The sequence below is a fragment of the Paraburkholderia sp. CHISQ3 genome (genome assembly GCF_030464945.1).
GTDB classification, from domain to species: domain Bacteria; phylum Pseudomonadota; class Gammaproteobacteria; order Burkholderiales; family Burkholderiaceae; genus Paraburkholderia; species Paraburkholderia megapolitana.
In genome coordinates this window covers 57,672-173,014 of sequence record NZ_JALPRG010000010.1, presented here as the reverse complement: position 1 = coordinate 173,014, position 115,343 = coordinate 57,672, and the positions used below count along the sequence as shown (strand labels likewise).

The 115,343-nt window shown below is 62.8% G+C and carries 91 protein-coding genes and 1 riboswitch (1 of these 92 only partly in view); of the genes, 46 read left to right on the top strand and 45 right to left on the bottom strand.

Features of this window, described 5'->3' with window-relative positions:
* The 3 genes from odhB to typA form a co-directional block, all read right to left on the bottom strand.
* Positions 1-340, bottom strand: the beginning of a protein-coding gene (gene odhB / locus M0D65_RS23340) for a 2-oxoglutarate dehydrogenase complex dihydrolipoyllysine-residue succinyltransferase (RefSeq protein ID WP_266254767.1). Its footprint begins 941 nt before the window's first position; only the first 340 of its 1,281 coding nucleotides appear in the window; it begins with the start codon at positions 338-340; the stop codon falls past the left edge of the window.
* 143 nt (positions 341-483) lie between these two features.
* Entirely contained in the window at positions 484-3,345 is a 2,862-nt protein-coding gene (locus tag M0D65_RS23335) for a 2-oxoglutarate dehydrogenase E1 component (protein WP_091016103.1), read from the bottom strand.
* 343 nt (positions 3,346-3,688) lie between these two features.
* The gene (gene typA, locus M0D65_RS23330) at positions 3,689-5,515 is read right to left on the bottom strand and encodes a translational GTPase TypA (protein ID WP_091016100.1); all 1,827 of its coding nucleotides are present in this window, start codon (positions 5,513-5,515) and stop codon (positions 3,689-3,691) included.
* A 354-nt stretch (positions 5,516-5,869) separates the two neighbouring features.
* On the opposite strand from typA, the gene M0D65_RS23325 reads away from it, so the two are divergent.
* The 7 genes from M0D65_RS23325 to M0D65_RS23295 all read left to right on the top strand — a co-directional run bounded on the left by M0D65_RS23325 (position 5,870) and on the right by M0D65_RS23295 (position 15,610).
* A complete protein-coding gene (locus M0D65_RS23325) occupies positions 5,870-6,385 on the top strand; it encodes a MarR family winged helix-turn-helix transcriptional regulator (protein WP_266254766.1) in 516 nt (171 codons plus the stop codon).
* Between the two features lie 56 nt (positions 6,386-6,441).
* A complete protein-coding gene (locus M0D65_RS23320; protein WP_266254765.1) occupies positions 6,442-7,974 on the top strand; it encodes an efflux transporter outer membrane subunit in 1,533 nt (510 codons plus the stop codon).
* 46 nt (positions 7,975-8,020) lie between these two features.
* Positions 8,021-9,229, top strand: coding sequence for an EmrA/EmrK family multidrug efflux transporter periplasmic adaptor subunit (locus M0D65_RS23315; RefSeq protein WP_266254764.1), 1,209 nt, complete (start codon positions 8,021-8,023; stop codon positions 9,227-9,229).
* A 27-nt stretch (positions 9,230-9,256) separates the two neighbouring features.
* Positions 9,257-10,822: a DHA2 family efflux MFS transporter permease subunit gene (locus M0D65_RS23310; protein ID WP_096719019.1), complete on the top strand. Its 1,566-nt coding sequence runs from the start codon at positions 9,257-9,259 to the stop codon at positions 10,820-10,822.
* Between the two features lie 234 nt (positions 10,823-11,056).
* Positions 11,057-12,256, top strand: a complete 1,200-nt coding sequence (locus M0D65_RS23305) for an efflux RND transporter periplasmic adaptor subunit (RefSeq protein WP_266254763.1) — start codon at positions 11,057-11,059, stop codon at positions 12,254-12,256.
* A gap of 2 nt (positions 12,257-12,258) precedes the next feature.
* Positions 12,259-14,220 carry a macrolide ABC transporter ATP-binding protein/permease MacB gene (gene macB / locus M0D65_RS23300; RefSeq protein WP_266254762.1) on the top strand — a complete coding sequence of 654 codons (1,962 nt, stop codon included), beginning with the start codon at positions 12,259-12,261 and terminating at the stop codon, positions 14,218-14,220.
* Between the two features lie 10 nt (positions 14,221-14,230).
* Complete coding sequence (locus M0D65_RS23295; RefSeq protein ID WP_266254761.1) at positions 14,231-15,610, top strand: efflux transporter outer membrane subunit; 1,380 nt, start codon at positions 14,231-14,233, stop codon at positions 15,608-15,610.
* 102 nt (positions 15,611-15,712) lie between these two features.
* Here the strand turns inward: M0D65_RS23295 and truB are convergent, their stop codons facing one another.
* The 9 genes from truB to M0D65_RS23250 form a co-directional block, all read right to left on the bottom strand.
* Positions 15,713-16,702, bottom strand: coding sequence for a tRNA pseudouridine(55) synthase TruB (gene truB, locus M0D65_RS23290; protein ID WP_266254760.1), 990 nt, complete (start codon positions 16,700-16,702; stop codon positions 15,713-15,715).
* A gap of 63 nt (positions 16,703-16,765) precedes the next feature.
* Positions 16,766-17,131 (bottom strand): 30S ribosome-binding factor RbfA, encoded by a 366-nt coding sequence (gene rbfA, locus M0D65_RS23285; protein WP_091016080.1) that lies wholly within the window; start codon positions 17,129-17,131, stop codon positions 16,766-16,768.
* A gap of 78 nt (positions 17,132-17,209) precedes the next feature.
* Complete coding sequence (gene infB, locus M0D65_RS23280; protein ID WP_091016077.1) at positions 17,210-20,119, bottom strand: translation initiation factor IF-2; 2,910 nt, start codon at positions 20,117-20,119, stop codon at positions 17,210-17,212.
* A 94-nt stretch (positions 20,120-20,213) separates the two neighbouring features.
* The gene (nusA, locus tag M0D65_RS23275; protein WP_091016074.1) at positions 20,214-21,689 is read right to left on the bottom strand and encodes a transcription termination factor NusA; all 1,476 of its coding nucleotides are present in this window, start codon (positions 21,687-21,689) and stop codon (positions 20,214-20,216) included.
* Positions 21,686-22,144 carry a ribosome maturation factor RimP gene (gene rimP, locus M0D65_RS23270; RefSeq protein WP_091016071.1) on the bottom strand — a complete coding sequence of 153 codons (459 nt, stop codon included), beginning with the start codon at positions 22,142-22,144 and terminating at the stop codon, positions 21,686-21,688. The genes nusA and rimP overlap by 4 nt, the downstream gene beginning before the upstream one ends.
* 487 nt (positions 22,145-22,631) lie before the next feature.
* On the bottom strand, positions 22,632-24,506 hold the full coding sequence (gene rluB, locus M0D65_RS23265) for a 23S rRNA pseudouridine(2605) synthase RluB (protein ID WP_266254759.1): 1,875 nt from the start codon (positions 24,504-24,506) through the stop codon (positions 22,632-22,634).
* A gap of 60 nt (positions 24,507-24,566) precedes the next feature.
* The gene (gene scpB / locus M0D65_RS23260) at positions 24,567-25,631 is read right to left on the bottom strand and encodes an SMC-Scp complex subunit ScpB (protein ID WP_266254758.1); all 1,065 of its coding nucleotides are present in this window, start codon (positions 25,629-25,631) and stop codon (positions 24,567-24,569) included.
* 396 nt (positions 25,632-26,027) lie between these two features.
* Complete coding sequence (locus M0D65_RS23255) at positions 26,028-27,227, bottom strand: pyridoxal phosphate-dependent aminotransferase (protein WP_266254757.1); 1,200 nt, start codon at positions 27,225-27,227, stop codon at positions 26,028-26,030.
* Between the two features lie 106 nt (positions 27,228-27,333).
* Positions 27,334-28,236: a LysR family transcriptional regulator gene (locus tag M0D65_RS23250; RefSeq protein WP_091016063.1), complete on the bottom strand. Its 903-nt coding sequence runs from the start codon at positions 28,234-28,236 to the stop codon at positions 27,334-27,336.
* Between the two features lie 412 nt (positions 28,237-28,648).
* Between M0D65_RS23250 and M0D65_RS23245 the strand changes: the two genes are divergently transcribed.
* Together M0D65_RS23245 and M0D65_RS23240 are read left to right on the top strand one after the other, a co-directional pair.
* Positions 28,649-29,050, top strand: a complete 402-nt coding sequence (locus M0D65_RS23245; RefSeq protein ID WP_091016060.1) for a transposase — start codon at positions 28,649-28,651, stop codon at positions 29,048-29,050.
* 310 nt (positions 29,051-29,360) lie between these two features.
* Positions 29,361-29,621: a hypothetical protein gene (locus tag M0D65_RS23240; protein WP_266254756.1), complete on the top strand. Its 261-nt coding sequence runs from the start codon at positions 29,361-29,363 to the stop codon at positions 29,619-29,621.
* Between the two features lie 134 nt (positions 29,622-29,755).
* On the opposite strand, the gene M0D65_RS23235 is transcribed toward M0D65_RS23240, so the two are convergent.
* Positions 29,756-30,073, bottom strand: a complete 318-nt coding sequence (locus tag M0D65_RS23235) for a hypothetical protein (protein ID WP_091016056.1) — start codon at positions 30,071-30,073, stop codon at positions 29,756-29,758.
* Between the two features lie 330 nt (positions 30,074-30,403).
* Between M0D65_RS23235 and M0D65_RS23230 the strand changes: the two genes are divergently transcribed.
* From M0D65_RS23230 to M0D65_RS23220, 3 genes are all read left to right on the top strand, one after another.
* Positions 30,404-31,060: a YdcF family protein gene (locus M0D65_RS23230; RefSeq protein WP_266254755.1), complete on the top strand. Its 657-nt coding sequence runs from the start codon at positions 30,404-30,406 to the stop codon at positions 31,058-31,060.
* A 248-nt stretch (positions 31,061-31,308) separates the two neighbouring features.
* Positions 31,309-31,578: a hypothetical protein gene (locus tag M0D65_RS23225; RefSeq protein WP_266254754.1), complete on the top strand. Its 270-nt coding sequence runs from the start codon at positions 31,309-31,311 to the stop codon at positions 31,576-31,578.
* Positions 31,579-31,755: 177 nt separating this feature from the next.
* On the top strand, positions 31,756-32,013 hold the full coding sequence (locus M0D65_RS23220; protein WP_007182306.1) for a hypothetical protein: 258 nt from the start codon (positions 31,756-31,758) through the stop codon (positions 32,011-32,013).
* Positions 32,014-32,090: 77 nt separating this feature from the next.
* Here M0D65_RS23220 and M0D65_RS23215 read toward each other — a convergent pair whose 3' ends face one another.
* Complete coding sequence (locus tag M0D65_RS23215; protein WP_266254753.1) at positions 32,091-32,381, bottom strand: putative quinol monooxygenase; 291 nt, start codon at positions 32,379-32,381, stop codon at positions 32,091-32,093.
* Positions 32,382-32,676: 295 nt separating this feature from the next.
* Here M0D65_RS23215 and M0D65_RS23210 point away from each other — a divergent pair, with 295 nt between their 5' ends.
* A complete protein-coding gene (locus M0D65_RS23210; RefSeq protein WP_266254752.1) occupies positions 32,677-33,957 on the top strand; it encodes an EAL domain-containing protein in 1,281 nt (426 codons plus the stop codon).
* Between the two features lie 59 nt (positions 33,958-34,016).
* Here M0D65_RS23210 and arfB read toward each other — a convergent pair whose 3' ends face one another.
* From arfB to recC, 4 genes are all read right to left on the bottom strand, one after another.
* Positions 34,017-34,421 (bottom strand): alternative ribosome rescue aminoacyl-tRNA hydrolase ArfB, encoded by a 405-nt coding sequence (gene arfB / locus M0D65_RS23205; protein WP_096719050.1) that lies wholly within the window; start codon positions 34,419-34,421, stop codon positions 34,017-34,019.
* Positions 34,422-34,509: 88 nt separating this feature from the next.
* Entirely contained in the window at positions 34,510-36,678 is a 2,169-nt protein-coding gene (locus tag M0D65_RS23200; protein WP_266254751.1) for an AAA family ATPase, read from the bottom strand.
* Complete coding sequence (gene recB, locus M0D65_RS23195) at positions 36,675-40,433, bottom strand: exodeoxyribonuclease V subunit beta (RefSeq protein ID WP_266254750.1); 3,759 nt, start codon at positions 40,431-40,433, stop codon at positions 36,675-36,677. Before recB ends, M0D65_RS23200 begins: the two co-directional genes overlap by 4 nt.
* On the bottom strand, positions 40,430-43,885 hold the full coding sequence (gene recC, locus M0D65_RS23190) for an exodeoxyribonuclease V subunit gamma (RefSeq protein WP_266254749.1): 3,456 nt from the start codon (positions 43,883-43,885) through the stop codon (positions 40,430-40,432). Before recC ends, recB begins: the two co-directional genes overlap by 4 nt.
* A 219-nt stretch (positions 43,886-44,104) precedes the next feature.
* Between recC and M0D65_RS23185 the strand changes: the two genes are divergently transcribed.
* On the top strand, positions 44,105-46,549 hold the full coding sequence (locus M0D65_RS23185; RefSeq protein ID WP_266254748.1) for an FUSC family membrane protein: 2,445 nt from the start codon (positions 44,105-44,107) through the stop codon (positions 46,547-46,549).
* 40 nt (positions 46,550-46,589) lie between these two features.
* Here M0D65_RS23185 and M0D65_RS23180 read toward each other — a convergent pair whose 3' ends face one another.
* Positions 46,590-46,787, bottom strand: coding sequence for a hypothetical protein (locus M0D65_RS23180; protein WP_091016037.1), 198 nt, complete (start codon positions 46,785-46,787; stop codon positions 46,590-46,592).
* Positions 46,788-47,185: 398 nt separating this feature from the next.
* Here M0D65_RS23180 and treA point away from each other — a divergent pair, with 398 nt between their 5' ends.
* The 4 genes from treA (at position 47,186) to M0D65_RS23160 (ending at position 52,309) form a co-directional block, all read left to right on the top strand.
* Positions 47,186-48,811 carry an alpha,alpha-trehalase TreA gene (gene treA / locus M0D65_RS23175; RefSeq protein ID WP_266254866.1) on the top strand — a complete coding sequence of 542 codons (1,626 nt, stop codon included), beginning with the start codon at positions 47,186-47,188 and terminating at the stop codon, positions 48,809-48,811.
* Between the two features lie 201 nt (positions 48,812-49,012).
* Positions 49,013-49,780 carry a class II aldolase/adducin family protein gene (locus M0D65_RS23170; protein WP_091016033.1) on the top strand — a complete coding sequence of 256 codons (768 nt, stop codon included), beginning with the start codon at positions 49,013-49,015 and terminating at the stop codon, positions 49,778-49,780.
* 51 nt (positions 49,781-49,831) lie between these two features.
* Positions 49,832-50,869, top strand: a complete 1,038-nt coding sequence (locus tag M0D65_RS23165; protein ID WP_266254747.1) for a 2-dehydropantoate 2-reductase — start codon at positions 49,832-49,834, stop codon at positions 50,867-50,869.
* A gap of 528 nt (positions 50,870-51,397) precedes the next feature.
* Positions 51,398-52,309: a hypothetical protein gene (locus tag M0D65_RS23160; RefSeq protein ID WP_266254746.1), complete on the top strand. Its 912-nt coding sequence runs from the start codon at positions 51,398-51,400 to the stop codon at positions 52,307-52,309.
* A gap of 54 nt (positions 52,310-52,363) precedes the next feature.
* Here the strand turns inward: M0D65_RS23160 and M0D65_RS23155 are convergent, their stop codons facing one another.
* Positions 52,364-53,197, bottom strand: a complete 834-nt coding sequence (locus tag M0D65_RS23155; RefSeq protein ID WP_266254745.1) for a class I SAM-dependent methyltransferase — start codon at positions 53,195-53,197, stop codon at positions 52,364-52,366.
* 51 nt (positions 53,198-53,248) lie between these two features.
* Here M0D65_RS23155 and M0D65_RS23150 point away from each other — a divergent pair, with 51 nt between their 5' ends.
* The 10 genes from M0D65_RS23150 to M0D65_RS23105 all read left to right on the top strand — a co-directional run bounded on the left by M0D65_RS23150 (position 53,249) and on the right by M0D65_RS23105 (position 61,845).
* Positions 53,249-53,794 carry a GNAT family N-acetyltransferase gene (locus tag M0D65_RS23150; RefSeq protein WP_266254744.1) on the top strand — a complete coding sequence of 182 codons (546 nt, stop codon included), beginning with the start codon at positions 53,249-53,251 and terminating at the stop codon, positions 53,792-53,794.
* A gap of 127 nt (positions 53,795-53,921) precedes the next feature.
* A complete protein-coding gene (locus tag M0D65_RS23145) occupies positions 53,922-54,905 on the top strand; it encodes an NADPH:quinone reductase (RefSeq protein ID WP_266254743.1) in 984 nt (327 codons plus the stop codon).
* A gap of 126 nt (positions 54,906-55,031) precedes the next feature.
* Entirely contained in the window at positions 55,032-55,841 is an 810-nt protein-coding gene (locus tag M0D65_RS23140; protein ID WP_266254742.1) for an AraC family transcriptional regulator, read from the top strand.
* A 311-nt stretch (positions 55,842-56,152) separates the two neighbouring features.
* Positions 56,153-56,620, top strand: a complete 468-nt coding sequence (locus tag M0D65_RS23135) for a RidA family protein (protein ID WP_266254741.1) — start codon at positions 56,153-56,155, stop codon at positions 56,618-56,620.
* Between the two features lie 15 nt (positions 56,621-56,635).
* Positions 56,636-57,622 (top strand): pyridoxal-phosphate dependent enzyme, encoded by a 987-nt coding sequence (locus M0D65_RS23130; RefSeq protein WP_266254740.1) that lies wholly within the window; start codon positions 56,636-56,638, stop codon positions 57,620-57,622.
* Complete coding sequence (gene dmpE / locus M0D65_RS23125; RefSeq protein ID WP_266254739.1) at positions 57,619-58,401, top strand: 2-oxopent-4-enoate hydratase; 783 nt, start codon at positions 57,619-57,621, stop codon at positions 58,399-58,401. The genes M0D65_RS23130 and dmpE overlap by 4 nt, the downstream gene beginning before the upstream one ends.
* 14 nt (positions 58,402-58,415) lie before the next feature.
* Positions 58,416-59,333 (top strand): acetaldehyde dehydrogenase (acetylating), encoded by a 918-nt coding sequence (locus M0D65_RS23120; RefSeq protein WP_266254738.1) that lies wholly within the window; start codon positions 58,416-58,418, stop codon positions 59,331-59,333.
* 11 nt (positions 59,334-59,344) lie between these two features.
* Positions 59,345-60,388 (top strand): 4-hydroxy-2-oxovalerate aldolase, encoded by a 1,044-nt coding sequence (gene dmpG / locus M0D65_RS23115; protein ID WP_266254737.1) that lies wholly within the window; start codon positions 59,345-59,347, stop codon positions 60,386-60,388.
* A gap of 65 nt (positions 60,389-60,453) precedes the next feature.
* Entirely contained in the window at positions 60,454-61,437 is a 984-nt protein-coding gene (locus M0D65_RS23110) for a pseudouridine-5'-phosphate glycosidase (protein ID WP_301718855.1), read from the top strand.
* A gap of 60 nt (positions 61,438-61,497) precedes the next feature.
* Positions 61,498-61,845, top strand: a complete 348-nt coding sequence (locus tag M0D65_RS23105; RefSeq protein WP_266254735.1) for a hypothetical protein — start codon at positions 61,498-61,500, stop codon at positions 61,843-61,845.
* A gap of 27 nt (positions 61,846-61,872) precedes the next feature.
* Here the strand turns inward: M0D65_RS23105 and M0D65_RS23100 are convergent, their stop codons facing one another.
* Entirely contained in the window at positions 61,873-62,715 is an 843-nt protein-coding gene (locus M0D65_RS23100; protein WP_266254734.1) for a GNAT family N-acetyltransferase, read from the bottom strand.
* A 164-nt stretch (positions 62,716-62,879) separates the two neighbouring features.
* Here M0D65_RS23100 and M0D65_RS23095 point away from each other — a divergent pair, with 164 nt between their 5' ends.
* The 3 genes from M0D65_RS23095 to M0D65_RS23085 are packed head-to-tail and all read left to right on the top strand — an operon-like array spanning position 62,880 to position 65,305.
* Positions 62,880-63,248, top strand: a complete 369-nt coding sequence (locus M0D65_RS23095) for a BlaI/MecI/CopY family transcriptional regulator (RefSeq protein ID WP_266254733.1) — start codon at positions 62,880-62,882, stop codon at positions 63,246-63,248.
* Positions 63,249-63,253: 5 nt separating this feature from the next.
* Positions 63,254-64,822 (top strand): M56 family metallopeptidase, encoded by a 1,569-nt coding sequence (locus M0D65_RS23090; RefSeq protein WP_266254732.1) that lies wholly within the window; start codon positions 63,254-63,256, stop codon positions 64,820-64,822.
* A gap of 60 nt (positions 64,823-64,882) precedes the next feature.
* Positions 64,883-65,305: an NUDIX domain-containing protein gene (locus M0D65_RS23085; protein WP_266254731.1), complete on the top strand. Its 423-nt coding sequence runs from the start codon at positions 64,883-64,885 to the stop codon at positions 65,303-65,305.
* A gap of 54 nt (positions 65,306-65,359) precedes the next feature.
* Here M0D65_RS23085 and M0D65_RS23080 read toward each other — a convergent pair whose 3' ends face one another.
* A complete protein-coding gene (locus M0D65_RS23080; protein WP_091018815.1) occupies positions 65,360-65,827 on the bottom strand; it encodes an Lrp/AsnC family transcriptional regulator in 468 nt (155 codons plus the stop codon).
* Positions 65,828-65,957: 130 nt separating this feature from the next.
* Between M0D65_RS23080 and M0D65_RS23075 the strand changes: the two genes are divergently transcribed.
* Positions 65,958-66,587, top strand: a complete 630-nt coding sequence (locus M0D65_RS23075) for a cysteine dioxygenase family protein (protein WP_266254730.1) — start codon at positions 65,958-65,960, stop codon at positions 66,585-66,587.
* 13 nt (positions 66,588-66,600) lie between these two features.
* Here M0D65_RS23075 and M0D65_RS23070 read toward each other — a convergent pair whose 3' ends face one another.
* The 4 genes from M0D65_RS23070 to M0D65_RS23055 all read right to left on the bottom strand — a co-directional run bounded on the left by M0D65_RS23070 (position 66,601) and on the right by M0D65_RS23055 (position 68,917).
* Entirely contained in the window at positions 66,601-66,960 is a 360-nt protein-coding gene (locus tag M0D65_RS23070; protein WP_266254729.1) for a hypothetical protein, read from the bottom strand.
* 207 nt (positions 66,961-67,167) lie between these two features.
* On the bottom strand, positions 67,168-67,815 hold the full coding sequence (locus M0D65_RS23065; RefSeq protein ID WP_266254728.1) for an NAD(P)-dependent oxidoreductase: 648 nt from the start codon (positions 67,813-67,815) through the stop codon (positions 67,168-67,170).
* Between the two features lie 123 nt (positions 67,816-67,938).
* Entirely contained in the window at positions 67,939-68,394 is a 456-nt protein-coding gene (locus M0D65_RS23060) for an Rrf2 family transcriptional regulator (protein ID WP_266254727.1), read from the bottom strand.
* 76 nt (positions 68,395-68,470) lie between these two features.
* On the bottom strand, positions 68,471-68,917 hold the full coding sequence (locus tag M0D65_RS23055) for a hypothetical protein (RefSeq protein ID WP_266254726.1): 447 nt from the start codon (positions 68,915-68,917) through the stop codon (positions 68,471-68,473).
* Positions 68,918-69,153: 236 nt separating this feature from the next.
* Here M0D65_RS23055 and M0D65_RS23050 point away from each other — a divergent pair, with 236 nt between their 5' ends.
* Positions 69,154-69,735 carry a DJ-1/PfpI family protein gene (locus M0D65_RS23050; protein ID WP_266254725.1) on the top strand — a complete coding sequence of 194 codons (582 nt, stop codon included), beginning with the start codon at positions 69,154-69,156 and terminating at the stop codon, positions 69,733-69,735.
* 22 nt (positions 69,736-69,757) lie between these two features.
* Here the strand turns inward: M0D65_RS23050 and M0D65_RS23045 are convergent, their stop codons facing one another.
* The gene (locus tag M0D65_RS23045; RefSeq protein ID WP_091018827.1) at positions 69,758-71,410 is read right to left on the bottom strand and encodes an ATP-binding protein; all 1,653 of its coding nucleotides are present in this window, start codon (positions 71,408-71,410) and stop codon (positions 69,758-69,760) included.
* Positions 71,411-71,606: 196 nt separating this feature from the next.
* A riboswitch (Fluoride riboswitch) is annotated at positions 71,607-71,668 on the top strand.
* Between the two features lie 79 nt (positions 71,669-71,747).
* Between M0D65_RS23045 and crcB the strand changes: the two genes are divergently transcribed.
* The 5 genes from crcB (at position 71,748) to M0D65_RS23020 (ending at position 81,711) form a co-directional block, all read left to right on the top strand.
* A complete protein-coding gene (gene crcB, locus M0D65_RS23040) occupies positions 71,748-72,128 on the top strand; it encodes a fluoride efflux transporter CrcB (RefSeq protein ID WP_091018830.1) in 381 nt (126 codons plus the stop codon).
* 451 nt (positions 72,129-72,579) lie between these two features.
* A complete protein-coding gene (locus tag M0D65_RS23035; protein WP_091018832.1) occupies positions 72,580-73,416 on the top strand; it encodes an IclR family transcriptional regulator in 837 nt (278 codons plus the stop codon).
* 364 nt (positions 73,417-73,780) lie between these two features.
* Positions 73,781-75,175 (top strand): MdtA/MuxA family multidrug efflux RND transporter periplasmic adaptor subunit, encoded by a 1,395-nt coding sequence (locus tag M0D65_RS23030; protein ID WP_266254724.1) that lies wholly within the window; start codon positions 73,781-73,783, stop codon positions 75,173-75,175.
* 19 nt (positions 75,176-75,194) lie between these two features.
* Complete coding sequence (locus M0D65_RS23025; RefSeq protein WP_266254723.1) at positions 75,195-78,326, top strand: MdtB/MuxB family multidrug efflux RND transporter permease subunit; 3,132 nt, start codon at positions 75,195-75,197, stop codon at positions 78,324-78,326.
* Positions 78,327-78,405: 79 nt separating this feature from the next.
* Entirely contained in the window at positions 78,406-81,711 is a 3,306-nt protein-coding gene (locus M0D65_RS23020; protein WP_266254722.1) for an efflux RND transporter permease subunit, read from the top strand.
* Between the two features lie 4 nt (positions 81,712-81,715).
* Here M0D65_RS23020 and M0D65_RS23015 read toward each other — a convergent pair whose 3' ends face one another.
* Both M0D65_RS23015 and M0D65_RS23010 read right to left on the bottom strand, forming a co-directional pair.
* The gene (locus M0D65_RS23015; protein ID WP_266254721.1) at positions 81,716-82,183 is read right to left on the bottom strand and encodes a hypothetical protein; all 468 of its coding nucleotides are present in this window, start codon (positions 82,181-82,183) and stop codon (positions 81,716-81,718) included.
* 74 nt (positions 82,184-82,257) lie between these two features.
* Positions 82,258-82,821 carry a peroxiredoxin gene (locus M0D65_RS23010; RefSeq protein WP_266254720.1) on the bottom strand — a complete coding sequence of 188 codons (564 nt, stop codon included), beginning with the start codon at positions 82,819-82,821 and terminating at the stop codon, positions 82,258-82,260.
* Between the two features lie 341 nt (positions 82,822-83,162).
* On the opposite strand from M0D65_RS23010, the gene M0D65_RS23005 reads away from it, so the two are divergent.
* Both M0D65_RS23005 and M0D65_RS23000 read left to right on the top strand, forming a co-directional pair.
* A complete protein-coding gene (locus M0D65_RS23005; RefSeq protein WP_266254719.1) occupies positions 83,163-84,995 on the top strand; it encodes a bifunctional diguanylate cyclase/phosphodiesterase in 1,833 nt (610 codons plus the stop codon).
* 85 nt (positions 84,996-85,080) lie between these two features.
* The gene (locus M0D65_RS23000) at positions 85,081-86,535 is read left to right on the top strand and encodes an HDOD domain-containing protein (RefSeq protein ID WP_266254718.1); all 1,455 of its coding nucleotides are present in this window, start codon (positions 85,081-85,083) and stop codon (positions 86,533-86,535) included.
* Between the two features lie 6 nt (positions 86,536-86,541).
* Here the strand turns inward: M0D65_RS23000 and M0D65_RS22995 are convergent, their stop codons facing one another.
* Positions 86,542-87,354 carry a class I SAM-dependent methyltransferase gene (locus M0D65_RS22995; protein WP_266254717.1) on the bottom strand — a complete coding sequence of 271 codons (813 nt, stop codon included), beginning with the start codon at positions 87,352-87,354 and terminating at the stop codon, positions 86,542-86,544.
* A gap of 284 nt (positions 87,355-87,638) precedes the next feature.
* On the opposite strand from M0D65_RS22995, the gene M0D65_RS22990 reads away from it, so the two are divergent.
* A complete protein-coding gene (locus M0D65_RS22990; protein WP_266254716.1) occupies positions 87,639-88,094 on the top strand; it encodes a RidA family protein in 456 nt (151 codons plus the stop codon).
* Between the two features lie 129 nt (positions 88,095-88,223).
* A complete protein-coding gene (locus M0D65_RS22985) occupies positions 88,224-92,036 on the top strand; it encodes a M48 family metallopeptidase (RefSeq protein WP_266254715.1) in 3,813 nt (1,270 codons plus the stop codon).
* Positions 92,037-92,042: 6 nt separating this feature from the next.
* Here M0D65_RS22985 and map read toward each other — a convergent pair whose 3' ends face one another.
* Together map and M0D65_RS22975 are read right to left on the bottom strand one after the other, a co-directional pair.
* A complete protein-coding gene (map, locus tag M0D65_RS22980) occupies positions 92,043-92,810 on the bottom strand; it encodes a type I methionyl aminopeptidase (RefSeq protein ID WP_266254714.1) in 768 nt (255 codons plus the stop codon).
* Positions 92,807-93,019, bottom strand: a complete 213-nt coding sequence (locus M0D65_RS22975; RefSeq protein WP_266254713.1) for a ParD-like family protein — start codon at positions 93,017-93,019, stop codon at positions 92,807-92,809. Before M0D65_RS22975 ends, map begins: the two co-directional genes overlap by 4 nt.
* Positions 93,020-93,120: 101 nt before the next feature.
* Here M0D65_RS22975 and M0D65_RS22970 point away from each other — a divergent pair, with 101 nt between their 5' ends.
* The gene (locus tag M0D65_RS22970) at positions 93,121-93,645 is read left to right on the top strand and encodes a GNAT family N-acetyltransferase (RefSeq protein WP_266254712.1); all 525 of its coding nucleotides are present in this window, start codon (positions 93,121-93,123) and stop codon (positions 93,643-93,645) included.
* A gap of 12 nt (positions 93,646-93,657) precedes the next feature.
* Here the strand turns inward: M0D65_RS22970 and M0D65_RS22965 are convergent, their stop codons facing one another.
* Entirely contained in the window at positions 93,658-94,266 is a 609-nt protein-coding gene (locus M0D65_RS22965) for a hypothetical protein (protein WP_266254711.1), read from the bottom strand.
* A gap of 411 nt (positions 94,267-94,677) precedes the next feature.
* Here M0D65_RS22965 and M0D65_RS22960 point away from each other — a divergent pair, with 411 nt between their 5' ends.
* Positions 94,678-94,965 carry a hypothetical protein gene (locus M0D65_RS22960; RefSeq protein ID WP_266254710.1) on the top strand — a complete coding sequence of 96 codons (288 nt, stop codon included), beginning with the start codon at positions 94,678-94,680 and terminating at the stop codon, positions 94,963-94,965.
* Positions 94,966-95,182: 217 nt separating this feature from the next.
* Here the strand turns inward: M0D65_RS22960 and M0D65_RS22955 are convergent, their stop codons facing one another.
* Together M0D65_RS22955 and M0D65_RS22950 are read right to left on the bottom strand one after the other, a co-directional pair.
* Positions 95,183-95,734 carry a cupin domain-containing protein gene (locus M0D65_RS22955; protein WP_266254709.1) on the bottom strand — a complete coding sequence of 184 codons (552 nt, stop codon included), beginning with the start codon at positions 95,732-95,734 and terminating at the stop codon, positions 95,183-95,185.
* A complete protein-coding gene (locus M0D65_RS22950; RefSeq protein WP_266254708.1) occupies positions 95,734-96,498 on the bottom strand; it encodes an NAD(P)-dependent oxidoreductase in 765 nt (254 codons plus the stop codon). The genes M0D65_RS22955 and M0D65_RS22950 overlap by 1 nt, the downstream gene beginning before the upstream one ends.
* A gap of 97 nt (positions 96,499-96,595) precedes the next feature.
* Between M0D65_RS22950 and M0D65_RS22945 the strand changes: the two genes are divergently transcribed.
* Positions 96,596-98,053: a PLP-dependent aminotransferase family protein gene (locus M0D65_RS22945; RefSeq protein ID WP_266254707.1), complete on the top strand. Its 1,458-nt coding sequence runs from the start codon at positions 96,596-96,598 to the stop codon at positions 98,051-98,053.
* 60 nt (positions 98,054-98,113) lie between these two features.
* Here the strand turns inward: M0D65_RS22945 and M0D65_RS22940 are convergent, their stop codons facing one another.
* From M0D65_RS22940 to M0D65_RS22920, 5 genes are all read right to left on the bottom strand, one after another.
* Complete coding sequence (locus M0D65_RS22940; protein WP_266254706.1) at positions 98,114-99,457, bottom strand: EAL and HDOD domain-containing protein; 1,344 nt, start codon at positions 99,455-99,457, stop codon at positions 98,114-98,116.
* Positions 99,458-99,611: 154 nt separating this feature from the next.
* Positions 99,612-105,110, bottom strand: a complete 5,499-nt coding sequence (locus tag M0D65_RS22935; protein WP_266254705.1) for an AAA domain-containing protein — start codon at positions 105,108-105,110, stop codon at positions 99,612-99,614.
* Entirely contained in the window at positions 105,107-106,300 is a 1,194-nt protein-coding gene (locus M0D65_RS22930) for a M48 family metalloprotease (RefSeq protein WP_266254704.1), read from the bottom strand. The genes M0D65_RS22935 and M0D65_RS22930 overlap by 4 nt, the downstream gene beginning before the upstream one ends.
* A gap of 272 nt (positions 106,301-106,572) precedes the next feature.
* On the bottom strand, positions 106,573-107,367 hold the full coding sequence (locus M0D65_RS22925; protein ID WP_266254865.1) for an ABC transporter substrate-binding protein: 795 nt from the start codon (positions 107,365-107,367) through the stop codon (positions 106,573-106,575).
* A 269-nt stretch (positions 107,368-107,636) separates the two neighbouring features.
* Positions 107,637-108,542: a LysR family transcriptional regulator gene (locus tag M0D65_RS22920; RefSeq protein WP_266254703.1), complete on the bottom strand. Its 906-nt coding sequence runs from the start codon at positions 108,540-108,542 to the stop codon at positions 107,637-107,639.
* 137 nt (positions 108,543-108,679) lie between these two features.
* On the opposite strand from M0D65_RS22920, the gene gstA reads away from it, so the two are divergent.
* On the top strand, positions 108,680-109,297 hold the full coding sequence (gene gstA / locus M0D65_RS22915) for a glutathione transferase GstA (protein WP_266254702.1): 618 nt from the start codon (positions 108,680-108,682) through the stop codon (positions 109,295-109,297).
* 21 nt (positions 109,298-109,318) lie between these two features.
* On the opposite strand, the gene astE is transcribed toward gstA, so the two are convergent.
* Genes astE through aruF form a run of 5 tightly spaced genes read right to left on the bottom strand, consistent with a single transcriptional unit; the run spans position 109,319 to position 115,307 of the window.
* Positions 109,319-110,377: a succinylglutamate desuccinylase gene (astE, locus tag M0D65_RS22910; protein WP_266254701.1), complete on the bottom strand. Its 1,059-nt coding sequence runs from the start codon at positions 110,375-110,377 to the stop codon at positions 109,319-109,321.
* Positions 110,361-111,701: an N-succinylarginine dihydrolase gene (gene astB, locus M0D65_RS22905; protein ID WP_266254700.1), complete on the bottom strand. Its 1,341-nt coding sequence runs from the start codon at positions 111,699-111,701 to the stop codon at positions 110,361-110,363. Before astB ends, astE begins: the two co-directional genes overlap by 17 nt.
* Before the next feature lie 14 nt (positions 111,702-111,715).
* Entirely contained in the window at positions 111,716-113,179 is a 1,464-nt protein-coding gene (gene astD, locus M0D65_RS22900; protein WP_266254699.1) for a succinylglutamate-semialdehyde dehydrogenase, read from the bottom strand.
* Between the two features lie 8 nt (positions 113,180-113,187).
* Entirely contained in the window at positions 113,188-114,231 is a 1,044-nt protein-coding gene (gene astA / locus M0D65_RS22895; protein WP_266254698.1) for an arginine N-succinyltransferase, read from the bottom strand.
* Positions 114,228-115,307, bottom strand: a complete 1,080-nt coding sequence (gene aruF, locus M0D65_RS22890; protein WP_266254697.1) for an arginine/ornithine succinyltransferase subunit alpha — start codon at positions 115,305-115,307, stop codon at positions 114,228-114,230. The genes astA and aruF overlap by 4 nt, the downstream gene beginning before the upstream one ends.
* Positions 115,308-115,343: the final 36 nt, after the last annotated feature.

Below are 115,343 nucleotides of genomic sequence, written 5' to 3'. Positions count from 1 at the left end.
CCGCTGCTGCAGCAGCAGCGGCCGGTGCCGGAGCGGCGGCCGGGGTCGCTTCGGGTGCGGGCTTCACTTCGCCCTCGACAGCGGCGGCGCCAGCCTTGCCTTCCGTGTCGATCTTCGCGATCACTTCATCGGCGAGCACCGTGTCGCCGTCGTGCTTGACGATCTGTGCGAGCACACCGGCAGCGGGTGCCGGCACTTCGAGCACAACCTTGTCGGTTTCGAGTTCGATGAGAATTTCGTCCTGGGCAACCGCTTCGCCCGGCTTCTTCTTCCATTGCAGCATCGTGGCTTCCGAAACCGACTCGGACAGCTGGGGGACTTTGACTTCAACAATAGCCATGTGATTTTCCTGAATACGTATCTAGTGACAACGAACCGTGAGCGGGCCGTCATCCGTTCAATGCGCAACGCGTGGGGACCTGATGCGCGCGCCGGATGCGGCGCGGGAAAGCGCGCTGCGCTTTCCCGCTTCGCCTGTCGTGTTTATTTAGCGATGGACGCGCTCTTCAGACGGCCGAACGCGCCTTCGACCAGCGCCTTCTGCTGCTCGTAGTGCTTCGCGTAGTAGCCGACTGCCGGCGAGGCCGAAGCCGGACGTCCGCTGTAGGCCAGCTTCTGTCCGTCCTTCATGCCTTCCTTCAGGTGGTGCTCGATGTAGAACCACGGGCCTTGATTCTGCGGCTCGTCCTGCACCCAGACCACTTCGGTCGCGTTGTCGTACTTCTTCATTTCGGCTTCGAACTGCTTGTGCGCGAACGGATACAGCTGCTCGACACGCAGGATCGCGACGTCGTTTGCCTTCGCTTCGCGGCGATGCGCGACGAGGTCGAAATACACGCGGCCCGAGCACACCAGCACGCGCTTCACCTTCTTCGCTTCGATCGCTTCGTCGGTCTCGCTCAGCACCGGCTGGAACGAGCCCTTCGCCAGTTCCGACAGATCGGAGACCGCTTCCTTGTGACGCAACAGCGACTTCGGCGTGAAGACGATGAGCGGCTTGCGGAACAGGCGGATCATCTGGCGACGCAGCAGGTGGAACATCTGCGCCGGCGTGGTCGGTTGCACGACCTGCATGTTGTGATCTGCGCACAGCTGCAGGAAGCGCTCGATACGCGCCGATGAGTGCTCCGGACCCTGGCCTTCGTAGCCGTGCGGCAGCAGCATCGTGAGACCCGACACGCGGCCCCACTTCACTTCGCCCGACGAGATGAACTGGTCGATCACGACCTGCGCGCCGTTCACGAAGTCGCCGAACTGCGCTTCCCACGCGACGAACGTATTCGGCTCAGCCGTCGAATAGCCGTACTCGAAACCGAGCACCGCTTCTTCGGACAGCACTGAATCGATCACGTTGAACTTCGCCTGACCTTCGGCGACGTTCTGCAGCGGCACGTAGGTGCCGTCGTTCCAGCGTTCGCGGTTCTGGTCGTGCAGCACCGCGTGACGGTGCGTGAACGTGCCGCGGCCCGAGTCCTGGCCGGTCAGTCGCACCGCGTAGCCGGATGCCACCAGCGAGGCAAACGCAAGATGCTCGCCCATACCCCAGTCGAGCTTCGCTTCGCCGCGGCCCATGGCGCGACGATCGTTGATCACGCGCTCGACGAGCGGGTGCACCTTGAAGTTTTCGGGGATCGTCGTGATGCGTTCGGCGAGGCGCTTCAGTTCCGCGAGCGGCACAGCCGTGTCGGCTGCATCGGTCCACTTGCGGTTCAGGAACGGCACCCAGTCGACGGCGTACTTGCTCTTGTAGTTCGATAGAACCGGGTCGACCGTGTGGTGACCTTCGTCCATCGCACGGCGGTACGCCTTGACGAATTCGTCGGCGTCCGCAGCCGTGATAACGCCCTGCTGCACGAGCTTTTCGGCGTACAGCGCACGGGTGCCCGGGTGCTTCGCGATCGTCTTGTACATCAGCGGCTGCGTGACGGCCGGCGTGTCCTGCTCGTTGTGGCCAAGCTTGCGGAAACAGATGATGTCGATCACGACATCCTTGTGGAACTGCATCCGGTAGTCGATGGCGAGCTGCGTGGCGAGCACGACGGCTTCGGGATCGTCGCCGTTCACGTGCAGCACCGGTGCCTCGATCATCTTGACGACGTCCGAGCAGTACAGCGTGGAGCGCGCATCGCGCGGGTCCGACGTGGTAAAGCCGATCTGGTTGTTGATGACGATGTGCAGCGTGCCGTGCGTGCCGTAACCGCGCGTTTGCGCGAGGTTCAGCGTTTCCATCACGACGCCCTGGCCCGCGAAGGCCGCGTCACCGTGAATCTGCACCGGCAACACCTGCAGGCCGTTTTCGTCGCCGCGGCGATCCATCCGTGCCTTCGCCGACCCTTCGACCACCGGGTTCACGATTTCGAGGTGCGACGGATTGAACGCAAGCGACAGATGCACCGGACCGCCTTCGGTCGCGATGTCCGACGAAAAGCCCTTGTGATACTTGACGTCGCCAGCCGGCAGGTCGTCGACGTGCTTGCCTTCGAATTCGGCAAACAGATCGGCCGGCATCTTGCCGAGCGTATTGACGAGCACGTTCAGACGACCGCGGTGAGCCATGCCGATGACGATTTCCTGCACGCCCTTGCTACCCGAATGACGCACGACCTCGTCCATCGAGGCGATGAAGCTCTCGCCGCCTTCCAGCGAGAAGCGCTTCTGACCGACGTACTTGGTGTGCAGGAAGCGCTCGAGACCTTCCGACGCCGTCAGACGGTTCAGGATGTGCTTCTTCTTTTCCGGGGAGAAGTTCGGCGTCGAACGGATCGACTCGAGCTTTTCCTTCCACCAACGCTTCTGTTCCGGATCGCTCAGATACATGTACTCGGCACCGATCGTGCCGCAGTACGTGTCGCGCAACGCCTTGACGATATCCCGCAGCGACGCCTGTTCGAAACCGAAATACAGGTTCGTCGTGTTGAACGTCTGGTCCATATCGGCTTCGGTGAAGTCGTAGAACGCAGGCTCGAGCTCGGGGATATTCGGACGTTCGCGGCGCTTCAGCGGGTCGAGATTGGCCCATTGCGAGCCGAGGAAGCGATAGGCGCCGATGAGGGACTGCACATACACCTGCTTGCGCGCGGTGGTGAGATCCTCGCCGCCGGCTGCGGCGCGTGGCAGGAAGGCATTAGCCTTCGCGCGCTGGGCAAACGATTCGACGATCGGGCCATGAGCCACGTCGTTGGCACTGCTGCCATCCGATGCAGGGACGTTCTGCAACGCGTCGAAATAATCGCGCCAGTTCTCGGGCACTGACGCCGGATTGTCGAGATACGCTTCGTACAGTTCTTCAACGTACGGAGCATTGCCGCCGAACAAATAAGAGTTCAGCTGGAATTGCTTCATCATTTTTACGCTCACCTTTCTTCGAGTTTCTCGAGAAATAGCGGGTTACTGAACCTTCCGCGACACGGCCTGACCGTTTAGCGGATTGCGCGAATCAAGTCTTGCTTGGAAGGACCTAAAACTGGCATCCGCGGAGCATATCACAGAACGAATAGTGCTGATAGCGAGATGCCCCGCCGGAAAGCCCCTCCGGGCGGGGGTTTGCGGGTGGCGGAGCGGCTGCGAGCGGCGCTCGCGGCGCGGGTCTGCACGCGCTTCACGGGCACTCTACGGGTGTCTTCGCAGGCAACAAAAAAGCCGCCCGAAGGCGGCTTTCCTGCGCATCGACCGAACAGCGGACGGCGTCTTAGTCGACAGCCGTTTCGCGGCTCGCACGGCGACGCTCGTGTTCCTTCAGGTGACGCTTGCGCAGACGGATCGATTGCGGCGTGACTTCGACCAGTTCGTCGTCGTCGATGAATTCGACCGCGTATTCGAGCGACATCTGGATCTGCGGCACGAGGCGCACGGCTTCATCGGTACCCGAGGCGCGCACGTTGGTGAGCTGCTTGCCCTTGATCGGGTTCACGACGAGGTCGTTGTCGCGGCTGTGAATGCCGATGATCATCCCTTCGTACAGCGCATCGCCCGGCTTCACGAACATGCGGCCGCGATCCTGCAGCTTCCACAGCGCGTAAGCAACCGCGGCGCCGTCGTCCTGCGAGATCAGCACACCGTTGCGGCGTTCGCCCAGCGAGCCGTCGCGAACCGGCGCGTACTCGTCGAACACGTGGCTCATCAGGCCCGTACCGCGCGTGAGCGTCATGAATTCGCCCTGGAAGCCGATCAGCCCGCGTGCCGGAATGCGGTACTCGAGACGCGTACGGCCACGGCCGTCCGACGCCATGTCGAGCATTTCGCCCTTACGGCGGCCCAGTTCTTCCATCACACCGCCCTGGTGCGAATCTTCGAGGTCGACCGTCAGCATTTCGTACGGCTCCTGCTTCACGCCGTCCACTTCGTGCAGCACGACGCGCGGACGCGACACGGCCATTTCGTAGCCTTCGCGACGCATGTTCTCGATCAGGATGGTCAGATGCAGTTCGCCACGACCCGATACTTCGAACACAGTTTCGTCGCCGGTGTCTTTCACGCGCAGTGCGACGTTGTGATTCAGCTCTTTCATCAGACGATCGCGGATCTGGCGGCTCGTCACGAACTTGCCTTCCTTGCCGGCGAGCGGCGAGGAATTGACGAGGAAGTTCATCGTCAGTGTGGGTTCGTCGACGGTGATCATCGGCAGCGCTTCGGGCGCCTCAGGCGCGCAGATCGTGGCACCAATGCCGATTTCCTCGATACCGTTGATCAGCACGATGTCGCCGGCTTCAGCCTGCTCCACCTGCACGCGCTCGAGACCTTCGAACGACAGCACCTGGTTGATCTTGCGATTCAGGATTTCGCCTTCCGGACCGAAGCGCAGCGCCACTTGCTGGCCCGGCTTGACGCGGCCACGCGTGATACGGCCCACGCCGATACGGCCGACGTACGTCGAGTAGTCGAGCGAGGTGATCTGCAGTTGCAGCGGACCTTCGGGGTCGGCCGGACGCACTGGCACGTGCTCGAGGATCGCCTCGAACAACGGGCGCAGGGTGCCTTCGCGCACGCTTGGATCGAGACCGGCATAGCCGTTCAGGCCCGATGCGTAGACGATCGGGAAGTCGAGCTGCTCTTCGCTGGCGCCGAGCTTGTCGAACAGGTCGAAGGTCTGGTTGATCACCCAGTCGATCCGCGCACCCGGACGATCGATCTTGTTCACGACGACGATCGGCTTCAGGCCGAGCGCCAGCGCCTTCTTCGTGACGAAGCGGGTTTGCGGCATCGGGCCTTCAACCGCATCGACCAGCAGCAGCACCGAATCGACCATCGACAGCACGCGTTCCACTTCGCCGCCGAAGTCGGCGTGGCCCGGGGTGTCGACGATGTTGATGTGCGTGCCTTCGTATTCGACGGCGCAGTTCTTGGCGAGGATGGTGATGCCGCGCTCTTTTTCGATGTCGTTCGAGTCCATCACGCGCTCAGCGATATGCTGGTTCTCGCGGAAAGTGCCGGACTGGCGGAGCAGCTGGTCGACGAGGGTAGTCTTACCGTGGTCGACGTGAGCGATGATGGCGATGTTGCGAAGGGCGCGGGTCATGGGAACCTGGAAACGTTAAGAGTGCGCCCTCTGCTCTACTACTGCTTTTCGCCCGGGATTCCGCTTTTTCGTGATCACTTTCGTGGATCAAGCGGATCAAACAGGCCAACAAGCCCAAAGCGCACTTTTGGGAACCCAAAATTATAGCACGCGCGGATGAAGGATTCCGGCTTTCCCCTGGTATCGGATTCCAGCGGCAGTCTGCTAGCGCGTTTCCCCGGCTTTTCGCACCCGCCAGCCTGCAGTTCGCCTTGAGCAGGCGAGATTCCTTGCCTAAGCTGTGATAACGCTTGCCGTGTCAACTAACCAGGTCCTATAATCCTGCTTAGTCAACCATTGCATTCGCACGAGTATATGGCGCCTCCGTCCTCTCCGTTACCGCCGGAAATCAGTGAATACCAGCTCAATGAAAGCGTCGGCTACCTGATCACCCGGGTCAGGTCGACGATGGCGAACCTCGTCACGCAACGCACGATGGCGGAGCTCGGCATCACCAGTCAGCAGGGCAGCATCCTGTTCATGGTGGCCAGCGGCAAATGCGTGGTGGCAGCCGAACTGGCACGCGAATACGGCATCGACGCGAGCGCCGTGACCCGCCTGATCGACCGGCTGGAGAAGCGCGGCCTGCTTACGCGGGTGCGCAGTTCGGAAGACCGCCGCGTCGTGCGGCTCGCCCTGACGCAAGAGGGCCAGGACATTGCCGTGCGCATGCCCGCCATGTTTCAGGGTGTGCTGGATCATCTGCTGGGCGGTTTTACGCCGGAAGAAGTCGGTTTTCTCAAGAGCATGCTGCGCCGGGTACTGCTCAATAGCGGCGATCAAACCAGCCTGACGCGCGATACGACGACCAGTTTCGAAAGCAAGGCATAAGAAATATAGTTGCAGTGTCCATCATTCAATTCCATTCACACGCAAAGAGTCGAGCGATGAAATCCCTTTCCCTGTCCGCGCCAGTGCTGTCGCGGCGCGGCGCGGCTGCCACCGCGGTGGCAGCGGCCGCGGCGCTCGCCCTTACGGGGTGCGCGAACTACTTCGGCATCAAGAGCGACCGGCAGATCTCGTCGCCCACGCAGTACGAGTCGGCGCAGAGCCTGCCGGGCAACGGCGGCCAGTGGCCGTCGCTCGACTGGGCCAACCAGTTCGGCGACCCGCAACTGCCCAAGCTGATCGCCGAAGCGCTCGACGGCAGCCCGTCGATCGCCCAGGCGCAGGCACGTATCGCCAAGGCCTCGTCGTACATCGAGAGCTCGCGCGCCTCGCTGCTGCCGTCCGTCAACGGCAGCTATTCCTGGAACCGCGAGCTGTTCTCGGGCAACGGGATCTACCCGCCGCCGTTCGGTGGCACCTGGTATAGCGAAAACAACGTGCTCGCGAGCGCCTCGTGGGATCTGGACCTGTGGGGCAAGAACCGTCAGCGACTCGGTCAGGCGGTCTCGCAGGAAAAAGCCGCCGAAGCCGACATGCAGCAGGCCCGCGTGACGCTCGCTGCGTCCGTGGCGCGCACCTATAACCAGCTCGCGCAGCTGTACGCACTGCGTGACATCGCGAAGCGCGAAATCGCCAATCGCCAGGACATCGGCCGGATCACGAATGACCGCGTCGGCGCCGGTCTCGACACGAACGTCGAGCGGCAGACCGCAAACGGCAACATCGCGACAACCCAAGCCAACCTGACCGACCTCGACGGCCAGATCACCACCACCCGCTACCAGCTGGGCGCGCTGCTCGGCAAGGGCCCTGACCGCGGTCTGCAGATCGCCGAGCCGGTGCTGACAACGGGCAACATCGTCGCCCTGCCCGATAACCTGCCCGCCGACCTCGTGTCGCGCCGACCCGACATCGTGGCGGCACGCTGGCAGGTCGAAGCCGCGATGCACGATGTGAAGGAAGCGAAAGCGGAGTTCTTCCCGGACGTCAATCTGTCGGCCAGCATCGGCTTCGACGCATTGGGCTGGGGCCGTTTTCTGACTTCGTCCAGCCGGCAGACGCAGATTGGACCCGCCATCCATCTGCCGATCTTCGACGGCGGCGCATTGCGCTCGCAGTTGAAGGGCCGCTATGCCGACTTCGACCTCGACGTCGCCAACTACAACCAGACACTGATCAACGCGCTGTCCGGCGTGGCGACGCAGGTATCGACGATCCGCTCGATCGACAACCAGTCGGGCGACGCTCAACGTGCGCTCGATGCCTCGACCAAGGCTTACCAGCTGGCCGTGATCCGCTACAAGGCCGGGTTATCGCCGCAGTTGCAGGTACTGACCGCCGACCAGAGCCGCCTCGCCGCCGAACAGACAGTGACGAACCTGAAGATGCGCCGTCGCGACCAGCAGATCGGATTGATAGAGGCGCTGGGCGGCGGCTTCGATGCCACGCAGACGGGCCTCGTCGTACCGACGGACGCAAAGCCGGTCACGGCCACGCCCGCCGCTACAACGGCCACCCAGGCAGCGAACTGATTCATACGCTTGAACGACAAAGATTGAGAGAACCCGGAGCCCATCCATGAGCACCCCTCAGCAACCCGCCGCCAGCACACAAGCGGCGAACAACAACGGCAAACGCAAGCGGATGATGACGTTGCTTGTCATCGTGATCCTGATCGCCGCGATTGCGTACGGCCTGTATTACTTCCTCGTCGCGCGCTTCCATGAAGGCACGGACGACGCCTACGTAAACGGCAACGTCGTACAGATCACGCCGCAGGTGACGGGCACCGTCATCGCGGTGAACGCCGACGACACGCAGACTGTGAAGGCCGGCGATCCGATCGTCGTGCTCGACCCGGCCGATGCACGCGTCGCGCTGGAACAAGCCGAAGCGCAGCTTGCGCAGACGGTGCGCCAGGTGCGCGGCCTGTTCGCCGACGACAGCCAGTACGAAGCCCAGGTCGCGGTCCGCCAGTCCGATCTGTCGCGTGCCCAGGACGATCTGCGCCGGCGCATGACGGTCGCACAGACCGGCGCGGTATCGCAGGAAGAAATCTCGCACGCACGCGACTCGGTGAAGAGCGCGCAGGCTGCACTCGACGCCGCACAGCAACAGCTCGCATCGAACCGCGCGCTCACTGCGAACACAACAGTCACCGATCACCCGAACGTGCTGGCCGCCGCCGCCAAGGTGCGCGACGCGTACCTCGCGAACGCGCGCAATACGCTGCCCGCGCCGGTCGACGGTTATGTGGCGAAGCGCTCGGTGCAGGTCGGCCAGCGCGTGTCGCCGGGCAACCCGCTGATGGCAGTCGTGCCGCTGAACTCCGTGTGGGTCGACGCGAACTTCAAGGAAGTGCAGCTGCGACACATCCGTATCGGCCAGCCGGTCGAACTGACGGCGGACGTGTACGGTTCGTCGGTCAAGTATCAAGGCAAGGTGGTCGGCTTCTCGGCGGGTACGGGTTCGGCGTTCTCGCTGCTGCCCGCGCAGAACGCGACGGGTAACTGGATCAAGGTCGTGCAGCGTCTGCCGGTGCGTGTCGAGATCGATCCGCAGCAACTCGAGAAACATCCGCTGCGTATCGGCCTGTCGATGCAGGTCGACGTGGACATCAAGGACGACTCGGGCAGCGAACTCAGCAACGCGAAGAACACGGTCTATCAGACCGACGTGTTCGCGAAGTACGGCGACCAGGCCGATGCCGAAATCGCCCGCATCATCGCAGCCAATGCAGGCCAGAGCGCCGGCACGACACCAAAAACCACTGCCAAGCCGATGTAAGCGGCGCATCAACGCAAGGTTTTTCGAATGGCTCAAGCTCAGGCGCAAGTCCCTCATCCGCCGCTAGAGGGTGCGCAACTGGTGATCGGCACCATCGCGGTGTCGCTTGCCGTTTTCATGAACGTGCTCGATACGTCGATCGCGAACGTATCGATCCCGTCTATCTCCGGTGACCTCGGTGTGTCGTCGGACCAGGGCACGTGGGTGATCACCTCGTTCGCGGTAGCCAACGCGATCTCGGTGCCGCTCACTGGCTGGCTCACCGATCGCATCGGCCAGGTGCGTCTCTTCATGGCGTCGATCGTGCTGTTCGTGATCTCGTCGTGGATGTGCGGCCTCGCGCCCACCCTGCCCTTTCTGCTCGCGTCGCGCGTGCTGCAAGGCGCGGTAGCCGGCCCGATGATCCCGCTGTCGCAAACGCTGTTGCTCGCAAGTTATCCGCGCGCCAAGGCGCCGATGGCGCTCTCGATGTGGGCGATGACCACGCTGATCGCGCCGGTCGCAGGGCCGATTCTGGGCGGCTGGATCTCGGACAACATCTCGTGGCCGTGGATCTTCTACGTGAACATCCCGGTCGGCGCAGTCGCCGCGCTCGCGACGTGGATGATCTTCCGTAACCGCGACTCGGTCGTGAAGAAGGCGCCGATCGACGGTGTCGGTCTCTCGCTGCTGATCATCTGGGTCGGCTCGTTGCAGGTCATGCTCGACAAAGGCAAGGACCTCGACTGGTTCTCGTCGACGACCGTCGTCGTGCTCGCGCTCACAGCCGTGATCGCGCTCGCGTTCTTCATCGTCTGGGAGCTGACCGCGGAACATCCGGTCGTCGACCTGTCGCTGTTCAAGCTGCGTAATTTCACGGGTGGTACGGTCGCACTGTCGATCGGCTACGGGCTGTACTTCGGCAATCTCGTGCTGCTGCCGCTATGGCTGCAAACCGATATCGGCTACACCGCCACCGATGCCGGCCTCGTGATGGCGCCCGTCGGTATCTTCGCGGTCATACTCTCGCCGCTCACCGGCAAGATCCTGCCGCGCACCGATCCGCGCTATATCGCCACGGCGTCGTTCCTGATCTTCGCGCTGATCTTCTGGATGCGCTCGCGCTATACGACCGGCGTCGACGAGTTTTCGCTGTTGCTGCCTACGTTGATCCAGGGCATCGGCATGGCCGGCTTCTTCATTCCGCTCGTGTCGATCACGTTGTCCGGGCTGCCCGGCAACCGGATTCCGGCGGCATCGGGGCTATCGAACTTCGTGCGGATCATGTGCGGCGGTATCGGTACGTCGATCTTCCAGACTGCATGGGATCACCGCACCGTCCTGCATCACGCGCAACTGACCGAACAGGCGTCCCGGTACAACCCGGTCTTCGCCCAATCGATGCAGCAGATGCAAAACGCGGGCTTGAGCCAGCAACAGGCGCATGGGCTGTTCAATTCGATGGTGACGCAACAGGCTGCGCAGCTCGGCGTGAACGATATCTTCTATATTTCGGCCGGCATTTTCGTCGCGCTGGTCGGATTGATCTGGATCACGCGACCTGATCGCTCGGGCGGCGGTGATGCCGGGGCGGCCGCATCGGCGGCGCATTGATGCGTAGCTGAAACGCAAGACCAGTCAATCAATCGGCCGCTCGCTCCTGCAGCGGTCGTTTTCATTTCTTGATCTGTTGTTGCGAGTGGCCGTCGAACTCACGCCCGACATCGGTCAAGTTGTGAAGAAGTGTCTAAGAATTGATGAGTTTTGTATGTCCCGTTGAACTGCCGGGTCAGTTCGTATTCCAATAGGCCGTTTGCAATTACCTTACGACCTGCCACCCGCTCTCCCATGAAAAAGAACCAACGCCGCTGGATCGGCGCCGTGGCCGGTATTGCCGCGCTGATCCTGCTTGCCGGGCTTTGCCTGCATTTCTTCGCCGGGGACAAGGGTCCGCAATACCTGACCGCAAAGGTCGGCCGCACGAATCTGGAGAATGCCGTGCTCGCCACCGGCACGTTGCAGGCGTTCAGGCAGGTGGACGTCGGTGCGCAGGTGTCGGGGCAGTTGAAGTCGCTCAAGGTCAAGCTCGGCGACAAGGTGACGAAGAACCAGTGGCTCGCGGAGATCGACCCCGTCATCTCCGAGAACGCACTGCGTCAGGCCGAGGCGAATGAACAGAATCTGGTCGCGCAGAAACGCTCGGCGGCGGCCCAGCTGGTCCAGGCGGAACTCGCGTTCAAGCGCCAGCAGCAGATGCTGCCCGACGACTCCACCTCGCGGCAGGACTACGAAACCGCGCAGGCCAATCTCGGCGTTCAGCGTGCAAGCATCGCGTCGTTCGATGCGCAGATCCGCGCCGCGCGCATCCAGATCGAGACCGCTCAGGCGAACCTCGGCTATACGCGGATCGTCGCGCCGATGGACGGCGAAGTGGTCGCGATCGTGACGCAGGAAGGCCAGACCGTGATCGCGCAACAACAGGCGCCCGTGATCCTCAAGCTCGCCGACCTCGACACGATGACGGTAAAGGCACAGGTATCGGAAGCGGACGTGATCCGCATCCATCCTGGCCAGACCGCGTACTTCACCATCCTCGGCGAGGCTGACAAGCGCTATTACGGCAAGCTGCGCGCGGTCGAGCCTGCACCACAAAACTTCGCCGACTCGCAAAGCGGTCTGGGCGGCATGGGCGGCGGCTCGTCGAAACCGAACGCGGCGGTGTTCTACAACGCGCTGTTCGAAGTGCCCAATCCTGGCCACCTGCTGCGCATCTCGATGACGGCGCAGGTCAATGTGCTGCTCGGCACCGCATCCAGTGCGCTCAACATCCCGGTTGCGGCACTCGGCGACAAGAACAAGGACGGCACCTACCCGGTGCGGGTCCTCGACCGCGACAACCGGGTCGACACCCGCAAGGTACGCACCGGCATCAACAACAACGTCAACGTGGAAGTGCTGTCGGGCCTCAAGGAAGGCGAGCGTGTGATCATCGGTGAAGGCTCCGATATGGCCGGGGCCGGAGCCACGGCATCCGACGTGGTGAACTGACGATGCCGCAACCGTTGCTGCAACTGACCAACGTCACGCGTCGGTTCCCCGCGGGCGACAAGGACGTCGTGGTGCTGAAGGACGTCAACCTCTCCATCGAGGCGGGTGAGATCGTTGCGATCATCGGTGCATCGGGCTCGGGAAAGTCGACGCTGATGAACATCCTCGGCTGCCTCGATCATCCGAGCGAAGGCAGCTATCGGGTCGGCGGACGCGAAACCGGCGAGTTGACCGGTGACGAACTCGCGCAGTTGCGTCGCGAGCACTTCGGTTTCATCTTCCAGCGCTACCACCTGCTGCCGCACCTCACCGCCGCGGGCAATGTCGAAATGCCCGCCGTCTACGCCGGCAGCACGCATGCCGAGCGGCGCGAACGAGCGGCGCACCTGCTCGCGCGTCTCGGGCTTGCCGAGCGCGCCGAACATCGGCCGAGCCAGTTATCGGGCGGCCAGCAGCAACGCGTGAGTATCGCCCGTGCGTTGACGAACGGCGGCGAAGTGATCCTCGCCGACGAACCGACAGGCGCGCTTGATACGAAGAGCGGTCAGGACGTGATCCGCATCCTGCGCGAACTGAACGCGCTCGGTCATACCATCATCATCGTCACGCACGACGAAAGCGTGGCTGCGCACGCGCGGCGCATCATCGAGATCAGCGACGGCGAAATCGTTCGCGATCGCCGCAACGTGCGCGCCGTGGAGAACGATGGACCGGACGAAGCCGGAACGGGCACCGCAGCGCGCCACGCGCGCCGGCTATCCGCAGGCTTTGGTCGCTTCACCGAGGCGTTCAAGATGGCGTGGATCGCGCTGGTCTCGCACCGGTTACGCACGCTGCTGACGATGCTCGGCATCATCATCGGTATCACGTCGGTGGTGTCGATCGTCGCGATCGGCGAAGGGGCGAAGCGCTACATGCTCGACGAGATCGGCGCCATCGGCACCAACACGATCAACATCTATCCGGGCAAAGACTGGGGCGATACCAACGCAAGCTCGATCCAGACGCTCGTGCCCGCCGACGTCGCCGCGCTCGGCGAACAGCATTACATCGACAGCGCGACGCCCGAGACCTCGCGCAGCCTGCTGCTGCGCCACCGGAACGTCGACGTCAATGCGCTGATCAGCGGTGTCGGTGCGAGCTTCTTCCAGGTGCGCGGCATGAAGATGGCGCAAGGCATCGGCTTCGGGCCCGACGAGGTACGCCGTCAGGCTCAGGTGGCCGTGATCGATCAGAACACGCGGCGCAAGCTGTTCGGCAAGAACCCGAGCCCGCTCGGCGAAGTGATCCTGATCGACAACCTGCCGTGTGTCGTGATCGGCATCGCCGCAGAAAAAAAGAGCGCGTTCGGCGACGTGAAGAGCCTCAACGTCTGGGTGCCCTACACCACCGCGAGCGGACGGCTGTTCGGCCAGCAGTATCTCGACAGCATCACCGTGCGGGTGCGCGACGGCCAGCCGAGCAATGCGGCAGAACAAAGCCTCACGAAACTGCTGAAACAACGCCACGGCCGCCAGGATTTTTTCACCTACAACATGGACAGCGTCGTGAAGACGGTCGCGAAAACCGGCCAGTCGCTCACGCTGCTGCTGTCGCTGATCGCGGTGATCTCGCTCGTGGTGGGTGGGATCGGCGTGATGAACATCATGCTGGTGTCGGTCACCGAGCGCACGCGCGAGATCGGCATCCGCATGGCTGTGGGCGCGCGCCAGACCGACATCATGCAGCAGTTCCTCGTCGAAGCCGTGCTGGTCTGTCTGATGGGCGGCGCAATCGGCATCGTACTGTCGTTCGGTATGAGCTTCCTGTTCTCTCTCTTTGTCAGTCAATGGAAAATGGTGTTCTCCGCCACGTCGATCGTCTCCGCCTTCCTGTGCTCGACGCTTATCGGCATCGTGTTCGGCTTCATGCCGGCGCGCAACGCGTCGCGCCTCGATCCGATCGATGCGCTTGCGCGCGATTGAGGGGTTTCGCATGACGATCCCGACAATCCATTTTCAGCGCACCGCCCTCGCGCTCGCCTGCGCGGTGGCCGTGCTATCCGGTTGCGCGAATACGCGTGGCGAGGCGCTGCCGCCTGTCGACATGCCCGCGCACTGGAACTCGCCCGTTTCCTCCGCGGCTGCACCGGCGCCTGCGCTCTGGTGGCACAGCTTCGGCGACCCCGTACTCGACGGGTTGATCGAGGATGCGCTGAAGACCAACAACGATCTCGCCGCGGCGGCAATTCGCGTGTATCGCGCACAGCTTCAGGCCGGACTGAGCGATACGAATCTCACGCCCAACGTCACGCTCGGCGCGAACGGTAACGTCTCGCGCACGCTCGATACTCATCAGGAAAACCGGGCGAGCAACCTGACCGGCTCGCTCAGTTACGAGCTCGATCTATGGGGCAAGCTCGCGGCGCAACGCAGTGTCGCGCGCTGGGAGGTGGAAGCAACCGTTGCCGATCGTGAAGCGGTCCGGTTGACGCTGATCGGCACGACGGCGTCGCTCTACTGGCAGACCGGTTATCTGAACCAGCAGATCGCGCTCGGCGATGCCAACATCGCGTATGCAGAGCAGACGCTCGCGCTCGTCCGGTCGCGCTACGCCGCGGGTGCGGTGTCGGGGCTCGACGTCGCGCAGGCAGAACAGAATCTGTCGGCACAGCGCGCCGCGCAAACTCAATTGATCCAGCAGCGCACCGAGAGCCGCAATGCGCTCGCCATCCTCTTTGACCGCCCGCCGCAGAGCGTCGCCGCAGAACCGAACACGCTGCCCGACCAGCCGCTACCTGGTGTACAGGCCGGCCTGCCCGCCGACGTGCTCGGTCGTCGGCCGGACCTGCGTGCCAGCGAGTTCCGGCTGCGCGAGTCGCTCGCGAATGTCGAGATCACACGGACCAGTTTCTATCCGACGTTCTCGCTGACCGGCTCGCTCGGCACGTCGAGTGCAAGCCTCGAGCGCGTGCTGCAGAATCCGGTCGCCACACTCGGCCTCGGCCTCACGCTGCCGTTCATCCAGTGGAACACGATGCAGTTGCAGATCAAGGTGTCGAAAACACAGTACGAGGAAGCGGTCGTCAACTTCCGTCAGAAGCTCTATGGCGCGTTGAGCGAAGTGGAGAATGCGTTATCGAAGCGTGTGCAGCTCGATCAGGAGGCGGAACAGCGAACGCTGTCGCTCGCACAGGCGCAGCGGGCGGAAACGCTGGCGCGTTCGCGCTTCAAGGCGGGTGCGACCGGTGTGCAGCCGTGGCTCGACCAGCAGCAGCGTTTGCGCGACGCGCAAAGCACGCTCGCGCTGAATCAGTTGAACCGGCTCAACAATCAGATGAACCTGTACAAGGCGCTTGGTGGGGGCGTGGATTGAGCGCGTGGCTCGGCGGTGTGCTGGATACCTTGCACAAGGTGGCGATTCGGGACGCTTTCGAGATCATCGACGCGCCGCGATCAACTGCAGCACGCCGTCGCCTTAGCTCGCCGTGACGACCAGCCGGTCCGGCGCCAGCACGCCATCGATCATCTTCGCGACGCCGAGTAGTCGCTTGCCATCTGTGTAGACGCGCACACGTGGAAGGTCGGGAGGAAGATTCAACGCAGACTCCGACGACGCCACAGCAGTGTTACTGGCCTGCGGTAACTCGCTCAGACGCAAGCGCTGGCCATGCAAAAAGCGCCGCGCGGATTCTTCATCGAGGTAAACGGCGGGAAACGTCGACAGCAATGCATCGACCGGTTGCAGCCACGCATCGCGTGCGCTTGCGTCGGCATCGGACAACGCGTCGAGCGTCACCGCATGTTCGAGCGTCAGCGCGCCGACCGCCGTACGCCGCAACGCAACCAGATGTGCGCCGCAGCCGAGCGCCTCGCCGATGTCTTCGGCGAGCGTGCGAACGTAGGTCCCCTTGCTGCAGGTCACGCGAAACGTCACGTCGGGCAACGCACACGCGAGCAATTCCAGCACATGGATCGTGACCGGCCGCGCTTCGCGCTCAACCACCTGCCCCGCCCGCGCGTATTCGTACAACGGCTTGCCGTCGCGCTTGAGCGCTGAATACATCGGTGGCACCTGCACGATATCGCCGCGAAAACCTGCCAGTGCTTTGAGTACCGCCGGTTCGTCGCACGCAACGTCGCGCGTCTCCAGCGTTTCGCCTTCCGCGTCGCCCGTGGTCGTGCGGATGCCGAGCCGCATCGTCGCCTCATAGGTCTTGTCGGCTTCGAGCAGATCCTGGGAGAATTTCGTGGCCTCGCCGAAGCAGAGCGGCAGCAGGCCCGAGGCGAGCGGGTCGAGGGTGCCGGTGTGACCGGCCTTCTTCGCCAGATAGAGGCGCTTTGCGCGAATCAGCGCGTCGTTGCTCGACAGTCCGAGCGGCTTGTCGAGCAGCAGCACGCCGTCGAGCACACGCCGCGGCACGCGAGGACGCTCAGGTCCACGTCCAGCACGTTCAGGTCCATTCATCTTGAGAAGCCAGATCCGGCCGCCGGGCGGCCGTCGTTCAGAAGTTCAGGGGAAACAGTCCGCTCAATCGTCTTTCGCGCGGTCAGCATTCGCCTGGTCGATCAGGCGCGACATCTCCACCGCCTGCTCGACCGTCTTGTCGTAGTGGAAATGCAGCGTCGGCACGGTGTGAATGTGCAGGCGCTTGAACAACTGGTTATGCAGATGGCCCGCAGCGTGATTGAGCGCTTCCAGCGTCTGCTGCGGGTCGCCCGTCAGCGTCGTGAAGAAGATCTTCGCGTGCGCGTAGTCCGGCGTCAGCTCGACGCTCTGGATCGTGACAAGGCCGATACGCGGGTCTTTGACCTCGCGCATCAGTTCGGACAGATCGCGCTGGATCTGATCCGCGATCTGCACATTGCGATTGGGAGAAGAACGTTTTTTTGGCATGGTGAATCCGTAGGCACAAAAACAAAACGGGCGGAGCCGGGCAAGCGCCCGCTCCGCCCGGTGTGTCTTGCGCAGTCGTTACAGCGTACGCGCGACTTCCGTGACCTCGAAGACTTCGAACTGGTCGCCTTCCTGGATGTCGTTGAAGTTCTTGATCGACATCCCGCACTCGAAGCCCTGACGCACTTCCTTCACGTCGTCCTTGAAGCGCTTCAGCGAATCGAGCTCGCCGGTGTGGATCACGACGTTGTCGCGCAGCACGCGTACCGACGACGTGCGCTTGACGAAACCGTCCGTGACCATACAGCCGGCCACTGCGCCGATCTTCGGTACCTTGAAGACCTGACGCACTTCGACCATCCCGGTGACGACTTCGCGCTTCTCCGGCGAGAGCATGCCCGACATCGCCGCCTTCACTTCATCCACAGCGTCATAGATGATGTTGTAGTAGCGGATATCGATACCGTTCGCTTCGGCCAGCTTGCGCGCCTGCGCATCCGCGCGGGTGTTGAAGCCGATGATGACGGCCTTCGAAGCGGTTGCGAGGTTGACGTCGTTTTCGCTGATGCCGCCCACCGCGCCGTGCACGATCTGTACGCGCACTTCGTCGGTAGACAGTTTTTGCAGCGATTGCACGAGCGCTTCCTGCGAACCCTGCACGTCGGCCTTGACGATAAGCGGCAGGTATTGCACTTCGCCTTCGCTCATCTGCTCCAGCATGTTCTCGAGCTTCGCGGCCTGCTGCTTCGCCAGCTTGACGTCGCGGAACTTGCCTTGACGGAACAGTGCGACTTCACGTGCCTTGCGGTCGTCCGGCATGACGATGACTTCTTCGCCCGCCTGCGGCACTTCCGACAGACCCTGAATTTCAACAGGGATGGACGGACCCGCCGACTTGGTCGGCTTGCCGGTTTCGTCGAGCATGGCTCGCACGCGACCGTAAGCGCTACCTGCCAGCACCACGTCGCCGCGGTTCAGCGTACCCGACTGGACGAGGATCGTAGCCACCGGACCCTTACCCTTGTCGAGCTTCGCTTCGATGACGAGACCCTTGGCCGGCGCATCGATCGGTGCCTTCAGTTCCAGCACTTCGGCCTGCAACAGGACCTGTTCGAGCAGATCGTCGATGCCCGCGCCGGTTTTCGCCGACACCGGCACGAACGGCGATTCGCCACCGTATTCTTCCGGCACGACGCCTTCCGCGACGAGTTCCTGCTTCACGCGATCCGTATTGGCATCCGGCTTGTCGATCTTGTTGATCGCGACGACGAGCGGTACGCCGCCAGCCTTCGCGTGGGCAATCGCTTCCTTGGTTTGCGGCATCACGCCGTCGTCGGCGGCGACCACCAGAATCACGATGTCGGTTGCTTTCGCACCGCGGGCACGCATGGCCGTGAACGCTTCGTGGCCCGGCGTATCGAGGAACGTAATGACACCGCGCGGCGTTTCGACGTGATAGGCGCCGATGTGCTGCGTAATCCCGCCCGCTTCGCCCGCGGCCACCTTGGCACGACGGATGTAGTCGAGCAGCGAGGTCTTGCCGTGGTCGACGTGGCCCATCACGGTCACGACCGGCGGACGCGGCAGCAGTTCGGCGTCGGTGGTTTCACCTTCGACCAGCATCGCTTCCGGATCGTCCAGCTTCGCGGCAACCGCGTGGTGACCCAGTTCCTCGACGATGATCATCGCCGTTTCCTGGTCCAGCATCTGGTTGATCGTCACCATCTGGCCGAGCTTCATCATCACCTTGATGACTTCCGAAGCCTTGACGGCCATCTTGTGCGCGAGATCGGCCACCGTAATGGTTTCCGGCACGTGCACTTCGCGGACGATCGGTTCGACCGGCGCCTGGAACGTCGTGTTCGCGTCCTGATGCTTGCCGCGCCCCTTCGGGCCGCCGCGCCAGCCGCGATCGACGCCGCCGCTCGTATCGCCGCGCGTCTTGATGCCGCGGCGCTTCGCTGCGTCGTCCTGCCAGCCGCCCTTGCCGCCCGGCTTCTTCTTGTCGCCAGCGGTCGTGGACGGTGCAGCCGTCGTCGTGGTCGTCGTAGTCGTTTTCTTCGCAACCGGACGCGGCTTGTCCTCGCCCGGCGGACGCGCCGGCTTGTGCAGCGTGCCCTTGGCTTCCGCAGCCTTCGGCGGCTCGACCGGCTTCGCGGCGACCGGTTCCGGCGCCTTCACCGGCACCTTGCGCGGTGTGCTCATCATTTCGCGAATCGCACGTGCTTCGGCTTCTGCAGCGGCACGGCGACGCGACACTTCCTGCTGCTCGGCGCGGGTCTTTTCCGATGCTTCGCGTGCGGCGTCTTCCGCCTTCTTCGCGGCTTCGCGTTGTGCGGCACGCTCAGCGGCGGCGCGTTGTTCGTCTTCCTGCTCAGCAGGCTCAGCTTCGCGCGTTTCGGCCACGACGGCCTGCGCCGCGACTTCGTGCGCAGCGGCGGTATCGGCAGCCGAACGCTTCTTGGCCGCTTCTTCTTCGGCACGGCGACGTTCGGCTTCTGCCGCTTCTTCGCGGGCACGACGCTCGGCTTCTTCGCGCTCGAGGCGTTCCTGGCGCTCCTTCAGCTCCAGCGCCTGCTTTTCGAGCAGCTCGGCTTCGTGACGCGCTTCTTCCTCGCGGCGTTGCAGTTCTGCCTCGTCGGCTTCAGCCACCTGAACCGATGCATCCGCTCCTTGCTCGGCCGCTTCATCGCGGCGGACGAAGGTGCGCTTCTTGCGCACTTCGACCTGAATGGTGCGAGCCTTACCCGTCGAATCGGACTGCTTGATCTCCGACGTATGCCGTTTCGTCAGCGTGATCTTGCGCTTGTCTGCATCAGTCGAGCCGTGAGACTTACGCAAGTGGTCGAGCAGACGCGCCTTGTCCGTCTCGGACAAGGTGTCGTCTTCGTTCGCTTTTGTGACGCCCGCCGCCTGCAGCTGCTCGAGCAGCACGCCGGCAGGCATTTTCAGTTCCGCGGCAAATTGGGCTACGTTGTTACTCGCCATTCATTCCTCTTAGTGCAAGGACCGATTCCTTGCGGTTAGCATCGGTTTGTGCGGCCTCGCGACCGCGTTCAATTTAGTGGGCCATGGTCATTTCTCACTGGAACCAGTGTTCACGTGCTTTCATGATCAGTGCCTTTGCGGCTTCCTCTTCGATGCTGGTCATCTCGACCAACTCGTCTACAGCCAGTTCTGCCAGCTCGTCGCGCGTCTGGATCTGATGTTCGGCCAGCTTCGCGAGCAGGTCGGCATCCATACCGTCAAGGCTCTTCAAGTCGAGCGCGACATTCTCGACCTTTTCTTCATTCGCAATCGCCAACGTCAGCAACGCGTCACGCGAGCGGTTACGCAGCTCGTGCACGGTGTCTTCGTCGAAGGCCTCGATCTCGAGCATTTCGTTGAGCGGCACATAAGCGATCTCTTCGAGGCTCGTGAAGCCCTCGTCGATCAGGATGTCGGCGACTTCTTCGTCGACATCGAGACGCGCCATGAACAGGTCGCGCAGAAGACCACGCTCCTGATTCTGCTTTTGCGCAGATTCGTCCGGCGTCATGATGTTGATCTGCCAGCCGGTAAGCTCGCTGGCAAGACGCACGTTCTGGCCGCTACGGCCGATTGCGACCGCCAGTTCGGTTTCGTCGACGACGACGTCCATCGAATGCTTCTCTTCATCGACGACAATCGACTGGACAGCTGCCGGCGCGAGCGCGCCGATCACGAACTGGGCGGGATCTTCCGACCATAGCACGATGTCGACGTTTTCGCCACCGAGCTCATTGCGCACAGCCTGTACCCGCGAACCACGAATACCGACGCAGGTACCGATCGGGTCGATCCGCTTGTCGTAGGCGACCACACCGATCTTTGCCCGCACGCCAGGATCGCGTGCAGCGGCCTTGATTTCCAGCAGGCCCTGCTCGATTTCCGGCACTTCCATTTCGAACAGCTTCATCAGGAATTCGGGCGCGGTACGCGACAGCTCGATTTGCGGGCCGCGCGCGGTGCGATCGACCTTGCCGATGTACGCACGCACACGGTCGCCGACGCGCAGGTTTTCCTTCGGAATCAGCTGGTCGCGGCGCAGCAGCGCTTCGACACGGCCCGATTCGACGATGAAGTTGCCCTTGTCGAGACGCTTGACCGTACCGGTCATGATGTTTTCGCCGCGCTCGAGGAAATCGTTGAGGATCTGCTCGCGCTCCGCGTCGCGCACCTTCTGCAGGATCACCTGCTTGGCGGCCTGCGCGCCGATACGGCCGAATTCGATGGACGGTACCGGTTCTTCGATGTAGTCGTCGATCTGTGCATCGGGCTTCTGCTCGATCGCTTCGAACTGCAGGATTTCCTGATCCGGCTCCTGCAGCCCCGCTTCGTCCGGCACCACACGCCAGCGGCGATAGGTTTCGTGCTCGCCGCTTTCACGGTCGATGTGGACGCGGATATCTGCGTCTTCCTCGAAGAGTTTCTTGGAGGCCGAAGCGAGGGCTGCCTCGAGTGCGGCAAATACGACGTCCTTGTCGACGTTCTTCTCGCGTGCCAGCGCATCCACCAGCATCAACACTTCGCGACTCATTGTTTGCGGCTCCTAAAGTCAACTTTGGGGATGAGGCGTGCCTTATCGATATCCGCGAGCGTGAAATCGAGCATCGCGGCGCCTTCCTTCCCTTCAAATTCCAGACCGATCGTTTCGCCTTCGGGCGCATGCACGATGCCCCGGTACGTTTTCCGTCCGTCCAATGGCTTTTTCAATGTGATCACCGCTTCGCTGCCTGCGAAGCGCTCGAAATCCGCCAGTTTTTTCAGCGGGCGGTCGAGACCCGGCGACGATACTTCGAGCCGCTCGTAATCGATGTTTTCGACCGTCAAAACGTGCTGGAGCTGACGCGTGACCTTTTCGCAATCTTCAATCGCGATGCCGGCGGGTTGGTCGATGAAAATGGCCAACATGCCGCGCCCGGTGCGCTCGATATCGACGAGCTCGTAGCCGAGACCCGAGACCGTGGTTTCTATCAGTTCCGTCAGTTGCACAATGCCCTCTAAGATGTTCGCGCGGTAAGCCTCTGCGACCCTGCGACCACCTCACACCTCGCGGGCTGCGCGCCAAGCCGGCGCACGTGGTGCTACCCGAGATGCCGAACCACACTGAACTGCGGCGCCAAAAAAAAATGGGCTGAACGCCCAAAATCTTGTTGCCGGTGGTCGCATCTGAGCCGCACATGAAAAGCCGCACGCCCAGCGACTTTGCGATTGTAGCCTTTTCCATGCCCGAACGCAATCTGCGGGACGCCTTCCGACGCCCGTCACCGCTCGATTTCAGGGGAATCTTGCGCGCTGCCGCGTGACTTGCACCCGGTCTGTGCGAAGATCGCCGCCCCTCGTTACGGGGCGCGCCTGCTGGCGCTGCGCAAGTCGCTGGCGAGACTACCGCCTGGGGTTCCCGGCTGCCGGGCCGGGACGAAAACCCGGCTAAACCCGTCAAATCGACTGCCGGAAAAAATCGCAGCCCCGGCGGCGTCTAGCGGCCGCGGGTGCGGTTACGCGGTGTACCGCGCGGACCGCCGTGATTGCCGCCCGCATTCGGGTTGCCACCGCCAGCACGACCGCCGCCAGGGCCGCCGCGATTAGCGCCCTGCGGACGGGGGCCAGCCGGATTACCACCGGTGCGGGCACCTGCCCGGTTACCGTTGCCAGTCGGCGCACGATTGCCGTCGACGTCACCACGGGCGCCGCGGTTACCCGGATTACCGCCACCGCCGCCCATCCCACCGCTCATCCCGTTACCCGCCGCATTGCCGCGGCTGCCGCCCCGGTTGCCGCCAAACCCACCGCCGAGGCCAGAACCCGCACCCCCGCCGGCCGCACCGAAACCACCGGTGGCGGCGCCACGGCGCCCTTGAGGACGTCCGCCGCGCGGCGTCTGCTGATCGAAGCGACCGTGCGACATCAGCACCGGCTCGCGGTGAATGAAGCCCATCGACGTCTGCATCGGATCGGGTTGACGGCGCTCAGGCGCCGCGTTGCGACCACCCTTCTCTTCGGCCGGCGCCTTGAGACCCACCGATGCCAGCAGGCTGCGCACCTGGTTGTCTTCGAGCTCTTCCCAGCGGCCGCGCTTAAGACCGCGCGGCAACTGGATCGGGCCATGCCGCGTACGGATCAGGCGGCTCACCATCAGGCCGACCGCTTCGAACATCCGGCGCACTTCGCGATTGCGGCCTTCGGCCAGCGCGACGTGATACCAGTGGTTGGTGCCTTCGCCGCCGCCGTCGCGGATGCGCAGGAAATTCGCCGGACCGTCGTCGAGTTCGACGCCGTGCAGCAGTTTTTGCCGCGAACCTTCAGCCAGCTCACCGACCACCCGTACCGCGTATTCACGCTCGACGCTGTAGCGCGGGTGCATGAAGCGGTTCGCGAGATCGCCCGAGGTGGTCAGCATCAGCAGACCTTCGGTATTGAAATCGAGCCGGCCGACCGCGAGCCACTTGGCGGTTTTCATCGGCGGCAATTTGTCGAACACCGACGGACGACCTTCCGGATCGGCATGGCTGACGATTTCGCCGGTCGGCTTGTGGTACAGCAGCACGCGCGGCGGCTTGTTCTGCAGCTTGCGCTTGACCGGCTTGCCGTTGATGCGAACCTGGTCGGTCGGCATGATCCGCTGGCCGATATGCGCCGGCTCGCCGTTGACCGACACACGGCCAGCGACGATCAGTTCTTCCATCTCGCGGCGCGAACCCATGCCCGCTTCCGCGAGCACCTTGTGCAGTTTCGGTGCGTCGTCGTCCGGCGACAGCACGCGCTTGGGAGCCTGCTCGCGGCCGCGCCGCAGCATCGGCGCGCGTACGCCGCCAGTCGTGCTGTTATCGGCATCGAACGCCGGCGAAGTTACGTAGGAGAACAGGTCGTCAGGCGTGGCGTCGGCTGCTGTGGGCGCTGCCGCTGCCGTTGCTGCGTCGCCGCGGCGATTCTGCCGCGCGCCGCCTTCACGCGGCGCGTCGCCGCGCGGCTCACCACGCTTGCCGCCGCCATTGGCATTCGCATTGCCGGCGCTATTGCGACGTGGGCCTTTTGCACCCGGGTCCTTGCGCGGCATGCGCACCTGCGCGACGACGACGCCGTCCGGCGGCGCTTCCGTCACGACGGGCGCCGGCTGTACCGTCTGCGCGCCATCGGCATTCTTCGCTTTCGCGCCGGCGCGGCGCCGCGCGATCAGGCTGCGCGGCCCGCGACGCAGACCGCGGCGCGGACGGTCTTCACCGTCTGCGTCCGGGGTCTGCGCCGTGGGCTCGTTTCCGGCAGCAGCAGTCTGCTGCGGTTGCGTTTCGTCGGGGCGCGCGGAAGGCACAGCGTGCTCTGCTTCGGACGAGTCGGTATCGTGGGTACGTGTCAAAACAACCTCGAGTGTCAGGTCGCGCGCCCATTGCGGGCGCGGCAAAAAAGTTCGGTTACGTCAGGCGCTGCGCGAGGCAGCCTCGTCGTCGGTCAATACGCCGTCGTCGTGAGCGGCAGCCCGGCGATCCTCAGGATCGTCATGCGCCACATCGCTCGTGTCCGCCTGGTCCGCGTGCTCCGCTTCGGAAAGCGCGGTCGAGCCGGTTGCGGGCGGAGCCGGATCGGCTTCTGCCTCGCTGGTGTTGCTACTGTCGCTTGCGGTGCCGGCGGTTTCCGCTGCGGCAGCGCCGGTATCGACCGGATGTGCGGATGCCGGTTCGGACTCGCTTGCAGACGTCGATGCGTCGCCCTGCGGTTCGGCCAGCGATTCAATGTTTGCGTCGTGCGCCGCAGCGGCAGGCTCGTGCTCGAGTGCGGCTTCAGCAGCTTCAGCATTGGGCGGCGTCTCGACGCTGATATCGGCAGCGTCGAGCGGTGCATGCTCGCCGGCCTCTTCAAGCCCCGTTGCCACAGCCACTTCGGCTTCGCCCGCGGAACCGGCTGTCGCCGGAACTTCGCCGTCGGCAAATTCGATTGAATGCTGGGCCAGCAAGTCGATATTCAATTGCGCCGACGGATCGTCCAGCGGCGGTAATTCGTCGAGCGCCTTCAGACCGAGGTCGTCGAGAAATTGCCGCGTGGTCGCATACAGCGCCGGGCGTCCCGGCACATCGCGATGACCGATCACCTCGATCCAGCCGCGATCCTCGAGTTGCTTGACGACCTGCGTATTCACCGTCACACCGCGAATTTCTTCGATATCTCCGCGTGTCACCGGTTGCCGGTAAGCGACGATCGCCAGCGTCTCGAGCACCGCGCGCGAATATTTCGGCGGCTTCTCGGGATGCAGACGATCCAGATACGAACGCATTGCCGGCTTGCTCTGGAAACGCCAGCCGGACGCAAGGCCCACCAGTTCAACACCGCGCCCCGACCACTCCTGTTTCAGGTCTTCGAGCAACGTTCGAACCGTATCTGCCGACACGCCGTCAGCAAAGAGCTTGCGCAAGTCGGCGAGCTTCAGCGGCTCCTGCGCACAGATCAAGGCAGTCTCGAGGACGATCTTCGCCTCTTGGGTATTCATGCAGCCAGATCAGACCTTATGGTTAGGCTCAAAGAACCGGATCAACCAGACGAAACAGACGATATGGAACTGAAGACGCGCTCGCCCGATTCTGATCGGTCATATTGATGGGAGCACGCACCGGGGGGCGGCGAATCAGGTCATCCAAACAGACCCGAGCCAGACCCAGCCGGACGGAGCAGCGATGTCCCGGGAGGGAATCGCGTGACTGAGCGCCATCTTACGCAAAAACAGACAGTGCGTAAAGACGAAAACCCGACGAAAACCCAGCGCACGCCCGCGACGACAGCCCGGGGGAGAAACCCACACATGGCTTCGCGACGGCCCGGCAGTGCCCCGGCAGCAGCCATACAGCTGCGCCGAAGGCACGCGCACCGGGCCAGAGGCGCTGTCCGCCTACCCGCCGTGCTGGCTCAGAAAGCGCTGCAGCCGCTCGACGCCGGCGTCCAGCCGATGCGGATCGCATGCGTAGCACCAGCGAACAAAGCCCTCGCCCTCCGGACCGAACGCACTACCCGGTGCGAGACCGAGGCCGACTTCACGCACCAGCGCCTTGCACAGCTCAAGACTGCGCGCCGCGCCAGGCAGCGAAAAGAACACGTACATCGCCCCCGGCGGCGCCTTCACGTCGACGCCCGGCAGCGCACCGAGCGCCTGCACCAGATGATCGCGCGCACCGCGCAGTTCGCCGGCCAGTTCCTGCGCGAAGCCCTCGCCCTGCTGCACGGCGGCGATACCCGCTTGCTGCACGAACGCCGGCGCGCACGACGTGTTGTACTCGACGAGCTTCGCCAGATCGTCCATCAATGCGGCAGGCGCGACGATCCAGCCGAGTCGCCAGCCGGTCATCAGCCAGGCCTTCGAGAACGAGTTGACACAGATCACGCGTTCGTCGCGCGCCGCGAGATCGAGGAAAGACGGCGCAGTGCGCGCCGCCGGATCGGCGTAATAGAGCCGCTCGTAGACCTCGTCGGCGACGATCCAGATGCCGTGCCGCCGGCAATGCTCGAGAACCGTGCGTTGCTGGTCGCGACTCATCACCCAGCCGGTCGGGTTGTTCGGGGAATTCAGCATCAGGAGCTTCGTCTGGGGCGTTAGCGCCGCCAGCAGCCGGTCGAGATCGAGTGTCCAGCCCTGCGCACCATAACCGAGCGCCACAGTCTCGACGTGGGCACCGAGGATCTTCGGAATTTCCACAAGATTCGGCCACAGCGGCGTCACCGCGACGACCCGGTCTCCCGCGCCGACCACGAGCTGTGCGGCCAGCATCAGCGCGTTGACGCCGGCGCTCGTCACCGCGATGTTGTCGACCGTGGTCGGGCCGTGCAGCGAGCTCACGTATCCGGCGAGCGCCTCGCGCAGCGGCGCGATGCCGAGGTTATGCGTGTAGAACGTCGCGCCCGTGGCGAGCGCATTGCTGGCGGCATCGCGGATGAATTGCGGCGTCACCCGGTCCGACTCGCCGAACCAGAACGGCAGCACGTCGGCGATACCGAAACCGGCGTTCGCGACTTCGCGAATCTGGGAGGGGCGCAACGCGCGCACGGCGTCACGTGCATTCGATAAAAGGGGCTGCGGCAGGTCTGATTCGCTCATCGATACATCCGGTGTCGTGGGGGAAATGCGCATGTCCGAGTTTAACGTGGCATGCGTTGCTACGAGAACGCTCGCGGCTGTGCATCGACGGGTACAGCGCGCCCGCTCAGCGCAGGTCCTCGGCGCGCGCGGGCGACTGGCGGATCAGCCCCCACACCGCCTCGGCCGCCGGCGACAGCGACCGGTCGCGCCGCCGCACCAGCTCGACGGTACGCTCGGCGCGCGGCACGAGCGGGCGGGCGACCAGCGATACCTCCGCAGGCAGCGGCAGCGCGAGCCACGGCAGCACGCTGATTCCCACACCCGCTTCGACCAGCCCGAATACCGTCGCCGAATGGCCTAGCTCCTGGACGACGGTCGCGCTTACGCCATGCTCGTCCATCGCAGCATCGATGATCGGCCGGCTGCCGGACGCGTAATCCAGCATCACGAGCCGCTCTCCTTCCAGATCCGTCCACGCCACCTGCGGTTGTGCCGCAAGCCGGTGATCCGCGCGGCAGACAACGCAAAAGGAGTCGGTCATCAGCGGCTCGCTCAGCAGGTCGTCGGTCGTGAACGGGCCGATCACCACGCCGAAATCGACCTCGCCGGATTTCACCTTGCGAATCACGTCGCTCTGCACGTCGTCGCGCAGGCCCAGCGTGATGAACGGAAACTGCTGGCCGCAACCGGCCACGATCTGCGGCATAAGACGGCAGGCGATCGTCGGGCTCGCCGCCACGACCACCCGCCCGCGACGCTGCTCGCCGATCTCGCGAATCTCGCGCAACGTGTCGTCGAGGTCGGTCAAAAGGCGCGACACACTCGCGACGAGATTCGCGCCGACGTCCGTCAGCTGGACCTCACGGGTCGTCCGGTCGATCAGCTTCAGGCCGATTTCCGTCTCCAGCTCGCGCACGCAGCGACTCACCGCCGACTGCGTCAAACCGATTTCGTCACCGGCACGGCTGAAGCTCTGTAGCCGCGACACTTCGATAAACACACGCAACTGGCGCAGCGTCACATTCATTTAGCGCTCTCATCAATCTAGTCATTTGATGCACATTGTATTGTTTCTTTCGCGACACAGTATTGATTTCAGCATGGCCTCATAGGTGCGGCAATAAGGCGCAAACGCACGCCAGGCGGGACTGATTGCACAAGATTGGTGATTGTCCTGATTTGCGGGATGGGTTTTTTGGATTCTTATACGCCCCTGGCTAGCGCCTGCGCTGGCCTGACGCTAGAGGGCTTTGAGGGGGTTGGCAGCAGAGTGGCACACTTCCTGCATTGAGGTGTGCCACAGGGTCGGCACCATCTTCGGTTCGATTGCATACCAACCGCCGTGGCAAGCCCGACCCCGCCTGGCACTCGTTTGACGGGTGCATCAAGAGTGCGCGGCGCGGGGCAGCGCACCGGAGTTAGCTTCGCTGAGGTGAAACATGATGCTGTTCGACGATTTACGAGACAACGAGTGGGCGCTGGTCGAAGCGCTGTTCTGTGCGGAACCCGCACGGAGCGAACGGCGCGGACGTCCTCGCGTGGAAGCTCGGGCGGTAGTCAACGCGGTGCTGTGGGTGCTGTCGACGGGTGAAGGCTGGTCCAAGCTTCCCGGTCGCTACCCGTCGCCGCCGACTTGCCGTCGCCGCTTCGACGAGTGGCAGGCCGACGGCACGCTCACCGAAATAGTCAAACGACTCGGCACGAGCGGCCGCGAAGTTTCGCTGCGTGGGCGCATCGGCGCCACGGCAGCGAAGCCGCCGGCACCGCCGAGCCGCGATCGCCTGCGCGGTGCATTCTGGACCAATCCGGAATCCTGGCGCGCGCCGGTCAAGATGGCCTGACGCAGATTGCTCCGCTATCGGGCGCCTTCGGGCGCCCGATGCGTATCTGCGCTGCGTTGGCCCGGGTTGACCACGTAGCAGCCACATCGCGCGTTGTGTTACGCGATATTCTGCAGACGGCCACACGTCCGTCATTCATCGCACTGGTACGCGATGTGTTTCCGTCGGCGCGACCGCGATCCACACGCGGACGCTTCTTCAGCCGCTGACGAAACATCCTTTTACTATTATTTACACCGCGCTTTCGCTCCCGGGCATACCGTAGACGTATGTCAATACACCCAGGTCGTCTGGCTTGACGGGAGCCGATATGAAACCAATGTCCCTGCTTCTGTGCGGCATTGTGGTTTCATCCATTGTCGCCATCGCCGCAGCACAGGAACGCCCTTCGGGCTGGGGCGCAAAGGACGGACGCGCGCTGGCCGCTCAACGGTCAGGCGGACAGCAGCAGAAGGGATTTACACCGCCGGTACCGCGCGGGGATCTGCGCGGCGATATCGCGAGCAACGCTCACACGCGGCCAGATCCGCCTGCGCGTAATGTGCGCAACAATACGCTGCCGCGGCAGTAGGGACGAGAGATTACTGGAGCAAAGCCGGGAACCACCTGCGCGCACGTCAGTCTCATTAACGCCATAAGCACAGCGTGGCAGTAGTAATCCGGTAAGCCCGTATCTTCGCGATACGGGCTTTTTTTTGGCTGGCCCTAGAGGCGCGCTTCCAGATCGGCGGCACGTACTTCGCTCGCAACGACGTAGTCGTTCATGCGCAGGGTGTCCCAGGTCATGGATCGCTCGTCGCGTGCGAGCCGTGCGAACTCGGCCCGCCCTCGCTCGGTCAGCACGGCTATGTCGACCGGCGCATGAAAACCGGGGGCTGGCGCCACCGTACGCTGCCGGACCGTTTCCATCAGGCCGAGCGAACGCAGATATTCGAAAACGCCGGGACGTCTGGCCCACGGGACCTGACGGTATTGCGCCCGACGCAACGCTTCAAGTACCGTTTCGTTGGAATGCGTGGTCATCTCACTTCTTTCTTAAAGTGCAGCCATGACTCAGTTTTGCGCGATACCGCAACGCGCCGCCGTTAAGGCGCCAGCGCGGAGCCATTGCGAACAGTCGTCTTGCGACGTTCGACGGCGCCGTCTCGCGCCAGGTGCTGCCGACTCTTCAGGATCCCCGTATGAACGACATGTTAGCGTCCTCTCCACGTGCCGACGATGCAACCGTTCCGGTGCGATGGCAAGAGCGTGGATTTGCCCTGAAAACCATACGTTACCCCATTTAAATTGATTCTATTCACTTTATTGGCGCTTTTTTTTGCTGCAATCGTGCTAAGGCGACGACAGCGGATCATGCTCGCCGTGGCGGGAATCTTGCTGTTCTGGCTGCTCGCCGCAGGCTGGTTGACCGCCCCGTTGCTCGCCTGGGCACAAGCCGATATTCCCTCTGCCGCCTCTGCAAATTTCTCGCCAGATACGGCGATCATCATGCTCGGCAGCGGCACCGAATACGATAACCAGGGCACGCTGGTGCCGAAGCACGATGCGTTTCTGCGCATCGTAACGAGCGCCGCGCTCTACCGACAGTGCAAACAGGTCGCGACGCGCCGCTGCACAGTGATCGTCAGCGGCGGCAATCCGCAACGGCACACGGCATCGGAAGCCGACACGTACCTGCCGTGGCTGCTGCGCGATCAGGTACCGCGCGCCGACATCGTGCTCGAAAACCGCAGCCGCACGACCTATGAGAACGCGCGCTTCGTCACGGACATTGTGAAACGCGCGGATTACAGCGCGCTGATCCTCGTCACGTCCGCCTACCAGATGCCACGCGCCCTGCTCGACTTTCGACGCTTCGGCCTGACACCGCAGCCCGCGATATCGAACGCCCGTCACGCGAACCTCGGCGTGCTGCCACGCTACGACAATCTGGTGAACGCGGAGATCGCGCTGCATGAACTGATCGGGATTGCACAGTTTCATGTCTATCGCGAAATCGGTTGGTTTTGAGATGGTGTTAATTTGCTTAGTCCTGCGATACATTTTGTACCGACCAGCAATTCATTTTGCATCATTCGGCGGCTCCGGTACCCGGTATCGCCGGTCGTTACAGGCGCAAGATGAATGTAACTAGATGTAACGGTCTGTGAATTCTGTTACGAATCGTCTGTTGGAGCGGATTTTGCTGGCTAGAATGACGTGTCTTTCCGGTTGGACAGGCATCCTTGGGTCCATTAACCACTCCTGCGGAGGTAACGATGAAGAAAGTGTCCCTGGCTATCCTGGTCTCCCTTGCTGCGATGTCGGGCGCTGCATATGCGCAGACGGACAGTGAAGGCGTCACGGTGAGCACCGATCCGGCCAAGGCTGCCGACGTCGAGCAACGTGCGCAAGACTTGCAGGCGCATCAGCAGCAATCGATGGAAGGTATGTCGATGGAAAAGGAAAAGCATCATAAGCCGATGACGCACCATCACAAGAAGGCCATGAAAGAGAAAGCTGCGCCGGCCGATGCCGCAAGCCAGTAATCGATTCGTGTAGCGCGCATCTTCGGATCGCGCCGCCAGCGCGAAAAAAGCCGAAACCGGTCACGCTGGTTTCGGCTTTTTTCTTGCCGGGATTTCTGGCGGGACGCGTCGCGCCGGTATGCTAAAGTCGCGCACCCATCCACCCCAACCCGTGCGCACCCAGGTGCGGAGGACAGAATGAGCAACATCCAGCTGGACATCGAATGGACCGAAGCCGCATCGCGGAAAATCGAAAAACTCATGCCGCGTGGCGGCCAGGAAGCGTTCCTCGCGCTGCCGCCGGTGGAATGCCTGCCGATGGAAGGCGACGTATTGTTCCTCGGCCCGGACGGCAAGCAGCAGCCGTTTATCGTTGCCGAGCGGCAATACCATCACGACGGCGACGCGGACTGGACCATCATCCTGATTCTCGATGTCCCACAGGCGACGCACTGACTCTTGCGTGTGGCGCCGGTGTCCGCGAGCGCGTCCTGATTCGTTGACTACCGGCGCGCGAATGCGACGGCGTCAGCCTATTTGATCTTCGTCAGCACGCGAATCTCCGCGTGCTCGATCCAGTCGGCGGATGCCTGCTTGTAGGCCGCGATATGCGCCGACTTCGCGTGCGCGGCGAGCGCCTCTTCGCTTTCCCATCGTTCGAAGAAAACGAACCGGCGCGGCTCCTTCACATCGCGATGCAGATCGTACTGAAGCGCGCCGCGCTCGTTGCGCGTCGGTTCGACGATCCCTTCCACCGCTTCGCGCAGTTTCTCTTCGTCGCCAGGTTTCGCGATAGAGATCGCCACCACTGCAATTTCCGACATGTGTTCCTCCTCGATGAAAAGCAGCAGAATACCGCTCGCTGCACAGACACGCTCGCACGCGCACACGCCCCGATCGCCGTACCTGACAATCAGCCACGTCTGTGATTACCCGTACATTCACGCAGCATACGAACTGCTAGACTAATTTACGACCCACCTGCCGGAGTCTCAGCTTGGTTGGCAATATTTCCCTCGCCTTCGGGCCTCCTGCTCCGGCAACCGCCCTGGTTCAGCGGTGCTTCCGCGGGTATCGACCGCGTGTGTCCGTGGTCCGCGGCCTGTGAGTTCCGTTGCCATGCCAACCGCCGACGACCGCACGCTTCCCGACCTGCTGCCCCACCTGGTGCGCAGCGACGCCGGCTGGGGCGCCACATGGTGCGCCGTCGCGCTGCAAAGCGTGTTTCAGCCGGTGTTGTCCGTCACGCACCGGCGCATCGTCGGCTATGAGGCGCTGCTGCGCGCGCACGACCACCACGGCACACCGGTCTCACCCGAAGCGCTGTTCGCCGCGACCCGCTCGCCGGACGATGCGCGCAAGCTCGATCGTCTGGCGCGCTGCATGCATGTGGCGAATTTCGTCGAGCAGGGCATCGACAATGCGTGGCTCTTTCTCAACACGCGGCCGCAGGTGTTCGAAACCAGTTGGCCGCAGCGCGTCTTCATCGACGAACTGTCTGCGCATTTCGGACTGCCGCAGGAACGCATCGTCATCGAAGTGCTCGAACAACCTGCCGATGACGAAGCCGCAGTCGCCAGCATGCTGGCCGCAGAGGAACCGCGCGACTTCCTGATCGCCATCGACGACTTCGGCACCGGCTTCTCGAACTTCGATCGCGTCTGGCGCTTTCGTCCCGACATCGTCAAGCTCGACCGCTCGCTGATCGCACGCGCGGGCAAACGCGACGGCGACAACTCGATGATCAGCCATCTGATCTCGATGCTTCATCAACTGGGGACGATGGTGCTCGCCGAAGGCGTCGAGACCGATGAAGAACTGATGATCCTCATGCAGGCCGACGTCGATTTCGTGCAGGGCTTCTGGCTCGGCCAGCCGGAGGCCTCGGTACGCGCGGCGAGTGCGCAGGCGCCTGGGCTAATCGAATCGATGTGGAGCAAGTTCTCCGAATACGAGCACACGCATGCGCGCCATCAGCGCGTGAGCTTCGAGGGGCTCGCGGAAACGGTGCTGGCCGGTGCCGGGATGTACGCGGCAAGCGGCGATCTCGCGATGGCCGCGCAAAAAGTCTTCACTTTCCCGGAAGCTCGCCGTGTGTTCGTGACGAATGCGCTCGGCCACCAGATGCTGCCGTCGATCACCCCGCACGACGCCGCACAACCCCCGGCGCGCCTCGCCCCACTATTTCCCGATACATACAGCAACTGGTCGCGGCGTACCTATTTCAAGCACGCGCTGGCCGCACCGGGACGTGTCGCAATGATGGGCCCGCATCGCTCGCTGACCGACGGCCAGGATTGCTACACCGCGGCGGTCGCGGTCGAACGGGACGGCGAGCTCAACGTATTCTGCGTCGACTTCACGCCGGCGACCGCGCTCGTCGGTACTTCGGTGCTCTGACGCTGCACCGTTGTCGGCCGGTGCTTCGCGCAGAACAAAACCTGGTCCAGCAAAACGCCTCAGTCGTCAATCCGCGAGCGCCCCGCCTTCACCTCGCCGCGCTTCGTCTTCGTGTCGAGCCGCCGCAGATTCGACGCGCGCGTCGGACGGGTTGCGATGCGCCCTTTACGCGTCACACTTACGCTTTCGATCAGTTGATCGAGACGCGCCAGCGCGGCCGCGCGATTCATCTCCTGCGTGCGATGCTCCTGCGCCTTGATAACGACCACGCCATCGCGTGTGAGCCGGTGATCGGACAACGCGAGCAGGCGCATCTTCAGCACGTCGGGCAACGACGACGCGCGCACATCGAAGCGCAGATGAATCGCGCTCGATACCTTGTTGACGTTTTGCCCGCCCGCGCCTTGTGCACGCACGGCGGTCAGTTCGATTTCGTTTGGCGGGATCGGATAGCGGGAAGTCATGGCGCGATGATAAACGGCGAGACGCAAGTGTACGACGGCATTATTGCCGTGTCTGCGCACCGGTTGCGTCCGGCGCGGAACGTCATGGTTACGGGTTCGTTTGCGCCGAACCGGCTTCATCGACGGTAGCGGCAATGCGCGCAGCCAACCCCGAATCGCGCCGGGTCGGCGTCGCAATAGCCTGCGCCAGCACCGCACGCGAACCGATCACCTCGACGCGTTCGCGCGCCCGCGTGATCGCCGTGTAGACCAGCTCACGCGACAACACCCTGCTGAACGCCGACGGCAGCACCAGCACCGCGTGTTCGAACTCGGAGCCCTGCGACTTGTGCACGGTCAGCGCGAAGGCCGTATCGTGCGGCGGCAACGCGGCCGGCGAAACCGCTCGCACGCTGCCGTCGCCGGAACGGAAATACACACGCAATGTGCCGCCCGGCCCCGGCAAGGTCACACCGATATCGCCGTTGAACAGACCCAGCGCGTAGTCGTTACGCGCGACCATCACCGGCCGGCCAGCGAACCATTTCGCGCCGACGGCGAGCGGCACATGCGCCGAACGGCGCACCTGGGCTGCCATCGCCGCGTTCAACTGTTCGACGCCGCGCGGACCGCTGCGCGTCGCACACAGAATGCGAAAGCGGTTTAGCGCGTCGAAGAGCGGCAGCGGGTCGGGGGTCGCTTCGGCAAGCGCGTTGCGCAGTGCCGCCGAATACGGCGCGAAACCTGTTGCGAGCCGCGTGACGGTGCGTTCGCTCAGGCCCGGCTCCGCGTCCTCGTGAAGTACCGCGGCACGGTCTGACTGTGGCGATGTGTCCGTGGTCAGGACATCGAATGCCGCCTGGGTCGCGCCGCGGCGGATCGCCAGCGATAACCGCCCGATCGCCGACTCCAGCCCAAAGCGATAGTTGCGCTCGAGCCATACGACGCAATCGGCGAGCGGGTCGTGTGCTGCATCGACGGGTTCCCGAGGATGCGGGCTCTCGCTACCGCTTGTGGCAAAGGCAGGATCGTCGGACAGATGAGACACCGCATCGAAATCTTCGTGCTCTGTCGGCCACCATGGCGCCGCTTCGTCACCGAGCCACATCGGTATATCGGCATCCGGCAGTGGCAGCGCATCCCAGCCATCTTCGCTGGAAGCCTCTGTCTGATACCGATCGTCGGCGCGCGGCAGTGCGGCCGTCAGCGTCGCCACATCGATGGCGAGTGCCGCCGCGATCGCATCGAGCCCAAGCGCGCTGAAACTCGGTCGCGCACTCAGTTCGGCGAACACCGCACCGGCCTCGACCGCGGCAAGCTGGTCCTTGTCGCCGAGCATCACGAGCCGCGTGTGCGGTGCGATCGCATCGAGCAGATGCGCCGCCATCGCAACGTCGATCATCGATGCTTCGTCGACCACCACCACGTCGTACGGCAACGGGTTGTCCCGATGATGCCGAAAGCGTCCACCCGGCCCCGCGCCGAGCAGACGGTGCAGCGTGTACGAAGTCTGCGGCAAGCGTGCGGCCAGTTCGGGCGGCAAGCTGCCTGCGCGTGCCAGCAGCGCTTCCTGCATGCGCTGCGCGGCCTTCCCCGTCGGTGCCGCGAGCGCGATGCGCAGATCCGCATGCATATCGAGCAGACACGCGAGCACACCCACGACCGTCGTCGTCTTGCCGGTACCCGGCCCGCCGCTGACGATCGTAAGCCCGCTCGACAGCGCCGTCGCCACCGCAACACGCTGCCAGTCGACGCCCTCTTCAACCGACGGCCCGAAGTAGCGCGACAAGCGCGCATGCAATGCGTGCGCGTCGGGCGATGCGTTCGGAAGCGCGGGATCGATACCGGCAATCCCAGCGCTGCGCGCCGCTCGCGCATGCGCGACCAGCAAACGGGCAAGACTGCGCTCGTAGTCGTAATACCGCGCGAGATACAGCCGCCCCTCCGCATCGACGACAAGCGGCCGCAACGCCGACGCGTCCTGCGACCCATCGCTGACCACACCGCTATCGAACAGCGCCGCATGAATCAGATCGAGCGGCGCGGCATAACGATGGGCGAGCGTCGACAGCGGCACGCAGACATGACCTTCGGCCGTCGCGCGACTCGCGGCAAACGCGGCGCGCGCAGCCCAGCGCACGCTTGCTGGCGTCGCGCCGAGGCGGCGCGTCAGCGTCGCAATCCGTCGCGCGAAACCGTCGGCCAGCGCCGTGCTGAAGTCGACGGGTGTGGGCAGCGTGAAGTCGGCCATGGGGAACGAAGTATCGCTCGCGCTCATGCCGCTCTCCCGTCCATCAACGCATCGAGCGCCATCACGAGGCGTTCGTCCGGTTGCCGTGCGTGGACACCGGTTGGCCCACTGCTGTCGCGCCATCCAGGCCGCACGCCGCGCACGAACAGATACAGATAGCCACCGATATGTTCGTCATACGCATAGTCGCGCAACCGCGCCTTCAGATAGCGATGCAGCGCCACCGTATAGAGCAGCGCCTGCAGGTGATACGCATGGCCCGCCATCGCGGCCTCGAGCGGCACGGCGGCGTAGTCGGCGGGCGTATCGCCGAGATGATTCGATTTCCAGTCGACGATCCAGAACTTTCCGTCATGTTCGACGATCATGTCGATGAAGCCTTTCACGAAACCGCGTAGTGCTCCGGGTTCCAGTGCGACGTCGGGATAGCCGTGCGTTGTCAGCAGATTGCGCAGCGCCGAAAAATCGAGCGAGCTGGCTGGAAACAGAAACTCGAGTTCGTTCATGCGTCGCGCCGGGTTCAACTTTGCGAGCGTCATGCCCGGCACGAGCTCGGTCGCAACGACATCGTCCAGCAGCCGCAGCATCATCGACGGCAGACGCTTCGCGAGATCGGGTGCGGCCGGCGCCGGGCGTTCGCGCAACGCGCGCACGATCGCCTCCGGCCACCTGCTGCGATCGCTGAAGTCGGCCAGTTCGAACATCCGGTGCAAACACTCGCCGGCCGCCGCGCCGCGCGGAAACGCGAGGATATCGTCGGCGGCGAGCGGTGCGGCGGCCGGCGACAGGAGTGCCGCCGGCCACGCGGGCTGCGCCACCAGATCGGCAATCTCGTCGTGGTCGGGCCGCGCATCGCCGGCCGGTGTGAAGGCTTCGTCCGCCCGCGCGCCGGCTACGACCAGCGCGCTGAAACTCGCGAGACGCCACGCGTCGCGCAGCACACGCCGACTGGTGCGCGCCTGCATACGCCGGCCATCGTCCTGCCGGCTCTCGAGCGGCACGCGCCGCTGCCCGAGTGGCAGTGCGGTGAGCGCAATCGGTCCGCCCGCGAGTGCCTGCCAGCGCGCCATCAGATCGGCTTCCTCGAGCGGCGCGGCGAGCCAGTCGTCGAACGCATGGCCGGCCCCCGCGACAAGCCAGTTCAACACGCTGCGGCGCGACTCTTTCGTCGAACGCGACGACACATAGGTGCCCGCGACCAGATAGCATCGATACACCGCACGCGTCAGTGCGACGTACACGAGACGCGCACGCTCCGCTGCCTGTTCGCGCACGGCATAGCGCGCGGCCCGCTCCGCTTCTTCGTCGTCGCAGCCGTAATGCAGTACCGCTGCGCCGTCCTCGTCGTGATACTCGCGCGCATCGGGCAAACCCGACGACGGCGGATCGCGCAAGGCGCCATCGTTCAGGAACGGACAGAACACCACCGCGTATTCGAGTCCCTTCGATTTATGCACGGTAACGATCTGCACGAGATTGCGGTCCGATTCGAGACGCAACTGCGCTTCTTCGCCGCCGCCTTGCTCGCGTTGCGCGCCGAGCCAACGCAAGGTCGGCGCAATACCGGGCTGCGACGCGGCACGCGCCTGCACGAGTTCGGCGAGATGATTCACATCGGTGAGACGCCGTTCGCCGTCGGACCCCGCGACCAGACGCTGCGCAATACCGAGTTCGCGCATCAACGTGCGCCACATCACGGCGAAACCGCGCTCATGCCACAACGTGCGATAGCGTGAAAACCGTTCGACCCAGCCCATCGCATCGGCGGCGTGCTCCTGGGTGTTGCCGGACAACGACGGTGCATCGGCCACCTGCTCCAGTTGCCAGAGCGCGGCTGCGTCGAGGCCGAGCCAGTCGGTGGCGAGCGCGGCGCGCAGACGACGCAGATCGCCGGGTGTGTCGACGGCGGCGAGCACACGTTCGATCTGCTCCGCGTCGAGCGTCGCGAACACCGAGGCCTGAGCAAGCTCCACACTGCCGACACCCCAAGCTGCGAGCACCCGCTTGATCTGACTGCCCTGCCGATGCGTCTGCACGAGCACCGCGATATTGCCCGGCGCGAGCGGCTCGTCGCCGATCGTCACCGTATGTTCGCGAGCACCGCGCAACAACCGCACGATCTCCGCGGCGCATGCTTCGCTCGCGGCGCGCTGCGCCTCGCGCTTCGTTAGCGCAGCGTCGCCTTGCGGCAGGGTCCAGATGCGAAAATCCGGGCTTTCATCAGTGCTTTCGTCCGCCTCGCCGTGAGCGGCTTGCGTGTCTCCGTCGACGAACGGCTTGCGTTGCCGCTCGCCCGCCCGCACCGGCTGATACGTCAGCCCGTCGAGCACGAACGCCTGCGGGTTTGCAGCGAAGATGCGATTGCACGCTTCGACGATCGGCGCCGTCGAGCGCTGGTTGACCGCCAGCGTGTAGCACGCGGACGCTTCGGCGCGCGCGGCCAGATACGTATGCAGGTCAGCCGCCCGAAAACTGTAGATCGCCTGCTTCGGATCGCCGACGAGAAACAACGGACCGGCCGGCGCAAAGATCCGGTTGAAGATCGCGAACTGCAACGGGTCGGTGTCCTGGAACTCGTCGATCAGCGCGGCCGGATAGCGCACGCGCAACGCATCGGCGAGCCACGGATGCGCCGCCAGCGCGCGATATAGATTGGACAGCAGGTCGTCGAACGAGACGACGCGGCGCGTGCGTTTGCGCGCGGCGAGTTCGGCTGGCGCGAACTCGAGCCATGTCTGCACGAGGTCTAGCCAGCGCGCGCGCTGGGCGATCTCGGCCGCGACGACGGCGGCTGCGAGATCGTCGGCGAGCGTGAAGAAGGCGTGTTCGGGCGGCTCGAACTTGACCTTCGTCGCTTTTTTCAGCGCCGAGGCTGTCAGTTTCAACGCCGCGCTCGGTGGTGGCGCGTGATGGTCGTCTTGCGCGAAGTAATCGGTCCACGCGGCGACGGCTGCGTCGATTGCATCCGGTTTGTGCGACGTCTGTTTGAGCCGGTCCTGCGTTTGCGCAAGCAGCGCGACGATCGCATCGCGTTCAGCGGTCCACATTTCGTGTGCGGCAGCAAAACGGACTTGCGGGTCGATCAGAGCGATATGCGCAGTGCCGTCGCCGCCAAGCTCGCCTTGCGCGCGCAGGTCGCCCCAGCGCAACTGCGCCAGCGGCTTCTTTAGACGCCGCGCAAGCTGTTCGTCGAACGATGCAGGCCCTGCCCGTTTACCAACGAGCCATGCTGCAAACGCAGGATGATCGGCGGCAACGGGTTCCACCTGCTCGCGCCAGAAATCGGCGGCGAGTTCGAAGCGCAGCGCGGCATCGTCGGCTTCCATCTCGAACGCGAATGGCATTGCCGCCGCGAACGGCGCCTCCTGCAGCGCGCGCTGACAGAACGCGTGGATCGTATGAATCGCTGCCTGATCGAACGTGCGCAACGCGCGCCGGACAATACCGGTTGCCACAACACGATCGATACCGCCATCGGCCGCAAGCGTCGTATCGAACAACCCGGCGATGAACGGATCGCCACCGTCGTCACCGGTTTCGAGCGCCCGGTGCAGTTCGGCGAGACGCCCGCGGATGCGCTCGTGCAACTCGGCGGTGGCCGCTTTCGTGAACGTGACGACGAGAATCTGGTCGGCGTTGAGGTTCTTCTCGAGCAACAACCGCACGTACAGGGCGCAGATATTCCACGTCTTGCCCGTTCCCGCCGATGCCTCGATCTGGTTCACGCCATCGAGCGCACAACCGAAGACATCGAGTTCCTGTGCCCACATCGCGCCGCTCATGACCGGCTCCGCAGATGCTCGCGCAGCGGTGCAAACACGAGCGTCGCGAGCGTACCGAACGGCTCGTCGAGCGACAGCGGCGTGCCACGCCACGCGATGCGCAGCGCCGGATCGTCCGACTCGCCGCGCACGCGATCGCTGATCCACGCGTTCTGCGCCGCGGAGTCGCTCTCGTTGACCTTGGCCCACGCGCTCTTCGGAAAGAAGCGCAGCGGCAGCGACCGTCCCGCGCGGAACAGCGCGGCGAGCGGCGCCAGCAGTTCGAGCGGCGCGGCGACCGGGGCGAATTCGAAGGTGTCGCCGCTGCCGTGCCAGACCGTGCGGCGCGGACCATCGGGTCGCGCCGCGCAATAGACGAGATGCGCGAGCCAGGCCGACAGGTAGTCGCGTGCAGTCGGCTTTGCGTAGCGGAACATCACCTGGCCGGTTTCGGTGACCAGGTTCAGCGTGCCATGCAATTGCAACGGTGCTTCGGCGGTCTGACGCAGTTCGTCGTCGTAGGGGCCGAACAGTTCGATGCCCGCGGTGTCGGGCCAGCGCGGCGCGAGATCGAGGGCAAACTGTAGTCGCTCGACGCCCTCCGCTACGGCATGCCTGACGTTGTCGGCGAGCTGACGCAGTGCGCCCAGTTCGCGCGCCTGCCAGACCTCGCCAGTCGCACCACCCGGTAGTTCGGGGCTCGCCTGCGCAATGCGCCGGATGCGTCCGAGCGCGGCGTCGCCGGTTCCGGCATCGAGCAGCGCCGGCAACAACCTTTCAGCGAGCGCATCGCGGCCTGCGTAGTCGAGTTCGAATGGTTCGATGTCGAGCAGTTCGCCCTGCGTATCCGTCAGCACGATGCCAAGCCGGTCGCGCAGCAACGCGCGCGCGGGATGACGCCAGAAGCGCTGGAACGTATCGAACGGGACCGGGTCCGCGGGTTCGGCGGGCAGCGGTGCCGAGAAGAACGGCTGGTTTGCTGCGCGCGGTGGACCGCTCAGCAGCGCGGCCAGTTCCGCGCGCTCGGGGTCGTAGGTGAAGAGCGGCGTATCCCCGTCGTGGGCCGCGAAGTAATCGGCGGCGAACGGTTGCAGCGGATGCTCGACGATAAACGTTCGGCGTGCCGCGTCGAGTTGCGCCGGTAGCGCATTCTCTCCCGCCGATACGCGCGCAAGATGATCGAGCAGCTCATCGACAAGCGCGGCCGGCGGCAGCGGCGCGTTATCGCGGATGCTGCGGCCGGTGTACGCGATCAGCAGACGATCGCGCGCGGCCAGCAGCAGATCGAGGAACAGATTGCGCTCGTCGTCGCGGCGCTGCCGGTCGCCGGGTTTGCCGAACGCCGCCATCAGATCGAATTCGTCCGCGCGTGCGAGGCTCGGCAGCACGCCGTCGTCCATGCCGAGCAGGCACACGATCCGGTACGGTAGCCCGCGCAGACTCGTCAGCGACGAGAACGTCACGCTGCCCCACGGCACGCCGCCGCGCGCGGGATCATCGAGTGCGGCGGCAAGCGCCGTGCGCACCACCGACGCCGGCAGCGACACATCGAGCGCGCCGCTCTGCATCGCATCGCCCATCGCATCGATGGCGCCGCGTACGTCGGCGAGCGCGTCCGCAAACGCGACGCCGGTGTCGAAGCATTGCGCGAGCGTGTCGAGCAGCAGTTGCGTCCATTCGGCTGGGGTCTGCTCGGTGGCGCAACGGCGCGCGAAGCTGTCGAGATGATCGACGAAGCGCGCCAGCCGGCCGAGCAGTTCCGCATCGGGACCGCCCGCACCTTCGACGGGCAACCATGCATCGACGGGTTCGCCGTGGTCCGGCATTGCGTAGCCGAGAAACAGGCGGGTCAATGCGTCCGCGAATGTATGACGCGCTACCGGTATCGCGGCATTGACCGGCTCCGTAGGTTCAACCGGTGCGAGGCCGCGCCGCGCGCCTGCCGCCGCCAGCCATTCCTGGGCCGTTTCGAGCGCAGCCGCATCGATGCCGTAGCGCGCCGCCACCGCATCCACGCGCAACCATTCAATCAGTTCGGGCGCCCCCACATTGCGCTCGGGCAGCGCCAGCCAGTCGAGCAGCACGCGCGCGACCGGGTTGGCCTGGGTCGGCGGCAAACCGGTGATGCGATACGGAATGCGCCGCAGCGACGATTCATGACTGCCTGCCGGCGCCGTGCCGAACACTGCATCGATCAGCGGGCCGGCCGTGGCCAGATCGGCGCAAGCGACCAGCACATCGGACGGCTGCAGATCGTCGAATTCGTCGAACCAGCCGAGCAGCCGGTCGTGCAGCACTTCGAGCTGGCGCGACAGGCTATGGCAGACATGCACTTCGATGCCATGCGCTTCCGGCGCGGCTGAGTAGCCGGACTCCGGCTCCAGCTCAAGAATCGCGTTCTGCACGGTCGCGAGCCAGGTCGATGCCGGGTTGCCGACATACAGTGACGCTTCGCTCGATGCGGCGCTCTCGGTCAGCTCGTGCAGCATGTGCAACTGCGCCTGGGTCTGCCGCCCCCACTCCGCGAGCAGCGGATGCCCGACCTCCTGATAGTCGAGTTGCCCAGCGGCATCGAGCGCTTCGACACGCCGTTCGCTGACGATATCGAACCAGAATTCGCGGCACGGATTCAGCGCGTACAGCCGCACATCGACCCAGCGCGATAATGCGCGCAGCAGTTCGATATGCAACGGCGGCATGGTGGGCAACGCGAACACATGGACGGCGGCGGGCCAGCCCGCGCGTGAAATCGCATCGAGATCGAGCGTGCCGACCTCATCGAGAAAACGGTAAGCGGGCGGCGTCGCCGCGGTCGGCGAGCGGCCAGCATGTTTGCGGCCACCGGGTTCGCGCTTTTGCCCGTCTGCCATTTCGTCGGCGACTTCGGCAAGCAGCGCGCGCCACAGCGCGGCCTGCCAGCGCTCGTCCTCGCGGGCGGCGGCACTCGCACCGATCAGACGCGGACCGGTCTCGCCCGCCTCCGGGCCCGCAAAGATCGAACCGCCCTTCTGCCATTGCAGCAGCCATTCCGGACGGTAGGTCAGATAGTGATCGAGCACCGTCGCGACGCGTTGCGAGAGTTCGTAGCGCATCGACGGGTCGGCGGCTTCCAGATAGGCGCGCAGTCGAGGCGAGGCGTTCCATGGGGCATGGGACGGCGCTTCGGCGGTCCGCCCGAGTTGCCGGTAGCAGCGCCAGACGAGCCGATCCGGCGCGAACGGCGAATGCGGCGGCACCGGGATCACACCGTCGATCTGCGCCCACAACCATTGCGCCAGATAGCGGAAGTCGACGTTCGCACACACGCCGCGCTGCGCCGCGATGTCGAGTTCGAGCCGACGCCGCACCGCGGCGCTCGGCACGATGACGGGCCGCGGCGTCCACGGGTCGGACGCGGCGTCGGTCTCCGCCATATCGGCGAGCAAGGCGGCTACGAGTGTCTCGTACCGGTTCGAATAGAAGATCTGGAGCATGGAGCCTGTGGAAAGGGATCGCGCGGCGCGGATGATCGAGCCGCAACGGTCCTGAAGCGACAGCATAGCAAAGGCACCGGTGCCGCAGAACCGCTGCACGCGAACGCGGTCAGACAGCCTGCAAAATCAGTTAGACTCGACGGCGTTTGGGTTCTGCGCTGCATGCGCCAGCGCCTTTCATTTACGCACGATTCTTCCCCGCACGAGACACGGCAGTCGATGCGCTATTCGATTGAAATCAAGAAGTTTCTTTACAGCCAGTACTTCTACGGTGGCTTGCGCATCGCGGTGGGCATTTCGTTGCCAGCCGTGCTCTGCCTGATCGTCTTCCACAATCGCGACCTCGGCTTCACGATCGCGACCGGCGCACTCGGCGCCTGTGTGGTCGACATGCCCGGCCCGCTCAAGTACAAGCACAACGAGATGCTTGCGTGCAGCGTGATCGGTTTTCTCTCCGCGCTCGCCACCGGCCTCGCCACGGTCAACGTGGTTGCGCTGTGGTGCACCGTCGTGCCGCTGACGTTCGTGCTGTCGCTGATCGTCGTGTACGGCAACCGCTGGCCGCAGATCAGCTTCGCCACACTGTTCATGATGGTGATGACGCTCGAGGAAAGCTTCACGCCGATGCAGGCACTCGTCAACGCGGCGTGGATTCTGGTGGGCGGCCTCTGGTACACCTACTGGTCGACGCTCGTGACGAGCTGGCAGGCGCGCCGCATCGAACAGCAGGCGCTCGCCGAGAGCGTGTTCGCGTGTGCGGACTACCTGCTCGCCCGTGCGGATTTCTACGATCTCGACAACGATCTCGACGAGTGCTATCGCAACCTCGTCACCAAGCAGATCGCGGCGGTGGAGCGCCAGGACGCGGCGCGCGACATCGTGCTGCGTGGCCTGCCGAAGCTGAAGAGCGGTCAGCTCGGGCCGCGCCGCGCGATGCTCTTCAATCTCTTCATCAATACCGTCGACCTGCACGAACTGTTCGTCGGCGCGCATACCGACTACCCGCTTGTGCGCAATACGTTTGGCGGCTCGGACCTGATGGTGTTCTATCGCGACCTGATCCGCAAAGCGGCCGCCGATCTCGAGGACATCGGTCTCGCCGTGCTGCAGAACCAGCCGCCGCGCAACCGCATCAATGTGAAGGCCGAGCTGCGCGCCATCGAGTTCGAAATCGAGCTGATGCGCAAGCACGACGTGCCAGCGAAGAACCCCGAGGCATACCAGGCGGTATCGTCGACGTTCCGGCGCGTATGGAGCGCGACACGGTTGATCGACCGGATGCGCAAGAGCGTCTCCAACGAGGGCGCGACGACCGAAACCGAACTGCGCATCGACCAGGCGCTGTCGCGCTTCGTGTCGAGCCGGCGCGTGCCGTTCCGGCAGATCTTCACGAACCTGACCATGGCGTCGCCGAGCTTTCGTCACGCGCTGCGCGTGACCATCGCGGTGGCGGTCGGGTTCTGGCTGGGCCGGTTGCTGCCGCTCACCAACGCGTACTGGATCGTGATGACGACTGTCATCATCCTGAAGCCCGGCTACTCGCTGACGCGACAGCGCAATAGCCAGCGGATCATCGGTACGCTGATCGGCTGCGCGGCCAGCATCGCGCTAATGATGTTCGTCAAGGAACCGCATCTGCTGCTGATCGTGATGTTCGCATCGATGGTGATGAGCTACAGCCTGCTGCTGTTCAACTACACGGCGAGCGTCGTGTTCACGTCGTCGTATGTGCTGCTGCTGTTCCATCTGCTCGCGCCGGGCAGCATGCGCCTGATCGGCGAACGCGCGATCGATACGGTGATCGGCTGCGCGCTCGCGATCGCCGCGAGCCATCTGTTCCCGTACTGGGAATACCGACTGATGGGCAAGCTCGTCAACGACATGATCGCGGCGACGCGGCAGTATCTGGAAGCGAGCTGGTGGTGGAGCGGCAAGCCTGCGGCGGCAACAACGGTCCCTGCCGCCACCGTCACCGAGGCTGGTGCGCGTGCGCCGGCTGCGGCCATGGCCGATGCTGAGGTCGCGGCTGCGACAGCGGATGCAGCGGCCGGTGCCTCTGCCGCCGCTGCTACCGATACAGCGAGCGACGCCGTAATCACACCCGCCATCGCACCCGCCGCGCGCGCAGCGACACCGACTACACCGGCCGCGGCCGCCGCAGCCAGCGCACTCGATCGCGACTATCGCTATCGCCTTGCCCGCAAGAACATGCACGTGACGTTTGCCAATCTCGGCCAGGCGTTCCAGCGCATGATGCTCGAACCGAAGGCCGCGCAGAAGTTCGTACCGGAGCTGAACGACCTGCTGGTGCGCAGTCACGTACTCGCGTCGCAGATCACCGCGGCAGCTCCGTTGTTGCGCGCCTCGACCCAGCAACAGCAGGACAGCGTCTCACAGCAACCGCTGCAACGCGCACTGACGCTCGTGCGCGACAACCTGAGCGCCGCCGAAGCAGGCACTGCTGCTCCCGCCGATCAGAGCGACGCCGCGAAGCTAATGGCGCGCGACCTCGACGCGATGGTGATCGATGCGGAGAAATCGCCGGATCGTCCGGCAGATGCGGTCCATGAACTGAAACTGCTCGCGCATCAATGCAAGCAGATGATCGCGGCGTCGTTTCAGATCCGTAAAGACGCGAGCCTGATCCGGTTGCCGGACGCCTAGGCTGCGTGGCAGACGGGCGGCGTTCGAGCCCGCCCTTCGCTTACTGCGAGGCGGCCGCTGCCGAAGCGGCTGTCGTATTAGCCGGTGCGCTCGCCGCCGCGGGTTCGGGATTGTCGCGTTCGTACTCGCGCTTCTCAGTGATCGCGTTGTAGAGCAGCGTGGCGAGCACCAGCAGCACCACGACCACGATAAAGATTGCGATACGGAAAGTCGGGTTGGGCTTGCGCGGTTCGTTCATAAGACAGCTCGGTTCGCGGATTGGTCATGACAGAGCCGGCATTCTACGCCCGCCTGCCTTGCGGCCGCCTTGCAGTGCGCAGGGGTGCGCCACCACGTCGCAGGAGTGCCCCGGTTGTTGCGGAAACAACCATCTAGATCGCGCGACAACAAATCGACAACACATCACAATGTGATGCATGACAAAACGCGTCCATGCATAGCACATAAAGCGACGCTCGCCACACAGAAATCGAAGAAATATGGCAGCATGGCCCTCGCCCCTTGGAGCTGAAAGACGGGGGGAAGCTCAACATCTCGCCGGTTCGACCGGCTCATGGAGAAGACATGAGAGTCCCGTCGCATATCCAACATCCTGTTGCTATTCGAAGCGATGCTGAGCCCGGTTTGCCCGACACTATGCGCACCGCATTTCATCTGTCGGCGTTACGGCGCACGGTCACTTTCGCGGCGCTTGCGTGGTGCGCGGGCTTCGCGGGTGTGTGTGCCGCCGACACGCAAGTCGGCGGCGCATTGCCCGCACCGCCCGATCAGTTGTACGGCGATCTGTTCGTCGCCGTGCAGACCGCGCAGATCTTCCCGGACCAGAAGACCTTCGTCGATGCGACGCCGAACGCGACACCCACTGCCATCGTGGCCGCGTACGAAGCAGCGAAGAACAAACCGGGTTTTTCGCTGCTGGCATTCGTCAACCAGTACTTCACGCCGCCGCCGGATCAGAGCGTCACGCCACCGCCCAACCAGACACTGCGCGAGCATATCGACTGGCTGTGGCCCGCACTTACACGCACGACGACGAGCGCACCGGATTACAGCTCGCTGATCCCGATGCCGAAGCCGTATGTCGTGCCCGGCGGACGTTTTCGCGAAGGCTACTACTGGGACACCTATTTCACGATGCTCGGGCTTCAGGAGTCTGGCAATGAAGATCTGGTCGACGACATGCTCGACAACTTCGCGTACATGATCGATACGTACGGCCACATTCCGAACGGCAACCGCACTTACTACCTGAGCCGTTCGCAACCGCCGTTCTTTTCGTTCATGGTCGAACTTGCCGCCCAGAAGGAAGGCAATAGCGTCTATCAGAAGTATTTGCCGGAATTGCGCAAGGAATACGCATACTGGATGCAAGGGGCCAGCACGACGAGCCCGGGCAACGCGTCGGGCAATGTCGTCGTGATGCCGAACCGCGCCCCGCTGAACCGCTACTGGGACGCGCTCGATACCCCGCGCGACGAATCGTATCTGGAAGACGTGCAGACCGCACAACAGGCTCAGCAGACACTCGGACGCGCACCGTCCGACGTGTACCGCGATCTGCGCGCCACCGCGGAAAGCGGCTGGGATTTCAGCTCACGCTGGTTCGGCGACAACGCGACGCTCGCTACCGTACGAACCACCTCGATCGTGCCGGTCGATCTGAACAGCCTGATGTACCACCTCGAAACGACAATCGCGCACGGCTGTAGCATCACGCACGATTTTCTCTGCGTGATCGAATTTACCGGCAACGCCATCCGTCGCGCCGATGCGATCAACCTCTACTTGTGGAACGCCAAGGGCTATTACAGCGACTACGACTGGCAGCTCGCGAAATCGCGCGACAACCAGACACCGGCAATGCTGTATCCGCTGTTCGCAGGAGCAGCGTGGCCGCAGCGTGCGCAGCAGACCGCGCAGGTCGTGCAGTCCGTGCTGCTGCAGCCGGGCGGCCTCGCGACGTCGATCTATAACACGACCCAGCAATGGGACGCGCCGAACGGCTGGGCACCGCTGCACTGGATCGCGCTGACCGGTCTGACGAGCTATGGGAATACCGCACTCGCTACGCAGATCGGCACACGCTTTCTCACCGACGTGCAGGGCCTGTATGCCTCGCAGCAAAAACTCGTCGAGAAGTATGTGGTGGAAGGTGCAGGCACCGGGGGTGGAGGTGGCGGCGAGTATCCGTTGCAGGATGGCTTCGGCTGGACCAACGGCGTGACGTTGAAGCTGCTCGACGCGTATAGCCCGGGAAGCTGACGGCGCGGGGCAAATCGCCCTCTTCAGGCAGGCATCGGCGCTGTCCGGCAGGATAGCGTCGACCTGTCGCCTATCCGACAGATTCAAGGCCGGTTTCGGGACATCATGCGGGCGTGACCCTGACGACGCGCGTTGCTGGCGATCGCAGGGCATCGTCCCCGTGTATCTGGTTGCCTGAATCATCGAATAAGGAGTGGTGCCGTGACCTCATCTCATGCAAGCCTGAAAAACGACGTATCGCCCGCCGAATGGGAGACACGGGTCAATCTCGCCGCGACGTACCGCCTGACTGCGCTGTTTGGCTGGGACGACCTGGTGTTCACCCATATCTCGGCGCGCGTGCCCGGCCCGGAGCATCACTTTCTGATCAACCCCTACGGCATGATGTTCGACGAGATCACCGCGTCGTCGTTGATCAAGATCGACCTCGATGGTCGCAAGGTGTCCGAGTCGCCGTACGACATCAATCCGGCCGGCTTCACGATTCATAGCGCGGTGCATGCGGCGCGCGAAGACGCGCTTTGTGTGATGCATACCCACTCGATCAACGGCGTCGCTGTGTCGGCGCAGGAAGGCGGCCTGTTGCCTCTTTCGCAGCAGTCGCTGGGCGTGCTCGCGTCGCTCGGCTATCACGACTACGAGGGCATCGCGCTCAATGAAGCCGAGAAGCCGCGTCTCGTTCACGACCTCGGAAGCAACACCAATCTGATGCTGCGCAATCATGGTTTGCTCACCGTTGGCGCTACACCGGCGGACGCTTTCGTCGCGATGTATTTCTTCGAAGCGGCCTGCATGATTCAGGTGCGTGCTCAAGCCGGTGGCGGCAAGCTGAACCCTATCGCGACGCCGATTCTCGAGGGTATCAAGCAGCAGATCGCGCAGGTGACCAAGGGGACGAGCCCTGGGCGGCTCGTGTGGCCGGGGCTGCTGCGTCGACTCGATCGGCGCAATCCTGGTTACGCGGATTAGCGGTGTGCGTCGGCGCCGATGCGCTGACGCGCAGGTCACTTGAGAAACGGTATGACAAAGATCTGTATCTACGGTGCGGGCTCCATCGGCTGCTACATCGGCGGACGGCTTCTGGCCGGAGGAAGCGATGTCAGCTTCGTTGGGCGTGCGCGCGTGGGCGAACAGTTGCGCAGTCGCGGTATCGCGCTGTCGCACTACGACGAGCGGCGCTGGCACGTGGCGCCGGAACGGATCGATGTATCGACGGAGGCTTCGACAGTGGCCTCAGCGGGTCTCGTCCTCGTGACCGTCAAGTCTGCCGCGACACCAACCGTCGCGGCAGAACTCGCTAACGTGCTGCGGCCTGACACAGTCGTCGTCAGCTTCCAGAACGGTGTGGGTAACGCCGATGTGCTGCGCGCCGCGTTGCCGCGCAACACCGTACTCGAAGGAATGGTGCCATTCAATGTCATCGAGCCCGGCCCTGGTGCGTATCACCAGGGTTCATCGGGCGAGCTGGAGATCAGGCAATCGCCGGCGATGCAGTCCTTCGTCGATGAGTTCAGGAAAGCGGATTTACCGCTGATCCAGCACGCCGATATGGTGCCGGTGCTGTGGGCAAAGTTATTGCTCAACCTCAACAATGCCATCAACGCGCTGGCGAACCGGCCTTTGCAGGAAGAGCTCTCGCTACGTGCGTATCGGCTTTGCCTCGGCATGGCGCAGAAAGAAGCGCTCGCGCTTTTGAAGCGCGCCGATATACAGCCAGCGCAACTGACTGCGGTTCCTGCGGCCTGGATACCGCGGGTTCTCGGCGTGCCCGATGCGCTCTTCAAGCAGCTCGGGCGCGCGATGCTGACCATCGATCCCGTTGCGCGATCATCGATGTCGGACGATCTGGCCGCGGGACGTATGACGGAAGTCGACTGGATCAATGGCGAGGTTGGGCGTCTTGCCCAACGCCTTGGACGAACGGCGCCGGTGAATGAACGGCTATGCGAACTCGTGCACGAAGCCGAGCGAGCCGATGTGCGGCCTTCGTGGTCGGGAGATGCGTTGCTGGCTGAAATGCGGGCTGCCGGGAAAGCCTCTTTGAATCGGCATGCCTGAAGGCTTAACGGCGTTGATCTGGACGCGCATCTGCACCTCGTGCGCTCGCGTCGTTGATCGCGCGATTCGCCGTGTCGGCCAATTCGCGTCGCGACGGGCACCGGTCCAGGCTATCGGTGTTTTACCGAAGAACTTCGCCTAAGCGGACCGCATTTCGCGTGCGGCGGCACGCCGGGCCGCATAAAGCGGACCATGCATGGCATATCAACTCCTTGTCGCCAGTGCGTCTTCACTCGGGGAACCGCTCCCCGCTTCCACCGAGGTGCGGCGATCGAAACGCTCACCCTGGGCAAACAGCGTGGTGTGCCGACCATCAGAACGCATTGCTTCGCCCGGTCGTGAAGACCAGCAACCCGTTACCCAATCGACAACACCATGCCGAGCATATCCCGCGCCTCTCACGACTCCCCGGACTTCCGCAGCCCTTCTCCTTCACAGGTTTCCGAAAGTGCCGGCACAGAGGTTCGACCCCGATCCCCGGCGGCAGAACCCCCTCCGTTGCCGCCGAAGCCAGCGTTTCTCAAGAAAATGGAAGAAGAAGCTTCCGCGCCAACGCAGCAACCCTTGCGACGCTCTTTGATAAGGCTTGCAAAGGCAAACGTGGATACCCTGCATGCTGCGTCGACGCTTTCAAAAAATGCGTATGATCTCGCGCAGCAAAATGGACGGCTGATGCCCGCTCATACCGGATCGGTTTTGACGGCGCAGAGCAGACTCGCCAGAGCGCAGGCACATCTGAATACGTTGCTAGATCAAGAAGCAGAAAACGAGGCGCAGGTGCAGGCGGTAAAATCGAAACATGAAGAAGCGCTGCAACTGGTAGACAACCAACTGGAAGCATTCGCAACGCTACAGCAGGCCGGGGAACCGACGCCGCGCAATATGCCTCCACAACCCGACACGGATGGTCGCGACGTATCAAACCTTTCCGCTTCCGGTGCGGTTGCCGCAGGCGCTTCATCCGTGCAACACGTGCAACAGCAGGGTCAATCCGCAAGCCCCGGCCACCGTCCAGTAACCGAAAACGCCGCGCCTGTTGTGTCCGCAGGTGGCGCGCGCGGACCCGCGCAATCCTTTCCTCTCGAACGAGATGTTCTGGAATACATTCAAGACATGGGGCCAGCAGACGAAACCGACACGGCCGAATTGCTGAGCGATTTGACAGAGATCGGCAAACTGCTGGGACTCGCGCCACACGCCCTGAATGAGTTTCACAATTCTCTCGCGTGGCGAATCAACGACAACGAGGTACGATCGAGCGCCATTGTGCGTCTGGAAGCCCAACTGAGCGCGGCCGCACGGCAAAACCTCAGCCCCGGAGTGCAGCCTGCTGTGCTCCGTGCGATCGCCGAGCACACCGGTGAACTGCAGGTAAGCGCTGACCAGACAGACGTTCTGGAGGAACAGGATGTGCGTCCGTTTGTAAGACCCCGCTTTTGAACTGTTGACGATGCATCGCATGCGTTCGCGATGCATGTCGGCATTCATACGGTCTCATAGCACATACGCATGTATCAGGCGCAAGCCGAATCCTGTGTCGATGGTGCCATCCGCCTGCGTCAGGCGGTGAAATGCCGAAAGTAAATTTCTCTGCAATTCGCGGCGTGCTCCGTCGGACAGCCGGTCGATATCGTACGTTTCCAGCAGCGAATGCCAGAGCGCATCCGGTGTAGGTTGCCACGGAACATCCACATCTTCGAACGCCAATGCGTTGAAGGTAGAACCGAGCAACTCTCGCCAGCCCGCTTCGTCGCGGGTGCGGCGATCTCCGAACGCTAAAGGCGCAAGACTATTGCGCGCGATCGGTCTGAATACCTCTCTCAACGCATCGTTCGCTTCCCCAAGCAAAAACTCACGTCCCACGATCGCGGCGAACACGCCACCAGGACGCAAAATCCGGCGGATTTCGGCCACGACCCGATCGGCTTCTCCCATCAGCATGACCGCCATATGCGAAAGCACGATATCGACCGTGCCCGTTTCTATCGATAGCGATTGCGCGCGCTCTCGCAGCAGCGACACGCTGTCTGGAAGACGTTTGCGTGCAGCGTCGAGTTCGTGCTGGCTCATGTCGACGCCGATCAAGCGCGGCGCATTTAGACCGCGATCCGCCAGCAACCTAAGCAGATAACCGTCTCCACAGCCCAGGTCGACGACAACGCGCGCGGCGTTCGAATCGTCCACCAGCGAAGCGAGTACGTGATACGAAGACGGGTATTGAGTGGGCTTCAAATGCGCAGGAAGATGCCCGAATGCGGCGCTAGTTGCGCCTGTAAAACGCTGGTGAAAATCCAGCAAATAGTCTTCGGCTGGGGACAGAGACTGCATGGCGGCACTCCGCGCTATGATCGACGCATCGCGTAGATCTATTGTGAATATATGAGAGTTCAGACACTACCCGAATCCCGCTATCCCGGAGTTTCGCTAAGACAGCTTGAACGCGGCGATCAAGCCGCGTGGTATGCCTATCTACGCATCCCGGAAGTGATTCAACACACCAGCTGGAACCTGTCTGGCGAGCATGACCTGGCGCCGATGTTCGACGGTATCGAGTCGACCGTCGCGACCTCGATCAGGCGGCTCGCGATCGTCGATGATACCGACAACCGCCTGATCGGCACGATAGGTTTTCACTCTATTTCAGAGGTCAACCGCGTGGCGGAAATCGCTTACGACCTCGCGCCGTCGCATTGGGGTAAAGGGCTTGCGAGCGCGATGTGCGCGACCGTGACGGAATGGTCGTTTGCCGGGTTGGGGTTGGTTCGCGTTCAGGCGACGGCGCTTGATACCAATGTGCGCTCTGTCCGGGTTCTGGAAAGAAGTGGTTTCCAGTATGAGGGGTTGCTTCGTTCGTATCGGATGGTTCGGGGAGTGCCTGGGAATTTTTGTCTTTACGCGCGTCTTGCCGGCGACTCGCTCAAATGATCACTTTTTTACAAGCGCCTGGGCGTGCGATGGTTCAGGCTATCGGCAATGTCACGTTCCGAAGCTCGTTCGGGACGCGTCGCCACGCAAGTAACTCATCACCAGATCAGCCCGGAGATTGATGCATATGAAGGCCGCCTATTACACCTCGAAAGGTCCGGCCCGCGACGTTCTCGTCGTTGGCGACCAGGCCGATCCAGTCGCGCAACCGGGCGAGGTCCTGGTGCGCATCGCCCATTCCGGCGTAAATCCGTCAGACGTCAAGTCGCGCTCGGGCGTTACCAGCCCTGCGATGGAGTTTCCGCGCGTCATTCCCCACAGCGATGGTGCGGGCGTCATCGAAGCCGTTGGAGAAGGCGTATCGAAACAGTTGATCGGGCAGCGGGTCTGGACGATCAACGGCCAGTGGCAGCGACCATTCGGTACAGCCGCCGAGCTGATCGCCCTGCCCGAGAGTCAGGTTGCCCCACTGCCCGACGGTGTCTCGACGGAAACCGGTGCATCGCTTGGCATTCCGTTGTTGACGGCCTGGTACGCCGTGCACGTTTGCGCAGGCTTGCTCGGCAAGACGGTTCTCGTCTACGGCGCCACAGGCGCGGTCGGCGGCTACGCGACGCAGCTTGCTGCACTTTCGGGCGCCCGTGTAATCGGCGTGGCCGGCAGCAAGGAGAAATGCGCGCTCGCTTCCCGGCTAGGCGCCGAGTGGGTCATCAATCGCAACGAGCAGGACGTGGTTGCCTCGGTACGCGAAATCACGGCCGGACAAGGCGTAGACATCATCATCGAAGTCGACGCAGCGGCGAATGCCGCTCAATACGGCAAGCTGCTGAAATTCGGCGGCGAGGTGATTATCTACGGCTCGGGGGCTGCATCGATCGACGTTCCGTTCCGACCGATGATCGTCGGCTTCGCGAATCTGCGCTTCTTTATCGTCTACAACCTGCCGGTTCCGGTCAGGCACGCCGCTATCGACGCGCTGACACCACTGCTCAAGCGAGGCGCGCTCCAGCATCCGCAGGTCGAGGTCTTTCCGTTAATAGACGTTGCCAAGGCCCACGAACGCGTCGAATCGGGCGCAAACGCCAAGATCGTCGTCGATACCCGCGGATAGCGATGAAGCCATACGTCGACCGATGGGCCACGGCGGGTTGTCTATAATAAACGTCACCTTCCTGATCGTTGCCGGAGCACAAAGGTCTGCCCCGATGTCGAAGGAAACGCCCTGCTGGAGGCCCCGATGAAGGATCGCGTCGAATACAAGCGCAGCAACGAGATCCCGGGTCTCGTGCTTAGCGAGGCGCGGTTTTCCGATTTTCGCTTCGAGCGCCATTACCATCTCGACTATCACGTCGCGCTGGTAACCGAGGGTGTGCAGCGCCAGGGATTCCATGGCGAAACCCTGCTGCTGACGCCGGGCACCATCCAGTTGATGCCACCGGGCGAGGTGCACGATGGCAACAGCGCCGGGGACGAGTCCTACACGCTCAAAACGTTTCGTGTCTCCCCTCAACTGCTAAGCGGAATCACCGAGGAAATCACCGGGCAAGATCGCTTTCCCGCGCTCGGCGGAACCGTGCTTCAGGACGCCCGGCTTGCCGGCCATCTGTCCCGGTTGCACGATGCGCTACGGGCGGCCCAGGAGGCCGAGCCCATGGAAGTGCAATCCGAATGGCTGATGTTGCTTGACCGCCTGTTTTCTCAAACGCGTATGGTCAAGCCGCATTTCATCAAGGGCACACTCACATCGGTGCAGTGGCAGCGCGTCAGGGACTATTGCGATGTCCATCTGGCGGAGAAGATCACGCTGGAAGAGCTTGCTGCTCTTTGCGCCCTCGAGCGTTTCCATTTCCTCAAGCTCTTCAAGCAGACCGTCGGTATGACACCGCACGCATGGCTCGTTCGTCTGCGGCTGGAACGCGCGTGTGCCTTGCTGAGTCACCCCGACGCGTGTTTGACGCAAGTGGCTCAGGAGGTGGGGTTTTACGACCAGAGCCATTTCAATCGAGCCTTCCGGCAAGCGTTCGGTGTGTCGCCATCGAAGTATTGATGTTTCAGGTTACCGCACACGCGTGCGTTGAAGCATCGCCAGCGTCGCCTTATCCGCCCGATTAATTCCCTCTAGCTGCACGAAGCTGTCTCAATGCAGCACGTTCGTCGCGCAGCCCTATCCCCTCGCCCACTGCCAAGCCGATTCACGCGCCGCAACCCACTCAATTTTTTACAAGTGGAACGGGCACATGTCCTTTAACTTCGAGGCATGGGGAAAGGTCATCGCCTTTCCATGATCGTCACCCTAAGCGACCCACTGGGGCCGTTCGCCGAACGCGTCGCCACCTGTTTCGCCATCAAGGAGCATCTATGAATCGCATTGAACTCGACCGTCGCCTCGCGGAACTGGGCATCGAACTGCCGCCGCCGAAAGCGGCCATCGCTAACTACGTGCCTACCGTTCTGGCAGCGGGCTTCCTGCACATTTCAGGGCAAGTCGCATTCAAGGATGGCGTACCGTTCGCGGTCGGCCAGGTGGGTACGGAAGTCAGTATCGAGCAGGCAAAGGAAGCTGCACGACTCGCCGGAATTGCGCTTCTGTCGCAATTGCGGTCGCAGTTGAACGACAACGTTAGCGTGATTCGCGTTTGCTCCGTGACGGGTTACGTGCATGCAGCAACCGAATTTACGGCGCACCCGGAAGTGATCAACGGCACCTCCGACGTTCTCGTTGAAGTTCTCGGTGACAAGGGCCGGCACAGCCGTGCCGCTGTAGGCGTATCGAGCCTGCCGTTCCGTTGCCCGGTTGAAGTGTCCGCTGTGATCCAGCTTGGTTAATGGTGGTCGAACCTAATGACACTGCATATCGAAACACCGCTGATCGAGTCGCGCGCGCTCTCGCTCAAGACCGGTAGAGACATTCTTCTCAAACTCGAATCGCTGCAACCAAGCGGTTCCTTCAAGCTACGCGGCGTCGGCTTTGCGTGCGAGGAACACAGGCGCAACGGTGCCCGGCGTTTTGTCACCGCGTCCGGTGGCAACGCCGGTTATGCGGTGGCGTATGCGGGCCGCGAGCTTGGCGTTCCGGTGACCGTTGTCGTACCGCAAACAACCTCCGAGCGCGCAAAGTCGCTCATCCGCGCAGAAGAAGCCGAAGTCGTCGTGCACGGCGCCGCGTTCATCGAATCCAACGAGTACGCCCGCTCGATTCTGACCGACAACGATGCCTGGCTCCATGCGTTCGATGACCCACTGCTATGGGCGGGACACGCGACGATGATCGAGGAAATCGCGCGGCAAACCGAACGCCCTGATCTGATCGTTTGCTCGGTTGGCGGCGGTGGATTGCTCGCCGGTGTTATCGAAGGATTACGACGAGTGGGCTGGAGCGACACGCCGGTGCTTACGGTCGAGACCGAAGGTGCGGATTCCTACAACCAGGCGCTCAAAGCAGGCATGCCGGTAACGATCTCCGGGATCAACTCCGTGGCCACGTCGCTTGGCGCCAGCAAGGTAGCCGAGCGCGTCGTGACGCTTGCGAAAGAACATCCGATCCGCAACTGCCTCGTGACGGATGCCGAAGCGATTCAAGGCAGTGTGATGCTGCTCGAGGAGCACCGTGTTTTGACCGAACCGGCATGCGGCGCATCGGTGGCGGCGCTCTCGCGAATCCCCCAGTATTTCCCGCACGCGCAGCGCATCGTGGTGATCGCCTGCGGTGGCGTGGGTACGACGAGCCAGCAGTTGCTCGAGTGGTCCGATTTTTACCCGCTCGATGGCGATCTGTTCGCGGCTCGCCATTCCACTGAATCGAACGCGCTCGACAATCTGAAATCATGAACGACACGTTGATCAACGCGCTCGGCGACGAGCTCTATGTCGCCGCGAAAGAATGCCGCGCACTCGAACCGCTCACGAGCCGCCACGCCGACTTGACGGTCGACGACGCCTACCGCATCCAGCAGCGCGTCAACGCCCGACGCATCGAAGCCGGCGAACGCATGATAGGCAAAAAGATCGGCGTCACGTCGCAGGTTGTGATGGACATGCTCGGCGTGTATCAGCCCGATTTCGGCATGCTTAGCGACGCGATGCTGTACCGCGAAGGCGAAGCGATCCCGGCCGCCTCGTTGATCCAGCCGAAGGCCGAGGGGGAGATCGCCTTTGTGCTCCGGCACGACCTGCAAGGCCCAGGCGTGAGCGCCGCCGATGTCCTCGCCGCGACCGCAGGCGTGATGGCCTGCTTCGAGATCGTCGATTCGCGCATCAAGGACTGGATGATTCACATCGAAGACACGGTGGCTGACAACGCGTCTTGCGGTGTGTTCGTGCTTGGTGAGCACATGGTCGATCCACGCAAGGTCGATCTCGTCGGTTGCGCAATGACGCTCGAGAAGAACGGCACGGTGGTGACGACGGGTACCGGCGCCGCCGCGCTTGGAAATCCGCTTGAAGCGGTGGCATGGCTCGCCAACACGCTTGGCCAGCTAAACGAGCCGCTAAAGGCCGGCGACGTGGTGCTGTCGGGCTCGCTGGCTGCGATGGTACCTGTCGCAGCCGGTGACAGCCTCAAGGTTTCCATCGACGGCATCGGCAGTTGCTCGGTCCGGTTTGTCTGATCTCAGGAGTCGGCATGTCAACGAACAAAGTGAAATGTGCATTGATCGGCCCCGGCAACATCGGCACCGATCTGCTGGCAAAGCTGCAACGCAGCGAGGTGCTGGAGCCGGTGTGGATGGTCGGCATCGACCCCGAATCGGACGGGCTCAAGAAAGCACAGGCCCTCGGCCTGAAGACCACCGCCAAGGGCGTAGACGGCCTGCTGCCGCATGTGAAAGCCGACGGCATCCAGATCGCCTTCGATGCGACGAGTGCCTATGTGCACGCAGAGAATTCGCGCAAACTGAATGCACTCGGCGTCATGATGATCGACCTGACGCCCGCGGCTATCGGGCCTTACTGCGTACCGTCGGTGAATCTGACGCAGCATGTGGGCTCCGGCGAGATGAACGTCAACATGGTGACGTGCGGCGGCCAGGCGACAATACCGATGGTGCACGCGGTCTCGCGCGTTCAGCCGGTCCGGTACGCCGAAATCGTCGCCACGGTATCGAGCCGTTCGGCCGGGCCAGGTACACGCAGGAATATCGACGAGTTCACGCGTACGACAGCAGGCGCTGTCGCAAAGGTGGGCGGTGCAGCGCAGGGCAAGGCCATCATCGTCATCAACCCTGCAGACCCGCCGCTCATCATGCGCGACACCGTGCATTGCATCGTGGAGGGAACGCCCGATGTCATCGCGATCGAGAAGTCCGTGCGCGAAATGATCGAACAGGTGCGCAAGTATGTTCCCGGTTACCGGCTAGTCAATGGTCCGGTATTCGACGGCGAGCGCGTCTCGATCTACCTCGAGGTCGAAGGACTCGGCGACTATCTGCCGAAATACGCCGGCAATCTGGACATCATGACGGCCGCCGCAGCGCGCACCGCCGAGATGTTCGCCGAAGAGATCCTGAGCGGCTCGCTCAAGCTCGAACCCGTCATCCACTGAGGAAATCGCGTATGAACGTCCAGGGCAGGAAGATCGTCGTGCATGACATGACATTGCGCGACGGTATGCATCCGAAGCGGCATCAGATGACACTCGAGCAGATGAAGGCGATCGCTCAAGGTCTCGACAATGCGGGGGTTCCGCTGATCGAAGTAACCCACGGTGACGGCCTGGGCGGAAGCTCGGTGAACTATGGGTTCCCCGCGCACAGCGACGAGGAATACCTCTGCGCAGTCGTGCCGCTCATGAAGCAGGCGCGCATTTCCGCGCTGTTGATCCCGGGAATCGGCACGGTCGATCATCTGAGGATCGCGCATGAACTCGGTGTGAAAACGATCCGCGTCGCAACGCATTGCACCGAGGCCGATGTGTCGGAGCAGCACATCGAGCTTGCGCGCAAGCTCGACATCGACGTCGTGGGCTTTCTGATGATGGCGCATATGAATTCGCCAGAAGGTCTTGCAAACCAGGCGACGCTGATGGAAAGCTATGGCGCAAACTGCGTGTACGTAACGGACTCGGCAGGCTATATGCTGCCTGACGACGTTCGGAGTCGCCTTGCTGCCGTGCGTGCGGCACTGAAGCCGGAAACCGAAATCGGTTTTCACGGGCATCACAACCTCGCGATGGGTGTAGCCAACTCCATCGCTGCTATCGAAGTGGGTGCGACTCGCATCGATGCCGCCGCCGCGGGACTCGGCGCCGGTGCTGGCAACACACCGATGGAAGTCCTCGTAGCGGTGTGCGAGCGCATGGGCATCGAGACAGGTGTCGACGTCTGGAAGATACAGGACGTCGCCGAAGATCTTGTCGTGCCGATCATGGATTTTCCGATTCGCATCGATCGTGATGCACTGACGCTCGGCTATGCGGGCGTTTACGGTTCCTTCCTTCTGTTTGCGAAGCGCGCGGAGAAGAGGTACGGGGTTCCGGCTCGCGACATCCTTGTTGAACTCGGACGCCGCGGCATGGTGGGTGGTCAGGAGGATATGATCGAAGATACCGCGCTTACGTTGGCGAAAGCGCGTGGGCGGGTGTCGTCGAACGCGGTATAGAGCACCGCGTGACTTCTGCAGTACGCGTTGCTGCTGGCGGTCTTGAGGGAAAGGGAATCATGTCATTGAGCGAACTATTGGAGATCCACCCCGAGGTTGCGGCAGCGCTGAATGCCGGCAAGCCAGTTGTAGCCCTGGAATCGTCGATCATCGCGCATGGCTCCCCGTGGCCAAAGAACGCCGAGACTGCGCTCAGGCTCGAAGCCGAAGTACGCGCGCACGGCGCACTACCCGCTACCTGCGCGATTCTGAGTGGCCGCATCAAGATCGGTCTGACGAGTGATGAGATTGCAAGCCTTAGCCGGGTCGGTCACGAGGTGGCGAAGGTTAGCCGACGCGACATCGGGATACTCGTGGCATCCGGTGGCAGCGGCGCTACGACGCTCTCGGCGACGATGATCATGGCCGACCTCGCGGGAATTCGCGTGGTCTCGGCAGGTGGGCTTGGCGGTGTGCATCGCGGTGCGCAGGAGAGCTTCGATATCTCCGCCGATCTGCAGGAACTTGCACGTACACCGGTGGCACTGGTGTGCGCTGGGATCAAATCGATTCTCGATATCCGGTTGACACTGGAGTACCTGGAAACGCACGGCGTACCGGTGATCGGCTATCGCACTGCCAACCTTCCCGGGTACTTTAGCCGCGACAGCGGGTTTGGCGTCGACGTACGCCTTGACGATCCTCAGCAGATCGCGCGGGTTATGAAATCGAACTGGGAACTGGGTTTGAATAGCGGGCTTGTAGTTGCCAATCCGATTCCCGAACCATTTGCGTTGCCCCGCGAGGTCGTCGATCTCGCGATCGAGCAGGCTTTGGCTGAAGCGGATGCAGAAGGTATCGCGGGTAAGGCAGTGACACCGTTTCTGATTTCTCGTGTCGATGCGTTGACCGGGGGAAGCAGTGGGACTGGCAGTGTTCAGCTTGGTCTTAACAACGCGAGACTGGCGGCAGCGATCGCAGTTGCTTATGCGGCGCTAACTACCCAGAGAAGCCAGGTTGAAGAAGTAATCACGGATACACTACAGACGCGAAACAGGTGGTCAGGCTAAAGCCGATCAATCGGTCGTTCGCGCACACACATTCGACCAGTACGGCAGCACGGGAACATCATGATTCGTCATGCACTCACTGTTATTGCACTCTCCGTTTGCACGCACGCCAGTGCGAAGCCTCTGTCTATTCCTGACGACGATCGCGCCGCGGACAGGGCCGAAATGCTCACAAGCAAGTACCAGCTAACCACGGACAAGATCGATTGCCTGGAATTTGAAACATCCGATGAGCGATCGTATTTCCTCGTCCGTGTGCGGGAAAATCACACGCAGGAATGCGGTGGCGACCCGAACGTGTCGCCTACCCTGTTCTTTCTCAAGATCAGAAAGAGCGATGGACGGGCGCTCACGAATGCGTACGATGGTGTGCATTTCGTCCGGTTGAAGCACATGCATGAGAAGTAGTCAGACGGCTCGTCAATCGGCGGTGTGCTACACGATCTTGGCGACTGCAACCGGCGCGAGATTCGCGAAACCCGCGCGCCGGTACAGCGGCTCCCCTGCATGGCTCGAAATCAACAAGGCGTTTCGCGCGTTGGCTCGACGTGCGTGGGCGGCGATGGCCGAGAGAAGCTGCGAAGCAAGACCGCGCCGACGATACGCCTCAGCGGTTGCGACGCGGTCGATCACAATGTCGCCGTCAGTTGTGACGCCGTAGCGGGCGGCCGCCGCGAAATCTCCGTCGATCTTCACCGAGAATAGAAATGCACGCGGATTTGGCGCAAAACCTGGAAACCGGCCGCTGGCGTTGAATGCTGCGATCTCGTCCTCGCTGCGTAGCCAGGTGGAGTCGATCAAAGCGGCCTCATGGGGTAGCGTGCCGATGTCCGCGAGCATTAGATGCTCGTCGATGAGCGGCTGCATATGCCCGTGCAACTCTGGCGGCAAGCCAGCCTGACCGAAACGCGTGATCCATGCACCTATGGGAAAAGTCTCGTCCGGCTGCGACGCTGGCGTTTCGATCACGAAATGCTCGAACTCGCGTCCCATCCCAGGTTGGAAGCGGACCGCATAGCCGTATGTGAAAGCTGAAACGACTGCCGCGCTCTGGTCGTGCGCGGCGCAGTATCCGTCGATGAATGCACGGATCGTCTGTCGGCGTGCAGATGGAGTTACCCAGGCATCGTGCGGTTGAAAACGATCAGGGACGGAGGACAAGTGCATGGACATCGATGATCGGGAAAGCGGAATGGAGGGAGGTCTATCGTATAGAGAAGCGGTGCGGGAAATTGTAGTTTTTTTGGCTGATTTGTCGTGTTTCGCTTTAATAGTCACCCCTGTTAGCAACCGTGACCGATCTGCTAGACGACGTCTCACACCGTTCGGGAACCTCAACTCAACTTCTGTAGCGAAGCTTCGGCGCCCGCATCAACTATAAAATTAGTTGACAGCACATCACTTCAATCCTACGATCTACTACATCTTTAGTAGGAGGTATTTTGGACATCTCGCTGACTGACCGGGAAGCCGACGTCATGCAGATACTGTGGGAACGTGGCCCCTCAGTCGTGAATGAGGTTCGTGATGGACTTGCCGATGACCTCGCCTACACCACGGTTCTGACGATCCTTCGTACGTTGGAAAGCAAGGGTTATGTAACTCACGTAGAAGAAGGCCGTGGGCATCGCTATACAGCCGCCGTTCAGCAGCAAGCGGCACGAAAAAGTGCTTTGCGACACCTCACTAGCAAGCTATTCGCAGGATCGACTGAGCTGCTATTTGCGCAACTGGTGGCCGACAAAAATCTCACGCCCAAAGAAATTCGTCGTATGCGTGAGCTACTGAAAGAGAGACCCGACGAGGAGTAATCCCGATGCTGACGTGGATGATTTATGTGGTGTCGGTATCGGCGGTTATATCTGCGGCCGCGCTTATTGCCGAACACTCTGCACGACAACGGCGATTGTCCAGCAGATGGCTCTGGCTTCTCGCGATCGTCACGTCGCTGGTAATTCCAGCGGCTATGACGTCAGTTTCAATCGAAATTCCAGCAGAGCTAAAGCCGTCGCTACCTCAGAATGTGATCGCCCTGCATGAGATCACATCCACGCATCTATCCCCCGCAGTCTGGATTGAGAATCACGATGGTGGTTCATCCACGTTCCAGCACGTTCAACTCCATGCGAAAGACGCGTGGTACGCCGCGTCGACGTTGATGATTCTGGTTCTGCTGATTACCGCATCGCATTTGCAGTGGCGCAAACGGCAATGGACTGCAGCATCTGTCTGCGACGTTTCGGTGTATCTATCCACCGACGTCGGCCCCGCGGTTGTCGGTCTTCTCCGTCCGCGGATTGTTCTCCCGGTCTGGTTGCTCGATTCACCCCCAGAGCAACAGGCTGCCGTCATCGCGCACGAAACGTCGCACATAGACGCCCACGACCCGATGCTCCTTACGATCGCACTCTGTCTCATCGCGCTTATGCCGTGGAACCTCCCACTCTGGTGGCAATTGCGACGACTCCGGTGTGCCATTGAGGTCGACTGCGACGCGAGAGTTCTGAAGGCCGGACACAAGGTCGCTGTTTATGGCGAAACGCTGATCGCGGTGGGAGAAAGGCAATCGAGATATATCGGATCGGTAGCCGGCATGTCCGAATCCAGATCTTTTTTGGAGCGACGTCTAAAACTGATGTTGCGGAAACCCGGCAAACGGAAATTGCTGGTTGCAGTACTTCTCGGATGTATGTCAATCGCGCTGGCTACGCTGGCCGCACAAGTGAGTCCACCTATCATGAACGATGCTCCGACTGAATATACTCAAGTGCCGGTAGCCCTTGAAATTCTGGACCGATATGTCGGCACGTACAAAGCCAGCGATACGTCTGTGATGAAAGTTCGACGTGAAGGCGACCACTTGGCGACGCAACGTACAGGGCAAGGATGGATTGAAAAATTTCCGATGAGTGATACGGAGTTTTTTGCAAAGACCGTCAAAGTAACCCAGAGGTTTGTGGTTGACGATCACGGACACGTTACTGTCACTACAGTTCACCAGGACGGTCACGAACAGACACTGCCACGTATCCCTACTGTCGAGGGGGAGAGAATCGAGGCAACTCTCGCTACAAAGGTCAAGAGTCAGATTGCCACTCCGGGGAGCGAAGCTGCGTTGCGCCGGAACATCGAGAGCCTGCAGTCGGGACATCCGAGGTATTCCGAAATGTCTCCTGGCTTACAGGACGCCGCCCGCGAGCAACTACCCAACATGACCGAAGAAATGAAGCGCTGGGGTCCTATTGAAAATGTCCGGTTTTTGGGTGTCGGCAGCCAAGGTTGGGACATCTATCAGGTTGCACATGCTTCTGGATCTGCTATCTGGCGTATTCATCTCGCAGATAACGGCATTATCGATGGCCTGCTAGTCCAAGCGGGTCCCTAAACAAGTCTCTGGATCGAGCGGCCTTAAGGTCCAGAATCGATCATCTTTAGCGGAAGTAGCATGAAATACGTGAATGTCGTCCTGGGTTTGATCACCCACGGCGATCACATCCTGGTTGGCAAGAAAGTAGATCGTTATCACCCCGCGGGACTCGGCGGGCTTTGGGTGCTGCCCGGCGGCCGAGTCGAAGAAGGCGAGGCTCTAGAACAAGCGCTTGTGCGCGAGATACAAGAGGAAACTGGCCTGGTAGTTCGTATCGAGCAGAGATTGGGCGAGCATCTGCAGCGTCTTGCCGACACGACCGTAACGCTCAACTACTTTCGGTGCCACGCGGTTTCGAACGCCGCCCGCCCGGGGGACGATCTGGAACTGGTCTCATGGCTAAAAAAGCCGCAGGCATACGCGCGCCTCGCTCCGGCCGTTCGGGAAACCTTTCCCTCGGAGCTAGCCGAATGGTTTCGTGACCAAACATCTAGCGCCTAGCGCTGAGGGCACATTGCAAACGCAGCTAGTCAGTCGTCTCACGCCACATATGCACTACACAGAAAACCTCACCGGCAACGCCGTCGAATACTTGATCTGCTCCATAGCAAAACTAGAACTCACGTCATAAAGCGGCACCGCACGAATCAGCAGCTTATAAACCCGATCGTAGTCGTCGATATCCGACACCACGACGCGCAGCAGGTAATCGGTCTCGCCGCTCATCCGGTACACCTCCACCACCTCCGGAATATCCTGCACGGCCTGCGTGAACGTCCGCGCCCATTCCTCCGTGTGCTGGTTCGTCCGCACCGCGACGAACACCGTCGTCCCCACTCCGAGCTTACGCGGATCGCATAACGCGACCTGCGCGCGAATCACGCCCATCTCCTTCAGACGCTGCACCCGTTTCCAGCATGGCGTCTGCGACAGGTTCACGCGTTGCGCGAGTTCCGCGACCGGCATCGTCGCATCTTCCTGCAGCAGTTCCAGCAGCTTGCGGTCGATGATATCCATTCCCATGAGTGCACCAGTATAGAAAATTATTCTACTTATCCCGTTTTTAGAGGAATTATAAGGAACCTCTTTCTCCGTACAAGTCGGTATAAATAGCAGTGTCCAACAACTGATCAAATATATCGCGGAAGTTTTGATGAATCACACTACCTGCCCGCCATCTATCGTGGCTCCGGCCATCGCCCGCCTCGCCCGTGCGCTCGATTCGGCGTTAGCCGTGTGTACCAGCCCCAGCGATCCAGCACGCTGCGCAACCTTCGCGACCCGCATGCGCGCGGCACTTGCCGAGGCCGCCGCGAGCCCGACACTGCTGTCGCCGGCACAACGCGAAGGCAGCCCCAATGGATACCGCCGTCATCTGCTCGCCGCCGATCCGCTCGGCCGTTATGCGATCGCCGCGCTCGTCTGGCAGCCGGATCAGGCGAGCCCGGTGCACGCGCATCATACGTGGTGTGGATATGCGGTCGTCGAAGGTGAGCTGACCGAGAGCGTCTATAGATGGGATGTCGACGCGCAGCGCGCAGTCGAAGCGCGTACGCAGTTGCGCAGACGCGGCGCCGTTTCGTTCACCCGTGCAGGCCACAGCGGCATTCACAGGCTCGGCAATCTTGCAGTTCGCGGCACGGCTGCCGGAAGTACGGCCGTTTCGCTGCATCTCTATGGCGTAGCGGGCGCCCAGGTCGCTACACATGTGAATGACATCGTGCGGGTCGACGATTCACATGCGACGCCAACAACTGCCGTGCCGCAATTCATAACGGCCTGAACCGGCGCTTCGACTAGCGAAGGCGCGTCGGCCATCCGACTCTAACCAACACGTCGTCAGGTGCGCTCAAGGCGAACTCGTACATGCCCCAAGGCTCGTCGCGCGGATCGCCGTCTCCGAGGATTTCGTCACGAAACACAGCGGCGAGCTCGTCGACATCTTCGCGGTAGAGGTAGAGCCCGAACGGATTGCGTCCCGGCACCAGCCACCCTTCGACAGCCGGATTAAGATGGATTTGCCCACCGAAGCCGTCGACGAGCATGCGGTAGTCGTCGGAACTGCCCTTCTCGCGCCTGAACCCTAGCCGCGCGAAAAACGCCTCGGTGCGATCAAGATCATTGCAGGGCAGTATGGCGGTCAGGCTCGGCTGCATGTCGGCAATCTCGCGTGAAAACCTGGGAACCCCTCGGCATAAAGCAAAGGGAACGAGAACGGAATAGGGTCGCGCGGTGCAAGTCTACCAGCGGGATCAGCAGTATCGACCAGCCCTATGTTCACGATGATGTGAACGTTCAATTGTTCGATGGCGCCCGCATGGCCGCCATCGACGTTCACAGTAGTCCAGCCAACGCGCAAAAACTTAATAAGCCACCGTAGCAATCTGACGAATAAACCGCCCCTGCTCCAGTTCATCGACAAACGCAGCCGCATAGTCTTCCGCGGAAATTTTGCTGTCACCGTTCGCATCGACGATCAGCGTCCCCGCCCCCGTGCGATACGTACCAGTACGCTCGCCCGGAGCAATCACCGCGGCCGGCGAAAAGAACGTCCAGTCGAGATCGGTCGCGCCGCGATAGACACCGAGCGCATCGCGATGCGCAAGCGCCACCGCCTTGTACACCTCCGGAAAGCCGTCGCTATCGACAAGTTGCTTGCCCGGCGCCACTTCGAGCGACCCCGCGCCGCCCACCGCCACCAGGCGCTTGACACCCGCCGCACGCACGCCTTCGATCAGCGCGCGCGTCGCCACGACCAGCGTCGCCGCATCGCCGTGCGGCGGCGAATAGGCGCTTGCCACGACATCCTGACCGCGCGCTGCCGCCGTCACGCTCGCGGCGTCGAGCACATCCGCCTTTGCCGCATGCAGGTTCGCCACACCGTTCGGCACGCGCTCCGGATTGCGCGCCAGCGCCGTAACCGTATGACCACGTCGCGCCGCTTCAAGCGCGATCCGCGAACCGATCATGCCCGTGGCGCCGAACAGCGCAATTTTCAGGGCTTTACTCATCGTCGATACTCCTTCAAAGCCGGTTATGTGTAACTACATCGATTACATATGAAACGAAAAAAAGCGGGGCTTCACCCCGTTGTCCTTCTTTACTGTCAGACCTCGTGCGCAGCTTTCGCTGCATCATCGATCGGCTCGCCGCCTGCGCTCGCGCGAGCGTTCCGCCCGAACCAGGTCGGCCGTCGCGTCCGCAAGTGTACGTGCCGCAAGCGCCATTTCCATCGCCTGCTGCGCGTCATCAATGATGCCCGTCAGCACGCTCTGAATGTGACGCCCGACCATGCAGTCCGGATTCGGCGCTTCGCGATGCAACGCGAACAGCTGTGCGTCGTCGACAGCGCGATAGATCTCGAGCAGCGAAATGTCTTCGGGCGCGCGCGCCAGCAGCGCCCCGCCGCCCGCTCCGAGCTGCGACGTGGTGAGCCCCGCGTCTGCAAGCATCGTCAACAGACGGCGGATCAGCGCCGCATTCGTATTGACGCTTCCCGCAATCATCTCCGACGACAGCGGTACGTCATCCTGCAACGACAGCAGCGCCAGTATGTGAACTGCAAAAGCAAACCGGCTACTCGTATTCACGGCGAACCAGCCCGACGACAATGTGTAACCATCATAAGTACATTTATGTGCTCTGTCAAAAACGCGCAGCGAAGGACTACTTGTCCATCTGCTTCTGCGCATCGCTGGCATCGCTTGCCGACGTCGAAGAAGCCGCTGACTGGCTCGACCATTCCTGCAACCTGCGCCCCGCCGTTTGGAGGCCCGCGCCGGTCAAACCCGCCGCTCGACCGAGCGCGCCCTGAGCCATACTCGCCGCGCTCTGCAAGTTGGCCTGCGCGCCGGACGCGAGTATGGACGAATCGAAGGTGATCGACGGCTTCGATGCGGCGTCGAGGCTTTGCTGCGCACTGGCACGTGCAGTATCGACCTGCTGACCGACATAGCTCGCTGCCTGATCGAGTTTCTGTCCGGCCTGTTGTGCGACGTCATTCAGTTTGGCCTGAGCGGACGCATCGTTTTTTTCGCACGCGGTCAGCGTCGTGAGCAAGACAGCAGCGGCAGCAGTACAACGGAACAGGGAACGACGGGCATTCTGGATCATTGCGAGAAGGAGCCGCTGCGAGCGGCTTTAGACACGGAAACGCAGCCATCATACGCCCGCGCGTTCGGGGGCCCCGATTCGGAGCAACCGGGGCCGTCCGGGGCGGCCAAGCACGACCTGCAAATGCGGGTAAAAGCCACACACGGTCATGCGGCCCACCGTCGCCGTACTGTCAAACTCGCAGGAGTAGACTGCCTCAAGGTTCGACGAATTTCCTCTTCAACCGGAGGCATGCGATGGCAGCGAAGAAGATTCTGTTCCTGACCGGCGATTTCGCCGAGGATTACGAAACGATGGTGCCGTTCCAGGCACTACAGGCAGTGGGCCACATCGTCGACGCAGTCTGTCCCGGCAAACATGCCGGCGAGCGCATCAAGACGGCTATCCACGACTTCGAGGGCGATCAGACCTACACGGAAAAGCCCGGACATCAATTCACGCTCAACGCAACGTTCGACGACGTCGACCCGACGCAGTACGACGCACTCGCGATTGCCGGCGGCCGCGCGCCGGAATATCTGCGGCTAAATCAGAAAGTGCTCGATATCGTGCGGCAGTTTGCCGAAGCGAAAAAACCGATCGCGGCGGTCTGTCATGCGGCACAGTTGCTGGCCGCCGCCGATGTAATTCGCGGTCGCCGCATTTCCGCGTACCCGGCGTGTGCGCCGGAGGTGAAGCTCGCGGGCGGCGACTACGCCGATATCCCCGTCGATGCAGCGATCACCGACGCGAACTTCGTCACCGCACCCGCGTGGCCTGCGCATCCGGAATGGCTGCGGCAGTTCCTCGTGCTGTTGGGTACGCGCATCGAGCTTTGAGGCAGCGAGGCGCCACCGCGGTTCAGCGGGTGCTGAACCGCAATTCCTGCTCCTCGGCGTAGGACAGCGCGGCCGTTTCGCGCGCAAGCCTGCCGGCCGCTTCCGGCAACGACAGATAAAACGTCGTACCGGCCCCTTCCGACGATTCCGCCCACACCCGGCCGCCGTGCCGCTCGACTACGCGGCGCACCAGCGCGAGGCCGATGCCCTCGCCTGTCGCGACATTCACATGCAACCGCTGGAACGCGTTGAAGAGCCGCGGCAGCGCGACCTCCGGGATACCCAGCCCGTTGTCCCTCACGTAGAAGATGCGCAACGAGTGCACACCCGGCGGTGCCGGCGTCGTGCCGATCTCAACGAGACCTTCGCGCGACGGGTCGAGATAGTTGATCGCGTTGCCGATCAGATTCGCGAACACCTGCTCGAGCGCGGTCGGGTCGCCCCACACAGGCGGCAAATCATGCACGACGACATTCGCGCGCCGCGCCCTGATCGACACCTGCATTGCATCGACCACACGCTGTACGAGATCGCCGAGGTATACCTGTTGCTGCCGGTACTCGACCCGGCCGACGCGCGACAGGCGCAGCAACGCATCGATGATGTGCGAGGCGCGCAGCACCGCAGTCTGCAGATAATGCAGTGCTTCGCCGATATCGTCTTCGATCAGCCGTTCGATGCGCTGACGGTCCGCGGAAACCAGCGACGACTGGCGGATCGCAGTACGCAAATCCTCGCACGCGTGAATCAGCTCTTTCGAAAAACCCTGCAGATTAACGAGCGGCGCACGCAGATCGTGCGACACGCTGTAGATAAACATCTCGTTTTCCTGCGTCTGCTGACGCAGCGTTTCATTGATGCGCGCGAGTTCGTCGGCACGGCGCGCGAGGTCGGACTGGAAACGCGCCTGCAGGCGTTCTGCTTCGAGCAGACGCCGGCTCGTGTCGTGCAAGGTCAGATCGAGGTTAGCGATTTCGTCGCTGCCAGGCGCGGCCGGCGCCAGCGGTTCGCTGCCGGCGAGCCGCCCCGCGTTCGCGGACAGCAAAACAAGCCGGCCGCTGACGCCGCGCGTGAAGAGCCAGATAGCCAGCGCGACGAACAGGATCGAACCGATGACGGCGGTGACGATCAACGTCTGCTGCTGCGCATGGGCTTCTTCGGCAGCCGACGCGCGCAGCGAGTCGAGCCGGCGTTCCTCGCCCTGGAACGCCGAGACCTGGCCGCGAAAGCGGTCGAGCACATCGGTGGTGGCCTGCTCGCGGAAACGCTCGAGTACATCCTGGCGACGCCCCGACTGCATCAGATCCTGCACGCGGTCGGACCACTGGCGATACGCCTGCACCGCCTGGCGAATCTGCCCCGCGCGCTCGACCTGGGTCGGATTGTCGGCAACGAGTTCGACGAGCTGGTCGATCCGGCGATCGATGTCCATCCACAGCACGATCGGCGTCGAGATATTCGCGTCGCCGCCGATCACCGCGCCGCGCAGCCGCAGCGACTCGAGTAGCACCGGCTCCAGAATCGACGTGGTCTGGCGCAGCACTTCCTGACTGTGCGTCGCCCAGCGTTCGGCCTCTTCGGCGTCGGCCTGCGCCTTCACGAGCCCGGACAGCAACGCCAGTTCGAACACAGCAGGAATCGCGATCAGCAACAGCCCTTTGGTCGTCAGTCTCATGCGCGCGAGGAAAGTCGTGGGTCCCGGCGTGCGGCGCACGCGGGACGGCACATTATGTCGACGTTTTCGCCGGATGACAAAGCCGCGCAACGCACCTGCCCACCGTCCGGCGCGCAGCTCGTGCGTGCTGCATATTTTTGTATCGAGGGGCGCCCCGCGGTCCGCATATACCGGCAAATCCCCGCCAGTGATAGACTTCCCCGCCGGAGATGGCATTCTCCGTTAACCGCCCTCGTGGCTGATGATGCCTGCCTAGCCCGGATCACTGCGGACGCGGCATCATGTCGTTTGCAGTCCGGCCTGTCGACTTTTCGGCTTCCAGGCCCTTCTCCTGCTCATGTATCTGTCCATTCTCGCCGTCGGCATCGGCGGTGCTGCCGGTTCGCTGCTGCGCTGGCTCCTCGGTATCCGTCTGAACGCAGTATTCCCCGCCCTGCCGCTCGGCACCCTCGCGTCCAATGTGATCGCCGGCTACGTGATCGGCGTCGCCGTCGCGTACTTCGCTCGCAACCCCGGCGTCGCGCCCGAATGGCGGCTCTTTATCATCACGGGGTTAATGGGCGGCCTGTCCACCTTCTCGACCTTCTCCGCCGAAGTGGTCCAGCGCCTGCAGGAAGGGCGGCTCGGCTGGGCGGCGGGCGAAATCGCGATTCACGTCTGCGCCTCGCTGGCGATGACCGTGCTCGGCATTGGCACAGTCGCGCTGGCGACCCGCTGAGACAGGCATGCAAAATGCATGCTTTTCGTCGGTAAAAATCGCAGCCAAAAAAAAGGCGCCACGTGACCGTGACGCCTTGAAAAGTTCTAGCCATTCCGAGGGCCGTGCTAGAACCTGAGAGAGGGGATCCGAAAGCGCTGGAACCGCTGGCCGGGGATACTGCCAGAAGTATTGGGCTGGCCGGGAAACCGCATAATGGCTTCAAGTCCAGCTAAGAGACACGGCATACAAAGGCCGCTTTCGAAATAGGGTTCCATTTTTTATGGTTATGCTGACTAAGTCAAGAAAAATCTGATGTGGTTCGCCAGGTACTTCTTTTAAAGCCCTATACAATAATTCGTCATAAAAAAAGGCCTCGAACCGCCGACACAAGGGGATCGCCCGCGTCTGTCCGGTAGAACGGCAGATGCGTCCAGAGTGGCTAAACTGAAATAAAGTTCCATAAAACGACATGAACCAGCTTCCGACGCCCTCCCGCCGCGCCGACCCCGTCAAAGACAAAGACGGTTCCGGCGACGAGGTTACGGCGCTCGCACGCGGCCTGACTGTATTACGGCGTATTGCTGCCGCCGATGCACCCCTCAGCAACCGCGAGCTCACCGAGCAGACCGGCATTCCGAAGCCAACCGTCTCCCGCATCACCGCCACGCTTGTCAGTGCGGGCTTCCTGTTCCGCCTGCCCGACAGCGAACGCTTCGTGCTCACATCGTCGGTACTTGAACTGAGTAACGGCTTCCTGCGCAATTTCGACATCCGCGCGCGCTCGCGGCCCTTCCTGATCGAACTCGCCGAACGTACCTCGCTGTCGGTGCATCTCGCGGTGCGCGACCGGCTCGATATGGTCGTGATCGATGCGATCCGGCCGAGGTCGGCGGTACTCGTCTCGCGGCTCGAAATCGGTTCGCGGATGGACTTGTGCCGCACCGCGGTCGGACGCGCCTATCTCGCCGCATTGAACGACGTCGAACGGGAAAAATTGCTGACCGGTTTGCAGGCCGCCTCCGGCGACGACTGGGGCTATCTGAGCAACCGCCTGGAAAGCGCGCTGCAGGAAACCGCGACGCAGGGCTTCGCGATTGCGACCGGCGAGTGGTACGACGGGCTCAACGCGATCGCCGCGGGCTTTATCGGACCGTCCGGTGAACGGTACGCCGTCAATTGCGGCGGCTCGGCGCACCAGTGTCCACGCGACTGGCTGATTTCGCGGGCCGCGCCCGCGCTGCTCGCCTGTATTGCCAGGATCGTGCAGGAGATCGGCGGCTCGCCGGGTCAGCGGCTCGACGACTAGCCGTACGAAAGCACCGACATCCGCGCGAGTACCCTTACTGCGCGTAATCAACCGAAAAATACCCGGCTGGACTGGAGCAAAGGGCCCGACGTAGCATCATGGTTTTGCGTGCGCGCGGGCGCCCGCGCAGTCGCCGCTGCATGGGCGAAGCCGGTGGCCGCTTCCGGCATCGCGAGCTACGAAAGGCTGCATTCCGGTCCGCTTACATCCTGATATCGCCGGGCTTACCTTTTTTCGTGCGTCTCGCGTAGCATCGCGCTAAAACTGGCCCGCGGCACCGACCGTCGCGCCCAACCTGCCCGCCGCGACACGTTCCGCCGACACATCGCATCCCGCACCATTCCACATCAGTCAACGAGAACCGATGGACGAACAACAACAGCATCCAGAAGACAAACCGCGCCAGCCCGACCCGGTCCGTCCGGCACACGGCGCATCGGGTACGCCCGCCATCGGCAAATCGCATCGTGCCCGGAACATCGGGTTGATCGTTGTCGTGCTGGCAGTCGCGGCTCTTGTGCTGTTCCGCTGGCATCCGTGGGGTGGACCGTCCGGTGCGGGCGCACCGACCGAGGCAGGCGGTGGTGGACGTCACGGCGGGCGCGGTGCGGGTGCCGGTCCAGGCGGTGCGATGCCGCAGCCGGTGCACGTCGCAACCACGACGCAAGGCGAGATGCCGGTCGTGCTGACCGCGCTCGGCACGGTTACGCCGCTCGCGAACGTTACCGTTCGCACGCAGTTGTCCGGCACGCTGCAGACCGTCGCGTTCAAGGAAGGTCAGATGGTGAAGAAGGACGATCTGCTCGCGCAGATCGATCCGCGGCCGTATCAGATTTCGCTCGACAACGCCCAGGGCACGCTCGCCCGCGATCAGGCGCTGCTCGCTACCGCCCGTCTCGATCTGAAGCGCTATCAGACGCTGCTCGCGCAGGATTCGATCGCGAGCCAGCAGGTCGATACCCAGGCTTCGCTCGTCAAGCAGTACGAAGGCACGGTCAAATCCGACCAGGCCAATATCGATACCTACAAGCTCGACCTGATCTATGCGCGCATCACTGCGCCCGTGTCGGGCCGCGTCGGTTTGCGCCAGGTCGATCCGGGCAACTACGTGACGCCAGGCGACACCAACGGCATCGTCGTGATCACGCAGTTGCAGCCGATCAGCGTGATCTTCACGACCTCGGAAGACAACCTGCCCGCGATCATGAAACAACTGGCGGCCGGCACGAAGATGTCGGTGACCGCCTATGACCGCAGCAACACGACGTCGCTGGAAGGCGGCTACCTCGAAACCATCGACAACCAGATCGACACCACGACCGGCACGCTGAAGCTGCGCGCGAGCTTCGCCAACGATCACAACACGCTGTTCCCGAATCAGTTCGTCAACACGCGGCTGCTCGTCGATGTGATCCGCAATGCGACGATCGTGCCGACGTCGGCGGTGCTGAATGGTTCGATGGGCCAGTTCGTCTACGTCGTGAAACCGGACAACACGGTGACCGTGCGTCAGGTCAAGGTCGGTCCCGTCGACGGCGAACGCACCAGCATCCAGTCCGGCCTGCAGCCCGGCGAGCGTGTGGTGATCGACGGTTCGGATCGCCTGAAAGAAGGCGCGAAGATCACGATTCCCGCAGACCGGCCACGCGGTGCATCGGGAGCATCGGGTGCACATGGCGCACATGGCTGGGCCTCCGGTGCAGCGGCGGCATCCGGCGCGCGTCGCCACCGCAGACATCCAGCACAAGACTCCGAATAAAAGGCACGGCCAATCCCGCATGAATCCCTCCCGCGCCTTTATCCTGCGCCCCGTCGGCACCGCGCTGCTGATGGCGGCAATCATGCTGGTGGGGCTCGTCGCACTGCGCTTTCTGCCGCTGTCGGCGCTGCCCGAGGTCGACTATCCGACCATCCAGGTACAGACCTTCTATCCGGGCGCGAGCCCGGACGTCATGACATCGTCGGTGACTGCGCCGCTCGAACGGCAGTTCGGGCAGATGCCGTCGCTGAACCAGATGTCGTCGCAAAGCTCGGCGGGTTCGTCGATCATCACGTTGCAGTTCAGTCTCGATCTGCCGCTCGATATCGCCGAGCAGGAAGTGCAGGCCGCGATCAACGCGGCCGGCAACCTGCTGCCGTCCGATCTGCCCGCGCCGCCGATCTACGCGAAGGTCAATCCGGCCGACGCGCCGATCATCACGCTCGCGATCACCTCGCAGACGATGCCGCTCACGCAGGTGCAGGATCTCGCCGACACACGGCTCGCGCAGAAGATTTCGCAGGTCGCGGGCGTCGGGCTCGTCAGTCTGTCGGGCGGGCAACGGCCCGCCGTGCGGATTCAGGCGAACCCGCGCGCACTTGCCGCGTATGGCCTGAATCTCGACGATCTGCGCACGACAATCTCGAACCTCAACGTCAACACGCCGAAGGGTAATTTCGACGGCCCGACGCGCGCCTACACGATCAACGCAAACGATCAGTTGACCGACGCCGACGCGTACAAGTCTGCCGTCATCGCCTACAAGAACGGCCGCGCGGTGATGCTGACCGACGTCGCGACGATCGTCGCCGGTGCGGAGAACACCAAGCTCGGCGCGTGGGTCGACAACACACCGGCGATCATCCTGAACGTGCAGCGTCAACCGGGCGCGAACGTGATTCAGGTGGTCGACAGCATCAAGGCGCTGTTGCCGCAACTGCAGGAGTCGCTGCCCGCGGCGCTCAACGTGCGCATCGTCACCGACCGCACCACGACGATCCGCGCGTCGGTACGCGACGTGCAGTTCGAACTGCTGACCTCGGTCGTGCTGGTCGTGCTGGTGATGTACCTGTTCCTCGCGAATGTCTACGCGACGATCATCCCGAGTCTGTCGGTGCCGCTGTCGCTGATCGGCACGCTCGCCGTGATGTACCTGTGCGGACTCTCGCTCGACAACCTCTCACTGATGGCGCTGACGATCGCCACTGGCTTCGTCGTCGACGACGCGATCGTGATGATCGAGAACATCGCGCGCTACGTCGAGGAAGGCGAGGCGCCGCTCGAAGCGGCACTGAAGGGTTCGAAGCAGATCGGCTTCACGATCATTTCGTTGACGGTGTCGCTGATCGCCGTGCTGATTCCGCTGCTGTTCATGGGCGACGTGGTCGGCCGGTTGTTTCATGAGTTCGCGATCACGCTTGCGGTAACGATCGTGATTTCGGCCGTCGTGTCTTTGACGCTCGTGCCGATGATGTGCGCAAAGCTACTACGCCACACGCCGCCGAAAGAAAGCCATCGCTTCGAAGCCAAGGCGCACGCGTTCATCGACTACGTGATCGGCCGCTACGCCGTCGCACTCACGTGGGTGCTCGACCGGCAGCGCTCTACGCTGGTCGTTGCGCTGCTCACGCTGGTGTTCACCGCGTTGCTGTACATCTTCATTCCGAAGGGCTTCTTTCCGGTGCAGGACACCGGCGTAATCCAGGCGATCACGCAGGCGCCGCAGTCGGTGTCGTATGCATCGATGGCCGAGCGCCAGCAGGAACTCGCCGCCGCGATCCTGAAGAATCCGGATGTCGACAGCCTCACGTCGTTCATCGGTGTGGACGGCAGCAACATCACGCTGAACAGCGGCCGGATGCTGATCAACCTGAAGCCGCGCGATGACCGCAGCAACACCGCCAGCGACGTGATCCGCCATCTGCAGCACGAAGTCGCGCACATCCCCGGTGCTACGTTGTACATGCAACCGGTGCAGGATCTGACGATCGACTCGACGGTCAGCCCGACGCAGTATCAGTTCATCCTGACGTCACCGAATATCGAAGAGTTCTCGACCTGGGTGCCGAAGCTCGTAGACCGTCTGCAGCAAGCGCCCGAACTCGCCGACGTCGCCACCGACCTGCAAAGCAGCGGCCAGTCGGTCTACATCGAGATCGACCGCGCCACTGCGTCGCGCTACGGCATCACACCCGCCACCGTCGATAACGCGCTCTACGACGCATTCGGCCAGCGCATCATCTCGACGATTTTCACGCAGTCGAACCAGTACCGCGTGATCCTCGAAGCGCAGCCAAGCATCCAGCACTACACCGAGTCGTTGAACGCGATCTACCTGCCCTCGTCCACGTCGACCGGTGGCCAGGTGCCGCTCGCATCGATTGCGAGTTTCCATGAACGGCCGTCGCCGCTGCTCGTCACGCACCTGAGCCAGTTCCCCGCTACTACGGTGTCGTTCAATCTCGCACCGGGTGCATCGCTCGGCGCGGCGGTGAAGGCGATCCAGCAGGCGGAGAAAGAGGTCGGCCTGCCCGCCTCGTTCCAGACGCGCTTCCAGGGTGCCGCGCTCGCGTTCCAGGCTTCGCTGTCGAACGAACTGTTCCTGATCCTCGCGGCGATCGTCACGATGTATATCGTGCTCGGCGTGCTGTACGAAAGCTTTATTCATCCGATTACCATCCTGTCCACGCTGCCGTCGGCGGGTGTCGGCGCGCTGCTTGCGCTGCTCGTCTCGGGGCATGACCTCGACATCATCGGCATCATCGGGATCGTGCTGCTGATCGGTATCGTGAAGAAGAACGCGATCATGATGATCGACTTCGCGCTCGAAGCCGAACGCGAACAGGGCAAACCGCCGCGCGAAGCAATCTACCAGGCGTGTCTGCTGCGCTTCCGGCCGATCCTGATGACGACAATGGCAGCCCTGCTGGGCGCGTTGCCGCTGATGCTCGGCACCGGCGCCGGGTCCGAACTGCGCCATCCGCTCGGCATCGCGATTGCGGGCGGCCTGATCGTGAGCCAGTTGCTGACGCTGTTCACGACACCGGTGATCTATCTCGGCTTCGATTCGCTGGCGCGCCGTGCACGTGCGCGATTCGGCGGCGGTAACGAAACGCCGCCCCCTGCCGCCGATGCGGGAACTGAAGCATGATGCGCGTCGACTACGCTCCCCGCCTGCATCGTGCGTCGAGCGCGGCGGCCGTGCTTGAGGCCGCCCGCCAGGAGGCGTCTTGAACCTCTCGCGCCCGTTCATCCAGCGCCCGGTCGCCACCACGCTGCTGGCGATCGGCATCGCGCTCGCCGGCATGTTCGCGTTCGTCAAGTTACCGGTCGCCCCGCTGCCGCAGGTCGATTTCCCGACCATCTCCGTACAGGCGAGCCTGCCGGGTGCGAGCCCGGAGACTGTCGCCACCAGCGTCGCGAGTCCGCTCGAGCGACATCTCGGCTCAATCGCCGATGTCACCGAAATGACGTCGAGCAGTTCGGTCGGCAGCGCGCGCATTACGTTGCAGTTCGGTTTGAACCGCGACATCGACGGTGCCGCGCGCGATGTTCAGGCAGCCATCAACGCGGCACGTGCCGACTTGCCTGCGAGCCTGCGCAGTAACCCGACGTATCACAAGGTGAACCCGGCCGATGCGCCGATCCTGATTCTCGCGCTGACTTCTAACACGCTGCCGGCCGGCCAACTGTACGACTCCGCGGCCACCGTGCTGCAGCAGTCGCTCTCGCAGGTGGATGGGATCGGCGAAGTCGACGTCGCCGGTTCGGCGAGTCCGGCCGTGCGTGTTGAACTCGAACCGCAGGCGCTGTTTCACTACGGCATCGGCCTAGAGGATGTGCGCGCCGCGCTCGCATCGGCGAACGCGAACAGCCCGAAGGGTTCGATCGAGTTCGGGCCGAACCGCGTGCAGATCTATACCAACGACCAGGCGTCGAAGGCTATCCAGTACAAGGACCTCGTCATTGCCTATCGCAATGGTGCCGCGGTGAAGCTGTCGGACGTCTCGGAAGTGGTCGATTCTGTGGAAGACCTGCGCAACCTCGGCCTCACGAACGGCAAGCGTTCGGTGCTCGTCATCCTGTATCGCCAGCCGGGCGCGAACATCATCGAGACGATCGATCGCGTCATTGCGATGCTGCCGCAGCTGAAGGCATCACTGCCGGCCGACGTCGAGGTACTTCCCACCGCCGACCGCTCCACCACGATCCGCGCATCGCTCAGGGACACCGAGCGCACGCTGATCATCGCGGTCGCGCTCGTCGTGATGGTCGTGTTCCTGTTCCTGCGCAACTGGCGCGCCACGCTGATTCCGAGCGTCGCCGTGCCGATCTCGATCATCGGCACGTTTGCGGCAATGTATCTGCTCGGCTTCTCGATCGACAACCTGTCGCTGATGGCGTTGACCATCGCGACCGGCTTCGTCGTCGACGATGCGATCGTCGTGCTCGAAAATATCTCGCGGCACATCGAGAACGGTGTGCCGCGTATGAAGGCCGCGTTTCTCGGCGCGCGTGAAGTCGGCTTCACGGTGCTGTCGATCAGCGTCTCGCTCGTCGCCGTGTTCCTGCCCATTCTGCTGATGGGCGGGATCGTCGGACGGCTGTTTCGCGAATTCGCTCTGACGCTGTCGCTTGCAATCGGCGTGTCGCTGATCGTGTCGCTGACGCTCACGCCGATGATGTGCTCGCGGCTACTGCGCGAACCACGCGACCAGCAGAAAGAAGGCCGCTTCGGCCAGTGGCTGGAACGCGGCTTCATGCGCATGCAGCACGGCTACGAACGCACGCTCAACTGGTCGCTGCGCCATCCGCTGCTGATCCTGTTCATCCTGCTCGTGACAATCCTGCTGAACATCGCGCTATATGTGATCGTGCCGAAGGGGTTCTTCCCGCAGCAAGATACCGGGCGGTTGATCGGCGGCATTCAGGCCGACCAGAGCACATCGTTCCAGGCGATGAAGATCAAGTTCTCAGAGATGATGTCGATCGTGCAAAAGAACCCGGCTGTCGACAGTGTGGTCGGTTTCACCGGCGGCCGGCAGACCAACTCGGGCTTCATGTTCGTCGTCCTCAAGCCGGAGAGCAAACGCAAGCTCTCCGCCGATGAAGTGATCGCGCAACTGCGCGTACCGCTCTCCGACGTGGCCGGTGCGCGCACCTTCCTGCAGGCGGTGCAGGACATTCGCGTGGGCGGCCGGCAATCGAATGCGCAGTATCAGTTCACGCTGCTCTCCGACACCACCGAAGATCTCTACAAGTGGGGGCCGCTCCTCACCGAAGCACTGCAGAGCCGCCCCGAACTCGCGGACGTGAACTCCGACCAGCAGCAAGGCGGGCTTGAATCGATGGTGACGATCGATCGCTCGACCGCCGCGCGGCTCGGCATCAAGCCGGCGCAGATAGACAACACGCTCTATGACGCGTTCGGTCAGCGCCAGGTGTCGACGATCTACAACCCGCTAAACCAGTATCACGTCGTGATGGAAGTCGCGCCGAAGTACTGGCAGAGCCCCGACATGCTCAACCAGATCTGGATCAGCACGTCGGGTGGCAGCGCGAGCGGCGCGCAAACGACCAACGCGGCGGCGGGCACGGTAATCGGACCCACCACTGGCACGACTCGCACCGCGATTGGCGGCACCGGCGGCACAACCGCGACGAGTGCCGCCAGCATCGCCGCAGACTCCGCGCGCAACCAGGCGATCAACTCGATTGCGGCGAGTGGTAAATCGAGTGCTTCGTCGGGGGCGGCGGTGTCGACGTCGAAGGAAACGATGATTCCGCTATCGGCAATCGCGAGCTTCGGTCCCGGCAATACGCCGCTTGCCGTGAACCACCAGAGCCAGTTTGTCGCCTCGACGATCTCGTTCAATCTGCCGCCGGGCAAGTCGCTGTCGGATGCAACCCAGGCCATCTACGACACGATGGCGCAGATCGGTATGCCCGCGACGATTCACGGCAGCTTCCAGGGCACCGCGCAGGCGTTCCAGCAATCGATGTCGGACCAGCCGATCCTGATCCTCGCCGCGCTCGCGGCGGTGTATATCGTGCTCGGCGTGCTGTACGAGAGCTACATCCATCCGCTGACGATCCTGTCGACGTTGCCGTCGGCGGGGGTCGGCGCACTGCTCGCGCTGCTGCTCTTCAAGACCGAGTTCAGCATCATCGCGTTGATCGGCGTGATCCTGCTGATCGGTATCGTCAAGAAGAACGCGATCATGATGGTCGACTTTGCGATCGAAGCGTCACGACACGGCCTGTCGTCGCGCGACGCGATCCGCGAGGCGTGTCTGCTGCGCTTCCGGCCGATCATGATGACGACCTGCGCCGCGCTGCTCGGTGCCCTGCCGCTTGCGTTCGGACACGGCGAAGGCGCGGAGTTGCGCGCACCGCTGGGGATTTCGATTGTCGGTGGATTGATCGTGAGCCAGTTGCTGACGCTCTATACGACGCCGGTCGTGTATCTCTACATGGACCGGATTCGCGTGCGGTGGGAGAACCGCGGTGCGCGACGCGCCGCGCAATCGGCGTAACGGCTCAAAGCTTCTGCTGGATCGCCAGCATAAAAATCCGCGCCCACTGCTTCGCGTGCCACTCGTCACCGACCGGCAGCGACCACACTGGGCGCTTCGCATCCTTGACCTTGAGTTCGACCTGCCAGCCGCGCTGCGCATCGCGTTGCGCAGTCGCGTTTTCGAGGTCGGCAAAGATGTAGGCACCTTGCACGCCGTCCACCTGCAGGTTGCACAACCGCTTGCCCGCGGCAAGCCGCACCTCGCCCCAACCGCCCTTCAACTCGTGAGTCCAGTCGCCGTCGCGAATGTTCGGTGCAACGTCGCGTCGACGTCGCCACCACCAGGCGATCGCCGCAATCAGCAGCGCCGCCGCGACCACAGCCACGCCGATCGCGACACCGTAGCCGTACAGCACGGCGAGCTTCTCGAACGACCACACCGCGCCGTAAATCAGCGCGATCAATACGATCAGGACAATCAGAATCGGCATGCGGACCACCATCGGGAAACTGAAGGCACGCAGGCGCTTCGCCCACGTGCCGCGAAACGGACTACATCACGCGATTACTGCTGCTTGTGCGCGGCCGCCCACGCCTTGACGGCGTTCAGCGTGTTCTCCACGTGCTTGTCGGGCGACAGGCTTGTGTACTCGTAGAGAATCTTGCCGTCGGGTGCGATCACATACGACACGCGGTTCGCCATCGCGGCGTGCATCGGCATGCCGGCGTCGTAGGCATTGATGACCTTCGAGTCTTCATCGGCGGCGACCGGGAACTTGCTGCGGCACTCGCTGACCGAGAACTTCGTCAGCGTATCGATGTTGTCATGCGACACGCCGATCACCGTCGCGCCGTACTGCTTGTATTCATCGACAGCTTCGGCAAACTCGTGTGCCTCGATCGTGCAGCCTTTCGTGAATGCGGCCGGATAGAAGTACAGCACCACCGGACCCTTCTTCAGCGCGTCGGCCAGTGCGTACGTGTAGGTCTTGCCGCCCAGCGAAGCCTGGGTAGTGAAATCGGGCGCCTGATCGCCGGGTTTGAGCGTCGCCGACGCGACCATCGAATGCAGGGCAAGCCCCGCGCATATCAGACCTGCAGCCACTGCCGGCCACCCTTTTCGCTTCATGTCGTCACCTCGCTCGTGAATGTCAGTCATGGGCATGCTGCAGCGCGCGCTACCCTGCCTTCAGGCCGGATCGTCGCGCCGCAACCGCGTCGCTATCGGACGTCGCTATTGGACCACGTTACGGCACGCCGTGCTTTTCCGCAGACCGGCGCGGGCCGGATGCTGGCGCGCGCAACCGACATGCATGGCGCATGCGCACGCACCCTTCGTTCGCATGCCGATTACCTTGCAGCAAACTGTCAGGAAAACCTAAAGATTCGCCCGGCCCGGTCGATATCACGTTTTGATGGGTAGTTCCATCCTTCGGACCGCAGAACCGATACGGGTTGCCAGCCACAGACATGGAAGCGAACAGGATTATCGCGCCCCACCAGGGCTCCTTGCGCACGGTCATCGACCGGTTCCGTGCGCTCGGCCGGCGCGCGAAGCGCCGGCCCTTGCGGGTCGGCCCGGCGGCACGCTTCGGATTCGAGGAGAGCGTCGGTGCGGTCGACTTCCTCGTTCACGTCGACCGCGACCTGCGCTTTCTGTACGTGTCCGACTCAAGCCTGCGCTTCATCGGCTATCACCGCGAGTATCTGCAGACCGTTACGCTGCACGATCTCATCGCTCCCGCCGACACCGCCCGCTTCGCCGCATTGCTTGCGCGCGCGAACGCCAGCGGCACAGTCGAGAAGACCACGCTCGACCTGATCAAATCGCTGACCTATCCGGTTTCCGTCGAACTGCGGGTCGTGCGCAATCATCAGGATGGTGTAGAGGGTTATGCGATCGCCGGCTTCGACGTGTCGTCGTGGCGCGCCACCGAAGCACGTCTCACGCACGCGCTGCATCACGATCCGCTCACCGGCATCGCCAATCTGTCGGCGCTCGTTCCAGCGCTGCTCGACGCGCAACAGCGTGCGGACACCCTCAGCGCGCCGGCTGCACTACTGCTGCTCGACCTCGACGATTACCAGCGTGTGAACCGCGCGCTCGGCTACGATGCCGGCGACGAGATGCTGCGCGAAACTGCGCGCCGCGTTCTGGCTATCGCGAACCAGGGCGAGACGATCGCGCGCATCGCCAGCGATGAATTCGCGATCCTGCTGCCCACCGGCGGCAGCCGCACCCAGGTCGCCGCGGCGGCCGAGACGCTCTCGCGACGATTGCTGACTGCGGTGCAGCAACCGTATTCGTACCGTGGCCAGCAGGTGCATCTGTCGGCCAGCATCGGTATTGCGCTTTATCCCGACGTGGTTCATGCGGGCGAAGCCGCGACGCGCGACAGTCATCTGCTGCGCTGGGCCGATCACGCGCTGACCCAGGCGAAGAGCACGGGCGGCAACACGCTCGCGTTCTACGTCGCCGACGACAGCCCCGCCGATGCCGAGCGCCTGCAGCTCGAATCCGACCTGTACGACGGCGTACGCAACGGCGAGTTCTCGCTGCACTTCCAGCCGATCACCAGCAGCCAGAGTCACGGCGTGGTTGGTGTGGAAGCGTTGATGCGCTGGCAGCATCCGCTGCACGGACTCGTGCCGCCGTCGGTGTTCATTCCGCTCGCCGAATCGGTGGGGCTGATCAACTATCTCGGCAACTGGGTGCTGAAGGCCGCGTGCATGCAGTTGATCCAGTGGGATGGTCAGGGCATCTCGCTGCAATACGTCGCGGTCAACGTGTCGCCGCAGCAGTTTCGCGACCCGCGCTTCAAGGACAACGTGCGCGAGGCGATTGCACTGACCGGTCTCGATCCGCGGCGCCTCGTGTTCGAGATCACCGAAAGCCTGTTGATGCGCGATCCGGCGCACGCCAAGGCGCTGCTCGAAGAGCTCGCCGCGATCGGCATCCGTTTCGCCGTCGACGATTTCGGCACCGGCTATTCGAGCCTCGCGTACCTGCAGCGCTTCCCGCTCGCGAAGCTGAAGATCGATCGGAGTTTTGTCGAGAACCTGCTCAACTCGCGCAACGATCAGGCCATCGTCAACGCGGTGGTCGGTCTCGCACAGACGCTCGATCTCGAACTGGTCGCAGAAGGGGTCGAGACCGAGGCACAGCGAACGCTGCTCACGGAGATGGGCTGCGGTCACATTCAGGGCTGGGTGGTCTGCCAGGCATTACCGTCGGAGGAACTCGCGCAACGCTTCGTGTCGCGCGCGTTGCATCTGCACGATGCCTCCTGCCCTGCCGTATGAACCACGCAACGCTTTCGCCTCTCGTACGCCGGCCGCGCGCCGGCATGCCACTCACTAGAACACGTATGAGTTTCGCGGGATTCACATGCTAAAGGCAGCGGTGCTCGACAGGCTTTGGGCTCGAATGAGCGAGCGCGGCGATTTCCCGATGCTGTCGCAGTCGTTGCGCACGACGATGGCGGCGATGAACAACGAGGAACTCGACTACAGTTCGCTCGTACAGGTCGTGCTGTCCGATTTCGCGCTGACGCAGAAAGTGCTGCGGCTCGCGAACTCGGCGATGTATATGGCGTTCGGCGGCAACATCACGACGGTGACGCGAGCGCTGATGGTGCTCGGTATGGACGCGGTCGGTCATCTGGTGGTCGGACTGAAGATCGTCGATCACTTCCATCACAGCGTGCCGCGCCGCATCGACGCCAAACTCGAACTGAACCGCACGTTGCTGTCGGGCTGCGTCGCGCGCAAGCTGACCGAGCACGGCGATCTGCGCGCCGGCGAAGAGGCGGTGGTCTGCACGCTGATGCGCCAGGTCGGCAAACTGCTCGTTGTGTTCTATCTCGACGCAGAATGGGATCAGATCCGCCGCCAGGTCGAAACCGGTATCGATGAAAACGCAGCGTGCGAAGCCGTGCTCGGTGTCACGTTCGAGGAAATCGGTCTTGAGGCCGCGATCCGCTGGCGCCTGCCGGAGACGATCCGTGCCGGCATGGTCGACTACGACCCACAGGCCGACGAGCCGCGCCAGGTGCAATGGTTACGTGCGATCACCCGCTATTCGACCGAAGTCGCCGACGTGCTGAGCGCGCCGAATCTGGCCGACACCCAGCGCGAGATGCACATCGTCCAGCTGGCATACCGCTACAACCGCGTGCTCGGTACCGACCCCGACGCGCTGGTGGAGATGAGCGTCGCGCTGGCTCGCGAAGAAGCCGGGGACAGCGTGATGCGGGAGATCGTCGAGTTGCGCGCCAACGCCGACGCGATCGCGCGCGCGACACTTGATCCGGAGACGCGTATCGGTGCGGGTCTCGAGGATCTGCGCGCGCTACCGTCGGAGAACGCGCTCGGCCCGGTGCTCGCGCTCGCGTCCGAGACCGTGCTGGCGGGCCTTGGTTTCACGCGCACGATCGTGTTCGTGCGGCACGGTAGCGGCACGTTCAAGGCGAAGCTCGGCTTTGGGCCGAACGTCGAAGCCGCGCTGCCAAAGCTCGGGTTCGACGCCGCTTTCGAACCGGATGTGTTTCATCTTGCCATTGCGAACTCGGTGGGCATTTTCATCGAGAACGCGCGCGATCCGAAGATGCTCGCGCGTTTGCCGCAGTGGTTCCGTCGTTCGATCGATGACGCGCGCTCGTTTGTGTTGCTGCCGATCGCGGCTGAAAACCAGTCGACTGTCGCGTTGCTATACGGCGACTGGTCGTTGACGCATGAGCCCCGGCGGATCTCGCAGCGCGAGATGGCTGCGCTCAATAGTCTTGCGCGGGAGCTTGGGCGGTTCTTTGCGCATGCGGCGGCGATGGAGGCTACGGCGCCTTGATGTGCCTCAAAGCGTCACGGTAACGTGCAGGAAGGTGGCCGGAATCGATAAGGCATCTCTCTGCGAGCCCCGGTTTTCACTCGCGAACAGTTCTTCCAGTTCCCTTTGCAGATCGGCGGATCGGCCGCTCTTCTCGGCGGCATCGAATGCGTTCATCGCCGGGCCGTAGAAGTTTCTGAATTCGTTAGCGAATCCGGCCGGTGTGCCGCGATAGTTGAAGAAGTATGTCGCACGTTCGAATGCTATCTGCTCGCGCTTCACCCCTGTTGCGCCGAATCGTTCGATCACGTCGTCCTCGACGCCCCATAGCATCGGGCTGATGAATCCTTCCGGCGGCGGTGGTGAGTAGGCTGCGCCGATCTTGAGAAGACGCGCGACCAGGGTTGGATCGTTGGGAATCCAGTTGCCCATCGTGATCTGGCCGCCGGGTCGCGTTACGCGAACCATTTCTTTTGCGACATCAACGGGTCGCGGCGCGAACATGGCGCCGAAGATGCTGACGACGCGATCGAAGCTGGCGTCTTTCAGGTCGCGCAGATCGCATGCATCGCCTTCCTGAAATTTGCAGTTTGTTAGTTGTAACTCGCTGGCGCGTGCGTTACCGGCCGCTACGAGGTTGCTTGCGACGTCGACGCCGAGTACTTGCGCGCCTAGTTGCGCGGCAGGTATGGCTGTTGTTCCGTCGCCGCAACCCAGATCGAGCACCTGTTGTCCTTCCTTGATGCCGAGCCGCTTGACCAGCACCTCTCCGCTTTCCCGCATGGTCTGGGCGATGCGCGTGAAGTCACCTTTTTCCCATAGGGCTTTGTTTGGGTTCATCGTGATGCTCCTGGTTTGCTCTGATGAGTTGTCGAAATCGCGGGGTCTTGCGATGCATTAACAGGAGAACGGTCACTCGCGTGCAGATTTCAACTCGGCTGATAGCGTTGGGAATTAGTCAACCAGGAGCGGTGAGTCGACACCGCAACCGGAATCGATATCACTCGATAGAATCAGAGATGCCAGGTTTCAGATGGTGGATTGCACCAATCCGGTTATACAAGTTACGGGACAGTGTTATCTTCATGCACGCCGCAGTTCCCACATAAAATCGGGAGAACCACATGAGCAGTGCAATCGTGCGACATGAAACACCTAGCTCCATGAAAGAAGCGTGGGCGAGAGAATTTTCGGAAGCGATCGAAATCCCCGCGGGTGCAAAATATATCGTGCTGAGTGGCGTCGGGGCATTGCCGTCGAACCCGGATGCCGAGCCTCACACGGTCGCCCAGTTTGGCGATACGCGAACCCAAACTAGAAGCGCATTGGATCAGATTGGCCATATCCTTGGCAGTAAAGGCTATATGTTGGGCGATGTCGTTACCGTGCAGGCAATCTTTGTGGGTGATCCGGCGAACAACGGTAAACCCGATTACGAAGGTTTTTCGAGTGTCTATCTGGAGTATTTTGGTTCGAAAACACAACCGAACATCCCTACTCGCACTCGCTCCCAGGTCGTCGGGCTGGTCGAACCAGGGTGGCTCGTTGAAATAACGGTAACTGCGGCAAAAACAGTATAAAGACCACTACACACAATAGACCGCCGCGATTTTGGCAGGTAGCATAGACGGGCCACAGAGACCTAGAGTAAATCCAATAAGCGCCAGTTTTGGCACATTTATAAATCGCCGTCAGATACCTCATCTGCCATGGAAAACTATTATCCCGCGGGCCCCTCAAACGTACCCACTGGTTTCACGCGACCCAGCGTGTCGTATAAGCGCAAGGCCTGGCTCGCGGTAGCCGGGCTGATTACATTCATAGCGCTGTACCTCGCGTTGACCGTCTGGTTTGCCATGACGGGTATCAATCGGCTGCTGGCACTCGGCTCGAGTTCGGGCCCGGTCGATTTCCTTGTTTGCGCGTGCAGCCTGTTTCTGACGGTGTTCCTGGTCAAGGCACTGTTCTTCATCAAGAAGGGCGAGTACGCCGGCGTGATCGAGCTTAAACGCGCGGAGCAACCGGGCCTGTTCGCCTTCCTCGACCAGGTGGCGGACGATGCCGGGGCGCCACGGCCGCACAAGGTGTTCGTGAGCGGTCGCGTCAATGCGGCGGTGTTCTACGATCTGTCGCTCGTCAACCTGGTGTTTCCTTCGCGCAAGAATCTGGAGATCGGCCTGGGTCTCGTGAACATGCTCAACCTGGGCGAGTTCAAGGCCGTCTGCGCGCACGAATTCGGGCACTTCGCGCAACGCTCCATGGCACTCGGACGGTGGGTGTACACCACGCAGCAGATCGCGGCGCATATTGTCGGCAAGCGCGATGTGCTGGATGGCTTCCTGCGACGCCTGTCGCACTTCGATATTCGCGTGGCGTGGATTGGCTGGGCGCTGGGCCTCATCGTGTGGGCGCTACGCTCGATCGTGGATACCGGGTTCCGGCTGGTGATGATCGTTCAGCGGGCGCTCTCGCGCGAGATGGAAATGCAGGCCGACCTGGTCGCTGTGTCGCTCACCGGCAGCGATGCGCTGATCCACGCACTGCACCGGTTGCAGGTGGCCGACGACGCCTGGGAACGTACCGTGGGTTTCGTACGTGGCGAAGCCGGCGCCGGGCGCCCGCCACGCGACGCCTTTGCCGTGCAACAGGCCATCGCGGCGCGCCTCGGACGGATCTATAACGACGCTGCTCACGGTCAACGGCCGCAGGTGCCCGCCGACGATGCCGCAGCATTTCGCGTCTTCAAGGCAGAGCTTGCGCAACCACCGCGCATGTGGGCAACCCATCCGCTGAACCACGAGCGTGAAGAAAACGCCAAGCGCACCTATCTGTTTGCGCCAGGCGACGAGCGCAGCGCCTGGTCCCTCTTCGATGACGCCCCGGCCTTGCGCGAACAGATGACCGGAAAGCTGATCGGCAACACCGAGCACGCTGTGGCTGAGCCGGACATCACACTGCAACAGCTTGACGATCAATTCACCATCGAGCAGCTCAAGCCGCACTATCGCGGCATCTATCTGGGCTTTCCGGTTACGCGTTACACCGCTCACGCCGAGGAGCTTTACGCCCAGGTGCCGGCAGACGGCGCACTCGATGTCGAAACGCTGTATCCGGCGTCGATCAGTCAGGATCTTGAGGCGTTGCGCGCACTCGACCACGAGCATGCGCTGCTGCGCTCGCTGCGAGACGGTGTGTACACCGCCGCCGATGGCGTGATTCGTCACCGCGGACGCATCCTCAAGCACAGCGAGCTGCAGCCCGCCATCGATGCGGTGGGCGCCGAACGTGCCGAAGTGCGCACGCGTCTGGCGGCCGTGCTCAAGCATGTGCGCAGCCTGCACCAGGCGTACGCGGAACAACTGTCACCGCAGTGGCATGCCTATCTGAAAGGGCTGTTGCATGTACTGCACTATGCACATCATGCCGAAGCCGAGCTGCGCGATACGCAAGCCTCACTTGCACGCTGCTGGCAGCGCGTGACAGCAAGCGGATCGATCAATTCGCGCGGTGTGAAAGACGTCCTCGCCGGTGCGGAAAGCCTCCAGCGTGCACTGAGCAACGTGTTCCGCATGTCGGGCGCGGTGCAGCCCGGTGAACGCGTTCTGGCTGAACTCGGTCAGGAAAGCTGGTCTGCCATGTTGGGCGAACTGGGCCTCGGCAACCCGGTGCGCAAGAACCTCAACGACTGGCTGCGCTTCGTCGATAGCTGGGTCAATCACGCGGCGGGCTGTCTGTCGAGGCTCGGTCGCACCACGCTGGGCGAGTTGCTGCGTACCGAGGCGAGCATCGCGGCAGGTACCCGTGGCGAACCGCTGCCGGATGCACCCTCTACCGTGCCCGCAGCTCCCTCCACTTACGACACGCTCGTCATCGACACCGAGCGCTCGCAACGTGTCGAGAACCCCGATTTCTGGGAGCGATTCCGTTCGGCCAATGGGTTCTTCCCGGGATTGGCCCGCGCTGTCGTGGCGATTGGTATCGTCGGCGCGGTGCTGGTATTCGGCTGGTCGATGGATGAGTCCACGGTGGTGGTCTACAACCCGTTGGCGCGACCCGTGGTAGCTACTGTTGATGGCCACCGCCTCGCACTTGCACCCAATGCACATGCCAGCGTCGACGTTCATGCCGGCCGCGATATTGCGGTGTCGACACGAACCCAGGACGGCGATGCGATTGAAGCATTCCGCGTACCGGTCGACCGTATCGACAAGCATCTGGTCTACACCGTGGCAAGCGCCGCGCCTCTGCGTCAATGGACGGCGACCTACGGCGCAGGCAGCGCAGAACCCGCGCGTCTGGTGCCGCCACAGCGCTGGCAGTCGACCTTCGCAGACGTACTGTTTGCCGCGCCGCCCGTCAGCATCCAGAGCAAAGCCGGAGGAGGCATTCGCACCGTACTCGACAGCGGCGAAGGGATGACACCCGCCGTGCTCGTCGGGCAGTTCAAGGACAAGTCCGCGGTGGCGCCAATGCTGCTATCGCACGTTCGCTTCGATGCGCCCGACAGCACATACCTGAGCGACTGGCTGAGCCTCGCGAGCGGCACTCCTGGTTTTGACGAGGCCTTCGCGGCTCGCCGTGCGCGCTTCCCGATCGACGTGGTGGCCATGCGGTTCGAACAGGACGCGACTAAAGGCACAGCTGCACACGATGCCGTATGTGCACGGCAGCGTGCGCAAGCCGATCAGGCACCCGACCAGCCGGACCTCGCCTACCTCGTCACGCGCTGCATGCCGGATGGCCCCGCTCAGGACGCCGCGTTCGAAGCCGGGCGTCGACGCTGGCCCAACTCAGCGTGGTATGCCAATGCTGCCGGCTGGAACGCCAGCTTGCACGGGCGTTACAGTGAGGCACTGGCCGACTATGAGCTGGCACTGGCTGGGAGCCCGGCGCTGCGCGAGGCCGCGGCTATCGAATCGTTGCGCATGGCGCGGCTCGTCGATCCGCAAGCCGCGAAATCCCGACAGACATTGCTGGCTCAGCAATCTCCCTCAGTACGCGATGCGCTGATGTTCGAGCCTGGCGATACGCCGCCAGCCGGTGCGTATCAGCCGATCGTTCTGCTCGCCAACGGCAAGCTCGACGATGCGGTGTCGGCATCCGATGGCTCGCCCGCTCATGCACATGTGCTGCGATTGGCGGCGGCTTCATACGGTGCTTCGGCTGAGCTACGCGCGCGCGCACAAAACCTGGCTGCGGACGAAGGCATCGACCAGGACACGGCGATATTGGCGCTTGTCATGGGAGCGCCAGCCAGTACGCCTGCCATCCAGTCGCTCCAGAAGATTCTTGCTACGGGATACGACATCCCGGATTTTCCGGCGCGGATGAATCGCTTCCTCACTCTGGCGCGCCGCGGCGATGTGGCGGCGGCGGAGCATGTTCTGGATGGTCTGCCTGTGGCACTGCGTGCGCAGGCATTGGTAGCAGGGATCTATGTGATGGGAGATCGCGCGCCCGCGGAATGGCGCACCTTTGCGCAACGCGCGTTGTTTGCGTCGGAACGGCCTTATCTGGGGTAGCTACCTTCAGGCCAACATCTTTTCCCCGGCGCGCAACGTCAAAACCCGCACACCGTTTCCGGTCACGGCGACGGTGTGCTCGAATTGCGCGGACAGTTGCCCGTCGCGCGTGACGACTGTCCAGCCATCGTCTTCGGTCCGAACGGCATGTCGCCCCTGGTTGAGCATCGGTTCGATGGTGAACACCATGCCTTCCCGCAGCGCCAGGCCGGTTTGCGGTTTTCCCCAATGCAGCACCTGGGGATCTTCGTGCATCTCGCGCCCGATGCCGTGCCCGCAATATTCTCTTACGACCGAATAGCCGTTTCGCTGGGCGTGTCGCTCGATGGCATGTCCGATGTCGCCAAGTCTCGCGCCTGGACGAACGGCTTTGATGCCTTTCCACATTGCTTCGTAGGTCACCTGCACGAGCCGTTCAGCCAGCGGCGATACCTCACCAACGAGGTATGTTTTGCTGGAATCGGCGATGTACCCATTTTTCTCTAACGTGATGTCGAAATTGACGATGTCTCCGCTTTGCAGAAACTCGGTCGTAGAGGGAACACCGTGGCAAACGACGTTGTTGCGCGAAGAGTTGAGCGCGTAGGCGTACCCGTACTGCCCCTTGCTTGCGGGGCGTGCGTTGAGTTCATTGACGATGAAGTTATCGACCAGGTCGTTGACCTGCATGGTCGACATACCGATGAGGCTCAGTGCATCCAGATAGCCAAACACATCCGCCAGCAACTTGCCTGACTCAGCCAGCAGGGCGATTTCTTCTGGGCGTTTCGTCATGCTGAAGCCACCTTGATGACTTGCTCCATCACCCCCGCGGCGCGCAGTTCGCGGGCCACGATTTCGTTGAAACTCTGCGTTGGATTCATCTCGCACAACATGCCGATCTTGATCCAGAAGGCCGCTTGCGCATTGATTGAGCGGCACGATACTGCGCTTGCTTTGCGTATCTGGTCGTGTAGGTCGTCGTCGATGTTTACTATGCCCATGTGGTTCTCCGTATATGAAACGTATACGAATCATATACTGTTATTCGATGGCAGTGCAAGTGGCCTTTGTCGACTCCAGTTCGTCGCAAAGGAAGACGGACTTGCGTCGTTCGACAACGGTGGCTGAATCGTTGAGAATGCAGCGCAAAACTCACGACGGCGCACACACCGCGTATCTTTGGAAAATCATGCTTGCGATAACTCAGTTGCATGCACTGCCTGCGCAGCTATTTGACCTTGAGCGTGAAGCCTCAACGCAAGGGTTCAGGTTTTTGCGGCGTCTAATTGAGGAATGGCGCAGCGGAAGCAACAGGTTTGATAAGCCAGGAGAACGTCTTCTAGTGGCGGAGGACGACGGCAATATCGTCGGCATCGGCGGTTTAAACGTCGATCCATATGCGACAGCTCGCGATACGGCCCGTCTGCGTCGTGTGTATGTCGCAAACGACCATAGGCGTCGGGGAATAGGCGAAGCATTGGTTGGTGCGCTTCTTGAGGAAGCTTCATCGAGGTTTCGTGTCGTTCGGCTTTCCACAGATACCGATGTCGCCGCTGCCTTCTATGAGCGACTCGGCTTCAGTGCAGTCGCCGATGAGACTGCGACTCACGAAAAAATGTTGTGGTGAGGGAGCGCGTCGTTACAACTGCAACGCCCATTCATTTCCAGGATGAAGAACGTTGAGGCAGTCTTTCAGCCACTTGCGCTCGATGGCCGGCAGTTTCGGCAACGCCATCTCGAAGTCCCGCTGATCTTTCGGGCGGCGATCCCGAGCCTTGAAAAGCAACACCGCTGAGGGGTTCAGGTATGGAATGCCGTCAGCCGTGCGCATCACCATTTCGACGCGCGGTCTTCTGTACGATAGGTCTCGCTTGTAAGCCCAGGATTCGGTGGTCCCGGGCTCGATCATCATGTCGATTCGCCAACATGCAGCAACGCGGTCAAATCCCCAAAATTGCATAACGTCAGGTGGATGGTTCTGATCTGCGTGCATTTTTTTGAGCACGCCAGAGTGCGCGGTATAGAACTCCAGATCATCGAGGGATCGACGGAACTCGCCGAAATTTTCTCGCAGGATTGTGAATTCCAGATCGCCGTGTTCACGTGTCTGCTTGCCGTGCCAAAGATCAAGGGCCCATCCACCGGCAACACACCAAGGCAAACTTATACCGCTCAACCGGTGAGCCAGTTCGGCCGGGTGCCACGCGTTCCATGCTTCCTGGTCCGGTATGTCGGCTTGAGTGTTCATCGTTTTGGCGCGACCGTATTTGGTTCGGAGTTGCGGATTTTCCCACGAGGGAGTCAATCCGAATGGGACTTTGTTGCGCTCTGCAAAAATCCTGGTGTGTACATCAGACCGTTTGCGGCCAGTTTGGAATGCTCGACACCAGTGACCTGAGCATCAACAATCATTGCGGAAAACGAGCGATTACGAACAAACAAATGTGACAATAGAACAAAATGCTTGAGATAGCAGAGGGGTAGGAAAATGCGATTCAGTTTCAACTCGTACGTTTCAATTGCCGTGACGTTCGCGCTCTGTCTGCTTCTCGGTGCTTGCGAGCGGGCACAGGACGAGTTACCTGCTCTATTGCGAAATGTGTCAGCGCGTGGTGGTTACTGGGGCGCCTGTCCGCCGAGTGACAATACGGAGCAGGAGATGCTTAAAACCATGGGGCGGCTTGGAACATCGCCTGAACTCGACGCCCGATTGAATGCCGGCTTTCCTCCAGGGACCGATGATCTGAAACTCAAAAGAACCCTCACCGAACAAGGATTCCGCGTTGACGGTGCCTGTAAAACAGACGGATCGATTCACATTGCCGGCTTTTTCCGTAAAGGTGTGGGTCTCCTGTCTTACGATGTATCGGCGCAGATCTATTGGAAAGTGGATCAAGTCGGCCACATCGTATGGACGAAAGGATTCGTTATGTACATCGGCTTATAGACATTTGCCAGCTTATCGACAGCAAAGCAGTTAGCAAAGGTCATCGTTGCGACGTTCGAACATCCGTTTATAAGATCTCGGAAGGACGGCTTCCGGGTCGATAGTTAGCCTCCACGTTCCCCAGTCCAGGCAGTCTCGCGAACTCCCTCGCCCCATCCTCACACAGCGCCCCCCGAATCTCTCGAACCCAGTTTCCCGGCTACGGCGCGAGTTGCCGCTAAGACCCCACCTCCGGAATCACCAACGCCCCACAACCCCGATCCGTCACAAACACAGCCAGCAACTTCGCCGCCCGCACCGGATCCGGATTCTCCGCAAGCAAATGCAACGCACGCGGCGCTTCAAACCACGTCGCACCGCTGCGGTAATCGATTGCAGCAGCACCTTCCATCTGCGAACGAACCGTCCCCTCCAGCACGAACGCCGTCACCGATCCCGGATGTCGATGCGGGCCCGACAACGCCAGCGGCGGAAAATCGACCACAGCCGTCGTCACGGACTTGCCCGGCACATCCGGCAACGGTTCGCACGACAGCACCTTGACGTGGGTAACCGGCCGGCTGGCAGCACCGGGTTGCACAGGCGCAGGCGCACTAGAAAACATCGGTTGATCGCTCGCACTGCAGATGTCCTGCAGCCATTGCTCGACGGAACCCGGCCCGCCGCCGGCATGCTGGAGCGTCACCACCAACGGCATCAGCACCAGCGCCGCGCTCGCCACGCGCGACCATGCAACGCGACGGGACATCACCGCGCACGCGGCGCTCATTACATCGCCTCCATCGACAAACGCAGACCAGGCTCCCAACCCAACTCGCGCCGCACACGCGCATTGCTGACCACGTCATTGTCTTCAGTCACATTGAACGCACCGTGCGCCGCATGCTGCACAGCCAGCAGCGCCGCCCACGCAGCCGCTTCCACGTGCACCGGACTCGCACCAGTCGCGCTCGCCGCACCGGTTCCCGGTCCGTACAACTGCCCATAGCGCAGCACCGCGCCCTGCAGATCGGGCGTATCGAGCACACACCGCTCGAGCGCCGCCACACCAATCACGCTCACGCTACGCGCACCTTGCGCCTCGAGATCGAGCGACTGCGCTTCGGTGTAGGGCTGTGCACCAGGCGCATAAGCCCATGCAATGCTCTGCGCGACCATGCGTGCACAGCCGGCCGCTACAGCCGCGTCGACCAGATTGCGCGTGCCTTCGCTGCGAATCCGCGCGTTGCGGACCGCGGCATCGGCCATCTGTCGTGGATCGAGACCCGCCGGCAAATCAGTCAGTTGATGAATCACGACAATCGGCGCGACGCGCTGCACCGCCGCGCGCAACGCCGCCGCGTCGAACACGTCGACGACGACCGGAATCGCACCCAGCGCATCGAGCGCCGCAGATCGCTCCGCGCGCCGGGTGCTGCCGTACACCGTATAGCCCGCGCGCGTCAGCAGCGGCACCAGCATGCGTCCAATGGCGCCGGTTGCGCCGGCCAGAAAGATCCGCTCGCCGGCTGCGTTTGTTGTCGTACCTGTCATGGTGCTTCTCCTGCGCTATTTTTCCTGTTCATGGACGCCAGCGTAGCGTTACGATGCCCTGTAGAAAAGATCCAAGAATGGAGAAATCGATCAGGCCATGAATACGCAGCATAACTACCTCGATGCTCTCCAGCTCGATCGCGGCCGGCGTGTGCCACTGCATCGGCAGATCTACGAACGCATGCGCAGTGCTATCGAGCAACGCATGCTGCAACCTGGCGACCGGGTCGCGTCGGCCCGCGCGCTCGCGAGCGAACTCGGCGTCGCGCGCAGCACCATCGAGGCCGCCTACCAGCAACTGACCGGCGAAGGCTATCTGGTCGCGCGCGGCCAGGCCGGTACCGTCGTCTCGGCGCACCTTCCGCCGCCGGTGTCGCACGCAGCGGGACCGCGTACGGTCGACCGGCGCTCTCGCAAGCATTCAAGTGCGTCCCCAAACGCATTGCCGCAGGGCACTGCCCCACCACCGTTCCAGCTCGGCACCCCTGCCCTCGATGCGTTTCCGCGCAAGCTATGGACACGCCTCGCCGCACGCCGGCTACGCATGACCTCCACCGCCGATATGTTCTATGGCGACCCATGCGGCTACGGCCCGCTGCGCCAGGCAATCGCAACCTATCTGCTCGTGTCGCGCGGCATCGCATGCAGACCGGAGCAGGTGTTCGTGACAGCGGGCTACCGGGCGTCACTGGCATTCGTCGTGCGTACTCTGCTGAAGCCGGGCGAGCGCGTCTGGACCGAAGATCCATGCTATCCACCCACACGCGACGTAATCGAACATGCGGGCAACCGTCCGGTCGCAGTACCGGTCAATAGCGAAGGAATGCTCGTCGCACACGGCATCCGTCACGCGCCGAAAGCGCGTATGGCTGTCGTCACACCGTCGCATCAAGCGCCGCTCGGCGTGTCGCTAACGCTGCCGCGACGTTTGCAGCTGCTCGACTGGGCATCGCGTACGAACGCCTGGATCGTGGAGGATGATTACGACGGCGAGTATCGCTATAGCGGTGCACCGCTGCCCGCGCTCAAGAGTCTCGATGCGCACGATCGCGTGATCTACGCGGGCAGTTTTTCGAAGACGCTCTACCCTGGTCTCGCGCTCGGTTATCTCGTGGTACCGGAACGGCTCGTCGATACGTGCAATGAGGCTGCGCGCACGTGGTCGAACGGTTGCCCGCAGATAACACAAGCTACTGTTGCCGACTTCATGTCGGCGGGTCATTTCTCGCGGCATCTGAAGAAGATGCGGCTGCTGTATGCGCGACGCCGGGCAATACTCGTGGCGGGACTCGCAGCGGCGTTCGGCGAAACGGTTCGTGTCGATCTCACGAGCGGCGGCATGCATCTGATCGCGCGCTTCACATCACGCACCGGCGATCGAGAACTCGCGCGACGTGCACAGCAGGCTGGGTTGAACGCTCAGCCGCTATCGGGTCGTTACGCCGCGCGGCGTAGCCATAGCGATAAGGGGCTCTTGCTAGGTTTCACGAACATCGCTTCCGCCGAAGAGGCAATGCGGTTGTGTACGCGTTTGCGCGACGCGCTAAAGGGATAGCACTCGGCTCTAGCGCGCTGTCGCTATCGTTGTTGCAACTCGCCCCGCCCGCGATGCGACTCAATCCTCGAACCGCTCCAGCCCCGACGCTTCCGCATTACGATCCGCCACACCAGCCCACGCCGCCGCTTCGAGCGCAAACGCCGCGATCCGCGCAGCCGTCAACGGTGCGAGCTGCGCACATAGCGCGTCGAGTTCCGCCCACGCGCCGCGCTCGAGCGCTGCGATCGCCGACAGCAGCGTGCCAAGCACGCCATCGCGCGTAAGGATCGCTGCGCGAATCGGCCGCGCCAACGTCAGCACATTGAGCGTCCCTTCGAGCGACCCGCCGAACACCGCATCGACGAACGAAAACACGCCCGTCAGAAACGCCGCGTCCGCTTCATCGCGACCCGCAGCCGGCAGATGCGCGACTGCGAGTTCCATAAAACGCGCGCGCGTCGCCGCAAGCTGTAGCAGCGGGTCGTTTTCGAGTGCGACCTTGCGACCGTCCGCATACAAGAGCAATTGCGTCCAGCGAGCGATACGGTCGGTACCGGTCGCATTGATCGCGTCGCGCAGCGTCGTCACCTTGCGACCGCTAGCAAGACTGCTCGCGTTGGCGAGCCGCATCAGGTGCATCACGAGTACCGGGTTCAGTTTCAGTTCGGTTTCGAGTTGCGCGACTGTCGGCTCCGAGCCGAGCAGATGCAGCAGATTGAGCAACGCGTGACGCGGCGCGCTCACACGCCGCGCCGACGAAGCCTGCGGACGTGCAAAGAAATAGCCCTGAAAGCGATCGAAATCGAGCTTGAACGCCGCCTCAAAATCGGCCTGCGTATCGATGCCCGATGCGATCAGTATCTTTCCCGCTGACCTTAGCGCCGCTACGAGCTTCGGCAGCATCGCACTCGCAATACCGGTGAAATCGATCTTGACGGCCTCGGCGTAAGGCAGCAATTGCGCGAACGTATGATCGGCCTGCACCACCCCATCGAGCACGAAGCGGTAGCGCCGCGCATGCAGCGTGACGATGCGCGCGATCAGTTGATTGTCGACGGCGATGTCGGGTGGCAGTTCGAGCAGAAAACGCTCGGCGGCCAGCATGGCAAACGATTCGTCGAACAGCATCTCGCGCGTGACGTCGAGGTAGCCGATGTGCCCAACGAGCGCGGCGCGCACGGCCGGCTGGATCGCTGCGCGCACAACCGGGTGCACGCCCACGAGCCGGTCGGGTATGGGAATAGCGTTGGCATGGAGATCGGCATCGCCTGGTTGCGCCGCGCGGGCTTTCAGTTCGTAACCGCACAGCATCGCATCGCGATCGAGCAACGGCTGACGCGCAAAATAAACCTGCTCTTCGATACTGCCCGTCATGCCCGGCACGGCTTGACGGCGCGGATCTTCGGCCGCGATCGTATTCATTCCAGTCCCCTGGCGAAGCGCGGTGCGCTTCGGCCTGCTTTGGTCTTTGCTTGTGTGTGGGCGCCCGGATCGGTTGCGAATGCTGACAAAAGCTTCCAGCAACTTTCCGGGCGCCCGGGGATTTTAGCCCAGAGTGCCGCGTGCGAGACTCGCCTTATTCCTCCACATACCCTTTGCGCAGCTTCTCCGCCACAAGCTTGTCCATCTCGCGGCGAGCCCGCTCCGGCGTGTCGAATTCCTTCAGGTTGGTTTGCCCGTTGCTACCTATACGGCCGTAGCTCACGCTCAACTCGGTGCCCCGCAATCTCGCGCGCCAGAATTTGCTCGAACCACCCTGTTCGAAGCGCAGCGTCCGTACCACTTCTGTTTGAGTAGCCTGTACGACTTGCGGCGCTTCAGTAGCGCAAATGTCGGCACTGTTCGGGGCCGGCGATAGCGCCGACGGTGTTGTCTGCTGCGCGGCGAGAAGTTCGACTTCCGCACTCAACGCACGGTCCTCGCCGTCGGTCAGCATTGCCTCGATTCGGGCTAATACCCCTTCGCTATCGGTGAGCCAATCCTTTCCGGGGATGTCGAGCACACGCCAACCGAAGCTGCGCAGAATGCTGGGACGAAATACGTAGCGCTCGACGGTATCCACGACTGCTTCGCCGGGTGCATCGAGAAGGATTGCCAGCGCATAACCTTGCATCGATGCATCGGCGATGGCCAGATCGCAGCGGAACTGAGAACGGCCGACATTGACCTGCACGTGGTGACCGCGTGCTTTTAATGCCTCGGCAAGCGCATCCCTGATCGTGTCCGACGCAGCCTGACGCGTGAACGCATCGCGTGCGCCCGGATTGAGCGCTCCGAGCACGGTCTGCGCACGCTCGAACTGGCCGCGCGCACTGGCCTGAGCAAACCGCAGGAACGTGCGGAGTGCCGCGGCGCCGTCGTTGTGCACATTGGTGATGGCGTCGGCTTGAATCGTCGACACGACCGCCATGCGATGCCGGGCGCGGCTGAAGATCACGTTCAGGCGCTTTTCGCCGCCGCGCTGGTTGATCGGACCGAAATTCATCAGCATCCTGCCGTCGGGTCCGGGTCCGTAGCAGATGCTCAGAATGATCACATCGCGCTCGTCGCCCTGGACATTCTCCAGGTTTTTGACGAACAGACCGTTGAACTGATCGTCGTCCTCACGCACGTACTCTCGCTCGAGCCGCGCGGCGAAGTCGGAATCTTCGCCCGCCAGTGCTTCCAGCGCGGATTCGATGCTGCTCTGCTGCGCTTCGGAAAACGCGACGATACCTATGCTCAATCCTGTCTCGCGACGCAGCAGCTCACGCACGGTATGGGCGATATATCGCGCCTCCGGTTCATTGCGTCGATCGAGATAGATGCCGTCGCTCAGTTGATGGAAACTGACTGGTCGCGCCAGCAGTGCGTCGGCACCGACGATGCCGGCATCGTCCTGGTCCGAGCGCCACAGTGCAGCTTCGTCGTCGCCTGCTTCGAGCAGACGGTCCGGAATGGTGACGAGTCGCCCGCCGTAAAACGCGGCATTGGAAAAGCTGATCAGCGACTCGTGACGGCTGCGATAGTGCCACGCCAGCAACGTCGCAGGCAGGTTACGCGCGGCCTGGTTGAGCAGGCTGTCTGCGTCCAGGTTGATAGCGATGCGTTCACCCTCTTCTTCCACGACGATCTCGTCGTCACCCTCGCTGCCGCCGGAAGAGAAGAAGCTCGTCGGCGGCAACTGCATTTCGTCACCGACCACGATCACCTGGTTCGCCCGGCTCATTGCCGGGACAGCTTCTTCCGTGGGAATCTGACTGGCCTCGTCGAAGATCACCACATCGAACAGGTCCGGCGACAGCGGCAGCGTGTCGGACACCGACAACGGGCTCATGAGCCAGATTGGCTTCAGGTCGTTGATCACCGCGCCGGTCTCTGCATCGCTGAGCTCGCGAATCGAGCGATGGCGCATGCTCTTGCTGAATTCATGCTCGAGTTCACGACGGCCCGTCGAATAGCGCTTCTTGAACGCCTTGCCGTCGGCGTCGAGTTGCGTGACCGATAGCGACGACTGGCGCACGTGCTCGGTGAACTGCTGATGTTGTGTTGCTTGCAGGACGTGTGAGTTGAGAGCAAGCAACTCACGCTGGTTGTCCGCTAACGCGCGCGCAGTTTGCGCGAGCGCAGCGCCATTGAAACCCGCTAGCACCGGGTTGCCCCGTTCGAGCCGGCGCAGCGCTTCATCGACAACGAGTGCCTCCAGTTGCGCCGGCGGCTGATCGATCGTCTGCAGCGCAACGGCATAGGCCGGGTCGGCGGCATGGACCGCGCGCAACAGAGGCAGCAGGTCGGGAAGATCGTCCAAAGCCTCGCGAAGGTCCCGTGAATATTCGGCGATATCGGCAAGGCGAGCCTCTGTGGTCAAGGTCAGCCCATCGCCGACGCGCGCAGCCAGTTTGTCCAGCACCTCTCGCGAGCGCGTCTCCGCAAGCGCCGTGGCAACCGGGTCGACGGCATCGCGCAGATGCGCAACCAGGACGCGCAGGCCGTTATCCGACTCAAGGCGCACCTTGAGTTCGCCCAGCGCGTTCAGAAACGCGCTCATGTCGCTTACACCGTAACGTCGGCGGCACTCGCCATCGACTTCGTTCATTGCCGCGCTGGCGACATGCTCCGCGGCCAACGCCTCGAGTACTTTGCTGCACCCCGGATGAACTGCGTGTTTGCCGAAGTCGTAGCGCCGCTTCAACTGACCACGCAGGCGCCACCACGCAGGTTGCAACCAGCGCGCCGCGGAATGCTCCAGACGTCGTGTCATCGCGAGCGCCGACCCGGTGTCGTCCGCACTGAGCTTGTCGCGCCAGTTCGCGGTGGCCGTAAGTGCTGCGTTGAGCGCCTGCGCGCGCTCCTCAAGGGCAGCGCGCACCCGACTCAGTTCGCCTTGTGCTGCCGAATTCACATCGAGAAGATCGAGGTGCGCGACAAGGCCGCGGTCGATTAACCACTGACTATCAGCTGCCAGCGAACGGGCACGCTCCAGCGTAATGTCCTGATCGATGAGGCTCGCGGCGTCTTCGAAAACCGGGTCCAGTGAGTCGAACAGTGCTTCGACATCGTTGCATAGCTGCTCGACACGCCCGAAGGCGTGTTCGTTATTCAGCAACTGCGCGGAGATCCTGGCGAATGGGTGCGCAGCAAGACTATTCAGGCCGAAACGCTCCTTCGTGGCGCGGTGCACGCGCTGGGTAAGCTCTCGATGCGTGTCCCACACCGCCAGCGTCGGCAGCCGCTCCCGGATAGCGAGACCTGTTTCCGGAGCAGCACCCAGGTCGGCCACGCGACGCAACAACGCGCGCACGCTAACTCCCAGCGCAGCGGGAACCTCAGCCGTCGCTGACTCAAAGTGCTCGATACGCCGCTGCTGTTCTGCAAGATTCCCGGTGATCTGAGTGCGCCGTGCGCCTAAGGCATCACTGTCGTGCGGTCGGGAAATCCACTGCTCATAGCAGGTGCGCAGATCGGCAATGAAAGACTTCTTGTCGGCCTGGGAGTCGTGGATCAGGCAGCACAGCGGCTCCAGTCCACTTTGCTTGAGCCGATGGAACACCACGTCGAGGGCAGCGCGCTTCTCGCAGACAAACAGCACGCGCTTGCCGCGCGCGGCGTAGTCCGCGATCAGGTTGGTGATGGTTTGCGACTTGCCGGTGCCGGGCGGCCCCTGGATGATGAAACTACGCTGATTGCGAGCGAGGCCGACCGCCGCGTTCTGGGTCGCATCGGAAGCGACGACGTTCCACTGATCGACAGGTGCCAGCGGCGCAGGCGCATCGGTCTCCACTTCGCGCGGCTCGATCGAGAAGACCCGGTCGAAGGCGGGGTTGACGCCAGGCTCATCGATCAGTTGCGCGTAGTCGCGCACCAGCGACATCTTCCTGTAGTTGAAGTTGGCCAGCGTGACCTGAGTCAGGTCGATATCCCAGGCATACCGATGACCTTCGACCTCCTCCAGCACGAAGCCCTGCCGATCGTCTTCGGCCACGGCGCTGTCCGACATGTTCGGTTGACGCAGACCGGCGCGCGGAGCGGCGCCCGCTTCGAAGCGCTGCGGCAGATCGCTTGGCCGGACCCAATGCTCGAACAGCGCACGCCCAAGCGGACGGTAGTCGTCGTGGGCGTAGCTGTACGGCGGCAGCGAACCGCTGCGCGTGCGCACGGCGGCACCGGGCTTGCGGCGCCGGAATTGCTGCATGCGCTGGAGCGCCTTCTGCCTGACCAGCCGGACCGAGGCCTTATCGATGAGCCGCAGTTCCACGGACGGCTCAGAACGGTGGATCTGCGCAAGGAGATCGGCATGGATGTCGGCAAGCGATGTCTTGCCCAGATCGACGGTCTCGTCGAGGCGGATGCCGTACAACTGGCCAAGATGATGACGCAACACAGGATTGAACTCTGCGTCGCCGCTCGTGCACTGGATCACATACTGATCGCGCACGCCTTTACGTTTGACGAGTTCCACCGGCAGCCATAGGAGCGGCGTCGTAATACGCTCGTCCGGTGCTTCCTTGAGGTTGTGCCAGCGCAGGAAAGCGACCACCAGACGCAGGTTGCTGAAGCCAAATTCAGCACGCTCGCGCCGGGTCTCGGCGATCAGCCGGTCGAGCGCGGCGGGCAGGTAGGGTTGATCGTCGAAGCGCAGCCAGCGCTGCAACGGTACTGCTCGCCCGGCCGCCAGGTCAGCGGCAAACGACCCACCCCATGTGCAGATGTGCTCCGACCGTATGCTCTGGATTTGCAGCATCAAGGGGACGCTGGCTACCGTCAGATTGACGCTGGCCGCGCCAGGACGGAAGTACAGCAGCCGGTTGCGCCGCGACAGGTCGAAGAGACGGTCGCGCAGATGCGTAAGGACCGCGGTACGCCGTGTGGCGGCGCCGCTCGCGCCGGCGAGTGCCCGCTCGACGTCGACGGACAGCGGTTGCTCGCGCCAGGTGCGCAGCCTCGTGGCGAGCGCGGATACATCCGTCGCGCGATCGTGCCGGTTAACCTCGGTCATTTCGACGATGACCGACGCCACGATCGGATGCAGCCGTTCGTGGAGCAGGAACAGGTTGCGCCGATGGATCAGGAATCGGCGCAGATCGTCCTCGTCGGCAAAGTCGATGCCGCAGGCCAGACTGGCGAGCGTCATGCCGAGCAGAAAGGTATCGCTGATCTCATCGTGGTGGCCGATCAGCAGTTCCCAACTGCGTGGGCCAGGCAGATAGACCGGACGTTCGATCGGCGCAGCGCCATCCAGCTGCAGCGCTTCGTCCGTCACTTCGTGCCGGCCGTCCTCGGTGTGACTGCGCTGCAGCGCGCCGATGATGTTCAGACCGGAGGCCGGCTGCGGCTGCACCCGATGCACCGCGCCGATATCCATGACTGGCGCCTGGCCTTCCGGCCGGCGCAGGATCAGCGCGCCGTCCTCGTTCACCAGAACGCTGTCGACGTCGAGTACAGCGACCCGACCTTGTGCGTGCAGGGAGGCGACCTGCTCGAATAGCGGCACCACTAGCACGAGGACGTCGTCGGTGGACAACGGCGCACCCGCCTGAGCTTGAATCAGCGTGCGCAGCGTACGCGGCGTCTCGTTGTGAACTGGCTGATCGTTCATGCCCGGATCTCCGCGTCCAGCTGGCGACGGTAGCGTTCAAGGTCCCGTTTGCTGAAACCGGCGTCACGACGAAGATTGTTCTGCAAGGCGTCGAAGCTACCGAGCCCCCTCGCCACCTTCCCCGCCCGGAGCAACGCCACCTCCTGCTGGTCGGGGTCTGCGAGAGCGAGATCCACCATCAGCGCGTTGAGGTAGTCACGAATGCTTTCGTCGGCGACATGATCGGCGAATGCGTCGGGGCCAACGGCAGGCTCATCGTCCTGCCAGTCAGGGAACAACATGCGCAACTGAGCCTGCACCGCGTCGCTCGCCAACGGAGTACCGGCCAGGTAATGGGCCAGGAAACCGCGCGTCAACTGCTGCAGCCGCGCTTGTCCTGGCAGGTCGAGCCGCTCCAGTCCCAACGGACCATGCAGACGGGTCTCGATCCATGAGTCGAGGTTTTCTGCCTGCTCCCACCACAGCGCCAACGCTCGCGCCCGGATGAAGGTTTCCGGATGGGTGTGCGCCGCGCTTGCCCCGGCTTCGTGCGACTCGATTTCCTCGGCCTGGCGCAGGTACGCCGCCGCATCGACGCTGTTGATGCCCGTCTGGACCTTGACTAGCGTCGACACCGCCGGAGCCACCGCGCCCGCCGCCACCGCGCCGCCCCGGTCGGCAAACAGTTCGGTATGCAGGGCATAGCGCCGATATGTCTCGCGATGACTACTGCTGCTGCCAGGGGTGGCCAACGCATCGTTGAGAATTCGATCGGCCACCAGGAACTGACCGTCGTCGCGCGACCACAACAGGTAATGCGCAAGCTCATGGCCGAGTACCGCCGTCAATTCCTCCGTCGACAGACGCTCCAGCAACGGCCCTTGCACGATGATGTGCACTTCGTCGGGTACATAGAAGAGCGACGCGTTCATCGCTTGCCCGGGCGACTGATAAAGCGTTGCCCTGGCCTCGATGCCAAGCCGCTTCATGGCCTGCTCCAGCGCCGCATGCACGTCGGCATGAGCCTCGGCGTCGAGGCGATAGGTGTCACGCAACAACATCGAGCGCAATTCTTCGCGCTGCTCGGCGGAACCAGTGCGGGCACTAGCCCAGCGCCAGACCTCTGGCTCGTTGCGGCGCAGGTAATCGACCACCGTTGCGTGATAGGCGAGCGGTACGAGCGCACTGCGGTCCGGGGCGTAAGAGTCCATGCAGGGACGTTCCAGGATTGAGTCGATCTGATTTTACAAGGGTCAGCTGCGAATGGCGGCCCCCGGGAATGAATGATCAGCAGCTCGCCAATACTGCAATATCGGCGTGACTGTTTATGTTCTTTAGCCGCTGCATATAAAAATAGTCTGGACGAATGCTGATGCAACTCTCGACGATCCTGGCATGAAGGTCGAGGGTCTCAAACCGGCCGCACCCGTTACGCCTGCGGGCGTGCCCGCCACCGTGTGACGGGCACATGTCGACCCGCAATCTACTTCAACACGACTTTCACATCGAAATACTTCGCAGCGAAACGATCGATGCTGCCGTCCGCCTTCAAATCCTTCAACGCCTGATTGAGCGCATCCTTCAGCACCTTGTCGCCCTTGCGCACGCCAAAGCCAACACCAGCACCCAGCAGCTTCTCGTCGCTAACCGGCGGTCCCGCGAACTCATAGCCCGCACCCTGCGGACGCTTCAGGAAACCCTTCGACGCCGCTTCCGCATCCTGGAACGCCGCGTCGAGACGACCCGAAGCGAGATCCTCATAAATCTGGTCCTGCGTCTGGTACGGCACGACGTCGACACCGGCCGGCGCCCAGCGCGCCTTCGCATAGGCTTCCTGAATCGTGCCCTGCAGCACGCCCACGTGTTTTCCCTTCAGCGAAGCCGGCGTCGGCAGCAACCCACTGCCCTTCTTCGCGATCATCTGGTTGGGGATGACGTAGATCGGATCGGTGAAATCGATGGCCTGGCGGCGCTGCTCGGTGATCGTCATATCCGAGTTGATCGCGTTGAACTTGCGTGCCTGCAACGCAGGAATCAGACCGTCGAACGCATTTTCGACCCACACGCATTTCACTTTCAGCTTCGCGCAGACCGCATTGCCGATGTCGATATCGAAGCCTTGCAGCTGGCCGGTTGGCGATTTCGATTCGAACGGCGCGTATGACGCCTCGACGCCGAAACGGATTTCCTTGAGATCGCTTGCCGATGCGCTGCCTGCTGCTGTCGTTGCCGCGGCGAACATCGCGAGTGCGGCGAGGTTTCGCCAGTTCATGTTCATCATGGGTATTCCAGAGGGATTTCAGTCAAACCAAAACAGGATCGAGCCGGGCCGCACAGGATCGCAGCACCGGCGTATCGCTTCAAATGCGGGCGATCGGCGTGATGCGCCGCAGCAGTCGCGAACGCGCGATTGTACAGGGCGCGCGCCCGCGAGCCGGGCGAGGACGCGTGGCCAGAAGGGTTTTGACACGGCGGCAATGAGCGCGGCGAATCTGCAACTTCGCGTCGCGTGCGGGCAAGGATAACGAAGCGTCGCAAGACGGCGCGTTAGTGTCCGCCGTCGTCAGCGACGTCGTGTGCGAGCCACGTAGCGAGATGCGTGAACACCGCGGCCACATGCGGCAAGTGGCGCGACTCGGGATGCGCCAGCACCCAGATCTGCGATTCGGCTTCGTCCAGCGCTGGCGTCAGTTGCACGAGATCGTCGCGACCGCGCGCCAGCAACACCGGCAGGATGCCGACGCCGAAACCACGCGCGACGATCTCCAGCACCGCCATCACGCTGTTGGTCCGATAGCGCGGCTGCACGCCCGGGCAATGGCGCTTGCGCCACAGCACCGAAGGATGGTCGCCGAGCGAGCTGTCGGGTGCGACCCAGTCGCAGCGCGCGAGCGTATCGAGATCCCCCGCATGAATACCGCTCGATTTCGCGGCGAATGCCGCAATGCGCAGCGGCCCAACCTTCTTGCCGACCAGATGCTCGGGCGCACGCTGCGTCGCGCGCACGGCGATGTCGGCATCGCGCTTCGTCAGGCTCGCCAGCGAGTTGTTCGCGGTCAGCTCGAACGACAACGCCGGATGCAGTTGCGCGAAATCGCGCAGTGCGGGCAATACGAGGCCGTACAGGACGGTGTCGGTGGTGGTGACGTGCACCGATCCGGAGACGCGGTGGTTGCTCGCCTGCACGCTCGAACGCGCAGCCGTCAGTTCGCTCTCGATACGTTCGGCGTGCCGCGCGAGTTGCAGGCCAAGCGGCGTAGCCCGATAGCCGGTCCGCGAGCGCTCGAACAGCCGCTGACCCAGCCCGCGCTCGATGCGCTGCACCGCACGGAACATCGTCGATGCATCGACGCCGAGCCGCAGCGCCGCTTCGGCGAGTGTGCCGGCCCGGACCAGTGCGAGTATCGTCTGGGTATCCGCCGGTGTCAGTTCGTATTGCGTTTTTGCACGCATGGTTTGGCAATCCGCCTGTTTGTCCGCGAGTCGAACCGGTGCTACTTTTACCACATCGACTTGTCGGCCGACGAGCCGTGCAACCGGACGCGCTTACGTGCTCCGCAGTCACTCACCCTCAAACCAGGGATTTCCGCATGAAACTCTACTTCTCTCCCGGCGCCTGTTCGCTCGCGGTCCACATCGCGCTGCGCGAAGCGGGCATCGATTTTCAGGGTATCAAGGTCAATCTTGCGCAGCACAAACTCGCGAGCGGCGAAGACTACTACGCGATCTCGCCGCGCGGCTACGTACCGCTGCTCGAACTCGACGACGGCACACGGCATGTGGAAGGCGCCGCGCTGCTGCAATACGTCGGCGACCTCGATGCGCAGCACGCGTTGATTCCGCCGGCTGGCTCGGCGGCGCGGCTCGCGGTGCTCGAATGGTTGACCTTCGTCAGCTCGGAACTGCATAAGACGTTCAGCCCGTGGCTATGGCACGCCGATACGGCCGAATCAACGAAAGCGGCCTGCCTCGCGAAGCTCGCCACGCGCTTCTCGGAGCTCGACCAGGTGCTCGCCGATCGCGACTACCTGACCGGGTCGTTCACGGTCGCCGATGCGTACGCGTTCACGATCGTCAACTGGGCGCCGATGCTGAAGGTCGATCTGTCCGCGTATCCGCATCTGTTGGCGTATCAGGCGCGCGTCGCCGCGCGGCCGAAGGTGCGCGAGGCGTTGGTCGCGGAAGGTCTGGTGAAGGCTGCGGCCTGAGCCTAAGCCTGACCGGCAGGTTCAGGCGAGTGCGGCGAGGGTTTCGCGCGTCGTTTCGATCACCAGCAGCCCGGCGCGCAAACCGGGTTTCACGGTCGGATTCGGAAACACGATGCGCTCCTCGTCGTGCTGCACGATGTAGCGATAATCGGTGTCGCGCGCGAGCAGCGTGTCTTTCGCGAATGGGGTGAAGTTCGGCACATCGGCGGCGACCAGCAGTTCGAACGCGTCGCTTTGCTTCGTGATCTGGTCGATCACCGTGAAGACGCGCGGCAGCGGTGCGCGCTCGCTTGCGGTGTGTGCAGGGCCTGCCAGCAACTGGCGCAATGCACTGTCCGCGCCGGAAAAACGCGTCAGGTCGTTCTGGCCGAACGGTCGCACCTTGCCCAGTTCGAGCGTACATGCCTGCGCGCCGCACTGTTCGGCGGTGAAGTGCGAGTAGGTGTTGGCCTTTGTCGTATGCAGCAGTACCGCGGCGATCTGTGCTTTGCCCAACCATTCGAACATCGCGCGCGAGAGCGGCGCACCGGTGTATGGCAGCAGCGCGAAGCGCTCGAACACCGACGCACGGATGGCTGTATGCAAGTCGATGTGCCAGCGGGTCGACGATGCTTCCGTTGCAGCCGCTGCACCGAAGAACTGCACCGCTGCCCGTTCGAGCGCAACTGCACGCGGTGTCTCGCGACTATCCGGCAACTGCGCATGGCGCCCGCTGAACAAACGATTCAGATCGTCATCCAGATACCGGCACGACGCGCGCATCGCCGCGACGTTGCCGAGTATCACAAGCAGTCGGCACGCGAGCGTTGCGCGCCCCTCGGCGATATCGGCTACGAGACGCGACAGCAGTTCGATCGGTGCCGTTTCGTCGCCATGCACACCCGCTGAAGCCAGCACGCTGCATGCGCCGGGCGTCGCATCCGGCTCGAACTGCAACATGCCTTCATCGAGCCATGTCCAGCGCACGCCGTTCGCGCACACACCTTGTGTGTGCCCTTCCTGCGGACGCTCACCCGCCAGCGTCCACGCGAGAAAATCGGCGAGCATTGCGCCCGCGCTTTGCTCAGCGCTGGAAGTCATACAGCGAACCCAAGCCGAGAATCTGTGTCAGTTCGTCGAGTGCGGTGCGCGACTCGCGCAGCAACTGCGGATCGGTCAGATCGGACGGTGCGAGGCGATCGCGATAGTGCTTCTCGATCCAGCCATCGAGCCGGCCAAACAACGTGTCGTCGATCCACACACCCGGTGCCACCGCGGCACGCTCCGCTTCGTTCAGCACGACGCGCAGCCGCAGACATGCCGGGCCACCGCCGTTCTTCATGCTTTCGCGCAGATCGAACACGAGCACGTCGTCGATCGGGCCACCACGTCCTGTCAGTCCATCGAGCCACGCCGCCACGCGAGCGTTCTCGCGACATTCCTGCGGCACGACCAGCACCTGGCGACCATCGGGGCGCGTCAGCAGCTGGCTATTGAACAGATACGACGACACCGCATCGGCGACGCTGACCTGCGCGTCCGGCACTTCGATCACGTCGAACGGTGCGCCGAGTTTTGTGAGCTTCGTGCGCAGTTCGTCGTACACCGCGTTCTGCTCGACGAATGCGAGCTGATGACAGAACAGCGTATGACGATTACCGACTGCGATCACGTCGTTATGGAACACGCCGGCGTCGATCACGTCGGGGTTTTGCTGCGCATAGACGGTCGTTACTTCGGTAAGCCCGTGGCGCTGCGCGACCGCGCGGCTCGCTTCGAAGGTTTGCCGCGCTGGGTAGAGCTTCGGCTCCGGCCCGCGGCGGTACTCGCTGCGCCCGTAGACAAAGAACTCGACGCCACGCGTGCCATATTCCGCGCTAAAGCGCGTATGGTTCGCCGCGCCTTCGTCGCCAAGCGCCGGCGTGCCCGGCAACGCTTCATGCACCGCGAAGCGCGCGGGGTCCGCGAAGATCGCGCGCAGTGTGCGGCGCGTCGATTCGTGTTCGATCGCGCGATGCAGCTTGCTGCATAGATTGGCCGGCGTGAAATGGACGCGGCCGTCGTGCGTATCCGCCGATGGGCTCACCGTCGCCGCATTCGCGGTCCACATCGCCGACGCGGAACTCGCCGCGGCGAGCAGCTCGGGCGCGTCCTTCGCGACCCGCGCGATCACCGTCGCGTCGTCGCCGGAAAAACCGAGCTCGCGCAACAGCCGCATCGATGGACGCTCCTGCGGCGGCAATACGCCCTGGCGAAAGCCGAGGTCCGCGAGCTGCTTCATCTTGCGCAGCCCCTGTTTTGCGGCGGCCTTTGGGTTCGCTGCGGATTTCTCGTTGGTCTGCGACGCGACATTGCCGAACGACAGCCCTGCGTAGTTGTGCGTCGGGCCGACAAGTCCGTCGAAGTTGGCTTCCGTGGCTTGCATGGTCGTTTCCCCGCTCAGAAGTGAAGGCCCGGCGACACGCTCGCGGGCATCTGCAGTTGCGCGCTTTCGACCGATGCCATCGGGTAGGCGCAGTAGTCGGCGGCGTAGTACGCGCTCGGCTGGTGGTTGCCCGAGCGGCCGGTGCCGCCGAATGGCGCGGCCGACGAAGCGCCGTTGGTCGGGCGATTCCAGTTGACGATACCGGCGCGCACCGTGCGCTGGAAGTGCGTCCACAGTGCTTCATCGTCGGCCAGCAAGCCCGCTGATAGACCGAAGCCGGTGTCGTTCGCGCGTTCGATCGCTTCGTCGAAGGTGCGATAACGCGCGATCTGCAAGAGCGGCCCGAAGTGTTCTTCGTCGGGCAGGCCGGTTAGTCCGCTCACATCGAGGATGCCCGGCGTGACGAAGCCGAGTTGCGGGTCGCGCTGCTGCATCGACAGCAGCGGCTTCGCACCGGCAGCGACGAGGCTCGCCTGCGCATCGACGAGCCGTGCTGCGGCGCGTGCAGAAATCACCGCGCCCATGAACGGTTGCGGATCTGCGTCGTATTCGCCGACCGCGATCCGCGCGGTCACTTCGACGAGGCGCGCGACGAAGCGCTCGCCGAATGCATCGTCGGGAACGAGCAGACGCCGCGCACACGTGCAACGCTGCCCCGCCGACAGAAACGCCGATTGAATCGTGTGATGCACGGCCGCATCGAGATCGGCCACCGGCGCAACGACGAGCGGATTGTTGCCGCCCATCTCGAGCGCAAGCACGATTTCCGGGCGACCGCCGAACTGCCTGTGCAACAACGTGCCGGTATCCGAGCTACCGGTGAAAAACAGACCATCGATCTGCCGATGATTTGCCAGCGCAATACCCGTGTCCTTCTCGCCTTGCACGAGGTTCAGCACACCTGCGGGCAAACCGGCGTCGCGCCAGGTTTCGACGGTTGCGCGTGCAACGCCGGGCGCCAGCTCGGACGGCTTGAATACGACCGCATTGCCCGCGATCAACGCAGGAACGATGTGCCCGTTCGGCAAATGACCTGGGAAGTTATACGGCCCGAACACCGCGACGACACCATGCGGCCGATGACGCAATACCGCGACCCCGTCGGCCATCGGTGCGCGCTTCTCGCCGGTGCGCTCGTTGTACGCCTGAATCGAAATCTCGACCTTGGCCGCCATCGACGCGACTTCCGTGCGCGCTTCCCACAGCGGCTTGCCGGTTTCGCGCCCGATCGCCACCGCGATCGCTTCCTTGCGCTCGGTGAGCAGCGCGGCAAAGCGGCGCACGATCGCGCAGCGCTCGTCGAGCGACTGTGCGGACCATGCCGCGAACGCGCGGCGAGCGCTGCGCACCGCGCGATCGACATCATCCGCCGATGCGCTCGCGCCTTCCCACACCGTCGCGCCCGTGCCCGGGTTACGCGAGGCGAATACGTGTCCTGTGCCGGCGGTCCATTCGCCGTCGATATAAAGCTCGGTCATGATCGTCCTTATCTGTGTTTCAGCGGCAGTACGCGCACCGGATCGCCGGCTTTCACGTTCAATGCCGCAGCTTCTTCCGCCGTGAGACGGAACGTGCCGTCGTGCGGCACGCCGGTTACGGCGCCGACGCGGAAATCGTTGAGCGAGGTGTTCGATACCAGCGAGCGCTGCGCCGCCTGCGTTGCATCGGTCACGTTCACCTCGTGCGCCACGCCGATCATCACCGGCACGACAACACTCTCGCGCACCGTGCGCAGATCCGCGACGTGGCATTCGAGCACCGGGCCCGCATCGAAAATATCGACGTGGTTCTCGTAACGCAGTCCTTCCGCTTCGAGCATCCTGCGTGCGGGAATCGTGTCGCTGTGAGTCAGGCCGACGCACTCCTGCGCTTCTTCCGGCAACAAGTCGACGTACACCGGAAAGCGCGGCATCAGCTCCGCGAGAAACGATTTACGACCGTGCGAGCTGAGGTAATCGGCCGCATTGAAATCGATCTGGTAGAAGTGCGAGCCGACCGCGCGCCAGAACGGCGACGTACCGTCCGCATCGAAATGACCGCGCAGTTCCGCGCAGATACGCTGCGGGAAGTACTCGCGAAACTGCGCGATAAACATGAAACGCGAACGCGACAGCAGCCCGCCTACACCGCCCGTGCGATAACGCGGGCTCAGGAACAGCGAGCACACTTCCGCATAGCCGGTGAGGTCGTGCGAAATATTGAGCGCGCGCATCCGCGTCCAGATACCGAGGTCCTGGCTCGCGTGCACGACCGTGCTCACGCGATAGTTGTAGAACGGCTGCTCGAGACCCACCGCGGTTTCGATGCCGCATACACCGGCAACGTCGCCGGTAGCCGTGTCTTCCATCACGAAGAAGTAGCCGGCTTCATGCGGTTCCGCGCGGCCTTCCATGGTCCGGCGCGAACGCTCGATCCGCGCGGCCAGTGCCTCGCGGTCCGGCTTGAAGGTGGTGAGGCCAGGACCGGTTTCCTGAGCGAGCGCGACTAGCGCGTCCACATCGCCCGTCTGCACGACGCGAACGACGATCATTGTGCGTCTCCCGAAGATTCGTTATTCGCGCGGTTCACCGTATCCTCCTGCAGATGTAGCGGCACGCAGCGCACCGTGTCGCTGTCCCGCACACCGAGCGCTGCGCGCGCGGCGGCCGAGAGCGGCGCACTGCCGCGCTGCGCCGGCAGATCGCCGAGCACACAGCGAAACTCGCCGGCGCGGTTGCTGGCGATCAGATACGTGGCGTTGCGGTCATTGTGTTCCTGCGGTTCGGCATCGCTAACCGCACGCGTCTCGTTGCGCACGACACATGCGCTGCGATCGATCTGCGCAGTCAGCACCGGCCCTGCATCGAAGATATCGACGTAGCGGTCGGTCTCGAAGCCTTCCTCGAGATGAATCTCGTAGGCGAGCAGCGCTTTCTCGTCGGGTTCGCCAAGCACGCGTTGCGCCGCTTCGGGCAACAGCGGCACATACAGCGGATAGCTCGGCATCACCTCGGCGATGAACGTGCGGCTGCGACCACCCGATTCCACTTCGATATCGGCGAAATCGCGGCCGAAAAATTTGCGCCCCACCGCTTCCCAGAACGGCGATACACCAGCTTCATCGGTTACGCCGAGCAGCAGCGAAAACACCTCAGGTGTGAAGCGCCGGCGGTTCGCCGCGATGTACATCATCCGCGCACGCGACATCAGATGTGCCGCCGCATCGCCGCGCAATGCCGGGTCGATGTAATAACCGGCGAGCCGGCTTCTGCCGGTCAGCTCGTGCGACATCGTCAGTGCGTGGATCTTGCGGTTCACATGCAGTTCACGCGATGCATGGATCAACGCATCGTTACGAAACGCATAGAACGGCTCCGAGTAGCCGGCAGCCGCGACGATGCTCGCGGTACCGCGCAGCGTGCCGGTCTCGCTGTCTTCGAGCACGAACAGATAGAACTCCTCGCCCGGAAAATCGACTTCCGCGCGAAACGAGTCCTCCGACAGCGCGACCCGCGCTTCGAGCGCGCGCCGGTCGTGCGGCAGCGAGTGCAGCACGGGTTGCGCCGTGCGCGCCATGTGTTCGAGCGCATCGAGATCGGCGAGACGGCCGGGGCGTACGAAGAGCATCGTCGTTCCAGTGTATGAGTTGAAGCGCGGTGAAGG

Bases quoted from the DNA above. Each gene is read 5' to 3' on its own strand.
- nusA (WP_091016074.1), bottom strand. From the start codon at position 21,689: ATGAGTCGCGAAGTGTTGATGCTGGTGGATGCGCTGGCACGCGAGAAG.
- M0D65_RS23120 (WP_266254738.1), top strand. From the start codon at position 58,416: ATGTCAACGAACAAAGTGAAATGTGCATTGATCGGCCCCGGCAACATC.
- M0D65_RS23215 (WP_266254753.1), bottom strand. From the start codon at position 32,381: ATGTCGGAAATTGCAGTGGTGGCGATCTCTATCGCGAAACCTGGCGAC.
- dmpE (WP_266254739.1), top strand. From the start codon at position 57,619: ATGAACGACACGTTGATCAACGCGCTCGGCGACGAGCTCTATGTCGCC.
- M0D65_RS23005 (WP_266254719.1), top strand. From the start codon at position 83,163: ATGGAAGCGAACAGGATTATCGCGCCCCACCAGGGCTCCTTGCGCACG.
- M0D65_RS22955 (WP_266254709.1), bottom strand. From the start codon at position 95,734: ATGAGCGCCGCGTGCGCGGTGATGTCCCGTCGCGTTGCATGGTCGCGC.
- M0D65_RS22960 (WP_266254710.1), top strand. From the start codon at position 94,678: ATGCTTAAAACCATGGGGCGGCTTGGAACATCGCCTGAACTCGACGCC.
- M0D65_RS23220 (WP_007182306.1), top strand. From the start codon at position 31,756: ATGAGCAACATCCAGCTGGACATCGAATGGACCGAAGCCGCATCGCGG.
- M0D65_RS23310 (WP_096719019.1), top strand. From the start codon at position 9,257: ATGGCTCAAGCTCAGGCGCAAGTCCCTCATCCGCCGCTAGAGGGTGCG.
- M0D65_RS22950 (WP_266254708.1), bottom strand. From the start codon at position 96,498: ATGACAGGTACGACAACAAACGCAGCCGGCGAGCGGATCTTTCTGGCC.
- truB (WP_266254760.1), bottom strand. From the start codon at position 16,702: ATGAATGGACCTGAACGTGCTGGACGTGGACCTGAGCGTCCTCGCGTG.
- aruF (WP_266254697.1), bottom strand. From the start codon at position 115,307: ATGCTCTTCGTACGCCCCGGCCGTCTCGCCGATCTCGATGCGCTCGAA.
- M0D65_RS23140 (WP_266254742.1), top strand. From the start codon at position 55,032: ATGAAGGATCGCGTCGAATACAAGCGCAGCAACGAGATCCCGGGTCTC.
- M0D65_RS23200 (WP_266254751.1), bottom strand. From the start codon at position 36,678: ATGAGCGCGAGCGATACTTCGTTCCCCATGGCCGACTTCACGCTGCCC.
- M0D65_RS23080 (WP_091018815.1), bottom strand. From the start codon at position 65,827: ATGGGAATGGATATCATCGACCGCAAGCTGCTGGAACTGCTGCAGGAA.
- M0D65_RS23255 (WP_266254757.1), bottom strand. From the start codon at position 27,227: ATGAGCGAATCAGACCTGCCGCAGCCCCTTTTATCGAATGCACGTGAC.
- M0D65_RS23325 (WP_266254766.1), top strand. From the start codon at position 5,870: ATGGCGCCTCCGTCCTCTCCGTTACCGCCGGAAATCAGTGAATACCAG.
- M0D65_RS23230 (WP_266254755.1), top strand. From the start codon at position 30,404: ATGCTCGCCGTGGCGGGAATCTTGCTGTTCTGGCTGCTCGCCGCAGGC.
- M0D65_RS23045 (WP_091018827.1), bottom strand. From the start codon at position 71,410: ATGAGACTGACGACCAAAGGGCTGTTGCTGATCGCGATTCCTGCTGTG.
- M0D65_RS23030 (WP_266254724.1), top strand. From the start codon at position 73,781: ATGGACGAACAACAACAGCATCCAGAAGACAAACCGCGCCAGCCCGAC.
- recC (WP_266254749.1), bottom strand. From the start codon at position 43,885: ATGCTCCAGATCTTCTATTCGAACCGGTACGAGACACTCGTAGCCGCC.
- M0D65_RS23235 (WP_091016056.1), bottom strand. From the start codon at position 30,073: ATGACCACGCATTCCAACGAAACGGTACTTGAAGCGTTGCGTCGGGCG.
- M0D65_RS23105 (WP_266254735.1), top strand. From the start codon at position 61,498: ATGATTCGTCATGCACTCACTGTTATTGCACTCTCCGTTTGCACGCAC.
- M0D65_RS23165 (WP_266254747.1), top strand. From the start codon at position 49,832: ATGACAAAGATCTGTATCTACGGTGCGGGCTCCATCGGCTGCTACATC.
- M0D65_RS22930 (WP_266254704.1), bottom strand. From the start codon at position 106,300: ATGGACTCTTACGCCCCGGACCGCAGTGCGCTCGTACCGCTCGCCTAT.
- M0D65_RS23185 (WP_266254748.1), top strand. From the start codon at position 44,105: ATGCGCTATTCGATTGAAATCAAGAAGTTTCTTTACAGCCAGTACTTC.
- typA (WP_091016100.1), bottom strand. From the start codon at position 5,515: ATGACCCGCGCCCTTCGCAACATCGCCATCATCGCTCACGTCGACCAC.
- M0D65_RS23145 (WP_266254743.1), top strand. From the start codon at position 53,922: ATGAAGGCCGCCTATTACACCTCGAAAGGTCCGGCCCGCGACGTTCTC.
- M0D65_RS23065 (WP_266254728.1), bottom strand. From the start codon at position 67,815: ATGAGTAAAGCCCTGAAAATTGCGCTGTTCGGCGCCACGGGCATGATC.
- M0D65_RS23250 (WP_091016063.1), bottom strand. From the start codon at position 28,236: ATGAATGTGACGCTGCGCCAGTTGCGTGTGTTTATCGAAGTGTCGCGG.
- treA (WP_266254866.1), top strand. From the start codon at position 47,186: ATGCGCACCGCATTTCATCTGTCGGCGTTACGGCGCACGGTCACTTTC.
- M0D65_RS22995 (WP_266254717.1), bottom strand. From the start codon at position 87,354: ATGAACCCAAACAAAGCCCTATGGGAAAAAGGTGACTTCACGCGCATC.
- M0D65_RS23050 (WP_266254725.1), top strand. From the start codon at position 69,154: ATGGCAGCGAAGAAGATTCTGTTCCTGACCGGCGATTTCGCCGAGGAT.
- M0D65_RS23150 (WP_266254744.1), top strand. From the start codon at position 53,249: ATGAGAGTTCAGACACTACCCGAATCCCGCTATCCCGGAGTTTCGCTA.
- M0D65_RS22985 (WP_266254715.1), top strand. From the start codon at position 88,224: ATGGAAAACTATTATCCCGCGGGCCCCTCAAACGTACCCACTGGTTTC.
- M0D65_RS23225 (WP_266254754.1), top strand. From the start codon at position 31,309: ATGAAGAAAGTGTCCCTGGCTATCCTGGTCTCCCTTGCTGCGATGTCG.
- M0D65_RS22990 (WP_266254716.1), top strand. From the start codon at position 87,639: ATGAGCAGTGCAATCGTGCGACATGAAACACCTAGCTCCATGAAAGAA.
- M0D65_RS23035 (WP_091018832.1), top strand. From the start codon at position 72,580: ATGAACCAGCTTCCGACGCCCTCCCGCCGCGCCGACCCCGTCAAAGAC.
- M0D65_RS23210 (WP_266254752.1), top strand. From the start codon at position 32,677: ATGCCAACCGCCGACGACCGCACGCTTCCCGACCTGCTGCCCCACCTG.
- M0D65_RS23135 (WP_266254741.1), top strand. From the start codon at position 56,153: ATGAATCGCATTGAACTCGACCGTCGCCTCGCGGAACTGGGCATCGAA.
- M0D65_RS23305 (WP_266254763.1), top strand. From the start codon at position 11,057: ATGAAAAAGAACCAACGCCGCTGGATCGGCGCCGTGGCCGGTATTGCC.
- M0D65_RS23090 (WP_266254732.1), top strand. From the start codon at position 63,254: ATGCTGACGTGGATGATTTATGTGGTGTCGGTATCGGCGGTTATATCT.
- M0D65_RS23295 (WP_266254761.1), top strand. From the start codon at position 14,231: ATGACGATCCCGACAATCCATTTTCAGCGCACCGCCCTCGCGCTCGCC.
- gstA (WP_266254702.1), top strand. From the start codon at position 108,680: ATGAAACTCTACTTCTCTCCCGGCGCCTGTTCGCTCGCGGTCCACATC.
- M0D65_RS23245 (WP_091016060.1), top strand. From the start codon at position 28,649: ATGATGCTGTTCGACGATTTACGAGACAACGAGTGGGCGCTGGTCGAA.
- M0D65_RS22935 (WP_266254705.1), bottom strand. From the start codon at position 105,110: ATGAACGATCAGCCAGTTCACAACGAGACGCCGCGTACGCTGCGCACG.
- crcB (WP_091018830.1), top strand. From the start codon at position 71,748: ATGTATCTGTCCATTCTCGCCGTCGGCATCGGCGGTGCTGCCGGTTCG.
- M0D65_RS22975 (WP_266254713.1), bottom strand. From the start codon at position 93,019: ATGGGCATAGTAAACATCGACGACGACCTACACGACCAGATACGCAAA.
- M0D65_RS23025 (WP_266254723.1), top strand. From the start codon at position 75,195: ATGAATCCCTCCCGCGCCTTTATCCTGCGCCCCGTCGGCACCGCGCTG.
- astD (WP_266254699.1), bottom strand. From the start codon at position 113,179: ATGACCGAGCTTTATATCGACGGCGAATGGACCGCCGGCACAGGACAC.
- astB (WP_266254700.1), bottom strand. From the start codon at position 111,701: ATGCAAGCCACGGAAGCCAACTTCGACGGACTTGTCGGCCCGACGCAC.
- M0D65_RS23315 (WP_266254764.1), top strand. From the start codon at position 8,021: ATGAGCACCCCTCAGCAACCCGCCGCCAGCACACAAGCGGCGAACAAC.
- M0D65_RS23160 (WP_266254746.1), top strand. From the start codon at position 51,398: ATGGAAGAAGAAGCTTCCGCGCCAACGCAGCAACCCTTGCGACGCTCT.
- M0D65_RS23130 (WP_266254740.1), top strand. From the start codon at position 56,636: ATGACACTGCATATCGAAACACCGCTGATCGAGTCGCGCGCGCTCTCG.
- M0D65_RS22940 (WP_266254706.1), bottom strand. From the start codon at position 99,457: ATGAATACGATCGCGGCCGAAGATCCGCGCCGTCAAGCCGTGCCGGGC.
- M0D65_RS23180 (WP_091016037.1), bottom strand. From the start codon at position 46,787: ATGAACGAACCGCGCAAGCCCAACCCGACTTTCCGTATCGCAATCTTT.
- dmpG (WP_266254737.1), top strand. From the start codon at position 59,345: ATGAACGTCCAGGGCAGGAAGATCGTCGTGCATGACATGACATTGCGC.
- M0D65_RS23240 (WP_266254756.1), top strand. From the start codon at position 29,361: ATGAAACCAATGTCCCTGCTTCTGTGCGGCATTGTGGTTTCATCCATT.
- M0D65_RS23155 (WP_266254745.1), bottom strand. From the start codon at position 53,197: ATGCAGTCTCTGTCCCCAGCCGAAGACTATTTGCTGGATTTTCACCAG.
- M0D65_RS23335 (WP_091016103.1), bottom strand. From the start codon at position 3,345: ATGATGAAGCAATTCCAGCTGAACTCTTATTTGTTCGGCGGCAATGCT.
- M0D65_RS22945 (WP_266254707.1), top strand. From the start codon at position 96,596: ATGAATACGCAGCATAACTACCTCGATGCTCTCCAGCTCGATCGCGGC.
- M0D65_RS22965 (WP_266254711.1), bottom strand. From the start codon at position 94,266: ATGAACACTCAAGCCGACATACCGGACCAGGAAGCATGGAACGCGTGG.
- M0D65_RS23320 (WP_266254765.1), top strand. From the start codon at position 6,442: ATGAAATCCCTTTCCCTGTCCGCGCCAGTGCTGTCGCGGCGCGGCGCG.
- astE (WP_266254701.1), bottom strand. From the start codon at position 110,377: ATGACTTCCAGCGCTGAGCAAAGCGCGGGCGCAATGCTCGCCGATTTT.
- M0D65_RS22920 (WP_266254703.1), bottom strand. From the start codon at position 108,542: ATGCGTGCAAAAACGCAATACGAACTGACACCGGCGGATACCCAGACG.
- M0D65_RS23055 (WP_266254726.1), bottom strand. From the start codon at position 68,917: ATGATCCAGAATGCCCGTCGTTCCCTGTTCCGTTGTACTGCTGCCGCT.
- recB (WP_266254750.1), bottom strand. From the start codon at position 40,433: ATGAGCGGCGCGATGTGGGCACAGGAACTCGATGTCTTCGGTTGTGCG.
- astA (WP_266254698.1), bottom strand. From the start codon at position 114,231: ATGATCGTCGTTCGCGTCGTGCAGACGGGCGATGTGGACGCGCTAGTC.
- infB (WP_091016077.1), bottom strand. From the start codon at position 20,119: ATGGCGAGTAACAACGTAGCCCAATTTGCCGCGGAACTGAAAATGCCT.
- rbfA (WP_091016080.1), bottom strand. From the start codon at position 17,131: ATGCCAAAAAAACGTTCTTCTCCCAATCGCAATGTGCAGATCGCGGAT.
- M0D65_RS23070 (WP_266254729.1), bottom strand. From the start codon at position 66,960: ATGCAGCCGAGCCTGACCGCCATACTGCCCTGCAATGATCTTGATCGC.
- M0D65_RS22925 (WP_266254865.1), bottom strand. From the start codon at position 107,367: ATGAACATGAACTGGCGAAACCTCGCCGCACTCGCGATGTTCGCCGCG.
- scpB (WP_266254758.1), bottom strand. From the start codon at position 25,631: ATGAATACCCAAGAGGCGAAGATCGTCCTCGAGACTGCCTTGATCTGT.
- M0D65_RS23015 (WP_266254721.1), bottom strand. From the start codon at position 82,183: ATGCCGATTCTGATTGTCCTGATCGTATTGATCGCGCTGATTTACGGC.
- M0D65_RS23010 (WP_266254720.1), bottom strand. From the start codon at position 82,821: ATGAAGCGAAAAGGGTGGCCGGCAGTGGCTGCAGGTCTGATATGCGCG.
- M0D65_RS23075 (WP_266254730.1), top strand. From the start codon at position 65,958: ATGAATCACACTACCTGCCCGCCATCTATCGTGGCTCCGGCCATCGCC.
- map (WP_266254714.1), bottom strand. From the start codon at position 92,810: ATGACGAAACGCCCAGAAGAAATCGCCCTGCTGGCTGAGTCAGGCAAG.
- M0D65_RS23085 (WP_266254731.1), top strand. From the start codon at position 64,883: ATGAAATACGTGAATGTCGTCCTGGGTTTGATCACCCACGGCGATCAC.
- macB (WP_266254762.1), top strand. From the start codon at position 12,259: ATGCCGCAACCGTTGCTGCAACTGACCAACGTCACGCGTCGGTTCCCC.
- arfB (WP_096719050.1), bottom strand. From the start codon at position 34,421: ATGACTTCCCGCTATCCGATCCCGCCAAACGAAATCGAACTGACCGCC.
- M0D65_RS23000 (WP_266254718.1), top strand. From the start codon at position 85,081: ATGCTAAAGGCAGCGGTGCTCGACAGGCTTTGGGCTCGAATGAGCGAG.